Below are 110,402 nucleotides of genomic sequence, written 5' to 3'. Positions count from 1 at the left end.
GCCGACCATAGGAAGCCAACGCGAACAGCGAGCGTGCCGTCTCGGGGTTGTGTCGTGCTTCAATGATGGCCTCATCAATGGCCTGGATTGCACGCTGCCAGTGATCGACGGGTTCGGGCTTCGGCGCTTTCGCCGGCAGGCCACTGGTGAACCCGGTTTGGGGCTCGGACCAGAATAGCTTTGCGTGCTCGCCTGGCGGGCTTATATCCCTCACCTCAATCAAGCTGATTGCCGTTGCCGCCGCCTCCAGCATCTGCAACCGTACTGCCGGGTTCAGGGTTTCATACGGTCGCCACAGACTTTGCCCAGCACGCAGCGGATGCCCGCAGCATTCCCAGATTTGGCGGAGATACCCCGCGTAGGTGCCGCACGTCGAAAGCGGGGTGTTCAGCTCATCGAGCAGCGTGCGTAGCAGCCTAAACCACAATCCGGCGTGGATGCGTCGGCGCGGCAACTCCACGTGGCCGGTCGTCAGTGCCTGCCAGGTACGCTGGTCCATCGCCGCAATCGCGTCGCTGGCAGTGCGCGGTTCGGCGTCGGCGTTCTCCCAGCCGAGAAACCGCCCTGGCACGCCCCAATAGGATTCCAGCCAGCAGCCATGCAGTGGGCAGCTCAGCATCAGGGGCAGCTTCCACGCGAGCAGTACGGCTTGGTTCTCCGGATCGTTCAGACAGAGCGGGCAGGCGCGATGTATCGGCTGGCTGGGCAGCCAGGCACGCCAGCTCGTGATGGATCGCGTCCTACGGCGGAGTTTCGGCAGCAGCACCGAGAGCTGGAACGCATAGGTTTCCAATGCATCTGGAATCTGATCATCAAGGCTGTCCAGTAGCCAAGGCACCCAGCCGGCGAAACTCATGCAACGCAGCCGGTCCGGCTCGATGCCGCTCCGCTGGGAGAGCATCGCCAGCAGCGCCAGTGGTGGCGCGGTGTCCAGGTCATCAACCTGGCCGTGACCAAGATCGTGCTCCAGCAGCTCGGACACCTCCATGTGATAGCAAAGGGCCACGCGGTTGAGCCACGAAGACAAGGCTTCGCCTTCCCTGGGAGCCGGATGCAGTGGCCAGTGTGGCGCTGGCTTCACATCAGTTCCCGCTCGAATTGCCGCCGCCGCTCGCTGGGACCGGTGTAATCGGCCATGCTGAGCGTGCGATGGTTGATCGCTTCCTCACCGCTCTCCACGGCAGCGACGGCCGCCGCCATCAACAGGTGCGCCAGCTCGCCGATGGTGCCCTCGCTGCGCGTGAGCAGGTAGCGGGCCATATCCAGCGTGGCAATCGACGAGGGTCGCCGCAGCGGGAGCGAAGCCGCGAAGCTGGCCAGCAGTGAGCAGCAATCGTCGTTGGCCTCCCACACCGGCAGCATCATCGGCTCGAAGCGGTTTTCCAACTGGTCGTCCGAGCGGATCGCCAAGTAGGCATCGCGTGTGCCGACCCCGACCAGCGGGATGCGCAGCTCGTTGCCGAGGAAACGCAGCAGGTTGAGGAATTCCCGGCGGTTGACGCTGTTGCCGGCCAGGACGTTGTGCAATTCGTCGATCACCAGCATGCGCACGCCGACCTTGCGTAGCAGTGCCAGCGCCAATTGCTCCATTTCCGGCAGCCGTGGGCGCGGGCGCAATGGCGCGCCCATCGCGGCAAGTAGCGCGACGTAGAAGCGGATTACCGACGGTTCGGATGGCATCTGCACGACCAGTACCGGAATGTGCTCCTGGTCGGCGTCGGAGCTGGCCGGGTGGGTGCGGCGGAATTTCTCGACGATCATCGACTTGCCGTTGTTGGTTGGACCGACCAACAGCAGGTTGGGCATGCGTTGTTTGTTCGGCCACGCATACAGGGCTTCCAGCCGATTCAGCGCCTCGACTGCTCGCGGATAGCCGATCCAGCGGTCAGCGCGAAGGCGATGGATGCGTTCGTCCGCCGGAAGACGGGCCAAGCCCTGGGCCACCGGCATCAGGTGGGACAAGTCGATGATGGGATATTCTTCCACGGCTACCACTCCTCAATCTGGTCGAACGGTTTGGCAGGTGGCTGGTTGTCTGCCTGCGGGTCAGCCATGTCCGCGTCCGGTGGTGGCGTGGTTTTGAAAAGAACTGCCGTTGCCTTGAGATGCTGGCGTCGATCCGCGTCGCGCCGCGCCTTGCGCGTAGCTTTCTGCGCGGTGGACACGATTTCGCGCATCTGGCCGATCATGCGAAACAGCGCCGACTCATCCACCTGTTCGCGCCCTTGCTGCCGCAATTTCGCCAGCGCCTGTCGTTGTTCCCAGAGGGTGACAGCCGGGTGCGACAAGGTGCGGTATGGAATTTCCAGATAGTGCTGCCCCTCCGGCTCCAGCACCCAAATGCGGCTGATGTCGCGCGGGTCGCGCCGGATCAGGAACGCAGGCAAGCGGTCGCGCCGAGCTATCCACGGCTTGAGCGCATCGGCGTAGTAATGGATGTGGTCGATGACGAAGCCGGTGCGGGTCAGCGTGCGGCGGATGATGGGCAGAAAATCGACCAGAAAAGCCGTGGTGCGAGTGATGACGGTTGGCACGCCGGTCCGCGCGATAGCTTCGGCCCAGCGCGCTGCCGGCGGCTGGAGCAGGCCGTTGTGCACGGAGCCGTGGTAGGTGCCGACCGCCAATGTGAGCCAGCGCTCCAGCTCACGCAGCGTCAGGGCGGCCTTGTTTTCGGAATCGTAGTCGCCGCGCTGGTCAGGGTTGGAGAAGGTCGTCCCTGGCAATTCGTCGTGGATCATCTGCATCGCCGTGCCGATGATCCGTTCCACGATGCCGCCGTAGTGCGGCTGCCCGAGCGGGCGATAGTCAAGCCGGATGCCATGCTGCTCGCAGCCTCGGCGTAGCGCTTCGCTCTTGAACTCGGCCGCGTTGTCCAGGTAGAGCAGCCTGGGCTTGCCGCTCATCGGCCACTCCATTTCTATGTTCAGACCCTCCAGCCAGGGACGCTTGTCGCAGGCGACATGCACAAGGCACAGGCCGACCGAAACAGATGACGGCGCTTCCAGCGTGACGACCATGCCGAGCACGCAGCGGGTAAACACGTCGATGGCGATGGTCAGATACGGACGGCCAATCGGTTGCCGGTCGCGCTCGTCCACCACGATCAGGTCGATGACCGTGTGATCAATCTGCACTTGTTCCAGTGGCGCGGTCACGGCGGGAGGCTCACCACCGACACCTTGCAGGCTGCGGGACGCATCCTGACCTTCCCGGCGGCGAGTGGCCTTGAGCGGATCGAGGCCGGCGATCCGCAGAGCCACGGTGTTGCGCGCCGGCGCCCGCAGCTTTTGCGCTTTGCAAGCCTGCGCGACCTCGCGGTGGAACGCTGCCAGGCTACGCTTCTGCTTGGTCAGGAAGCGCTTTTGCAGCAACTCGCGGATGATGCGCTCAACTGATTCCGGCAAGCGTCCCTTGCCTTTTCCGCCGCCGGATCGGCTGCGAGCCAGGTCCGTCACAAGCCCAGCACCTTGCCGGGCACGGCGGATTAGGACATACACCTGCCGCCTGGACAGGCCAAGCGCGTGAGCAGCGGCATCGGCGGCTTCATGCCCGACCACATCAAGCGCTGCCAGCGGCCCGATGATTTCCGCCCGTTGCCGGGCCTGCGCCCAAGCCGCATCGGGCAGGGTGGCCACGCCTTGCTCGGCAATCAATGATGTGTCTGACGCCATGCTCACACCTCGCTTTGGTGCACACGAGTATTGAGCATAGTCGAGATTGGTGCAGATGACTTCTGATATTGCGTTGTCAGGAGTCGCCTGCACATCTGGCGTTACGCCCCGTCAATTGGTGCAGTCGTCTTCTGAAAATGACACATGGCATCTGACATCAAGTTAGGGTATGCCTCAATCTGACGGCTGCGAACCGCCAGGGACAGGCGCAATGTCAGATTCTGTCGCGGCCTTGGCGCGTGCCTGGAAGCGTTCATAGCAATCCAGCCCGCAGAAATGTTCGACGTATTCCGCGCCTTCCGGGGTGAAGGCGGCATCGAGCGGAATTTCTTTGCAGCATACGCAGCAGGTGGTGCAACTGGCAGTGTTCGGGGCGTTTGCGTTCATGGTGGTACTCCTCCAGATTGGTAGCGAAGCTCAAAGCTGCCCACTCTCGGCTGGCTGGGAAGCGGTCATGATCTTCCCTTGAAGGCCCGCAGCAGCCGCGTCACAGACAGGACAAACAAGCCGGTCAGCGTGAGGGCTGCAATACCCCAGTGCTCCCCGATGAACGCGCCGGCCGTCGTGCCGGCTAGCACAATGGCGAGAATCGGCAAATGGCAGGGACAGGTGAGCACGGCCAGCGCGCCCCACAAGTAGCCGGTGATCGGTTTGTGCGTCTCAGACGGCAAGTGCTCTGGGCTGTTCATGGCAGACTCTCCGCGTGCTGTGCCGGTTCGGTTGGCATGGCGGCCAGTTGCATTTCGAGGCTGGCCAGGGCCTCGCGCCGACGCTCGACGAGTTGCCGCAACACGGCAAGCTGCGCAGACGCACCGTCACCGTCCGCAGCATCCAGCGCCCGGCACAGCCGCGCCAGTGCGTCCAGGCCGATACCCGCTTCGAAGGCAGCCCGTACAAAGCGCAGCCGTTGCAACGCGGTGTCATCGAACAAGCCGTAGCCGCCCGTAGTGTACGCGACCGGCCGTAGCAATCCGCGCAGCAGGTAGTCGCGCACGATATGCACGCTCACCCCGGCATCAAGGGCCAGCCGGGACACTGTGTAGGCGCTCATTGAACACCTCCTTTTCCTCATCCGGCGCAGCACGAAAGCTGCTTCACGTCCTTGCTGAAGGTCTGCGCCGCGAGCTTCAGCCCTTCGACCATGGTCAGGTAGGGGAACAATTGGTCGGCCAGTTCCTGCACGGTCATACGGTTGCGAATGGCGAGCACCGCCGTCTGGATCAGTTCACCCGCTTCCGGGGCCACCGCTTGCACGCCGATGAGCCGTCCGCTACCTTCCTCGATGACCAGCTTGATGAAGCCGCGTGTGTCGAAGTTGGCAAGCGCACGCGGCACGTTATCCAGTGTTAGCAGGCGACTGTCGGTCTCGATCCCGTCGTGATGTGCTTCCGCCTCGCTGTAGCCCACGGTGGCGACCTGCGGGTCGGTGAACACCACGGCCGGCATTGCGGTCAGGTCCAGGGCCGCATCGCCGCCAGTCATGTTGATCGCCGCACGAGTGCCGGCCGCTGCCGCCACATAGACGAACTGCGGCTGGTCGGTGCAGTCGCCGGCCGCGTAGATGTTCGGGCTACTGGTGCGCATGCCCTTGTCGATGACGATGGCCCCCTGCGCATTGACGGCTACCCCCGCCGCTTCCAATGCCAGGCTGCGCGTGTTCGGTGTCCGGCCGGTGGCGACCAGCAGCTTGTCGGCGCGCAATTCACCGTGCGTGGTGGTCAGCACGAATTCACCGTCCATATGGGCGACCTGGCTGGCTTGCGTGTGCTCCAGCACCTCGATGCCCTCGGCACGGAAAGCGGCTGTCACCGCCTCGCCGATGGCCGGGTCTTCACGGAAGAACAAGGTATTGCGCGCCAGGGCCGTGACCTTGCTGCCCAGCCGGGCAAAGGCTTGCGCCAGCTCCAGCGCCACCACCGACGAGCCGATTACGGCAAGGCGTTCGGGAATGGTGTCGCTCGCCAGGGCCTCGGTGGAAGTCCAGTAGGGTGACTCTTTCAAGCCCGGAATCGGCGGGACCGCCGGGCTGGCACCCGTGGCGACCAGGCAGCGGTCGAACATCACGACGCGCTCGCCACCCTCGTTCAAACTAACGATAAGGCTCTGGTCGTCCTTGAAACGCGCTTCACCGTGCAGAACGGTGATGGCTGAATTGCCGTCCAGGATGCCTTCGTACTTGGCATGACGGAGTTCTTCGACACGGGCCTGCTGCTGGGCCAGCAGCCGCTCGCGCAAGATCGTCGGCGGTGTGGGTGGCATGCCGCCGTCGAATGGGCTTTCCCGGCGCAGATGGGCGATGTGGGCGGCGCGGATCATGATCTTGGACGGCACACAACCGACGTTGACGCAGGTGCCGCCGATGGTGCCGCGCTCAATCAGCGTGACCTGCGCGCCTTGCTCGACGGCCTTCAGTGCTGCCGCCATCGCGGCTCCACCGCTACCAATGACGACGACCTGCAACGGGCGTTCGTTGCCACTGGGCTTATCAGCGGCCCCTATCCAGCCGCGCATCTTGTCGAGCAGGCCGGCGCGGTTGTCCGTCGGTGGCGCATCGGCAAGCGTTGCCTCGTAGCCCAGTCCGGCCACGGCGGTAGTCAGCGCATCCGATGACGTGCCCGCCTCAATGGCGAGTTGCGCTGTGCCCTTCGGATAGGACACCAGCGCCGATTGCACGCCGGGCACTTTCTCCAAGGCTTCCTTGACGTGAGCCGCGCACGAGTCGCAGGTCATCCCGGTGATTTTCAGGGTGGTCATGTATTTTTCCTTTTCTGTGGTGGCTACGGCTGTTGCCGTCAGCCACGTTGTTCTGGCAATTCACAGCTGTCCGGCCCGCAGCGGCGATGTGCTGGCGAGATGAAATCCCAGACCGACACCCCAACCATCAAGGCCAGGCCGACATAGAGCAGTCCACCGCTCTGCCAGCCGTAAGCCCGCATTAAAAACACCGCTGCCAGCACCAAGATCGGGCCTATCGTGCCGAGCGCCGTGCGTCGCCACTGTCGATGATTGAGCCAAGCGATAGCATTGGCGAGTAACGCGATGCCGGCGAACATCGGCAGCAGGATGCCAATGAATAGCCCCTCGTACTGGCTCAAGAAGCCCAGTCCGATGGCCGCGCCAAAGCTGGCGATGGCAGGAAAACAGGCGGCGCAGCCCATCGCGGAAACGACGCTGCCGAGCGCGCCGGTTTTGCCAGCGATGCGCGTGATGAGTCCCATGTGTCGCTCCCGAGTTCGGTTAACGGATCAGCGTTTGAGGCTGGACGGATAGCCCGCGTCCTCGGTCGCCTTGGTCAACTTCTGGACGTTGGTCTTGGCATCGTCGAAGGTGACGACGGCCTGGCGCTTGTCGAAACTTACGTCGGTCTTGCTCACGCCCTCAACCTTGGAAAGCGCGTGCTTGACAGTGATCGGGCAAGAGGCGCAGGTCATGCCAGGCACGGACAGCGTGACGGTCTGGGTGGCGGCCCACACGGGGGCAACAACGGCAGCGAGGGCGAGGGCGGCAAACAGTTTTTTCATGATGAACTCCTGTGATTAATAGAAAAATGGCATGACGTAGGGAAATCCGAGCGAGACCAGGACCAGCGCGGCCACGATCCAGAAAATGAGCTTGTAAGTAGCTCGCACTTGGGGAATCGCGCAGACCTCACCCGGTTTGCAGGCTTGCGCCGGGCGGTAGATGCGCCGCCAGGCGAAAAACAGCGCGACCAGCGCTGCGCCGATGAAGATCGGGCGATAGGGTTCCAGCACCGTCAGGTTGCCGATCCATGCCCCGCTGAACCCCAAGGCGATCAAAACCAGCGGCCCCAGGCAGCAGGCCGACGCAAGAATGGCGGCCAGCCCACCGGCGAAGAGCGCGCCGCGCCCGTTTTGTGGTTCAGACTTTTGTGGTTCAGACATACGCTTGTCCTTTCAAATTTGGTTTGGATAGCTTAAGCTTACTTCCGTAGTTATGTACGGAGTCAAGCGATATGCAAATTAATTTTGAGAATCTGACCATTGGCGTTTTTGCCAAGGCGGCCGGGGTCAATGTGGAGACCATCCGGTTCTACCAGCGCAAGGGCCTGCTGCCGGAGCCAGACAAGCCCTATGGCAGCATTCGCCGCTATGGCGAGGCGGATGTAACACGAGTGCGGTTCGTGAAATCGGCCCAGCGGCTGGGCTTTAGCCTGGACGAAATCGCCGAGCTACTGCGGCTGGAGGATGGCACCCATTGCGAGGAAGCCAGCGGCCTGGCCGAGCACAAGCTCAAGGATGTGCGCGAGAAGATGGCCGACTTGGCACGCATGGAGGCCGTGCTGTCTGAACTGGTGTGCGCCTGCCATGCGCGGAAAGGGAACGTTTCCTGCCCGCTGATTGCGTCACTGCAAGACGGAACGAAGCTCGCTGCATCGGCGCGGGGGAGTCACGGGGTGACTACGCCTTAGCGTGCTTTATTTTCCGAATTCTGAGACGACCCCTATATGACATTTCAGTTAAGATTTGGTAAAACTTGTATCACCTGTTTTCGGCTGTTGCTGCATGAAAATCATTGCATGAATCGTTGTGTTTCTAATTTTTCTTTTTTCATCATCAGACAACTCTAGGAATAATCGACCTCTCCATTTTTCATGTATATTCTCAGTTCGTGACAGTTTAAAAATAGAGTTATCTTTAGTGAAAATATTTTTAACGTAATTCTTTTTTGACATAAGTCGTTGATAAATATCAGTTATTAATAATTTTTCATCCTTTGTCTAAGCTAAGAAGATGCTCGGGATAGTAGGCCCAATAAAATTGAGTCGATAAACCTTGATGCTTCTGGCTCATCCCAAATATAGTTCCTCTGTAGTCTGGTTTAACTAATTAATCATCATATTTTGAAGTTAGTTCCCTAAAACTTAGATCTGCGCCCCATGATGATTTTTTAGAAAAATCATCATCACTGTATTCACCTTCATTTTATTCTTTAGGTATATTAATCATATGTTCCGACACTATATATATCTCTTTTTTGTGTGAAAATCCGATCGCTAAAAGTTTTCTATGTTATAAAAATTTTACAATGAAGCATGGGTAGATAGAAGTGTAACCTCTCATCACCCATTGAGTAACGAGTTATGATATTTTTCAACTCTACTTATTAAAATGTATGTTTGAGAAAGTAGACTCTCTGCGATAGACTTCAGCAGGGCAATCGGGCCCGTTTTTTCACACAGCGCGTCGGGCACTTCCCGGCCCTGGAGAGTGCCGGATGACAGACAATGATGCGACTTCGATTCCGCAGCTGGTACCGCTGATACCAGACGGTGAATTCTGGCCATCGCCAGCCGGCGGTGAGCCCCCTCTCGATCCCGCGCGCGCCTATCTCCTTTCCCTGAATTCTCCGCGCAGTCGTCAGACCATGGCCTCTTTCCTCGGGATCGTGGCCCGGATGCTCGGTGCCTCCAGTGCTGATACCTGCAGCTGGGGCAGCCTGCGCCGGCACCATGTCATGGGGATCACCGAACTGCTTCGCGATACTGGTCGCGCCACGGCTACCGTTAACACCTACCTTGCCGCGCTGAAGGGTGTGGCAAAAGAGGCCTGGATGCTGAGGCTGATGGATGTGGAGAGCTTTCAACATATCCGGGCAGTCCGAAATCTGCGTGGCAGCCGGTTATCCCGGGGCCGTGCTCTCCCGGCTCATGACATCCAGCAATTGTTTGCTGCCTGTGAAGCTGACCGGAGCAGCCTCGGGGTACGGGATGCGGCGATACTGGGTGTACTGCTGGGCTGTGGTCTGCGCCGTTCTGAAGCCGTCTATCTCAGATTAAGTGACGTTGTCACGTATGAGAGAGCTCTCAGAGTGCTGGGAAAAGGAAACAAGGAACGACTGGCCTACATGCCTGACGGGACATGGCAGCGTCTTCAGCTCTGGATAGACCAGGTGCGCGGTGAAAACCCCGGACCGTTGTTCACCCGCATACGCCGGTTTGACACCCTGACGAATGACCGCCTTACCGACCAGGCTGTATACCATATTCTGCAGGTACGTCGGGGCCAGGCCGGAATTCCGCAATGTGCCCCGCATGATCTGAGGAGAACCTTTGCCACCGCCCTGCTGGATAACGGTGAAGACCTGATAACTGTGAAGGATGCGATGGGCCATGCCAGTGTCACCACCACCCAGAACTACGATCGCCGGGGAGATGAGCGGCTGCGAACGGCACGTGATCGCCTCAGCTTGCCATGATCATAAGTCAAGCTGTTAACTTATGAACTCATTATGATGAGGAGTTCTGAATTTATAGCCCTGCCAGAATAGAGCGATTTCGGATGCTGGAACTCCACTGCTTCTGTAATTCAGTTAGTTATCGACACCTAGCATTCTAATAAATAGCCTTTGCGTAGGGAGAATTCTGGATTCAAGCGGCGCCCATAGTCCACCAACGTTATCCGCTCTCAGATGCTCTCAAGCACATCGATCCAATGGCGGGCTTCCTGATACTGCTCGTTAGTCAGGCAATGATGGGCAGTATTAAATGCTACCTTCTTCCTCACGGAATCCAACTCCTGGCGATATTCATTAATTAACTTGGTAAGCGCTTGGCAATAAATCCACTGCGTCTTATCTTCCCCAAACTGACTCATCAGCATGCCGTATTGCCCGTTCGCCACATAATCACCAGCACTGCCTTCCGGGTACGGCTCAGCCTGTAAACTGCCCTGAAACTCGTGAGGGTGCAACTTCGCATGGATTAGAACTTCCGCGCCATGTTGGCCCATCCACATTCGCGCAGACTCAACACTGGCGGTAACGTATTTGTAGAGGTCCACATCATTTGTGATCCGTTGCACAATGCCTATATATAGATTTTCGACCGAAGCTTGAAGCTCAAGTTCTGAGAAGATGTAAGGCTCATCTGCCATTTGTGCAAAAAGTTCGTCGATCGAAGAAATTTTGTTGTTTGTTGGCATATTGCTCTCGCTAGGCTTGCTTGGTGGGCGCTAAGGATGAAAAATGATACATATAATAACCCAATGATATAAATTGATTTTACTCATATCCCGCTTGAAACGCTTAATTATCCGAAAATAGTATACGAATAGGATGTTGCACCGGAAGCCCCTATACATGCATCCTGTGTAAATGCCTTTCACATAAGTGACCATCCCGGCGGTCACCGAACTTTAATGCTAGCAGCTTTTACCGGCATCATCGCGCCACTATTGGTGGCGCTGATCCGTAAGCTGTTCAACTTCTAAATTTGATTGGGTGTTGTGTTAATGTCTGACATTGACCAGCGCCTGAATGAAGCCGCCCCCTAAAAAGGGCGGCTTTTTCGTGCCTGAAATCCTGCTTTTCCATTCATCCCTTCTCTTTTTAGGTTCCTTAATGACCGCGTTTTATAACGAGAGCTAACCCTACGCAGCGCAATGGCTACGCAATCTTATTGCCGCTGGCCATATCGCCCCAGGGGTTGTTGATACACGTTCTATTGAGGATATAACCCCCGATGAGCTCCGAGTATTTACCCAAGTGCATTTCTTTGCCGGAATCGGAATCTGGTTACTTGCCCTACGGTAAACCGAATGGCCAGATGATCGGCCAGTCTGGACCGGCTATTGCCCTAGCCACCCTTTCAGCGCGGCGGGCAAAGGAAATGGGGTTGATGATGAGCGGCACTTATGGTCAGCCTTCCACCATCTCATTCGCGAGTGTAAACCTGTCCGAATCTTTGGCGAGCATGTGGCAAGCGATCACTGCAGTGCATAGTTCGACCTTGTACAAACTGACCTCGAAGCGGAGGTCTACGCCGCTTCTGCGCTCCATCTCTGCGGTGCGAGCATCGGTGCGCCGCACATCTGGATGGCCGACTCCCGCCGCGTGCGATGGAAAAGGTGGCTACATGGGCGGGCTGGTTAACGCCGCTGGCGACGAACATCAAAGCGCGTTTGGCCGACGGCTTCGAGAAGAGGAAGGAAGCGCGACTGGCTACGGGGCGCACTTCACTATCGCCGGGGAATCTGGCCGAGCAAGCCCAGCTTTATTGCGGCGATCACCTGCAAACAATAGCGGGATGGCCAACGCCAATGGCGGATGGCGACAACCGGAAAGCGCGCCCACATCTATTGATGAACAACACGCGGCCGGATGGCTCGAAGATTCAGAAGAGGTTGCAGGATTACGCCGCAGCGTCATTGCCGGTGTTGCCGCCATGGCCAATATCCCACCAGTTACGAGCTATCAAAATTTTAGCATTGGCGCTGGGGTAGGCAATACAGATGGTGAAAGCGCGGTGGCCGTGGGCTTTTCAGCTCGAGCATCCCAAAGCGTAGTGGTTAAAGCTTCGGTTTCGAACGATACCCAACGTAATTTCGTTGTTGGCGGCGGTATCTCTTACGGTTGGTAATGCCGGTTTAAAAGCGATCTATTGTAAAGAAGCCACGTTACCAGGAACAAAGCCAGCCATCATGCTGGCTTTATTTTGTAAGAATAGAGTGTTTCATTGCAATTTCTCGGCAGCAATGCAAAGCCAGTAACCGTGACCGCCGCCCAGTTCGATGAGGCAAATACGCGCAAACGTGGGAAATACACTTTATTTCAGGACGTAGCCGAGATCATGGCGCTAAGCACTTGCGGCGGGATGGTGACATCTACGCATAATGTGAATAAACAACTGATGCTGGAGTATGGCTTGTGCGAAACATGCGGCCGTATTGGTATGGAGTAATTATTCAATCGCAAAAACCGCGAATTGTAAGCTGTTGGCCCGGAAGCAAAGCGGCTCTCTGCATAACGGAAACCGACCCATAAGAAAACCGCGCAGCTCGATTTCGGCTAAAAACGAAAAAGCCCTACTGCAAAACAGCGGGGCTTTCATCGGAGATTGATAACCGATGAGAAATCGATCACCGAACTACCATCAATTTACAAAAATACTTCCAAATTACTCACGCCGGAGCATAACGCCTGGGAAGCGACGTTGCAACTTATGGAAGCTTTAAAAGCTAAAATAAGCGAAGCTTGCAAGCTTCATGGCATTAGCCAGATTTATTTTAGGCCGCCACCGATCGATGTCCTCTTTCGTCAGATCGCCCTCATTGTTGCCGGTAGCATAAATTGCGTTGTGATACGTGACATACGCCTCCGCTCCCTTCTGTTTCCAGACCGAAAGGCCGCGTTCGGCGGCCGTCTGTGAGTTTTCCCTGCGATCGGCAAAAATTGGCCACTCCTTAGTCCGGGTGGGTCTTCATGACTTTTTCCAGCTCAGGTGCCACCGAGCTGCAATAAATGCACTGGTAATCAAAGAACTTGATGACGGCAACCCTGGCGTTTTCCGGCCCGAAGGCCGGCGTATGCGCGTCGTTCAGCAGTGCGGCCTGGTTATCCATGACCCTGACGGCAAACTGCAGCTGCTGCCGTGCTTCCTGTTGCACCTGCAGTTTCTGGCTGACGGCAACCAGCACTTCCGGGTGTGCCACCAAGTGCGCGTCAGAAACCCGAGCCGCTATTTACTCTGACGAATGACCTCCTTAAAGATCAGGCTGAGTATCATATCCTGCAAATACGGCAGGTACCGACAGGCATTGTTAAATGTTCCCTGCATGACCTGAGACACAAATTTCCCACGAGCGGTACTGTAAAACAGCGAGATCCTTATAACAGTAAAGGATGCAATGGGACATGCCAGTGTAGCTACCATCCAGCCATACGACCTTCGGGGGGAGTTACGCCTGAAAAAGCTCTATATCGGCTTAAAATAGCATAATGAACTACATAATAATAAACAGACATTCTGATAATTGCTCTTACGATATAATCTAAATACTCAATTCATCCTCAATGGCAGAGGTTAAAGACTTTCCATACTGTATTAGTAGGATGTGTAAAACGCCAACACCATAGGCATAAGCTAATGAATTCGCTATATCAATCGTTAATATTAATTGAAATGATATATATCACTCCCATTTATAATCGCAACTACCAAAAAATAATTTTTTTTAGTAGTTGTAAATAATTTATTAAAATTTATAATTTTAAGACCCTTGATAAGGTATAACATCCAAGCTATGCGATTGTTAAGGCCGTGTGTATTCTAGAGTTAGTCTAAAAACCTTCAGGAAAAGAGGCTGGATAAACTACTTTGTTTGGCCATTATTGAGGAATAGTTATGCGTAAGATTTTATGGATTGTCGGTTTGGTTGTTCTACTCACTGGATGTGGTGATGACGGTATCTATGGCACCTGGAAAAGCAAATCATCAGGTGTAGTAATTAAGATTGAAGAAAGCAATATCAAAATGCCTGGAATAGGAAATGTTGCTGTCCAAAAATGGGATGTAAGTAATGATAAAAAAGAGTACGTAGCCCATACTTCCTACATCACATTAGACATCGAAAAGACAAAAAATGGAATAGCGATTATGGGCGTGGAATACGAACGTGAGTAAAATTTATTGATCAACACGACCATTGACTGGCAAAACGTTTTATAGTTTTGCCATTTTTATAAATTTAAGGAACGAATAATGCAAAAGCCTATAATTGTAATTCTCGGTTGTTCTATTGCTCTATCCGGATGTGAAAAATCTGTTGAAGAAAAACCGATCTCTGAATTTACGATGCAAGAAGCGGAAAGTGTTTGTAAACGACCAGAGATTTCTTCCCAACTGGAGAATATTTTTAAAACTGATAGTATCAAGTTTTTGAAAAATAATCCTTTCTCTTATTCCCCATTCATTGATAGATATAACTCTGACGAGTCGAATTTTGATAGTGATGCACGAAGAAAATCAAGAATAGATTATACCTATAATTATACCGATGATGATTTCTCTAAAGGATTTGGTAAAACCGAGAAGTTACAGATAACTAATCTATCACTAAATGCTAAAGGTCAAGATGATTTCACGTGTAATGCAAATATCAAGTTTGATTCTGACCAAATTTATGGAGTATCATTCTTTAAAAATATCACATTTGACGTTAAGAAAGAAAATAATAAATTTATAACGGATGCTTTTCTTTCTATAGAGAATTTAGAGCATAGTAAAATTGAACCCACTTCGCAGCAAAAAGAGTGGCGTGATAAATATGAGAATAAACTTAATGCTGACGATGATGCACTGAGAAATATTCCTGACGATAATTATAAAATCGTTTCCCAGGACGATCTTTATTATATTTACTTCGCTCAGTCTCCGCGTAAATTCAATGATGATGAATTAATGGGCTTCTTTAGCTCTAAGTGGAATAACACTACTGATGTATTTGCCAAAGAAGACATAAAAAAAGATGAGCTTCCAAAGATAAAATCAAAAATAGCATTGTATAAAGATTTTAAAAATATAATAGCTTACTCAAAATTTGATTTGAATAGTGAAATAGATAAAAATCTAACCTTTAAAACAGAGAGTGGAGAAGCATCCATACCTGCGTCTTATAGTTATGTTTCTGCGAGAGATAGTTATAATGTAGCAAAGAAAGGATTCAAATATAACGCACCTGGTTGTGATATGAATGGTGGATTAACAATCGAAAGTAGAGGAATCAAATTCACAACGGATGGAGCTTTACGTGGCTGTACTGTCGTTGTTCCTGATGAGAAAGCCCGTGAGATTTCTGCTACGCTTGCGGCTCTTAACAGTAGAGGTGACTCTATCGGAACTTTTGTAAAATCATATCTTCATATTGTCAAAGTTGACGGTGATACTAATACTATCCATGCGCTAATAATAAAAGATGAAGTAAAATTATATGATCCTGAAACTAATGCAGTGATTCTCGATACTGTTGTGAAATGATTATGATGAGGGCGTATTTATTTTACGCCTTTTTAAACAAATACTAATATGGATAGTATTATGATCCAGTACTTCACCACGATTTTTATTGTAATGCTGGTAAATATACCGGCGATTATACCTTCATTACTACTAAAAGCAGATAAATCAATCAAATTACAAGTAGCTATACGTGTATATTTAACGACTGTTTTATTAATTTTGTCATTAATTACTTTAGCTTCTAATTCTGTTAGTAATCATACTGCTTATCCAGCATTGATTCCTTTAGTTCCCGTATTGCTATTTGCGATCGCTTTGTATAATTGTGGTGGATATTTGAGAAAGGTCATAACCAAGAAGAAAAGAAGAGCAATCATACTATCTTCTTTTGCCATTGTTTATATCATCAGATTCAATGTTGTCATCTTTGATAATGGTATGGGTTATCAAATGACTTCTTATGGTATGGCCTGGACAGCATATTTTGTTTTTGGTTGCCTGCTTGCTTATATTGCAACTTCCGACGACATGAGGAGTTCAAAATATACTGCCTCAAATACAACCAACAGTGAATTACGAGTAGATAAAACTCATGCTACACAATCTGAAATCGACGCTGACTTAAGTGTTAAAGGAAGATCTATATTATTTGACCCTAACATTAGCATTAGTGAACAACAGCGCTATAAAGATGCATTGGATAAAAGGGAGGATGAATCTGGATCCGGTTATTGAACATTATCTTAGAGAAATTCTTCAATAAATTTCTAGGGGAAAATTGGTATCCAGTTTGCCCCTGTTTTTTATTAATTCGTAGTATGAATCTTATAACAAAAATTAGTAGGCAAGGATAAACCTGTTGATAAGCATTTGGTTATGCGAGGGCATACTAAAGCTTCAGCAATTATCGATAAACTTCAAAAAACCACCCTCAACCGGTGAACGACTACAGGTAGACTGAAGAGAATCGTTCGGCGTGAACATGCCTGAATATTCGAAATGTAAAAAGAGCAATTTAATTTTCCTTTTTGATTTTCACTCATCAAAACTATCGCACTTGTTGATCAATATCATTTCAGTCATTCTGGATTTGATTCATCATCTATTAGTGTCGGATGTAACGCCGCTACAGTGCGATTATTTTGATCTGAAATCTTCTGCATTGTTTAGGTTGTTTAGGTTGTTCAGGTGTTGAAGGTGATGTTTTCTAATCATACTTTATGGCCCTTACTAGAACCCTCCTTGAATAAGATAAAAATTATGCTTATTTTATGCAAGGCGTTTGAAGGCATAAGGTGAAATGAACTGGCTATTAAAATTTAATAGCCAGTTAAACCTATAAAAATAACATCATCTCAATTAGTGTTTTTTCCGCTATTCTTACCGGTTGCGCTGTTACACCTCCAACCCAGCCTATCAACTCACAGATGCACAACTATGCACAGAAAGCGGCTATGCCATAGCCACCGGCAATTCAGAACGTTTAGCTGAGGTTGCTCAAGAAGGACAAAGCCGCGTTAATGCGGGTCGCATGACTATCTCTCAGGATATGTGCGCCATCTTGGCACAAACTGGCAATAACCGCGTTCAAAAAGAAATGATTGAGGATGCCCAGCGTCAACAAGCCAGCCAGGCAATGATGCAACAAGGTTTGGCGATAATGCAGCAAGATCAGCAAAACATGCAATCAATGCAGCAGACCCAGGCTTTAAACAATATAGCTAACTCTATCAGCGGCTATTGATAAAACTGGTAGTTTGAGATGGAAGTCTTCTTAGCTTTTTTATCTTGCCGCTTTTAGACATGTTATATTTCCTCGAAATCTTACCCAACGGTATTAGCCGTACATCATAGTCCCTAGATGTGAAATTCTATTACCGAGACTAGAATTTTATTTAGCATCATCCAAATTTTGAACTGGTTAGGCGAAGATATTAAAAGTTTCATGTTATTTTCTTTCGCTTTGCTAAAGAAAAGGTCTGCATGCGGCAGACCTTTCCCTAATGGACATATCTTATTAGTCCATAACTCAAGTTCAAAAAAACTATAATAATACCTTAATTTCCTGCGCGGTACTGTAACCTCTACTTTTCAGCTCTTGACCAGCGGCACCAGCTTTCAGAGGAGAACTGCTACGCTCATGGACACAGATCCGAGCAAGTTCTCTGTCACTCTTCATCGGCATCTCTTCTTTATAAGTGTGCATCCGTTCATTAGCAGCCCTGCCCTCCTCAAGCGCATATTTGCCTGCAGCCTTAGCAATATTACCCGCTTTTTCCCAAAATCCCATATTGCCTCCGTTGAGTTAAGCTTGGTAGTTCCAGTTAGTTTTTGAGCAATTCGGGCAGGCAATTCTAAAACCACTCAAAGCCCCGGCCAGAACATCACCTTTCGAAAATCCCTTTTGTTCAAACTTTTCTCGTCCAATTTGTCCGATTACTAGGCCGAACATCTTTGAGTTACTTACCTTTTCCTCACACGATTTGCATACAAACATTTTAGTTCCTTAATGTGTATAAGTTCCTTATGTAAAACGGCTAAAACGCCTCAAATCTTAAGTAGATTTAAGTATGAGAAATTATTTTCTAACTGTATGCTGACTCACATAAGTGCTTTTGTTATTGCAGCAATTATCGATTGTGCTGACACGGCCCCGGGGAACACCGTGATGTTTTTCGGCGTGGCGCCCGTTACAGTCATGACAACAATGCCTGGTGTGCCGGTCAGTCCCAGCGTTCTGGCCAGTGCGTCATTTTTCTCAAGCGTCGGGGTAAAATTCTCTTTGCCGGCATCGTGCCAGCCGGTTTTCGCAGCGGCCCGATCGATGTCCTCTTTTGTCAGCTCGCCTTCATTATTGCCGGTAGCATAAATCGCGTTGTGGTACGTGACATACGCCTCCGCTCCCTTCTGTTTCCAGACCGAAAGGCCGCGTTCGGCGGCCGTCTGCGAGTTTTCCCAGCGATCGGCAAAAATTGGCCACTCCTTAAAGACGTAGCGCACGTCCGGGTGGGTCTTCATGGGGTCCGCTTGGAAAACGGAATCTATGGTCACTCCCGTTTTTGCAACACCGATTTTGACGACAAGTTGGCTTGCTTGAATCTATCCGGCGTCTGAATGGGATTTTATTCCCGCGCCTCGATGAGTTCCGCGCCTGATGAACCTCCAGAAAATATACGGCTTCAATGAGCCTTTCCGTTTTACAGGTTCCTCAACAGGCCGGTGGGCCGTTAGTATCATCAATATCAGTATTCGCAAAACCAGATGAATGATTGTTTAAACTGGTGTATTTCTGCCTTTATGCTTCGTAAGTTTGCTGTCGCGCCGTCAGTGCCCAGGCTATTCTGGCCAGCTTGTTTGCCAGAGCACAGGTGACGACAAAGTTGCTTTTCCGACACAACAACTCCCTGACCCAGTCGGCCAACTTGCCAGACTGGTGTTCCAGTTTTTGTATGAATACCCTGGCACACTGAACCAACAAAGTTCGGATCTTTTTGTTGCCCCGCTTGCTAATCCCTAACAATGTCGTCCGACCTCCCGTGCTGTACTGTCGGGGTACCAGCCCTGTTGCCGCCGCAAAGTCACGGCTGCTGGCGTACTGCTTCCCGTCGCCAATCTCAGTTGAAATAGTACTGGCAGTCAGCGTTCCAACGCAGGGAATACTCAGCAAGCGCTGTCCAACCTCATCTTCGTCCAACTTTCGTTTCAACTGAGATTCCAGATCTTTAATCTGCTCAACAAGATAGTGATAATGCTGTTGTAATTTCAGCAGTAACTGGCTGAGATAAAGAGGCAAACTACTGTCCTCAAGAAGGGTACTCAGTCGACTAATAACGGCAGCACCTCGCGGAACGCTGATACCAAATTCCAGCAGAAAAGCATGCATCTGATTAGTTGTTTTCACCTTATCCTGAACCAGGGATTCACGGACACGATGCAGAGCTCGCATTGCCTGCTGAGATTCGGTTCTGGGCTGCACGAAACGCATAGATGGACGTGATGCTGCTTCACAGATAGCTTCAGCATCAACGAAGTCATTTTTGTTGCTTTTAACGAATGGGCGGACAAATTGCGGTGATATCAGCTTTGGAAAATGCCCTAACTCTGCCAGCTTGCGTGCCATAAAGTGAGAACCGCCACAGGCTTCCATCGCGATGGTTGTTGCCGGGCATGTCGCCAGAAATTCGATTAGCTTTGGTCGGGTGAATTTTTTACGGTAAACGGCCTTCCCACGATGATCCTGACAATGAATATGGAAAGAGTTCTTACCCAGATCGATACCAATAAGCGCAATGTTTTCCATGATGGTTCTCCGAATGAAAGCCTGTCCTCAGCATAGTACTGGGAAGGAGGGAGTGACCATCTCATTAATTATCCCACGCTAAGACTGTTTTTTGTACAAAGCGGTATCGACTGTACGTAATGAGCGGTATTTTCCGGATCCCAGCTTAAGATTATTACGCCAGACGTAATCTCCACTCAGATTGATATGTTCCCAGCCCAGGGGAGAAAGATGAGAGACCAGTTGCTCATTTATCGGGATACCCTTTCGTTTTAGTGACTCAATAGCTCTTTCTATATATACCGTGTTCCACAACGTGATCGCTGCTGTCAGTAATGTCAGCCCGCTGGCGCGATAACTCTGATTCTCCAGCCCACGATCCCTTATTTCACCCAGACGGTGCAAAAAGACCGCTCGCGCAAGGGCATTACGGGCCTCACCCTTATTCAGCCCCGCCTGCACGCGTCGGCGCAGACCGGGATCACGGAACCAGTCCAGCATAAATAGTGTCCGTTCGATGCGGCCAATCTCTCTCAGCGCTTTGGCAAGTCCATTCTGTTTTGGGTAACTGGCTAACTTTTTCATCATCAGTGATGCGGTGACTGTCCCCTGCTTAATCGAGGTTGCCAGGCGCAATACCTCATCCCAGTGCGACTCAATGTCTTTGATATTCAGGCAGGTTGTTGATATGACAGACTGAAGCCCCGGATAGCGCTCGGCCTTTCCATGAATAAACAGCCGCTTGTCATGAAGATCACGGATCCTTGGCGCAAAAGCGAATCCCAGCAGGTGCATCAGGGCGAAAACATGTTCAGTGAAGCCTGCGGTATCGGTGTAATGCTCGGTAATTTCCAGATCGCTTTCATGGTACAGCAGGCCATCAAGCACGTGGGTTGAGTCGCGCACCCGGCTGATCACTTTGGCGTAGAACGGGCTGTATTGGTCTGAGATATGCGTATAAATCTGCACGCCCGGCTCCTGACCATATTTAAGATTGACCTGACCGGCATAACGTCCGTGACTGCCTACCCGAAAGTTCTGCCCGTCTGACGACGATGTTGTCCCGTCGCCCCAGAATGCGGCCAGAGGCCGCTCTTTCTGTGCGTTGACCAGCTCGGCCAGTGCCGCTGAATAAGTTTCATCCCTGATGTACCATGCCTGAATACCTTCGAGTGACGATCTTGTGGCCCCAGGGCAGGATTCCGCCATTTTTGTCAGCCCAAGGTTGATGCCGTCAGCCAGAATGGTGGTCAGCAACAGTCTTCCGTCTTTTGGTCTGACGTTATTATTTTTGAGGTGCGCGAAGTGACGCGTAAATCCCGTCCAGCTATCAACTTCTTCCAGTATCTCCGTAATTTTCGGATGGGGAAGCATGCCATAGACCAAATCTGCAAAGGGCGAAACACCTGAAGGAACGCTGTTCTCCAGTGGAGTGATTTTTACGCCTTTATCTGAGATATCTACATCGGGCAAATCACCGGCAAGCGCCATCGCGTTAACTTCTTCCAGCCGAGATGCAAGAAGAGTCATACGGGCCTGAAGGTATGCCTGGCTATCGGTCTGAACGGCCAACTGTAACTGGTCATTATGTCGGGATTTCTCAAACTCAGCAGTCGGGATGAGATAATCATCAAAATTTTTGTAGCGGCGCGATCCTTTTACCCAGATATCACCGGAACGTAATGCACCCTTGAGTTCATTCAGTACGCAAAACTCGTAGTACTTGCGGTCGATGCCTGAAGGCGTGAGCACCAGTTTTCGCCAGCTTTCAGGGATAAACCCTGTTGGCGCTGATGGCGGCACTTTACGAAGTTGTTTACGGTACATTTCCGTTATGGTGTCCAGCGCATCGCTGAGCGCCTGCGCCGCAGGTGTCGCCATGAACTGCAATGCTGACAGCATACGCGGGGCATATTTACGCAACGTACTGTATTTTTCGGTGATCAGATGAAGCGCGTCGAAATTGCCCTTACGGGAAAGAAACCGCGTTTCTTCCACGCTGTTGATGAATTCCTGCCAGGGAAGGACATCTTCTATTGCAGTCCAGGGATCTTCCCCGGATTCTCTGGCGTTAAGTAACGCCTGCCCGACGGTAACGTACTGCTTCAGCTTGCTCTGAATAAGCTTTCCCGTTTGCTGGAGCCGTTCGGCCTGCGTGCGTTTTGCCCTGCTGAACAGACTACCCAGGATACGCTCGTGCAGATCAATCACTTCGTCAGTCAGGGTGGCCCTGGCCTCTGTTATTATACAAACCAGCGTAGCGTAACGTCTGACATCGGTGAATTTTGCCAGGTCCCTGCTGCTCATTTTCCGGCCCTCACGCGCCAGTTTAAGCAACCTGTTCTGGTGAACGGAAAGTGCAATACCATCAGGCAACCCCAGCGCAGCGATGGAATTAAGCCGGTCGATATGTTGCAGCACATTTTTACCGTTTATTTTACCCGGAGGCTGTAGCAGCCATGCCAGACGGGAAGGTTGTTCACCCTCTGATATGAGCAGGCTGTCGAGTGCTGATTTATGCTGCTTTTCCAGTTGCGCGGTAAGTGTCGAAAATACCGATCTGTTAGCGAGCGTGACGACTTCGGCAAGCGTCCGTTCGATCACTTCAACAGAAGGGAAAATAACATTATTGTTATGTAGCCAGCTGAGCATTTCTTCCGCCAGCATAAATCCTTTGTCAGTTCGCATGGCATAGGGGTGCAGATGGCGGATACAGTCTTTTTGCATTGACCGGCTGAACGGGGATAGTTCCAGGTAGCGATAAAGTTCGGTCAGATGTTCCCAGCGGGTTTGCTCTCTGGATGCATATTCCGGCCATAAATCAGGCTGAAGTTTCAGTCGGGAAGCAACCCTGGATACAACGCCATTGTGAGGAGCACTGCTTTTGTCCGGAATAAATCCAGGTCCACGCAGATAACAGAGTAATACAGCAAAGCCCAGGCGATTCGCTGGCCGTCGGTGCTTATTAATGAGCGCAATATCCGGTTCGTTCAGAAAACACATTCGGGTCAGAATAATTTCATCATCTGGTATAACCAGTAAGCGTTCCTGCTCTTCACTGCTCAGTATCTGTCGCCGTGGCATAAATGCTTCCCTCGCGTATAGTTTTCATCTGTTATTTGTTCGCTGTGACCGAAACCGGTCGGTTTCGTACACCAGTCTGAAAATATGTCCGAAAGTAAGCGAATTTTATTTCGTACAGGCGCTATAATTCGGACACCCTTTGAGTACGGAAAGTTTCCTATGTCACGAGTTTTTGCTTACTGCCGGGTATCCACTCTGGAACAGACCACAGAAAACCAGCGTCGTGAAATTGAGGCAGCTGGTTTCGCTGTTAAACCTCAGCGACTTATTGAGGAACATGTCAGCGGCTCAGTGGCTGCCAGTGAACGGCCAGGATTTGCCAAGCTGCTTGACCGTATGGAAAATGGCGATGTGCTTATTGTCACCAAACTTGACCGCCTCGGACGCAACGCGATGGACATCAGAAAAACGGTAGAGCAACTGGCTGTTTCAGATATTCGGGTTCACTGCCTGGCTCTTGGCGGTGTGGATCTGACCAGCCCCGCGGGGAAGATGACCATGCAGGTTATTTCTGCAGTAGCGGAATTTGAGCGGGATCTGTTGCTCGAGCGCACGCACTCAGGTATTGCCAGGGCAAAAGCAGCTGGAAAGCGGTTTGGTCGTCCTTCTGCTCTGAATGAAGAGCAGCAACTTACTGTGATTGCACGTATTAACGCAGGGAACAGTATCAGCGCTATTGCCCGGGAATTTAATACCACCCGGCAAACCATACTTCGGGTAAAGGCAGGACAGCATTCATCCTGAATGTAAATGTAGCTACGACTTTACAATTTGCTATGTGCCAGACATTTCAAAGAAAAATACCTGAATCGAGGGTTGAGGAGGATTTATGTACTGCCCCAAAATTTGACCTTGCCTGCCATTAGTTTATAGTATTGAGCGGCTTTGGTCTGATCTTGGTTCAGATCTGCCCCCTTTCATTTGCCTCGGGCAACAGTTCAGGCAATAGGTACACTCTCGCTTTGGAGAATCTGACAACCGTTATGCGTATTACGCCACCCTAAGCTTCCCCTTCCTCCGTCGTACTGAGCGAGCCTCAGAACGCACTCAATAACATCCCGTTTGCGGATGTGTTCTACCGTACATAAAAATATTGCCCTCAAGGGCTTACTGTATCTAAAACTGAGAAATTACTATGTTGCTGTCCTCGACGCGTAAGGACTGGCTGGGTAACGTCCGTGGTGACGTACTGGCCGGTATAGTTGTCGCGCTCGCGCTTATTCCCGAAGCGATCGCCTTTTCAATCATCGCCGGAGTTGACCCGCAGGTTGGGCTCTACTCTGCGTTCTGTATTCCCTTGGTTATGGCCTTCCTTGGTGGCCGCCCGGCAATGATATCGTCCGCTACAGGCGCGATGGCACTGCTAATGATCACACTGGTAAAAGACCACGGCCTGCAGTATCTGCTGGCGGCCTCGGCGCTGACCGGCGTGCTGCAACTGGCGGCCGGCTACCTGAAACTGGGTAGCCTGATGCGCTACGTCTCCCGCTCGGTGGTCACTGGTTTCGTCAACGCGCTGGCCATCCTCATATTTATGGCACAGTTGCCGGAGCTCACCAACGTTACCTGGCACGTCTATGCACTGACCGCTGCGGGCCTGGGCATCATTTATCTCTTCCCGTATCTGAACAAAACCATTCCCTCGCCGCTGATCTGCATCATCGTGCTGACCGCCATTTCCATGTGGCTTCACCTGGACGTGCGTACTGTGGGTGACATGGGCAAGCTGCCGGACAGCCTGCCGGTGTTTCTGATCCCTGATATTCCGCTTAACCTCGACACGCTGATGATTATTCTGCCGTACTCTGCGGGGCTGGCCGTTGTGGGTCTTCTGGAGTCGATGATGACTGCCACCATCGTGGATGACATGACCGACACGCCAAGCGACAAGAACCGCGAATGCAAGGCACAGGGTGTGGCCAACATCTGCACCTCGTTTATTGGTGGCATGGCAGGGTGCGCAATGATTGGCCAGTCAGTTATCAATGTTAAATCGGGTGGACGCGGACGACTTTCAACACTGACCGCCGGCGTAGTTCTGCTTTTGATGGTGGTATTCCTGCGTGAGTGGGTCTCCAAAATACCGATGGCAGCGCTGGTCGCGGTGATGATTATGGTTTCCATCGGTACCTTCTCCTGGCGGTCTATCAGCAACCTGCGCAGCCATCCGCTGTCAACCAGTGTGGTGATGCTGGCAACCGTAGTGGTAGTGGTGGCAACTGATAACCTAGCGTTTGGTGTACTCACCGGCGTGCTGATAGCCTCGCTGAACTTCGCCACTAAAGTAGCCCGCTTTATGGCGATCTCTTCTGAACTGGAGGACAACTCCCGTACCTACACTGTAGCTGGCCAGGTCTTTTTTGCTTCATCCGATCGCTTTATGAGCTACTTCGACTTCCGTGAAGCCGTTGAGCGTGTGGTGATTAACGTGACGCATGCTCATTTCTGGGATATTACCTCCGTGAGTGCGCTGGACAGAGTAGTCATCAAGTTTCGGCGCGAAGGCACGGAAGTGGAGATTAAGGGTATGAATGACGCGACCCGCACCATCGTTGACCGCTTCGGGGTTCATGACAAGCCTGAAGAAGTGGAAAAACTGATGGGCGGCCATTAATTTACTGGAGAAAGCATCATGAATAACACCGTTATTGCCTGCGTCGACGGCTCGCCGTCAACCCGTCCGGTCTGTGAGTATGCCGCCTGGGCGGCCGCTAAGCTTGGTACGCCGCTGGCACTGCTGCACGTACTGGAGAAGAGTGAGACTCCCGCCGTGTTTGACCTGACCGGGGCCATTGGTATTGACAGCCAGGAGCGTCTGACTGAAGAACTGGTCCGCGTCGAGGGTGAGCGCAGCCGGCTGCTGATGGCGCAGGGCAAAGCCGTGCTGCGCGACTGCGCGGAGCGGCTGAAGCAGGCCGGACAAACGGACGTACAGCTGCTGCAAAAGCACGGCGCACTGGACGATATTCTGGCTGAGCTGGGGGAAGTCCGCCTGATGGTGCTGGGTCGCCGGGGTACGCAAAATCAGGTGGGGAGCCATCTGGAGAGCGTCATTCGCCTGCAGAAAAAACCGGTGCTGATTGTGCCGGAGACGTTCATGCCGCCGGCACGGGTGATGTTTGCGTATGACGGCAGCAGTGAGAGCCGTAAAAACCTGTCGCGTCTGACGATCAGCCCATTACTAAGCGGCCTTACCTGTTATATTGTGATGGTCAACGGTGACACTTTAGCCCTGCAGGATGCGCAGGCTGTTCTTCAGGAAGCTGGTATCACAACGGAGGCCCGCCTGCTGGAAGACGAGTCCGTGACCGGCGCCCTGTGCCGCTACGCGGACGCTAATGATATCGACCTCATGGTAATTGGGGCCTATGGGCATTCCCGGTTACGGCGGTTCTTTATTGGCAGCCACACCACAGAAATGCTGTCAGAAAGCCATCAGCCCCTGCTGATGCTGCGATGAAACAGAAGGGCCTGATATCAGGCCCTTCTTCATAGGGAAAGAGGATGATGTGCATCACGGAAAAGTCGCATTATTGCGGTGCATCAGTCCTGATATCGGTGGCCAGCAGGCTGGCCCCAAGAATGTAGACCAGGCAGAACAACGCCTGTAGATGCAGGGTGACATGGTTATCTATCAGGACGCCCATGCTTACCGGAGATGCCCCGCGGGCAATCACGGTACCTGCCCCAACAGCTGAGCGCACCCTGGCTAGCTGCGCCGGACCAAACAACTGCACCCAGAGAGCGGTGGCAAGCGTTGAGGCAATAGCCGACGATACGCCGATCATAATCAGGTAAAAAGGCGTTACCCACAGACCGTTGCTGAGCCACAGCGCCAACATGGCTAGGGACTGTGGCATCAGTAACCACGGCAACAGCCTGCGTGGTGAAAGACGGTCAATCAGCGGGCCAAACTACAGCAACGATACCGCTTGGGTAATGGCGTAGGCAATAAACCATACCGCCACCCACGACAGCACACAGCCCTTCTCCTGCGCCAGCCTCGCTTGGTGGAAGAAGAAGCCGGTTGTGATAAAGGGGGAGGCCAGCACGACAGACAGCGCTAGCAGCAGGTTACGGTTTCTCCATACCGATGCCTCTTTTTCCTTCTCATCACCCCCGTTTTCTGAACGTGCGCAGCGGCTTATCTTTGCCGCTGGGCAAAAACATCAACGCTACCCCCACGCCAGCAACAAGCATACCGGCATTGATGCCCCAGGCAACCCTCCATCCCGTCAGCGCGCTTATCTGCAGCGCAATCACGGGAAAAACGGCCTGCGCCAGCGAGAGTCCCAGCGCAATGGCGCCGAGGGCCTTGCCTGCATCAAGGGGGAACTGACGCGCCGTTGCGGTCAGTGCGGTTGTACCATCAGTCCCTGACCGCCGAGGCGCAGAAAGTAAAACCCGATGCAGAGCATCCACGCAGACTGTGCGCCAGAAATCAGCAGGCAGGCCGTCAGTAACAGAAGGGTGACTGCCAGCGTGAAGCGGCTGGTCGTGGTGTAGTCGATCATCCGTCCGGCCCAGATCAGCGTGATGGCGCTCATCACCGTTCCGATCGCGTACAAGCCGCCCAGGCTGCCGTCGGTGAGCCCAAAGGCCTAGCGAAAATCTTGCCCGTAAAGTGACACAAAATAGGTCTGTCCAAAGCTGGACATAGCTATCAGCAGCGCACCGAACGTAAGGTGAGAAGCGTTATGAAGCATAAAACGAAAAAGATGACGCATGAGCTTTTTTAACCTGAAATAAGTTGCCCTGGATATACCGGTTTTCTCCATCACCATTTTAATAGGCGTTTCATGCCGGATAAGCTCCAGTGCGGCGGAAGATTTCTGATGAGGTTTCCGCCCAAATCTTACGCCTGCCGCCATTGCGATGACTCTGCCTTCGTTTAATTGTGATCTGCTCTAAAAGTCCGAATTATTCAACACAGCCACGCTAAAGGCCATCATTTACAAGTATCTCAGTATCCGGACTCTTTTTAAGTTCTTCTATAAACTGGGCGCAGTCATCTGTCAGTTCTCGTAGCAGATCATTTTGTGCAAGTTGTAGGGACATTATTCTGATACCGATAATTTTGGTTTGCAGCATGCGAGCCAGGCGCGACGGAGCATGCTCTGGCCTGTCAGGATCCGCGACATATCCCATCGAAATCGCATCGCTAAAAGCATCACTGAAAATACTCTCCATTGTCAGCAAATGCTGTCTTATTAAGTTTTTCATTTCACCCTCGTCGTTCTCCATTTCGAGTAGGCTTTTCACCAAAAAACAGGCGTAAGAGGGCTGGCCGTCTGGTTTTTCCTGTGCAAAGCAGCAGAGTAGCGTCAGAAGGCCGTCCAGCGGGTTCTGCTGCGCCTGAATAACAGACCTGGTTTTATCTGCCTGGTGTGTCGCATAGACTGACAGAGCTTGCGTAAACAAACCTGCTTTGCTGTCGAAAGAGGCATAAATACTTCCAGGACGCATATCCAGTGCCATCTCAAGGTCTTTTATTGATGTGTTGCTGAAACCTTTACGCCAGAACACATGAATTGCCCTGCCTAACGTTTCCGACTTGTCATGTAATGTTGGTCTTGCCATTTATCTCACTGAATTATATAAAATAATATAATTATTGAGTGAACGCTCAGGTTTTTATTGAGTGATCACTCAAATTCATCTATCTTAAACCTACTCTATTTGCAGAGTGCAGTAAATATCCGTTTTTATAAAAGTCATCATCCGGACCGGAGCTCATATGACAGACGATAGTGACACGCCAGAAACGAAAGGAATTCTCTTTTTTGATGTGAATGAAACCCTTCTGGATACTGCTTCGCTCAAAGAGTATGCAGGAAAGAGGCTTGCCAACAGGCAGGACCTTACCGACGTCTGGTTCACCTCTTTGTTACACTATTCACTTGTTGAAACCGTTACCGGTTCCTGGCACCGCTTTGGCGATATTGCAGAGGCTGTGCTTGAGATGACTGCCGAGCGGTACGGCATATCTTTAGCTGAATCTGACGAGCCACTTTCGGCAGTGCTTGCTTCATTACCTGCACATCCTGATGTAGCCAGGGGATTATCAGCACTGAGCCAACAGGGCTTTACACTGGTCGCCCTGACCAACTCATCTGCTGAACTCGCTGAGAGCCAACTCCGTTCAGCCTGCATCGATGGCTATTTCAGTAAGACCCTCAGTGTTGAAGAGTTGTGTAAATACAAACCCGACCTGAGCGTTTACAACTGGGCAGTCCATTTGATGGGAAGACCGGCCTCAGAATGTATGCTGATTGCAGCACATGGCTGGGATGTAGGAGGAGCAAAACTTGCGGGGATGAAAACCGCATTTATAGCCAGAAAAGGGCAAACTCTCTATCCCCTTGCACCCAAACCAGACTTTGTTGCCAGAGATATTTTCGCCCTTTCGCAAATCATTAATTCGTTAACTGGAGAGAATATATGAAAGATTTTACTTTACACACGCCGGAAAATGCACCGGGAAAGAGCAAGGTGTTACTTGAGAACATAAAGAAACGTGCAGGCTTCGTACCCTCGCTCTACGCGGTAATGGCCGAGTCGCCGGAGTTGGTGGAAGCTTATCTTAAGCTCCATGAATTGTTTCTCCATACCAGTTTCAATAATGACGAGAAAACCGTGGTGTGGCAGGCAATTAATGTAGAGCACAACTGCCATTATTGTGTGCCTGCTCATACGGCAATTGCACATTCAATGAAAGTCAGTGATGACATCATAAATGCATTGCGGGATGAAACACCGCTTCAGGATAGCCGCCTTGAAGTCCTGAGGTCGTTCACTCTTGCGGTAATACGCAAGCGCGGTGAGGTCACTGAGAATGATGTGGAAACCTTCCTTGCAGCAGGGTTCACCCGTAAAAATATTCTTGAGGTCATTCTGTGCGCCGCTCAGAAGACAATTAGCAATTACACAAACCATATTGCTGACACACCACTAGATGCACCTTTCAGTAAGTATGAATGGAAGAAGAAATAATTTTTCATTTTACGGCCTGCAGTATCAATGCAGGCTCTTTACTTTTTAAATGTTTGTTACGTTGCAGAACATTGATTATGCTGATTATGAAAATAACCAATAGAGTATACCTATATGACTGAAGGGACTGACTACGTGCTTTTAAATCTTTAAACCAGAGGGATTGCAATATATTGGTTAATACTACCGGGAGAGTGTATGGGCACCAAAGCCACGAAAAGTTTGATTGAATCAGCACAGAGAGGCGACATAAAAGCAATGTCTGCGTTGCTTGCCACCACTCAGGCTGATGCCCGTCGCTATGCCCGCCGACACTGCCATGCAAGCGATGTCGACGATGCTGTACAGGAGTCATTGCTGATAATTTCGCGTAAGGTCACTGCCCTTAAAGTCGCAGCTGCCTTTTCCTCGTGGTTGTTTACCGTCATCAGGAGGGAGTGCCAAAAACTTCAGCGAATGATGTTCCGGCATGTCGCTCTGGATCACGATATTGCTGAAACTCTCCTGCAGGAAAGAAGCCCGGACTCACTTCGCCTAGACCTGGCCAGAGCTCTTAGGTCTTTGCCTGCTCATTATCTCGACGTGATTCTCATGCGAGATTTTGAAGAGTTAACTATAGCCGAAATATCTTCCCAACTAAATGTAAGTGTTGGTGCTGTTAAAAGTCGTTTGCATCGGGCACGCGAGCTCATTCGTGAATCCCTGATAAGCACTGAGGGCTATTAGCATCACTTTTGAGTTGCTCAAAGATTTATTATCATGACTCGCTAGCCTGAATGGCTAGCTCTATGATTGTGATCATATCAGATGCCAGCGCCGGTCTGTTTGACCTTTCCGTAGTTGTTCTTAAACAATGAAACACCAGCGACAACCCGAGTCACTACAGTGATGCAACAAAGCGCTGAAAAACCATACGCTATCAGCGGAAACCAGCCAGGAAACAGACACATTAACAGTAGCACCAAGACCGTTTCGCTCCCTTCAGTCAGGCCGCCTAAATAGTAGAACCCTTTGCTTGGATACGCGGTACTCTCCATCCCCCGCTTGGCGGCGATAACGGCAAAGGCAAGAAAGCTGCACCCGGTCCCAATAAAGCTGTAAATCAAAATGGCCGCAGGCAAGGCGTTATTTGCCGGTATTGCCAAAGCAAACCCGAGTGGAATGGCGGAGTAAAACAGAAAGTCTAAAGTAATATCCAGAAATGCACCGCGATCCGTTGGGCCATCCAACCGGGCTACAGCACCATCCAGCAAGTCGGCCATACGGTTGAACACAATACACAGCAGCGCCCAGTAATAAGCATGAGCAATAAGCAATGGCACCGCCATCATCCCGATGCCAAAGCCAAACCAACTGATCCAATCAGCCTTTACACCACGGCGTTGCAATGTGACTGCGCACACTTCACGAATGTTACTGCTTTTTTTAAGCAAATAACGGTCAAACATCAGCTCTCTCCTCAAGCTTTTTCACGCGTCCATCCGGTGGAATATCTTGTTCGTCATGAGTAACCAGCAACGCGGGAATGCCACGCTGTTGAATATGACTGAAAACAAATTGGCGAAAACGCCCGCGTAAATGCTCATCCAAACGACTAAAAGGTTCATCTAACAGCAATGCCTCAGGTTCGGCGATCAGAGACCGCAGAACGCTCACCCTGGCGCGTTGCCCACCGGATAACGTCGCGGGATCTCGCTGATAAAACTCACCCAGTTCAGCATCTATAAGGCAGTTCTCAATATATTCTCTGCGCGACCTTTTACCTTTCAGCTGAGCCGGTAATGCCAATGCCAGATTTTGCCCTACACTCAAATGAGGAAATAACAGGTCATCCTGAAACAAAATACCAATACGCCGCTTTTCTGTTGGCAATCCATCTCTCCGAGTGCCGTTTAACCAGAGGCTTCCTGAACCGAAAAAATCCGGAGGTAACTCACCAATCATCCAGCCGAGCAAGGTGGACTTACCCGTACCCGACGCGCCCATCAAGGTTAATATCTCGCCGGGAGCCACATCGAAACATTGGTTTTGCAATAAGCAATTATCACCGCCGTGAATAGTACAATTTCTGACAGACAACATATTAGCGTAATCCTCGTCGATAATGGCCAACCAGCCGGCTAAGCGACACAGCCATAAAAAAGACGCAGCCTGGCAGAAGCAGCTGTAGCAAAGCATGAACGGCTAGTGCCCGCGGATCGCCACTGCCACTCAGCGCCACGGTTTCAGTCGTGACCGTGGCAAACCTCCCCGCTCCGGCATAGAGCGTTGGCAAATATTGGGCAACGCTGACAGAAAAACCGATCGCGACTGCGGCGAGCAGTGGCCGAGAAAGTAAGGGCCACTTTACCCTTAAGAGCACACGCCAATCGGATAACCCTAAAGAACGGGCGGCTACCAGCAAACGAGTGTCAAGATGCCGATACGCCGGCTCCAGTATCAGCAACATATAAGGAACTACCCACAATAAATGACTCCATACGACACCAGAAAATGTTCCGTCCAGCCCTAATCTCAATAGTACCTCGTACTGGCCCATCGCCAGGGGTAAAGCGGGCAGCAATAGCGGCAACCAGAGAAACTGCCCCCGTCGCACATCCCCCCATTCAAGCCAGGCAACCACAATAATCAAACCACACAAACTGGCCACGCCACCTAGTGTAAACGTAGTGAGTAACGACGCGTAATCCCCTCGTGACCAACCTACCACTGACCATACCTCAGGCAATAACCGAGGGTAAAACCAACTACCAGCCACTGACCAAAGCAACAATAACAGCAGGACCAGATAACCGATGGTTGTCATCATCATCGCCAACCCGCTCAAGAGTCGTTTAGCTGTCCCACCATACCGTCGGCCGGTTATGGGTAATGGACAATAGTGCAACAAACGCCAAAAGGCGTAGCCGCACAAGGATAATGCTGCCAATATCGCAGTCAACAACAGGACGGCGATCGTCCCTTTAGCCTGAATCTGAATATCAGGCTCGTTCAGCCATTGCCATGCCAACACAGCCAGGGTTGGCGGATTGCCAGGCCCAAGAATAATCGCAGTGTCCACTAAGGAAATGCTATATGCCGTCACGGCCAACAGCGCCCATGCCAGCTGCGGTAACAATTGCGGCAAAAGGATCACGAAGGCGCTGTGCCATCGTCCATACCCCAGAGTGTGGGCGATGGTGAGTTGGCGCTGTAAATCCGTGCGTTTAAGTAGAGCTCCCGCTATCCATAGCAGAAACCAGCTCTCTTTCAGCGCCAGTATGATACCCAGACCAATAGCATGAGGATCCCCATCGGCCAACGAGCCTAACCCCAATCGTGCCAACCATCCCGTCGGGGCAAACAGGAACAGGCTTCCCGTAGCAAAAGCGACATGCGGAACGGCAAGTAGCATCGGCAAACGACGTTGATAACGTTGCCACGCTTTTCCCGGGTAAATTCCGACAATCACCAATAAGCAAAGCAGCAAAGCACCGACGCTGCCGATCAGCGATGAAGTCAACGTGGCGATCAGTGCTTGTCGCCATTGCCCGTCGAGCCAGAATGCCAACCAGCTATCGCCGTGAAAAGCGGGGGATAACATCAACCAGAGGCCTGGCAGCAAGGGGGAAAAGATCAAACTGACCCCCCCCCATGCGATCCCTCTGCCGAATGTAGAACGTAGTAAGGGCATCAATGTACGCCGTAACGCCTCAGCCATTCCGCCTCAAGAGCGGCGGACCACCCCGCATTCGGCTCACTCAACACGGGGACAACCATCCCTGCCGAGGGAGAGATATCGTGCATTGTCCGCCGTAATTCTGGCGGTAGTTTATCGCTATCCAACACACTAGGATCGCCCCAGTAACGCGGATCGGCTTTGCGGATCTGCGCACGAGGCGACAGCAGGAAGTTGGCCAATACCTGAGCGCCCGCTTTGGCATTGGCATTAACTGGAATGGCGACAAAATGGACATTCCCCACCATCCCTTTACTGAAACCAAAGGTGTAGGCCGAATCAGGTAATTGCCCGTTGGCAATCAGGCTGGCGGCGTGGGCAGGATTAAACGTAAGAGAAATTTTTAACACGCCATCGGCCAGCATACGATCCATACGTGCTGCCGATGCGGGAAAATCTTTACCTTGCCGCCACAACGAGGGATGCAGTTGATCGAGATAATGCCATAGCGGGGCAGTGACTAAGGCAAATGTTTTAACATCGGGAGGTTGTTTTAATAACTGCGGTGTCGGGCTGAGTGACAACAACAGTTGTTCCAAAAAGGCCATACCGGTGAAGTCCGGTGGCCGTGGATAACTCAGTCGGCCTGGCTGCTCTCGGGCAAGAGTCAGTAATGCCTGTGGATCGCTGACGGGTTGTGATAACTGCCGCCGATCGGCAATGAATGTCAATTGTGCGCTTCCCCAGGGAGACTCAGCCCCTTCTGTCGGAACGGAAAAATCCTCACGAACCGGCAGAGTCAAATTGACATAGCGCCAGTTGGGGAGACGCTCTGCCCAACCGCCGTAAAGCAACCCGGCCTGCTTTAGTGTGCTAAAATTTTCTCCATTAACCCACAGTAGATCTATCGAGCCTTTTTGCTGCCGTCCAGCAGATGCCTCGGTTTGGATACGACGCACGGCATCTGCCGTATCAGCCAGCGGTACCCGTTCTACTGTGATGGCATAGTGTTGTTTCATTTCTGTCGCAACCCAGCGCAGATAGTTATTGGCTGCAGTATCACCCCCCCAGGCGTTAAAATAGACGGTCTGTCCTTGCGCCTGCTGTTTTATTTCATTCCAACGGCTATCCGCTATCGCCTGTAACGACATACCAAGCGCCAGTATAGGCACCCACATTTTCCATCCTGCCTTTTGCAACATTCCATCCACCCTGTTGAAATTACGTTGACAGTCATAGACTGTGCCGTTGGATGAATCGCCGGTCGAGAATATCTTTCCATACCCCGGCCCATTTCCCTTCTGCGCTTAAACCAGCCCAACTCATTATGGCGCCGCCTTGACCATCGGCCAGCAGTGCCACTGCTCTAGATTGTGGCCTGAAGGGCCTCAATGATTCCTGCCGTGCTGCGCGGCGCAAATTTTCCTCCAAGACTGCCCCTTGTCGCACCGCATATACGCCACTTTTAGGCGTATCGGGGAGCGTTGCGCAATCACCCGTTGCAAAAACATGTGGATGCGATGCACTTTGTAGCGTGGTAGTGATTTGAATGAATCCACGATCATCACAGGATAATCCGGAAGATTGCCACCAGGATGCGGGCGCAGGCCCGCTGGCCAAGAGTACCCGATTACCCTCCCAAACAATTTGTTGTCCACTCAACAGACCGTTTCCCTGGATTGCATCTATTGGGCAATGTTCCTGCACTTGCACTCCCGCCCGTTTCAGGTGGTAGTGCGCACGTTGGCGTACCCCGGGAGCATGCGAGCCTAACAGCATATCTGAACAGAACAGAGTCAGTGACGGCGTCTGATTCGACATAGCCAGTGCCAGCTCCACACCCGCGGCGCCCCCGCCAATTATTGCCAGGGATCCCGGATGCCGCTGCCAGTGTGCAAGGCGAATCAAAAAGTCGGCAAAGGGTTTCACCGGCAATACGTCCATTACGGATGAAAGATTGTGCGGAGAACGCAATGCCGCGCCGGTATTCAAGGACACACATTCCCCCTGTAGTAAACGTCCATCTTCCAAACTAACGCGGCCAGTCTGCGCATCCAGTGCTATCATCTTCCCCTGCATCAACGTCACTCCTGCTGCGAGACAAAGAGGGCTTAATGGAATACGACACTGTTCGGACTGATAGCGTCCAGCAAGTAATCCCGGGAGCATGCCTGAATACCAGGCATCGGGCGAAGGTGACAGTAAAGCAACATCGCCGAACGGCGCGCCCACGTCAACCCAGTGGCGTAATACCTCCAAATGAGCATGACCGGCACCAATCAGCAGCGTCCCAAAGGTTTTCATCGCCCTAAACTCCATTGGTGAAAACGCGCTAACCAGCTCAACACGCGTTGAGGTGCATGATTGCGCTTCCACTCTCCGGCTACATACTTATTTGCTTCACTCAGCGTTGGGTAAACATGAATAGTGCCCAATATTTTATTTAGCCCATAACCCTGTTTCATGGCTGAGACGTATTCGGTGATAAGTTCACCAGCTTGCTCCCCCACGATAGTCGCACCCAAAATGCGATCTTTTCCAGGTGCAGTCAGCACCTGAATATAGCCGTGGGCTGCATCTTCTGTAATGGCCCTGTCCAGCTCAGCCAGATTAAAACACGTGGTTTCATAGGCCACACCGGCCTGTTGAGCCTCTTGCTCATTAAGCCCTACATGCGCGACTTCCGGATCGGTGAACGTGGTCCGCGGCATAATTCGGTAATCCACGGGAAAGCGTTTGAATGAGCCAAACAAGGCATTCACCGCGGCATACCACGCCTGATGTGCAGCCGCGTGGGTGAACTGATACGGACCAGTGACGTCTCCGACTGCAAAGATATGCGGAAAACGGGTGGCCAGAAAGTCATCGGTTTCAAGCGTACCGTCGTCCCGAATTTTCAACGACAGTGTCTCCAGCCCGAAGCCACTCACGTTGGCCCGGCGGCCCAGAGCCAGTAACACCCGGTCGAATGGCAGCACAACGTCACTACCATCAACCTTATTACGACATTCCAGCCATTGCTTATGCCCTTCACAAACGAAACGCTGTGCCTGATGTGCCAATCGCAGATCCACACCGTCGGCCCGCAAACTATCCATGATTACTTCAGCGGCCAATCGGTCCTCACGCTTGAGCAGACGTTCACCTCTGACCACCATCGTTACGGCACACCCTAAACGCTGGAAAGCCTGAGCAAGTTCGCAGCCTATCGGCCCCCCCCCCAGAATGAGCAGTCGTTGCGGTTTCTCACGCAGCATCCAGATATTTTCCGTCGTCAGCGGCGCGATGTGTTCTATACCGGGAATAACAGGAATAACCGGTCGAGCGCCGGTGGCAATGATCAGAGAGCGGGCACTTAACTGCCGCCCGTTCACCGTGACATGCCAAGGTGATGTCACGGTGGCAGCCCCCGAGATGACTTCCACACCAAGCTGAGTATAGCGTTCCACTGAATCATGTGGCTCTATGCGCTGCACCACCTGCTGGACTCTTTCCATTACCGCAGAAAAGTCCACTTCGCCAGCAACATGCCGGAATCCCAATGCGGATGCCTTTGTCAGGTCGTGCGCCAGCCGGGCCGCACGGATTAATGCTTTGGAAGGTACACACCCGGTATTAAGACAATCTCCGCCCATAGGTCCTTTCTCGATCAATGTGACCTTTGCTTTCACTGCCGCCGCGATATAGGCGGACACTAATCCACCGGAACCTGCGCCGATCACAATGATGTTACGGTCGAAATGACGTGGTTTTGGCCATGGTTTGTCACGTTTACGGGCATTTAAATGATTTATTACCCTGCGAGAAATTAGCGGGAGTAGCCCCAGCAAGACAAAAGCGCCAATTATCCCGGGGGAGATAATATCTGTCAGCGATTCTAATTGCCCCAGAGCCCGTCCTGCATTGACGTACACCAACGTACCGGGCAACATGCCTAACTGACTCACCCACCAAAACGTTGAAACAGGCAATCGAGTGAGCCCCATTGCCAAATTGATTAGAAAGAATGGAAATATCGGTACCAGCCGCAGTGCAAACAGGTAGGAAGCCCCCCCTTGATGAATATTCGTGTCAATTGCCATCAGGCGTCGGGCAAAACGCTGCTGTATCCATCCACGTAGCAGGAATCGGCTCATCAGTAAAGCCAATGTGGCACCCAATGTAGAAGCAAAGGAAGCCAGTAGAGTTCCGACCGTTAAACCAAATAGTGCACCAGCCAACAAAGTCATCAGCACTGCGCCGGGTAAGGAAAGTGCTGTGATCAGCACATATAACAGAAAGAACAAGCACCCCGATAGCAGCGGTCTGTTAACCACCCAGTGGTTTAATGCAGCCTGGCTATTCTTTATTCCGGCCAGGCTCAGAATGTGGCCTGATGAGTAAAATAGAAAAAGCCCGGCCAAAATAAATATGGCAACCAATAATAATCCCTTGCCTAAATTCATATGCTGCACCCTTTGTCAAAGTAAACTTACAGAGCCTTATAAACTGCATTAAAATCAATTTCATAGTGAAATACACCGACCATTAAAAGAGCTCAATGTATAACAACTTTCGATTTGCAAACGGCCCTCTTAAAAGTCTGGTTGCCGAAAAACGGGTATGCATGCTTTTTGTGATGGCAGCGTAGGTCCAGTTGCTCTGCGGATCGGTGAAGGGTTTACTCAGTCATGTTTCGCCTTTGAGTATCAGTAAATCAGTCATGTCGTCCACACCCCCTGTGGCGGCGTAGCGGTTCACTTCTGGCGATTAATCCCACGGAATATCAACCAGTCGAGTGACAGGTGACCGGACCCGTTTGTTATAAGAAAAAGAGATGAAGTTGCCCAGAGGGCATGCGTCGGCCAGGCATCGGGGTACACAAACACCTCGATCACCAGTGTCATGCTCAGAATACCGGCGGCGGAAAGGCGAGTCGCCAGCCCGATGACAAGCAGGAATGACAGTATATGCTCGGCACTAGCCGCCATGACTGCCGCAATCTCGGGAGGCAGGACGGGCAGACGATATTCATTGCGGAACAAAGCCAAGGTACCCGCTGTAATATGCGGCCATCCCAGTTGCAGGGGCTCGCCTCCCAGAATATTGATATGCAGTCCGTCAACCTTTGTTTGTCCCGACAACCAGAAGGTGGCCGCCAGTCCAAGTCTGGCGAGTATCGCAACGACCTCACTGGCATAGCGCGCAGTTCCTTGCTGCAGGGAGGTGCGCCATCCGCGGCAATGTGCAGCCCACTTCATAAAGTCTCTCCGTTAACATCGTGTGAAAAATTCAAAACCAGTCCGCGATGTATCAGCCCCCGCAGAATGAGTGTGGGTTCAAAAGCTGCATCACAGTCCAGACCGTCCTCCAGTGCCTTCATTAGCGTTTTACCTGCCATCAGTGCATCAACGAATCGGGCACTGGCCAACTGTATTGGCTGGACCATAACATCCAGGTGCGGGCGAAACAGCATGACACTCTGCGGCTGAGCAGGATCAACAAATTCAGTTTCCATTCCCTGGTCCCCGTCGCGGTCACGCATCCACAAAGAAAAGATGGCCCAGGATGAGCACATCAGCTGCAGAGATGGATGCAGTACGACCTTAAGCATCATGAGTTCTTCCGGCAGAGAAGAATACACCGGTGCAGCCGCATCCCCGGCATGCGAGGCGCGAATAAATGCCATATCCATCCGCGCCAGGTCGCTAAGCCAAGGATAATCTCTCAGCGGCTCAAAGGCCGCAATAAACGCCGGCATGTTGCTACCATAGAACGCCAGTACCGGTGAGTCTGGCAGGTGTTGCCGGATATAGCAGGCGGACATGGCGGTAAAAAAGGCCTCCCCGACCTGAGTACGTATCGTCGGGAAATTATCCGCAAGGGCTTCGGTCAGTGAAACCATAACGTTATTACGATAAATTCCATAACGCTGTGCCGGATCGCTGCCATTCCAGGTCCGTAATCCTAGTGGTGCTTCAAGTTCTGGCCTCAGTAACGGATAGCCGAAGGCTGATTCATAATCAGGCTCAGAGGGATCGCAGGTGATAGTCTGCACGCTTAACCTCCTCCATCAGTACTGAAAATGCGGGAATATTGCTGTCCCATTCAATGATCGTGGCAACCGGGCCGGTATGACGCAGTGCTGTTTTATAAAGCGCCCAGACTGGGTCGGATACCTGACAGTCATGACTGTCTATCAGCAATGGTGCCCCCATACTGTCCAGAGATTGGGTGTGACCAGCCAGATGTATTTCCCCCACATGCTCAGTGGGAAGTTCCTGTAACATTGTAACGGCATCATAATGGTGATTAATGCTGGAAATATGAAGATTGTTAATATCAAGCAGCAGGCCGCATCCGGTCCGGCTGAGGATCTCGGTTAAAAAAGCAGTCTCGGACCAAGTCGATGCAGCAAACTCAACATAAGTAGCCGGATTTTCCAACAAAATCGGACGCTTCAGCTTCTCCTGGACCTGATCTATGTGGCTGCACACACGCAGGAGTGTTTCTTTGGTGTATGGCAAGGGCAGTAGGTCATTGAGAAAATGTGTCTGATGTGTTGACCATGCCAGATGCTCCGAAAAAGCGGCCGGCTGATATTGTTGGACCAACCTGGAAACTTCCTCCAGATGGGCTCTGTTCAGGGGGGCCTGCCCTCCAATAGACATGCCAACACCATGAATAGACAACGGGTAGTGTCTGCGAATACGTTGCAGATAGTGGTGAAGCGGTCCGCCCGCAACGAGATAGTTTTCGGCATGGACCTCAAAAAAACCTATATCCGGCTGGTCATCAATTATTGTTGAAAAATGCTGGGGTTTGAGGCCAGTTCCTGCGCGCAGGGGGAGATGATGGTTTATCGCCCTGGCAGGGTGACCATCATAAAGAGCTGGCATCGGGTTTATGGCAGTCATTCTGGTGGCCTCCCTGAGTGACGGGTTATTATCAGGACGCTTTTTCGGTAAAGGCCTGTAACTGACCTTTACCGGTTGGCGATGTGGATGAGTCAGTTTTCAGGCAGGTACCGGTAGGTACCATTTTGAATGCATTTCCCTGATAATCGTTTTTGGCTGTTCCTGCACAGGTCGTACCTGCCCCTGCCTTACAGTCATTTTTTCCTTTCAGGGCTACGCCAAAACATTTCTCCATAGCCGGTTTGTCGGCGGCAAAGGCTGTCGTCGATGCGGAAGCCAGTACGCTCCCCAGCGCCAGGGCAACTACAGCAGCGGTGTGTTTTTTCATGTCAGTGTTCCTATGAATGTCACTTTGTGACGGGATAAAATGGCCCCATTAAACGTATCGGGGAGCCTTTTGACTCGGCAGTGCCTCCATGAAAAGACACTCGCTGAGAACCTGATTACTCACTGTCGACTATCCGATAACGAATGGCTATTACCTGTTACTTCAGGGCGGCAAAAAGGTAAAAAAGTGCATATCCCACGACAATGATGAGCAATACCCTGGAGACAATGCAGGGTTGGCAATTTTGTCCATCCAGTCCGCAGTAGGCACCGATTTTTGGAGTGTTTTCGTCTTTCATAGTTTAATCCTTGTCAGGTATCCCTCCCTGTTTATTCGGCAGGGTGTCCCTGCGTTAACGGGGAAGTTGTCATACGTCCGTAAGTGTAACCAAGGACAGCCCCCCAAATCAGATGCAGTATTAGTGTCATCACCGGCGCCATAATACCCAGTGTTATGCCGAAGAATCCGGCACCGGCCATGGGCATCGGTATTAACATCATCAACAACCAGGCCAGTACGGAGAACATTAGTCCTTTCTTTGTGGCACTTTGCCCCGGCAACCGGTTATACAACAGCGCAAAAAGCAGCCCCCAGAGTACCGTGCCGATCATGAAATGAGCGAGCCAACCAATGTTCAGCCCCGCAGAAATACCCATCATGGAGTGAGCCATACCGCTGAGCATGCCGACGGGGTTGAGTTCGGGCATGATGCCCATAGAACTTTTCATCACCATCAGAGCAGACAGCACGATGGTTGCGATGAAGCCTGCTGCCATGGATTTCAGATAACGATTCATATTTTTCCTCTATCTTTAGGGAAGTGGTTACTCCGGATTTAAGGGCTGGACGATGTCGCGCCATACCATTACCCAATAAGAGGGGGGAACAAGGGAAAAGGATTCGGGGAGAAGTAAAAAAAATGAAAATTGAAGTGATGGTGATCAAGAATTATCTTCTTGTGTTCCGCTTGGCGGGCGGGAAAACGCACTGCCACAAGGTGCTGCGTCTGGCAAGTTCTATAAAGTAGGGAACGGTATCAGCATCACTGATGATGAAAAAGCTGGCAAGTCATCCGAAACAGAATGGTCTGGCAAAGGCGCTGAGAGAGATTAGGCGTATCGAAAGGTGACTGGTTCAGGGATCCTTCACTGCGTCGACGTGCACAGGCGGGGCTGAATAAAGGTGAGGCGCGCAATGCCCTTGCCCGAGCGTTTTTTTACACCGGCTGGGCGAAATCAGAGATCGGGGGGTGGAGATTCATTACTATCGAGCCAGCAGTATGACGCTGCTGATTGCGGCGATCTCACTGTGGAATACGGTATATATAGAAAGAGCGATAAATTCTTTGAGACGGAAAGCGATACCGATTAATGAGCAACTGATTACCCATTTGTCCCCGCTGGGATGGGAACATATCAACCTGAGAGGCGATTACGTCTGGCGAAAAAAAACTCAAACTGGGACAGAGTAAATATCGCGCCTTACGCTCAGTGGATAGTAGCCTATACAATAAACAGGCTTAGCGTAGGATATTTAATGAGATGGTCACTCCCTCCTTCCCAGTACTATGCTGAGGACAGGCTTTCATTCGGAGAACCATCATGGAAAACATTGCGCTTATTGGTATCGATCTGGGTAAGAACTCTTTCCATATTCATTGTCAGGATCATCGTGGGAAGGCCGTTTACCGTAAAAAATTCACCCGACCAAAGCTAATCGAATTTCTGGCGACATGCCCGGCAACAACCATCGCGATGGAAGCCTGTGGCGGTTCTCACTTTATGGCACGCAAGCTGGCAGAGTTAGGGCATTTTCCAAAGCTGATATCACCGCAATTTGTCCGCCCATTCGTTAAAAGCAACAAAAATGACTTCGTTGATGCTGAAGCTATCTGTGAAGCAGCATCACGTCCATCTATGCGTTTCGTGCAGCCCAGAACCGAATCTCAGCAGGCAATGCGAGCTCTGCATCGTGTCCGTGAATCCCTGGTTCAGGATAAGGTGAAAACAACTAATCAGATGCATGCTTTTCTGCTGGAATTTGGTATCAGCGTTCCGCGAGGTGCTGCCGTTATTAGTCGACTGAGTACCCTTCTTGAGGACAGTAGTTTGCCTCTTTATCTCAGCCAGTTACTGCTGAAATTACAACAGCATTATCACTATCTTGTTGAGCAGATTAAAGATCTGGAATCTCAGTTGAAACGAAAGTTGGACGAAGATGAGGTTGGACAGCGCTTGCTGAGTATTCCCTGCGTTGGAACGCTGACTGCCAGTACTATTTCAACTGAGATTGGCGACGGGAAGCAGTACGCCAGCAGCCGTGACTTTGCGGCGGCAACAGGGCTGGTACCCCGACAGTACAGCACGGGAGGTCGGACGACATTGTTAGGGATTAGCAAGCGGGGCAACAAAAAGATCCGAACTTTGTTGGTTCAGTGTGCCAGGGTATTCATACAAAAACTGGAACACCAGTCTGGCAAGTTGGCCGACTGGGTCAGGGAGTTGTTGTGTCGGAAAAGCAACTTTGTCGTCACCTGTGCTCTGGCAAACAAGCTGGCCAGAATAGCCTGGGCACTGACGGCGCGACAGCAAACTTACGAAGCATAAAGGCAGAAATACACCAGTTTAAACAATCATTCATCTGGTTTTGCGAATACTGATATTGATGATACTAACGGCCCACCGGCCTGTTGAGGAACCTGTAAAACGGAAAGGCTCATTGAAGCCGTATATTTTCTGGAGGTTCATCAGGCGCGGAACTCATCGAGGCGCGGGAATAAAATCCCATTCAGACGCCGGATAGATTCAAGCAAGCCAACTTGTCGTCAAAATCGGTGTTGCAAAAACGGGAGTGACCATAGATTCCGTTTTCCAAGCGGACCCCTTCATGACTTTTTCCAGCTCTGGTGCCACCGAGCTGCAATGAATGCACTGGTAATCAAAGAACTCGATGACGGCAACCTTTGCATTCTCCGGCCCGAAGGCCGGCGTATCCGCGTCGTTCAGTAGTGCTGCCTGGTTATCCATGACCCTGACAGCAAACTGCAGCTGCTGCCGTGCTTCCTGCTGCTCCTGCAGTTTCTGGCTGACGACAACCAGCACTTCCGGGTGCGCCACCAGGTATTCTGCGGCAATCTCGCCGATCTTCGCTTCCTGCTCTGGAGTGAAGACTGGCTGAGGAGCCGAGGCCTGCGCCATTGAATTAATACCAACGTATGTTGTAACTATTAAAGCGGTTAAGGTACTCAGTTTCATGTCGTTCTCTCTCGTTTATTCCGATTAACGTTCTTTCTGAATGGTGCGGGTGAGGGTCTGCTCTTCGATTTCAGGCATACGGCCACGGCCGTTGTCACCGGTCTGGCGCACCATATCCTGCTCAGCCCGCGCAAGATCGGCAACGACGCGGGACGCCCTGCTCTCTTCATTAAGGGATTTATCCGGTAGCGCGTTCTCCTTACGCACATTGTCTGCCAGCTGCATCTCACGCCCGTCCGGTCGCTCACTGTCTCGTACGCTGGCCAGAACCCCGAGGTCGGGTATCACCGGCTCTGGTTTCGCCGGATTCAGTTCTTCCGGACGCAGCTTCACGGCCTCCTCTGCCGGCAGCACGATGTCGCGTTTATCGTTCAGCTGCTGACGGGCGGCTTCCTGCTCGCGGGCCTGTTCTGCCAGCTTCAGTTCGCTCTGGCGCTGCTGTTCTTCCTGACCGGTCAGGTTGTTCAGGTTAATCCGCAGACCTTCATCCTCCCGTACTCCCCCGCTGACCTTAAGCAGGTTTGCTGACGGCGCCTCCGGCCCGGTCTGCCACACCACCCCGTCCTTCGGGTGCGTTCTGACCGCATCCAGCGCGGCCGCCAGATCGTCCACAACGACCGTATTGCCGGACTGGCTTCGCTGCAGCACTGCGCCGCGTGCCCGTTCCGTCATCACCATGCGGGTGTTGCCCTGCGTCAGTCTGCCCTTCGGGCTGGAAACCAGGGAGACCAGCGCCAGTCCCGCGCTTTTCCCGTTGTTGTCGTATACCGGTAGCGCCAGTGCCGGCTCCGGGAATCGGCGGGTCGCCGGGATGATTTTTGCCGTCAGCGTGGCCTCACCCATGCCCTGATGCCTCACCCAGGCACGACCAATGGCAGTTTTTGTCACCGGCTGTCCCATTGCCCAGATGGCTCTCGCCTGCTGACGTTGCGTCTCCGGGGCCAGCGCGTCGTGCGCGGTTTTGATATCCCGCTCCGGCGCGGCAACCGCTTTTGTCCAGTCTGCCTTGCCGTCGGTGTAAATCTGCACGTGCTCCTTTGCACGCGAAGCAGAGATGTAGAAGGCCCGCTTGTCGGCCAGCATCTTACGGCCGCCCTCGGTACCTTCAAGTGATATGACGTAGTCCGTGCTCGCGCCCTGTGCGCCGTAGCCGGTCACCGCCCAGGCGTAGTCGATGTGCTGCTGCGCCCGTGTGTTGCCCGGATTAATGATCACCCCGCCTTTATCCCCCTTAAGCCGGATATCCCCTGACGGGCTGACTGCCTCCACGGTAAAGCGCTGATTCCCGGTCTGGCCATGTTCGCGGTCCGTCAGCGTGAAGCGCAGCTGATCGCCTGATCGCACCTCTATCTGACTGCGCCGGAACAGCTGCACGTCACCAGTGATAAGCTCTTTTGGCGAGTACAGACCAATCTTACCCTCATCATCGCGCACCGTAACCGTGTTGCCGTTGCGGTCGACGGCCAGTACGTCCTGGTAGCGATCGCCGCGTTTAACCACGAGGTTAGCGTCCCATGCAGCAGTTTTGTTGAACTCATGCCGGGTGTGCGAGATTTTATCCAGCACCGGGACCATGACGGCCTCTTTGCCCAGCTCCCCGCGTCTGGCCAGCTGCTCATGAATGCCGGCATTGACCGCGTTACGGTCGGCGTTCAGCTGGGTAATAATGAGCGTGCGCGCCCGGGCATCCGGCGTGCGGCCCGTCCAGTCACTGACGATATCCTCTACCGGACTTCCCGTTTCCTCAAACGCGCTTTGTGGCGCACTGGCACCGGCTTCCCGGGCGATACGGTCGGCCGGCTGAGCCTCAATACGCTTGAGGGCAGCGCCGATGCGGTTGTCAATGATGTCATGGACCGCACCGCGCAGCTGCAAGACCTTCTGGCGGACGATTTCCTTCATGATGGCCACGTCCATCGGGCTGCGCTCCTGCATCAGCTTAAACGGTGCCCCGGAATCAACCGCCTCGAACTGGTCGGTATCCCCCATCGAGACCGCGCGGCCGCCTCCGGCCGCTATAGCCTGAAACAGCGCGGCGGTGTCCTGGTTCCCGGCCATCGAGGACTCGTCGATGAGGAACACCTGCCCCCGGTAGTCCGGTTTTTCGCCTGCGGCTTTCGCCTGATCGTGCTCCACGATAAAGGACTTGATAGTCTGGGCGCGCACGCCGACGTCGCTCATTTCCTTTACGGCCTGGTGCGTCGGGGCAAGTCCGGTCAGCTGCGGCCGCGTATCTGCCGGCAGTGTATCGAGCGCGGCAACCACGGCTTTCAACTGTGTTGTTTTCCCCACCCCGGCATAGCCCTGAATACCGATGAACTGGTCCGTACTGCCGAGAACCAGCGTCGTTGCCTGCTTCTGCCCGCCAGTCAGACCGCTCAGCACCGCCGTCGGCACGTTATCGAGAAGCGGCTGCTGCGTATTTTTACCCGCTTCCACCGTGCGCAGGATGGATTTCTCCATCTCCCAGGTGGAGCGGGCTATCAGCTGCGGCTCCCCGCGCACGGACACCCGCAGCAGTTCTCCGTCCTTTACCATCGCGCTGATTTCGTTCCCCACTTCCCCGAAGTCCGGGTGATATTTCTCCGCTGCTTCCGCCAGCTTCAGCTCGCTGAAGACCACGCTTCTCTGGTCGTTCACCGCACGCCAGACCGCCAGCCCTGCATCGGTACGTACGGCATCGTGCAGGCTTCCGACCGCCTCGCTGACATCCTCTCTGCCGCTGAGGCTCCGGACCAGCTGTACGGGTGAGGCGTTGGTTTTCATACGCTGCAGGCGCGTTTCGGCACGGTCCTGGACTTCGGCGGTGAAGATTTCCGCGCGATGGCCACTCTGTGCCAGGGAATTCATGGTCTGTGACGAGATATCGCGGCTGTTAAGCGCGGCCAGCACCACGCCGCTGTCGTTATCGCGACTTCCCGGGGCGCTGACATAGGCATGGGTCACATACAGCGGCCGGTCTTTCGGCAGTACCAGCGTATCGGTACCGCGCGTCACTTCGATACCCTTCTCACTGATACCGGTGACTTCCAGACGGTCTTTTGCTTTCAGCCCATGCTCACGGTCGCCGGCGACGGCCATCAGGCGTTCTCCGCTGGCTACATTCAGGGTTTCGCTGTTAAAGAGGCGCCAGTCGGCGGTGACCTCGCTGATTTTCATCCGGGTCAGGACGCCGTCACCGTCAACCAGGGACAACATGCGCGTGTCTTCATGGACCCTGTCGATAACAAAGGACTGACGGTCTTTCGCGTCGCTTCGGTTCTCCAGCACCATACCAGGACGATACGAGCCGGGCATACGACGGGTCTTGCTGTCGAGCCAGACCGGGGAACGGGCCTCGATGCTGATGCCGTTGCGCTCCAGCTGGCCGGCGTTCTGCAGTGCATCGCGGATGAGTCCGGTCAGGTGACCCTGTTCGCGTTTACCCACAACCACGGCGGTGACGTTTTCCGTGCCGCCACTCAGGTCCGCAAAGCGGGTGGCCAGTGCCTCGTAGCGGTCGCGCTTGTTGGCAATGCTTACCACTTCGGCTTCCAGTCCCGGTGCCGGCTCGGTGCGCCGTGAGCGGGCCACGCCAGCAGATTCGAGCACCGACATCGCATTGCCGTTCGCCTGACGGCCGGCACTGTCGAGAAAGACCAGCTGCGCATCCTGTGCCCGGGCCTCGCCCAGCAGGACCAGCGTTTCCTTTAGCCCCAGTCGCTCAGCCCCTTCAATAATCAGCGTGCTCTGGGGTTTAAGCTGCAGCTCCCCGCTCAGCACCTGCTGGCGACTGACCAGACGGTCGCGCAGCGTGTCGGATTTCGCCAGAGAAATGGCACGCTCGGCAGAGCTGGCCAGCACCTGCACTTCCCGGCCCTGCGCCACGGAGATACCCGTCAGCTGCGCGGTCAGGTCACGGATACCGGCTACGCCGGAGGGCGCATTCATCAGTACCAGGGCGTCCTTCTCCACCACCGCCAGCGCCGGCGGGGCATACTGTTCCGGACGCGCAAAGCTGACCACGGACGTGGATTTCAGGTGCTCCTGACTCAATGCCTGAATGGAAAGTTCATCCAGCAGGTGAATGCGCGAGGTGAAAACGCCCTTCTCGCTGTCCAGCGGCACAATTAAGCCGTCCTTCAGGGAAGCATCGATGGCCTGGCGAATGACGTTCATATCCGGCAGCTGTTCGCTCAGTTCTGCAGTCGTCAGCATCAGTTCACCGAAGGTAAAACGGGTCCGGCTGTCGCTCAGCTGGGAGATGGCCATCTGCACGGACTGCATCACTTCCGGTGCCAGCGCTGGCGTCTGTGAGGGCTGCAGGGATTTTGACGGCTGCGTTTGTGTCATACCCGCCGGCTGCAGCACCGGGCCCGGGCCACTCAGCACCGGCTGCGGTGCAGGCTGGCGGGATGATGACGGTGCAGTCACGTCACTTTGCTCAGGCGCAGTACCGCCTTTCTCTGCATGTTTTCCGGCTGGCTCCGCTGCCTGCATCTGTCGTTCCGGCACGTTGGCAGATATTTCCCTGCCAGGCATTTCCGGCTCTGATTTCACCGGTTGCGGACGCACCTCCCGGGAAGCATCTTCACGTGGCACGACGCTGGCCTGATAGGCTTTCAGATCGTAGCCTTTATCCTTCAGCTGGCCCAGCCAGCGCTCCATCAGGCGCAGGCGGGAAGGGTCCACCTTCGCCTGACGCGTGTCCTTCGCTGCCACGTCACGGCTGCGCAGCGTGGCATCCGCGCCGACGGCCCCCTCTATTTCCCGGCCACGGGAGGACAGATCTTCCCGCACCTCCTCCGGCACGCCCTTAATTTCCCACATGCCGTGTTTACCGACCTCTTCAACCTTATGTCCCAGCGCCTCAACCTCCTGGCGCAGGGCGCTGCGGTAGATTTTTCCGAGCGTCACCTGCATCTTCATGACCGTCTCGATAAAACCTGCGTCGTGGATGTAGTCAGTGGCCAGCGCTTTCCATTTGCCGTACAGCTCCGTCATATTGGCCACAAGCAGGTGGGTGTGCAGCTGCGGATCGAGGTTACGTGATGTATCGTGAGTGAAGGCGGCCGCCACCATCTTGCCGGTATGCACTATGGAGGTGACGCCGTCTTTGGTATCGCGAGCCGAGATCAGTTTTTCAACGTAGCCGGCCGCCACCCTGACGGCACGGTTATGCGCGTCCAGCATCGCCTTGTCTTCTCCGATGAGGGCCAGAATGGACACGCTTTTGGGAGCGGAAAAAGTCAGGTCATGGCCGGGACGGTGAACGTGGTTGCCGTTGATCTCCTTGCCGAGGCGGGAGCCATCCGGCAGACGACCTTCCAGCACGGCGGTCAGGGCATCGGCACGCACATTCCCCTCAAGGCCGAGGGCTTTCGCCCCCTCACCCAGCCAGAGACTCTGGAGGTTGCCGAGAAAATAGTAGTTATCGGAATTGCTGTAGTAGCCGGCGGCACCGCTTGCCGACGCTACGGGGGCGACTGACATCATAGTTCTGGCTCTCTGTCTTCATAGTGTTGGTCGTAATCGCTGTATCCCGGATCGTCCGGGTCACGGTGACGCAGGATGTTCTCTTCCTCGCGTGCCAGACGACGATTCTCGTGATGGGTTTCTTCCGGGGTTTCCGGTACCGGCTTCGCACCTGCCGTGGTGACGCTCAGGCCGCCGTCCGCGTTTTCGGTGACCTGCATCTCGAGCGACAGGGTTTCACCGCCACTCTCTTCCGTCCGGGGATCGTCGCTGGCCGCTGCCGGACGCTGACGAGCACGATGAAGCATGCTCAGGGCTGACGTGGCGGCAGGCTCTGGTGTACCGGTCCGGTTTCGCAGGCTCTGCAGGGCGGCCGGCATGACCGGGACCGTTTCTGATGCCTTAATCTGCGGCGGTGTGTGAACGGGTTTTATTTCTTCTGCAGTGACAGTTCCTGTCACTGGCGTGTGCTTCGTCCCGTCTGATGGCGTCTCCGGTCCGGCGGTGAAAGCTGTCGGGACTGGCTCTGCCACCTCGCTTGTGACAACCGGCCCGACATGGGCAGTACGCACTTTTTCGCGGCGGAAAGACTGAACGGCGGGTTTTACGGGTGACACTGCTGTTTGTGTTACCGGCACTGAAGCTGGAGCAGTCGCTGATACCGGTGCGGAAGAAACGGCCGGACGTGCTTTCTCCATGATCTCCTCGCCGGTCGGGAACGACAGACCAGCGGACACGGCGGTACGCTCGTTCTCCTGGATAACTTTTTCCAGTTCAGGACTCAGCGCATCGCGGATATTGCGTTCTATCAGGCCCGGATGGCGCTTCTTCTGCTCCCGGTACTTCAGCTTCAGACGTACCACGGGGTATTCGCCGGGCAGGCGCACGTAAAAGCTCAGGTTCGGCAGGCTCATGACCTTGTCGTAATCGACGATCGGATCATGTACTTCGTCCTTACCGAGTGATACCCCGTCACGCACCTGGTCCAGACCGTAGCTGTTCTGCTCGCGTATCTTGCGCCGGCGCTGGTTGCCCAGCTCTTCTTCCACCACTTTGGCCATTTCGGCGCTCGGTGAGCGTCCGTACATGCGGGTGTTCATCAGGTCAAAGATACTTCTGGCCAGTTCGCGGCCGTAGACGTGTACCAGCTGCGCCATGTTCTGCATCCCCAGCACGAAACAGCCGCCAAACTTACGGGCCTCGGCCAGGGTTTCTGCCAGCTCCGGAATGCGCTGCAGGCTCGGGGTTTCGTCGATGATGAACCAGACGCGCCGGTCGCTGTTCTCACCCATGCTCTGCAGCATCATGGTGGCCAGCGACACCCACAGGGATATCAGTGGCCGCACACTTTTGCGGTGACGGGCCTGGGTCGAAATGAACAGCCAGCTGCTGTCATAACGTTCCTGTGTCATCCATTCCCGGATGGTGAACGGCGGCTTGCTGCCATCATCCAGCCCCTGCAGGTAGCGCAGCGCTTTGGCGTAGTTGGTGACCACCGATCGGATGGAGATGGCCGTCTTCTCAATTTTCTCTTCCACCAGGTTGGCGGAGGGCGTGTTGGCCAGATAATCCCGCAGGCTCTTCATGCTGAGCGACAGAAGGGTTTTGAGGAACTTCTCAATACTTTTATCCGGGTCAACTGACATGCGAATAGCCAGGTCAGCGAAGATGGTGCGGGAGCTGGAGACCCAGAACGGGTCCGAATCACCCTCAACCGGGATCAGGCTGGCAGCCATGTTGTCGTAGTCCACGGCATCGATACATTCTCCCCACAGCTGCCAGTTGGCGCAGCGTTCGTCGTGGGCATTGAGAATGAAGTCAGTAGCGGGGTTGTAGTGGGTTTCGGTGAAGGTGCAGCCGGAGTCATAGATGATGGCCCGGTCACCGCGCTTGCGTATGTAGTCAAGCAGCCAGCGAATGAGCGTCGATTTACCGACACCGATGGTACCGTGCATCAGGAAGTTCATCACCTCGGCCATTCTGACCATATGCAGGTCGCCCACCCGCAGGTCAGACATTTCGCCACTCTTGCGCAGCAGCCGGTTCACCTCAGCAGGCTTATCCGTCAGCAACATGCCGGAGATATACTCGTCTTCACTCTCCCTGCGGCCTATACCAGTGATGTACCAGATTGCCCCTACAAAGACGACAGCGCTGAAAATGCCGCTGCAGATGGCCGCCCAGGTCAGTTCGTCCTGAAGCTGGTTGCCCATCGCCTGCATATAGGGATCGGCATAAACCTGCGGCAGGGTCATTTTGAGCACCATCTGCGTGGCGGTCGGGGCGTACCAGTAATGGACGTCGTACAGTTTTGCCGTACTGGATGGCACCAGGTCGATAAAACTGTTGTTCATCCACGCAAACCACCAGAGCGAGCCGTTATCCAGCGTCTCCCGGGGAATGCTCAGGAAAAAGATAATGGCGGCGAGACCTGCAAACAGCATGAATACCCAGAAGCTGATCCAGTTATTCACCTGCAGGAACATGCGCCACCGGTAGGCGGTCATCTGCCCGCCCTGGGTGAGGTTTTTACCCGCGAAGCTCATAGAAAATACCCGTGAGTTATCGCATCACCAGTGCGGTGATGTACGTTGGAAGGAGAAAAGGGAAAACAGCGTTGTTGAAAAAAGCGTACTGCGAAGGTGTGTTGTCCGGTGTATTAAAGCAGGCTCATCTCATATCTGGCCTGCAGACAGCCGTCTTCCCAGTCCTTATGGTTAATGCAGGCAGCCATATCACGAACCGACATGGCCACTTCTGCGTAAGCTGCTGAATGCCACGCCCCCGGCGCCAGGCCATAAAGGGTGTATTCATAGCCGGCCCAGCCCGCAACAAGATGCAGACTCTGCACCTCCGGGAGTGAACCGAAGACGTTAAGAGAAGCGACGGCTATCGTCAGCTCACTTTCCAGCTGAATAAGGCTCAGTAAACCGGCCAGATCGTATTCACGTTTTTCAGGGTTCATGATGCTCTCCTGCGGCATCCCGGTGCAGGGGATGAATGTTGTGTACATGGAGACGCCCTTCAGGCTGTATATGCAGCGCTCGCCGCAGACAGGGCTGCGCAGGCGCAGTCATGCGAGGAAGCGAAACGTCACGGATGCAAAAGAAGGCACTGACGCACCCGAACTGAACCGGGCACGAGATTAACGCATTTCAGGGGGAAGCCGGCTGCGGCGGCGGCCACAGCCGTGAGGCATTACAGAATACCGGAGATAGATTTGGCCAGCTGCGCTTCAAGCACAGGTTTAGCCTCTTCAAACTTCAGATTGACCTTGTTTGCGTTTGAAACAACGCGGGTCTGGTATTTAGCACGGTTGCCCTGCTCAGAGCTTGTCTGGACCTTCACGCCGGAGGAGCCCTGCCTCAGCGCGGCGATGTTATCGGTGGTCACTTTTGCTTTGCTGCGCTCGGAAATCTGCAGATCGGTCACCATCGTGTAGTTCACGTCTTCGACCATCGCGTCAGCGGCCATGCCAATAAGACCGGTAGCCAGACCAACGCCCAGCGTGGCGCCAGCGGAAGTGGAATTGTATGCAGTGATGCCGGCACCCAGCGCGGCGCCCATTGCGGCACCTTCATAGCCTGTCTGCAGGAAGCCCTGAGACTCGCGCAGATCCATCTTCTGAGCCTTGAGCACGTTCGCCTGCACCCAGTAATAAGCGTCATCCGGTGAGTTCGTCACGCGATAACCTTTTGCCGTAATGGCATTGGTTATTTCAGCCTGCAGACCGGACATATCCTGGTCAGAGGTATTACGGATTTGCAGATAAACGGTGCGTTCAGAAGACGGCTCCAGCCAGATGGTTTCACTCATCTGGGTTTTGACTTCGAGGTTACGTTTTTTAACGGCGGTAGACATTGCGCCACAGCCAGAAAGTGCGAGGGTGGAAGCCACTAAGCCAACGACTGCATATTGTTTTAATTTCATGAGTTCATCCTGTGCATAGAAAATCATCCCGGTTAACGGCAGAGCGTTAACCAGGTTGTTATCGGCAGATATAAGGAAATGTTTAGTTAAGCGAAATTTTTACTTGCTGATGAGTTTTTTTGCCGCGCCCATTAACGGGCCCAAGCCGAAACGAATGCTTTGAAGCGTAATAAAAATGGTAAAAGCAAACATCGAAATGAAAAACACTACTGGGATTGAAAATTTAATAAATCGCAAATCGCCCATTAAAACTCCGGCGAAGGACAAAGCAGAACCGATGATCAATGCTAAGCCACCCACCTTCACAATTCCATTCTTAATTAGCAGAAGGATTTTTGAATTATCTCTAATATCGATTGGGATGGATAGCCATAGAAGAATCGGAGTTAAATACATAAGTACAAAAATGATACTTAACAGCGATGTAACCCCTAATGATAACCAACCTCCATAATTCATAATCAACTGCAAAGCTTCATAGTAGAAAGATGATGGCTGCCCACTATTATCTCCTTCCATTATCGCCTTTAGATAGAAAGCCAACCAAGCGATAACGTTGGAGCCTAACATTAGCAAGGGGTAAAACGATACCAACTTGAAAGCATCAGCAAATGAGGCGAGAGTTCTGTCATCTCGATTTATACCCGATATCATTTCAGAAATTTCTTTCTTAACATCGCCATTTAATACCATTTTACCCCTCCATACTTAGTTAGTTGATTTCTTTCTCAACTCTTCAAGCCTCTTGCTTGTATTATCAGTAGGTTTTGAAGCATCTTCCATGCCTTGATTTTCTCTCTCTTTAGCATATCCCGTAGCGAAATTACTTTTAGCATTGTCTTGTGCTCCTTTTAATATATCACTGGATGTCTGAACAGTGGATCGGTTTTTATTAATTTCTCCAGCAGATTCGTTGATTTTCTGCTCATTTGCAGATCTTTGTTCGGCTGCCTGACGCTGAAGAGTATTTTTTGGTTCAAAACCATGATTTGCCTGCTGTTCCAGCTTCGTCTGGTTCTCTTTAAACGCCCTTTCCATTTGAGAACTATCCATTGGACCACCCGAAATTACCCCGTGCGGTTGACTGGCGAGACTGCCGGATGAGGAAGGTGGATTCACACTGACTGACGAACCGCCTCCATGTTGACCCGTTACCTGTGTCGCGCTGGTTTCTGGTGTGTTTATCACGGTTGGCCTCTGACTTCCGTACTGCTGGGCCGGAGGGTTCTGGTGGTTCCCTGTCTGGTAATTCTCACCACGCAGCTGAGTACTCTCGCCATCGCTTGTACGCTGGCTGTTCTGATTGCTGTTCAGTGCTGACGAGCTGCTTAATAGCGAACCTGTCAGGGATGGGGTGGACGTCGATGTGGCGGACGGGTGACTCTCACTACGCAGCTGAGTGCTGTCGCCATCACCTGCGCGCTGGCTGCTCTGATTGCTGTTCAGTGCTGACGCGCTGTGTAACATCGTACCGGCCAGGGATGGGTTAGCCTGTGATGTTCCGGCCTGCGTTGAGTGGGTCCCGGCACCCTGGTCTACCGGCGTATACTGTACGCCTTCGCCACTGCCAGCTGTCGAAGCTCCCTGCTGATATGTCGCAGATGAAGGCTGTACGATGTGAGCACCACTAAATGCCTCATGCTCAGCACCGGATTCCAGATCCGAACGTCCCTGCCTGTAGTCCCCCATAATCTCAGGCTTCAGACGTTCATTCACAAACTCCATTGCTGCTTCGCGTGCACTTGGCGCACTGGTCAGCATAGCCTGCGTTTTATCGCCGTAGCGCTGAGAAGCCCAGTCCACAAACTCCTGCGTGTAGTTGGTATCGAGGCTGGCGCTTTCGTTCTGCGCGAGTGTAGCCATACGGCTGTACTCGTCGCTGCGCGTCGAACTGGTTGTGAACTGATGGTACTGACTTTGGGCATCGTTCAGCGTCGCTGCGAATTGCTGGACGTTGCTGGTTGCCGCATTCTCCGTCTGGCTGCTGCCGTCCGTTACGCGGCTACTGGTAACCATATCCATCCCTTGCTTAAAGTCCTGCACGGTCTGACTGTTTTGATCATGCTTAGAATCAGACGAATTACTGTTTGTTTCCTGAGTTCCCTGAGAGCTACCGGTGGCATGGCGCAGCTCTCCGTTGGTATATGCTTCGCCCCCAAATTTAGCCACGCCAAGATTTATACCGCCTCCAACAGAACCTTTTACTCCTGCTGATATACTGCCTTGATTGCTAATGTCCATCAGCTTGTTATAGGCCTCCTGCGTGGAGATATTGTTAGCTTTCGCGTAGCTTTCAGCGGCCGACATCATCATGCTGGCACCGCGTGATGCGTTGGCGGTCTGGCTGTTTTCCGTGCCGCTGTTCAGGCTGGCGCTGCTGCCAGTCTGGTTAGACAGCTGTGAAAGCTGCAACCAGCCGCTGGTAACACTGTGGTTGTAGCCGTCCAGCGAGGACTGAGCCTCAACCTGAGCCTTCCGCGCGGATTCCTGGAACCCGCTGCTGGCCAGCTGGCTGAGACGCATGTTAACCGGCAGGTTAGACATGGCGCCCGCGCCATCGATGACGGTATGGCCACCGGCGGTCTGGGTCTGCGTCGAGCCGTTATCTGCCTGCCAGGTCTGCTGTCCCTGTCGCTGCACCAGGTTAGTGTCCATCTTGTTCTGGTTCACGTTGTCCATCGACATGTTGTTAAACGACCAGTTGCCGTCTGCCGTGGTCGCCGCCACGCCGGCAGAGCCGAACGCCGCCGAGCTGAGCACGCTGCCCGCCACCTGCGAACCGATAGCCGCTGCACCTTTGGTCAGGAAGAACGCCAGCACCGGAATGGATAGCGCCAGATACCCGGCCAGGTTCGCCACATCAGAGTGCTGCAGCGCCACCACGTCGGTATTGGCCAGCACCAGCGCGGTACCGCCAGTCCTGGACTGCAGCCAGAAATTTGAGGCGTAGTTCAGAATGGCGAACATCACCGGCCACATCTGGAAGTAGATGAAGCCCCCCACGTAAATCTTCAGGGTGTTCAGTCCGAACAGGCTGTGGTTACTCGCCGCAAGCGCAATCATCAGCGGGAACAGGCACACCAGAATCAGCATCAGCAGTGACTGCGCAAACGGCAGCGTGCGGGTCGCCAGGGCATTGCCGGCCGCCCAGCTGAGGCGCTGTTTCGTTGCTGAGTTTTCTGTGGCCAGGTTCAGGAGGTTCGCGGTATCTGACGACCGCGCAGCAAACCCTTTCACCCCCTGACGCACTGCGCTGTTGGTGATGTTGTTTTTCATGATTTGCGCCGCGCTCATGCCACCCGCGTAGAAGTAGCCGTAGCTTTCGCTCATCGCGTTGGCCAGCAGACTGGCACCATTCACACGGTTGCCGAAGATCCTTCGCGTCAGCATGGTGAAGGTGGCACTGGTGGTATTTGCCTCAGTGTTGGCCAGCGTACGGATTTGTATCGCGGCATCACGGCAGGTGAGGAATTCACGCGTCGATGAGGTTGTTCTGAAGATGCCCCGCAGCGGACTCGGCTGACTGGTAATCAGCCCCAGCGGATCAGTTGAGTTGAGCAACTGATTCACCGTGTACTTGTGATTCAGCAGGATGTCGCCAATCACGCAGTTCTCCACGTAGTCCGGCAGCATTTGTGCCAGCTCCGGGTTCTGGGTAGTGAAATCACTGGTATCGGCCACAATCTGGGAGCCGAACAGCATCCCCGTTTTGCTGTAGGTCACCGAGTCCGGGCGCGCCATCAGCGTGTCGTACAGGGTCGACATTTTAAACCCGATACTGGTGGTAAGCGAGGCGATGGCCGCGAGGCCCACCGGTACGTTATCTGTTTTCCAGACCGCCGCCGGGTCTGAGATATCGATGATCTGCACGGTGCGCTTCGGAACCAGCAGGATGGTGTTGATCAGCATAAAAATCGCCAGCCACTGCACGAACACCATCGGGTTGCGCTGCTTAACAAACGTCAGCATGACGGCCAGCACCGCAAAGATGCCGGCCATGCGCATCAGGGTGCTGAAGGTATTACTGCCAATGAGGGTGACAACGGCGTCAAACGCCGTCTTCCACATCCCCCCGCCGTAAATTGTGTATATCTCAAGCATCAGCGATCACCCCAGTGGTAGTTGCTCTGGTACGAGCCTGAAACGATGGTGGATACCTGCTGCTGCAGGTACTGCATGTTGCGGTCAATGCCGTCGAGCGCGTTCTGGTCTGCAGCGGACTGCAGTTTCATGTCGGCAAGTAACCCCTGGGCGTGCAGCACGTTATCGCGCAGTTTCGCGGCGGCCTCTTCCGGGAAGTTCTTGCCGGCAAGCGACAGGCTCGCCTGTTTGACCAGCTCCGACAGGTACTGGATCATCAGGTCCTGCGCGATAAAGTCAGAAACCTGCAGCAGGTAGGTGGCGCTCATGCCCATGCTCTGGGCGTTGGTCAGATATTTCAGTACCGGTACCGAGGTAGTGTTCACAAATCCCTTCTCCTCATCGGTCAGCGCCTTATCATCAACCAGCTTGCTCTGCATGGAGAGCATCAGGTTTTTCACCTTCGTCACCAGGGCAGTGGACTCGGTGATGGACATGTTGGTCACGACCGGGGCTAGGCACAGCGACGCTTCGTCGCAGCCGTATACCTTCGCCGTACCGCCCCGCATCAGGACCTTTATAAGGTCGCGGTTATCAACAAGCGGGGTCAGGATGGTGACATCCCCGTCCTTATTGAAGATGATGGACCCGACGGTACTCATGACCAGCTCTTTCAGGGCGCGGTCGCCCGAAAGCATGCCGTTCTTGCTGAGCGTGTCCCAGATTAGGTTCTTGTTCTTCAGCACCTGGTCTTTCTGGTCATCTCTGGCCTTCGCGGTCACCGAGTCACTTTTGCCGCCCACGGTGCAGCCCTGTCGGGACGCCGCCCAGTCGGCAAACATGTTGGTTTCGCCGGCAATGTCCTGGCAGATTTTCTGCTGGGATACCTGGGTTACTGGCCACAGTCCGCCGATGATCCCCTGTGCGGCCTGACAGGAACTCATGTTCATCGAGTTGACGTCGCTGGCCAGCTTCTGCAGGAAGTCCTTCGCCTGCTTCAGCTCCGGAACCATCGTCTGCAGCGCCAGGTCAAAGGCGTAGCCCATTGCGTTGCTCATGATCTGTTTCACGAAGCGCTGGATCTCCTCCCCGCTGATCATGCTGAACGAGCCCAGATACGCATCGATGCCGCCGCAGCCGGCGTTCAGCGACGGCAGCTGCATCGAAATCAGCTGCACGTTTTTGACCGGGTTGCGCAGATAAACCGAGCCGCCGGAGAAGTAGCCCGCCGCCTGCCCCTGCCAGGCCTGTGCCTGGGAAACGTTGCCGCTGTAGCCGAGACTCCCAAAGAAGCCGTTCAGGTCGCCATTGACGTCGGCCTGAACCGGCAGCGCGGCGAGGCCGGCTATAAAAATACCTGCCGCCGTGAGAAGTGACTTAACCATGCCTGACCTCCTCCCGGGCTCTCTCTTTCAGGGAAACGCGCAGTGCGTAATGGCCGACGGTACAGAAAATGAAGCCGGCACTCAGGGAAATAAGCAGCAGGACCGGAAAGTCCTGCAGGTACGTGGTCAGCTCAGGCCGGGACATGGCACGAACAACCCGGGCGGCGAGGAAACCATAGAATGTCGCGGCTGCGAGTAGCGTGACGCTGAACAGCAGCCACACGCGCTCGGTACGCGACAGCGCATACGAATTTGTAGTCATGTTATAGTCCGGTGGTATTACATTAATGAGGTATAAGCGGGGAATGCTGGCGCTGTCTCAGGCGCTCATTGGTGACGACTCGGTTATCAGCGCGACGCTTTATCTGTATTGCAAATGTATTACTGAGGAGTGACCTGGCTGCTTGCCGGCATTGGCGGGAGCATGTTCGGGTCAACATTATCAAGGTCGGCCTGAATAAGGCTCGCCATGCGGGATTCCAGCACCGGAACGTCCATCACGCCCTGGGTCAGGGGATATGCCTTCAGCGTGTTCACGTTGACCATAAAGGCGGTCGGGGTCGCAATCGGCAGGCCGTTGCCGAAGAAGGTCACAATCTCATCGGCAATAGGCGCGTTCGGATCGGTCTTGCGGGGGATCATCGGCACCGGAAACGCGCTGTCGCCGCCGCCGTCGAGCGTATACGGATATACCCGGATGTTGTGCTCGTCGGCCCAGCCCTTGAGCAATGGGTCGAACTTCGCGCTGTACTGGCAGTGTGCCTGCATAAAGACCACCACCGCATAGTCCTTCATGTTTGCCTGACGCCCGTCCGGCAGGGCCATCAGCGAGGCCGGCACCGGTGCGGGTGCGACAGCACTCAGGGCCACCGGCTCTGCTGATTTGGCCGCCTCAAGCGCCATCAGCTCTTCGCGGACCCCGGCCTGCGCCAGTAACGGCATGCACAGCAGAAGGGCCATCACAGGAGATTTAACGCTCATGCCCGGTCACCCCGCTGCGCAGGGTGCGACGTTCACGCAGCACCTGAAGCGCGGCGCGGCCCAGCATTATCGCTGCTCCGGCCCACAACCCGTAGCTGAGCCAGACCAGACCGGCCTGAGTCGCGGTGACAGAGAGGGTCATCAGCTCGCTCAGCACGAGCGCCATCATGCCCCAGAAGATGAGGCCGGCAAAAAAACTTACGTTCATGGTCTTAATCCTTTTTATGCAGAACAGATCTGTTGAATGTGGCAGGTGCCGGTTGCGGCAGGCGCTGCGTCATAAAGGCCCATGCCGCACCGAGCAGTGCGCCAGCGAGCCAGAGAATGGTGACAAGCTGGTCCGCCGGGCGGGTCCAGAACGTCCGATCGACAGGCTCCATATGACAGAACTGAATAATGGGGGGGCTGGGTCTGGGATGGTCAGCAAGATCGTCCGGGACAGGCGGCGTCCAGGTTGGTGAACCGGCATCCTTTGCGTGAAGCACAACGTTTCGCTCCGGCTCAGGGGTAACGCACTGCATGACCTTACCAGCCGGAGCCCCTTCCGTCAGGCGACGTGCCGCACTGAGGAACTGCTGTGAGGGTGAGCCGTCCTGCACCACGATAAGCGCCATAACATAAAGGAGCAGCGCCGGTCCGGCCACAAGGGTGTAAAACGCCAGCCGGACGGCATCCCGCAGAAGAGGAAATAACATCTGTCTCATAAATAGCCTTAAGAGTTGGGTTTAAAACCGGTGGCCACGTTCAGGAAGCGTTTCGACAGATCGTCCTGCGTCATGAAGCCATACGACAGTGCACGGAAGTTACGGGTTTTCGGGTCGACCAGCATCAGCGCAGGGAAGTGACTGATGTTCATGGCACGGGCCTGACCTGTGTCCGGGCGGCTCTGCGGCAGCGTGGCGGCCACCTGTCCGTCCACAGAAACCGGGATAAGCGATATCCCGTTGGTTTTCGCAAAGTCAGCCACCACGCCCGCCATCTGCACGTCAATCGGGTCGCTGCCCCGGTAGAAGTAGAACAGACCGTACTGCTGCGCCAGCTGAGTGACCGCGTCCTGCTGTTTCTGCTGTTCACGGGTCTGAACAAACGGCGCCATGCTGTTGTAGTGTGGGTATTCCAGGTTGTAGTCCAGTTCCGGGTGGGTCAGCTGCGCGGCGGCGAAGGACTGGCTGAACATGGAGGCCCGGTCCGTCCAGAACTTCTGCCAGCGCAGGAACGTCGCCGTGTTCTCCCGGGTCGGGTACAGAATGGCGCGGTTAAGCGCCTCCTGCATGTAGCCTTTCAGCACGTTTGCCTGCTCTACCGCCGTCATTTTGCTGAAATCCGGTACCGGCTTCTGCGCCGGTGGTGGTGGCTTCACTGGCTCCGGGGGCTTTTTCGGTTCGTTGTACCAGAACCAGCCGGTAAAGGGCTCTGAGGGAGTAACGATCTCCTCCGCCATCACCGGCAGGCTGAGCGCGGCCAGGATGAGGCCGCACAGGACACGTTTCATCATTTGCCTCCCTGCTGGTTCACCTGGGCGGCAATGCGGTCCTTGATGAGTTTCACCTGGGTGCCGGTATCCGGAATTTTCTGGTTGTTCATCAGGTCTTCGTAGAAATCAGCAAAGTTGATTTTATCGAAGTCGATGCCCTGCAGCTCCGGTACCGTGATGCCACGGCAGTCCGGGTTTTTACCGCTGCCGAATCCGACGCGCAGCTGGTCACGACGTCCCTGCTCCTGGATGATGCGCGCCAGCTTGCCGCCGAACACGCAGTACACCTTGCTCTTCTGGACACAGACGCCGAGCACTTCCTTGTCACAGCGCTCGCCCACGTCCACGGTCACCTTCTTGGCCTTCGCCTTGCCGAGCGCCATCTCGTTGCTGTTGCAGGAGGCCAGCCCGGCATCCGAACCCCATCCGGAGTCCTTGCAGCAGTTGGAGAACCCGGCAACCGCCTTGCGACAGCTCATCACGCTTCCGGTAAACGCACGCACGTCGATGCCGTCCTGCTGCTTTTTCACGTCGTCGGCCGCTGAGGCCAGGCCTGCCAGTTTGGCAACGGCGGTATCAAACCCGCTGTCACCGGCACCGTTGGTGTCGTTACAGTCGCCCGTCTTGCAGAAGTACTGCCCGCCGCACACCAGGCCGCCGGAGCTGTAGGTTTTCTGGCAGTCGTAACTGACCGTCTCGTGCTCGCAGTAGCTGCCGTTCTTCGTGGTACACGTCGTGCCCGTAGAGGTACAGGCCTTGTTGTTCATCAGCGATTCACACGTACCTTTGGAGTCCGACTTCACCAGATACATGTCGGTGTACTGCCAGCAGCTGCTGTATACGGTCCGTTGTTGCCCATCAAAGGTAATGGTGCGGTTGCCGCCGGCCACGGTGCAGACACTGTTCGTTTTCACTGCCCCGGACTTGCTGAAGCCACAGGATTCTGACCATTTAACCGTTCCTTCAAACGGCGTGTAGGTGTCGCGCGCCGTCAGGACCAGGGTAAATTTGGCGTAGCTTCGCATCTGACTGTCGATAAGAGAGGTCGTGATCCGGCTGCAGTCACTGTCGCAGAACTGGGAAGAAGAGATAACCTGACCTTTTTTCAGCACCGAACCGGACACTTTCAGCGTAAACGTCTGCGAATAAGATAGCGTCAGACTCGTACCCATAAAGGTGCCTCTCGCATCCAGCATCCAGGCGGGTGTATCCATCTTTAATGTCCCGCTGGTGACAACCATGTCTTCCGGTACCGTGAAACTCATAATGCGGTTCGAAATGCTCCAGTCGCCCGGATTAATGGTAATGGTTTTGGTGGTGACGACCGGGTCACCGTAACCGCCGGCTGCAGTCCCGTTACGTGCACAGCTCTGCTCCACCCATACATCCCGCTCGCAGGTATACTTCTCAAACACGGTTTTGTTCACCGTGGTTTGCTGGCACTGCTGGGCGTTGCCGATCCCGTTCACGATACCGCCGGCGTTCGTCTCGGCGTTCTTGCCGATGGTGATGAAGGGGGATTCAGGATCGATAACGGGAAGCGGATTTTTAACACCCGAGTCGATAATGGCCTGCCCGGCGTTGCTGTTCTGCAGCGCCTCCTGCCCTTTATCCGCCAGGCCACCGTCGCCCCCCTTTACGCCGCCGTAATAGCCGCTCTGGGGCGGGTTAGCGGTATAGCCGGGAATGGCGCCTGTGACGGCACCGGGATTTTTCAGAGTGCCGGTGCCCTGTCCGGCATTGCCCTTGCCATAGGCGGCACCGGCGTTATAGGCGTCGCTGACGGCATCGGCCATCACGACGGAGGGAAGCAGCAGTATGGCCGCTGCGAGAAGCTGTTTCATTCGGCCTCCTTCAGCAGACGTTTTGCGGTTTCTGCACAGTCACCGTCTTTTGCGATCCTCTCCAGCGCATCCTTCAGCGGGAGGCTGCCGCGAATGACGTCATAGCGCCCGGAGCAGGTCACGACCAGCGCGGGGATGGCGGTGATGTGATATTCGGTGTAGAGGGTCGGATCGATTTGAACCCCGATGTTCTTGTCCTCTTTGGCCAGCTCAAACATGGCCGAGGCAGTCTGGCGTAAATCGTTGTTCACCAGTCCCCGCAGCGTCGCCGGGATGCCGTAGCGGTTAGCATCCTTGAGCATCGGCAGCAGCCCCTCACGCGGCAGCCCCAGGCTGACAAAGTAAATGGCCGGGAAGGTCCGCTTTTCACCGGCCTGCTGTCCGGCCTGCTGACGACCAATGTCGCCCTGCAGTTTTTCGATAAGCGCCTGCTGCTCAGCCGGAAGCTGCATCGTTGCCCCCTGCAATCGCTGCTTAAAATCGTCCAGCGTTTGTTGCTGCTGCTTCATCCAGTTCATATCGCCGGCGGAGACGCTGGACTGTTCACTGGCCATCACGTTCAGGGTGCAGGCCATCAGGGCGCTGGCCAGCAGCGCACGGAAAAATGTGTTTTTCATGGGCGTGTCTCACGTATAGACGCAGTTGCGTTTGCGCCAGAGCAGGTAACCGAAGTTCTTCTTTGATTGCGGGGAGTTATGCGGTGTACCCCAGGTCTGAGTGCTGGCGCCAAAGGCGTGGCAGCTGTTGGTCTCGGGGTACATGTTCACCATCTGGTATCGCCAGCGCTCTTTCGGCACGATGGGTGACGGGTACTGGTAGCAGACCGCGACGTCGGCCCCGACCGTGTTCATCACCAGACCTTCACGGTGAAGCTTGAAGGCCATGCGCTCCGTGACCAGTAATGAGGACTCAAGCGGCGAGAATTCCCCACTGGTAAAACCGGTGAACGGATACATGCTGCCCTGACTGCCGGCACACCAGAACAGCGGCGACAGCGGAACGCCGGCAGTACTGGCCACCGCATCTGCCGCACACGCGGCCTGTGAAATCAGGTTGCCAAAGAGCGACGCCTCGGGATTGATCATCATCGACAGGGTGCTGTCGTTCCACAGCGGGTCGACTTCAGACATATAGGCAATGTCCATGTCACCGCCCTGGAAACAGCCGGTGCTGGTCATGATGCTGAGCCAGGAGATGAGCGGGTACTTGTACCAGTGAACGTGGTAGAACGCGCCGGCTGCGGGCCGGTCGCTCTGCCCTGCCGTGCCGGTACCGGTTCGACCGAGGTCGATTTTGAAGCCGCCCATATTCACCATCACGCCCGGCTCGCGGGTCACGTCAGTCATGGCGGTGGGCTCCCAGTAACCGATGGCCAGCCCCATGCGATAGAGCACCCCGTAGGAACAAATCTGGATGGGCGAAGCGGGGTTGGTGGTGTCCGGCTGCGGACCGGAAGCCAGCTTGACGCTGCCGACCGACATCGGAAACAGACACTTCCAGCACACGTCCGAGATGGGGTTCACCCATCGTCCGTCACCCGCACCGGCAGCTGAGGCCGTAAGGGGTACCTGAAGCAGGCAGGCCAGCATCACGGCAGAAAGCCAGGAGAACAGCTTCATCGCGCCTCCCGTAACCAGACGCAGATCGGACCGTCTTCCGTGTCGTGAATCGAGCCGATAAACCAGCCCTCGCCGTCCGGGACCGATGGCTGCCAGTCGCAGGCTTTACTGTCTCCCGCCTCCCATGCCGCTGTCACAGACGGGGGCGCGTCGCTTTCCATCCAGCAGGTTCTGCAGGTCAGGCGGTGGCGGTGCAGCCAGTCACCGAATTCGCCCTGGCGCGCTTCATCGCTTTCAGGCTCAAAATAACGGGGGTGGGTCCAGAAGCCGTCCGGATCACGGACGACCGTCGCCGGCCCGATGGGTTCAGGAAAAGTCATGGTGTTCTCTCCGGGAATGCCGCAGCCACCAGACCGGCGGGTGGGCGAAAAACAGAAGGGGGTTAGTGCGTTTCGGTTTTCACAGCAGCTTTCATGATGAAGTTCAGACGCTCTTCTTTGGTCAGTCCTTCAAGGGCCAGTAATCCGGCCCGCAATACGACAGAGGGGTAATAAAGGGGGTTCTCGGCAAGAATGGCATTCAGTCGCAGAGCCGATTTTTCGTCATGACGAACGGCTGAGATGGTCACATTCCGGCCCTTTTCACATTCAGGGTCTTTTTTCATGGCGTTACCTTGTCGGGGTTGATCGGAAACCGGCGCGGCTTTCAGGCTGAGGCGGAGCGCAACGCAGTGAGCACCGAACATCCTGAAAGAAGCGGCGGTAAGTCAGTCAGAGCCGGAGGGCGGGGAGACAATAAAGGCGTAGCCGTTGTCATCATCATACTCCGCGCCGCGCAGTTCACCGGCTTCGAGACGCTCACACACCATCATCAGCCAGTGCACAATGTCTCTGGTGTCTCTTCGCTTCGTGACCTGTATAAATACGCTGAAAGTCCGCTTCACATCGTGCGCCGGCTCTGCAGCAAAGCTTTCAAGCCCGTCAGGCACGTTACGGCCCGCTGGTTCCGGGAAAAAACCCGGCGGCGTGGCGCAGCTCTTCCGGACCAGCTCCGCCTGAATTCCCTGCGTCGTGACCGGTACCGGCTTCATGACTGAGCCATCCCATTCCTGAAACGCCATCTGCTCCAGCACGGCCGGGACTTCCTTCAGGACACGGACCACATCACGGGTAAGCGCGGGTGCGGAGGCCGACACTGTCACCACAACCTGCTTTACTGGCCAGGCAAAATCCTCCCATGATTGTACTCCCGTGCCCGGATGACATCTGACATACCAGCCCTGCGCTTCATTCGCCCTGATGAGTACGCTGAGCCAGGTACCGGCGTAGCCATCGTTCACAGCCGCATCCTCGCTGTCTTTCATCGCCTGCTCAGATACTCTCGGTGTGATATAGCACTGGCGCACCCGGAAAATCCGGCGGCTGATTTTCTGCCTGTCTGCCTCTGAGATCGTCACGCGCTTTGCTTCACTACGCGTCAGTGCATACCCTGTGTCTGTCAGCGCTTTTTCCATCTCGTTGAGCATCAGCTGGAACAACTCCCGGTTCACAAAGTTGTGTACCCCGGCGGCATGATTCTCGTCGCCAAAACGGATCAGGTTTTGCGTCACGGGGATCCCCGGCAGAGCCACACGTTGTCGCGCCTTACGGCGTCTCTGCGCCATAAGCTGCACGGTCAGCCAGGCCGCAAACAGAACAGCCATCATCGCCACGCCCGTCAGATTTTCACTTTCGCGCAGACAGGTCATGAAGCCCTGCAGCGAGCCGGGGTCGATAAAGCAGTCCGTCAGCGCCATGATCCCATCTCCTGCATCTTCGCCTTGATCAGACCGACCAGATATTCAGGGAAACGCTCGTCGCGCGCTTCCGGTTCGACCAGTGGCATACCGTTTGTGCTGAGCCACTGCCACCAGGCCTGCGTGGCAAGGACGTTGTTCCAGGATTCAATTTCGGGATACAGGTTTTTCAGACGCTCTGCCGTGCCGGTTCGGGTCGTTTTGTTGCTCAGTTTCTTTTGTTTTACCGCCGGTGCGGCCTGGCGCATTTCAGGAAACAGATCGCCTAACGTGGTTGCCGTCATTTTTTTACTCCTGTCATGGGGATTTCTTCCACTTTCAGCGTGCGGCCATCACGGGAAATACGCACGGGGATATGCTGAAAACCAAACTTACGGGTCAGGATGGCGGACTGGTCAAAGTAGATACGCTCATCGAGCGCGTCGCTGGTCTCCTTGATGTTGCCGTTCACCAGGATCACCTTGTATCCGGTCTTTCCGGCGATTTGCTGTCGGGTCCAGTCCACCTGCTCTTTGTTATCGCCGTCGATAAAGTAGAGCACCTGATTAAAGGCCACCTTGTCGAGCGGGTTCACCTGGTCGCCCTTGAGGGCAATGACGTTCCCGCGCATGTCAGTGATGGTTTCGTTCACGGTAAAGGTCGGGTCATAGGGAAATGACCGGTAGGTGACAGCGGCCGTCAGGCCCTCAACCGGCGCAGGACGCACCGCATTTTTCCTGACCCGATCGATGGCCTCTTCCTTAAGCCGGCCCAGTTCACCGGACTGCTCCATGCCCTTCAGTCTGTCCTGAATGAAGACCAGCATGTCCTGCTCGGCCGGCTCAAAGACGTTACCCCAGGTACCCAGGTCCTTTGCTCCGGCACTGGCACAAAGCACCCCTGCGGCGAGGGCGCACAGCTGCAGTTGTTTTCTCACTGGCCCCCCTGCATGCGCCGGGCAATGTCGGCCTGTATTTCTGCAGTGATATCGGTCTCATCGCTAATCACTGCCGGTTTGACCAGCAGGATGGCGTTGTGATCGCCCTGCCAGTCCCGCAGGCTGTCATTCAGCGCCGTGTTGAAGCGGGCCGTCAGCGCGCTGGCCTTCGTCTCATCCAGCTTCATCTGTGATGACTGCTGCATAAAAAGGTCAACCGTGCCCTTCATGTCGAAGACCACCACGTCCGGCGTGACCGCTTTCGCCGTCACATACGCCACACCGGTCATGGCAAGCAATGCGGCCAGTACAACCAGCCCCCCTTTTACCCGGCGGGATGCCAGCCGGCCTGCCATTGTTACCCCGTCCTGGACGGTATCGCCGTCATACGGCTTTTCGTTTTCATTGCTCATGCGGCTTTCACCCATTCTTCAAGTTCACGAAGTTCATCACCGTATTTCTTCTCGGCCAGCAGGTACGCCGCCTCTTCTGCCGTTGCGCCGGCTTTCTGCGCATTCTGCATAAAGGCAAAGTCCTCGCCGCGCGAACTGAACATGGCGCGCGTAACCGGATCGACAAACAGGCGATGGAAGGAGCTGTATTCACCGGCGCTGATAAGCAGGGAGCTGTAGCCGGTCTGCAGTGCGGGCTGGAAGCCCCGGATAACTTCTTTTTCAACGTCAGAGAACTGATCCGGGTTGTCAGCGAGATACTGTTTAAAAGCTTTCGTATCCTGCAGCAGGGTGATTTTGGTGGAGCTGTTGTTCCAGGCCGCTTCAGCTTCCTTACTGGCGCTGAAGTCCTTGATACCCTGAGTAATGGTGATAAATGCGCCACGGTGGCGACGTACGGTACGGTAGCCGGTTTCGATGAACCGCGCAGCGTGCGGGTTGGAGCCGCCGAGCAGACGCCAGGCCTCGTCGATGATGCAGACTTTTTTGAGGTCGCGCGGGCTGTGGTACATCTTTTCCTGAATGGCCAGGATCAGCGAGAACAGAATGGATGAAAGCAGCTTCGGCTTGTCTTCGAGACTCAGCAGCTCCAGCACCGCGAAGCGGGTTTCCCCGTCCAGCGTCGGCTTGTCGGCGTTGAAGTATTCACCATCCGGCCCCCATGTACAGTAGGTCTCAAGCAGCATCGCCAGTTCTGCCAGACGCGCAATGATGGTCGGCTTGTCGGCAAAGGCGGTATTCACCTCCTCACTGGTCAGGTAATTGTGCACATCATCAATACGGGCGCCGTGCTGCTTCCTTTCCCACGCGTCCATGACCGCCTTCTGCAGAATGGCCTCACAGACGCCGTCAAGCGGCTCGGTAGGACTGGCCAGGACTGTCAGCAGGCGCACAATACCTTCTGCGGAATGCTTAATGTCCCGGACGTTCGCAAACGGGTTGAAGCGCAACTTCGCGCCATCGAGGTACACCCCGCCGGCCTGGTGACAGTAGTTCTTATAGCTGTCGCCCATGTCGATAACCCAGGCAAACCCGCCTGCGTTCAGCACGTCGCGCAGGATGCCCTGCGTCAGGAAGGATTTCCCCGCCCCGGAGGTGCCGGTTACGGCGATGTTGAAGTTAGTGCTGCCGTTTTCCTCCCCGAACATGTCAAAAAAGGCCACCTGATTGCGGTAGGTCGGCAGCGGCATGCCCAGATTTGACAGCTGGCGCTCGGCCACCACCGGCATCAGACTCACCGCATTCCAGGACTTGGCACGCAGCGTGGCGCCGGTCATTTTCAGGTCTGCCCACATGCCCTCCTGCATCACAAACGGGAAGCCAGCCAGCCAGTTACGCATCTGCTGGTAATGAACTGTGACCATCTCCAGCTCGTTTTTACGGAACACGTTCACGGCAGCCAGCTCGCAGGCCTGTGACTCCGTGTGGTTGTCCGGGGTAAACAGCGTCAGGTTCAGGTAGGTATTACAGAGCGCAATCTCATTACTGTGAAGCTGCTCGCGGGTACGGCGCCATTCATCTGCGGCCTTTTTGGTACCGGGAAAAAGCGCGGCATAGGCTGAATTGGCCTTTTTGGAGAGGTCCTGATCCTTGCGAAACGCCTCCCCCTGGCTTTTGGTCTGCTCCTCAAGCTCCGTGGTCCAGGTCAGCATAAAGGGACACGGAATGCCGAGGTCCGGAAATCGCAGGTTCTGCAGGTTATCAGCGCCCTGCCACAGGGCAAATCGCTTAGGGTTCTTACTGAGCTGCATGTTCACGATACGACACGCTGAGGCCGGCAGACGTGTCCCGTTGGGCTCAATCGACTCAGGCAGTTCGACGCGAATGTGGGAGGGATGCACACTCAGATCAATTGCCCGGTCGACGACCTGACGGTTCAGCTTCTCATCCTCGTTATAGTCGTCAGAGGACATCATCACCTGCTCATGCCGGTAGTTCATGAGCTCCCGCATCTGCGACAGAAAAGCGTTCACGTTGGTATTGATGCAGTCGATACGCGCGGCACCGAGCGAGACGCGGATGGTGTTGCGGACCTGGATCAGGTCATCCATCACCTGCTGCGTAAAGCGTTTCGCTGGCTTGCCATACACAATAAAGATGCGGTAGTTGCGCAGGTACAGCGGGTATTCCCGTTCATTGGCCAGCCCGTGAAGAGCCGAACGCTGCCAGAACGCGCGGGTGATTTTATTAAGGTGATCGGCCATCTGGCCTTTCCACATATCGGTACTCACGCCACGCTCGATACGCTCGCCCACACATTTACTGGCCGTCAGGATGACGGTGACGGGTGTTTTGCGGGGCAGCTTCTTGCGCAGCATATCGTCAAGCGCCGCCATCACCTGCTCATTTGCGCCCGGCAGCGGCGCGGCTTCAAGGATGAAGCCCGCCGTACCTTCGTTCACGAAGAGATCGCTCACATCGTCGTAATAACGATACGGCAGGGCAGCAACCAGCGAGGGATAGTCCCATGTCTGGGAGAGGTTGTTACGGGCAGTTGCCGCGCCGTCCTCTTCCTTGCCGTTTTTCAGCATGCCCATCAGGCTGTCGACAAAACTCATTCTCCCCCCTCCCCGATAACGCGATAGCTCTCATCCCAGTGGGATTTGTTTTTCACGAACTCCACCACGGCGGGCTGATGGAAATTATCATCGGTGTCGACCCAGGGCGCGATCCACAGTCGCTGAGTGGCATCCGGGATACGCTGAACCGGCACGCGACCTGCCGTGTTGACCGGCGTTACCGGCGTCACATGGCCAGTGGTAACCAGCGGGGTAACCACTGAACCGGAGCTTACCGGTGCGCTGGCCAGCGGACGCGGTGCGATGGTTTTTGCAGTCAGCGGTCCGGTTGCTGCGACGGAAACAGGACGCTGCGGGTTAACGACAGGCGCTGTGTTACGCAGTGCCGGCAGGGTTTCACCCGCAGGCTTTTTTGTGGTCTTCTCTGCCGTCAGGTCAGCCAGGCTTTTGCCCTGCGCAGCCAGTTTGTTGGCCTCGCCGGTGGTCAGGCACTGGTCTGTTGCGGTCTTGTTGCAGTCGAAATCGCTATTCATACCGGCGCAGCCGGTTAAAACGCTGCACAGCAGTGCAGCGCCCATCAGGTTTTTCATGGGGTAACTCCGGTTAAGGGGGTTAAACAGGTGTGTGGGTTATTCGTTTAATCAGTGAGGGTGGTGTCAGGGTCAGACCGGTTATTTTCCTTCGTCTGAGTCTTTTCAAGTGCTGCCAGCTCTGCGCTCAGCCAGTTCTTAAGGTCTGGCTGCTTCAGTTTCCCGGCATACGCGATCGTTTCTAAAAGGCTCTGGTAAGCCTCCTCGTTTACAGGCCGGTAAGCCAGGACGCTGAGGAGAATATCGTCTGCCCTGCCATCCGCTCCCTTTTCTTTGTAAAACAGCAGCGCCAGTCCGGCCAGTGCAGCGATAATTCCGCAGGCAAGTGCCAGTTTCTGCCCACTGAATGCCATGCCAAAGACCATCAGGACAGCCCCTGCGCATATCGCTAACATGCCGTAATACGGCTCTGACGTTCCCTTTACGCCTTCGCGTTCCCACGCAAGAAAATCATTTCTGATGGTCTGTAATGTCTTGGTTTGTTCAGTATTCAAGTTTTTAATCCTCATACGAGTGGAGAGAACTGTGTCAACGGGGGAGAGCAGTCCATGTGGCTTCAGTTGGTTGTTCTTACACCCTTAGTCGCCATCAATCGCAGGGACTATGGCGGTTATCGCAACTATCCCTGATACTGAAAATACGCATATCACTCAACCCGCCAGCTTCACAGCGCATGACCGCAGTGACCTCCTTCAGGGGCGTCCATTCAAGCCTGGCGGCAATGCCGTCCTGACTGCTGTGAATGTCTTTCAGCACGCAACTTACCGTCACGGGTTTCTGTTGCTCTCCTTCAGTGGCTTTCACAGTTATGAGTGATGTTTCACCCTGATTAAACACAGGTGGATATACCCAGCTGAAAACCACATCTGAAAGCGGCGGGGGCGGGAGTTGCGTTTGCACGTTTTCATTCTTCGACTCATCAATCTGTTTCTCAATCCAGTGACGATCGGAGGAGGAGAGGTCGTGCTGGCTCAGCAACCAGACAAGCAACCCGGTACCAATCCAGCCGGGTCCGCTGCGTTCCTTTTCACGAATGACGGTCTGCAGCTTTTCGGATGGCAGGGTACGGGAACGCTCCAGAACGGAGCGGGAGCTGGCCTCACTCATTGACTGTCGGTATGTTTTATCCGGCTTTGCGCTGCGGTAATGAACCGGCCCTGAAGTTGAAGGGCGCGGCGAACTGCGAACGGCAGAGCCTTTTGATATCGACGAGCGCATGGATTTAGAACTGCTGCTTTTGGCCGCCATCGCCGGAGAAACATTGAGGAAGATACCGGCCAACAGAAGTGCGGTTACCATCCGGCGGGTCACTGGATTCACTGCAGCTCCTTACGGACCGCAAGGCCGTTAACAGTAATGACAGATTTATCGTGCGCCAGCTTCTGAATCCACTGTATCTGGCGGGGTGACAGACTTTCGAGCGCCAGCTCCTCCTCGCTTATCGCCGTGCATTTCCCGATACATCTCAGTGACCAGAGGTAGGCGGAGGCCGGGTCTCTTAGATACTGATAGAGCCGGTACAGGCTGCCAGGCGCATCGTTATCACCGGCAAGCCAGGCACGGGCATAAAAACCGGCTGCGCGCTGGCTGTCCTGGATAATCCACTGCCCTTTCTGGAGAATATCGCCAGCTAAAGACAGAAGTTTCATATCCTCCCTGCCTCCGTCGGCCTGTTCAGCCAGCTTAAGCAAAGGTTCATAAAGCTCTGCCCGTGCTGAAATAAACTGCCGAACCTCTCCCCTGCTGAAAACGGTAATCAGTGCATCCCGGTTACCCTGGCGTGCCGCCTTCAGAATCAATGAGGATGCCAGTTTGGCATACTGGCTACGCACCTTTTCAGACATCTCTGCGGGTGGGTTTGCCGACAAGACCTGCCATGCGTGCCAGGGGTCCTCGTCGGCCAGTGCGGCCTTCTGGTCTTTTTCAAAGGCTCCCTGCCCTTTATTCCCGTCGTTGAGGCCAAATATAGAATCAAACACGGAGGCCTCAGAGTCATCGATGGCCAGCGCCGCCTGCGCCGTGAGGAGCGACAGCGGGATCATTGCGGCGAGAACGAGTCGGATCATCTCACTCCTCCTTCGTATCCGGCTTCACCGGTTGCTCTGGTGTCGTGGTGCACTGCGCGCCGAGTTTGTTCTGCAGCATTTTCCATTTCTGTTCAGCAGGCGGGGTAAGTGCCCTGACTTCCTGGTAAAACCAGCTCTGAATGTTATGAAGCGTCACACCATCCGTTTCCACACTTTTTCTGAGCTCTTCCCAGGCCATCTGGTCTACAGGGTGATACTGAGCCAGCTTGTGGTCTACTTCCTGAGCCCAGGACAATCCGGGGCGCCTGAATAACCACCAGGCAAACCCGAGAATCATCAGAACCCATATCAGAAGTGCCAGGAAAAATATTCCCCCTTCAAGAAGGAGTCTGAGGGCAAAGCTGCCTGCGATGATCAGCACTAAGATAGCCAGGGTGCGGCCAGTCTCAGTGGGAGTATTGCCCTGCTTCTCCCACTCCTTCAGGTCAAAGCTGATGCTCTTCAGCAACTGGTCATTCATCTCTTTATCACGCATCGTTACACCCTCAGTTGATGGTGTCACCGAGACGCAGCTGGCTGGCCTGGCGCAGGATATCGTCGGGGTTGATGTTGCCGACCGACGTCGTGCTGGTTGAGGTAGTCTGCTGTGAGGCGGGCTGAGGCGTTACAGCATTTTCAGCGGCATTGCCTGCAGCCTGAACCGCTTCCTTCGCCTTCTGCTCTTCAGCGTCTTCCAGCGTTTCAAGGCGGAAGCCCTCCTGGAACACGACGGTGACCTGATTGCCGGCGCCGATATCAATCACCGGATGGTACTGCTCGGCACGTTTAATCCAGTACTGGCTCAGCGTGTCGGCAGCCTTGCTGGCACCACCGCCAATGCCCTGTTTAAACACGTCGCCGGCTCCGACTTCGGCCGTGGCGCCCAGACCAACCGACGGCGTGGCGGCAGACTTGATGCCCTCACCGAACCCGGACAGAAGACCGGCGGCTCCGGCATAGCCGATGATTTTGCCGTTACGCATGACCGGCTTGCCGCGAATGCCGCCCTTGCCCTGGTAACTGACGTGACCCTTGAATTCCATGTCGATGTTTTTTCCGTTCTTCAGCACGCAGCTGATCGACTTCGTCCGGACTTCGCCGCGCTCGCTGGAGATATCACCCCAGATTTCGCCCACCACAAAGCAGCCATCAGCGCTGTACTCCTTGTTGTTGGGCATCTGGATATTGCCCAGCAAACGAAACGTTACTGCCCTGGAGTTCTGCTGCCCAGTCACGCTGGCATTCGCGTCAGCCCCTTCAATCATGATGGCCTCGGAGAAGGAGCCGGACGGGATCCAGGGCAGCTTCGTCGGCTTCTTTTTCAGACGGTCGTAGCTGAATGAGGTGGTGGCCAGACCGCCGGTTATGCGCTGGCCTGAGCCTCCCGGATAGAATCCGACGCCCTGCCCCATATTCACTGCACCATTGGCGGACGGTGCGGATGTAGGGGTGACGCTGTATTCAGGCGGGCGGGCCTGGCCGGCAGCAACCGGACCGGGGAGTGGTGTTCCGTTCGGGCCTGCAGGTGGTGTCTGCTGGCCCGTGGTCGCGTTGCTGCCGGGGGCTTTCGCGAGCTGCTCGGTCAGCTGCGCAATCTGCGCATCCTTGTCGGCCAGCTTCTGTTCTGTGGTGAGTTTGTTCTGTGCGACCTGTTGCGACAGCATGGACATCTGCTGCTCGAGCGCAGAGGTTTTGGCCTGCTGCTGTGACAGGGCCGATTCGTTAACCTGTTCGTTAAAAGCTGCTGTCACGACGCCGGTTACGTTGGGTGCGGCTACTGGTGCGGGTTGTTTCTTTGCTTCCTGATAGTGCCCGTACCACATTACGCCGCCGGCAAGTGCGGCACCTGCGACTGCGACACCGGCAAGTACAGCGAGTTGCTTGCGGCGGGTTCTGAGATTTTCATTCAGATTCATGAGCGCGGTACTCCCTCATCTGAAAACACTATCCAGGCATAACCCTGGCCGCCGGCATAAAGCGTGTGCTGTGAGAGCATTACGGCCCGCACGCCCTTGTGCCAGAAGTCGCGCTCGCGCAGATTCTGTGTGATGTTGCCGGGGTTGGTCATGCGAAAGCGCACAATGCGCAGGTGGTTGCCAACAAACTGGCGTTCCGCTGCAAGCTGCACGCCTGTTGCCGGGGTGTATGCGGTCATACGGCTGACCGGATATTCCTGGTAGTCATCCGGTACCTGACCGTTAACCACGCTTCGCGACAGTGCGACCAGGGTTTTCTCATAGGTCTGTCCTTCCTCCCATGCCTTAGCGTCGTCGTTCTTACGCAGTGGCGGTGACATGGGGGTGAAGCGCAGCGTTCTACCGTTACCCGGCTGCGGTCTCACGTTGAGGCTGAGTGAGGAGCCGTGGTCAGTCTGTATGAACATGCTGAAGTTCTGGCCGACAAGCGGTGAAAGAATCAAGGCGCCGTCTTCGGTGTTGTACTTGTCATACGCACCGGATGGTCCGTTGATGCTGGTAATCAGCTCCCCGTCGATAACAATTTTGTTCGGGCTGTTATTGCTGAGCGTGACGTTAAAGGCGGCATCATTCTCAAACGGGATGGCGGCAGGTGCGGAGGCGGCCCGGAGGCCGCCTGTAAATAACCCTGCCGCCAATAACACAGCAGCAGCCACCGGTGAAAAACGCTTTTTCATGGGTAGTCCTGTCAGTTAGTGGTGGTGACCGGCTGGAGTTCTTCGAAGGAAAGCAGATGAATCATCCCGCTCTCATAAGTCAGTCTCAGCCGGTAGGTCTTGTCCTGGTCCTTCAGGGGGGTGGTAATGGCGCCGTTGGTAGTGGAGGACTTCAGTGTGCCACTGAACTCCACCACGCCGGGCTCATTCATGGCCCTGACTTCTGCAGTTTCAAAGCGGGTGGTGATGCCGCCTTTTTTGATTCGCTCAGCTTCAACATCCAGCGCTTTCTTCAGCCTGTCCCGACTGGCGGAGGGGACAAAACCGAGAATCATTTGCTGGTTGTTATCGATGTTTTCGGGGCTCACGTTCAGTCGCCAGTAAATAAAGGAAGTGGCGAACATGGTCATGCCGGTTGCATCGGCGCTGTGTGCGTCAGAAGAGAAGGGATGGTTGTACGTCATTGGAGTCGTAATGGTTTTCTGGGTGGTGGCGAAATACCACGCCAGTGAACCCGTTATTGCTGTTCCGGCGCTTGATAACAGCGCCACAATTGAGAGCCCAATAAACGCATGGCTGAGTTGTTTATCACGCTCTCCTTTTATTTTCATCTTCATGAAAATTACGCCCTCCAGTGCCGGAAACTTGAATCAGGAATCTGTCGGAACGTTACCCTGAATAAAAAGGAAGGCAGGTGCCAGTAGCAGAAATTCAGCAACCAGTACGAGCCTTGCCCTTTTTTAAGGTATCTGACAGTAATCCACAGAAGGGCCGCTACAACGGTCAGTTCAATCGCCATGTTATTAAGCACGCCGAGAATAACGAGTGGCGCAGTAATAAGAAGTTCATCGAGAGGCAAACCGAAATAGCGTTCCTGCTGGTTCAGTGTTTCCGGGAAGTAGTATTTATCTTCTTCCCCGTTCATGGTCAGCTCGCGATAGCAAAGCCAACGCGGGTGGCGATGATAAGAATGGGAATACCGATAAAGGTCAGAGGAGAACGGGTCTTAATGTAAATGAAAACACCGAAAAGAATTTCGGCGAGATAAAACCATTTAACAATAGAAGAGCCGGAACCAAATGTTGCGTTCACAGTTGTGTTCTGGCTGGACAATAAGTCCGTACCTGCCGCCAGGGCTGAATGAGCGAACATAAGTGAAATTAACGCCAGTCCGCCACATTTAGCCACATTACGTAACGCCGCATTTTCGCGGGCCTTGCGAAATAAAGACGCTACCGCCCATCCCTTCTTAGCCTTAAGGGCATTGCTTTTGGTGCTCATGCTTGTTTTCTCCGAAGTAAACAAAAGTGAGGTGCGTAAGTGCTTGTTTACGCGGGCGTAATTGTCCCATGACCCTAAAAAAAAAAAACTGTGACACATGTCACACTTTTAGAAACGATTCGGAATTATCTGAATATGGAAGGGGGTAGGCTTGGTCTGGCAGTTAACCTGGTGATGGTATCCGAGATCTATACATATGAAAGTAAAAGAGAAAATGTGGGAAGGGCGCGGTCGTCCGCGAAAGTTCCGGCCTGGCGAAGCCGTGGAGTGGCGTCTGCGTGCGCCGGATAATTTGCTTATGGAATTGCGAATATGCGCCAGGGTGGGGAAAAGGAGTGTTAATGATGAAATTATTGCGAGGTTATTGTTATCCCTGAATTATCAGCCGGGGCATCCGGTAATTAAAACCGCTGAAGCAGAACGGCTTATATCACTGGCAGTAAAATTTGAGGAATGGCTGGGCCAGCTGCTTGATGGAAGTGGTGCCGGGATTGATGAAAATGCAGTTCAGGACGTTCACGCTGAGCAGTTGTGGATGTGGCGTGAGGGAGAGAGGGTTTTATTACCGGGTAAAACAACCGGATATAGCATGCGTATTCCGGAGAATCTTGCGGAAGAAATCAGGACAATGGCGCGGGTGCATAAACGCAGTCTGAATGACGAAATGCTGACCCGCCTGATGAATACTCTGGGCTATTTTACGGAGCGCATACTTGACCAGAACGAGGATGCGCAGGCGCTGAAAGTGCTTTGTATGGAGTTCGAGGTCTTTTTAAAAGAGAGAATATCTGACGCTGAGAAAAGCGAGCTGCCGTGGGATAAAAACAGCTCTCAGTGATCGACCGTGGCCGGATGAGGCCGGCCACGAAGTAATTAATTATCAGAAATAAAGTGCTGACGTTCTGCTGCATCCTCAGCAACGTTTATCGCGCTGATATTGTTATTCACCAGGTCTTCCAGTGCGATGCCGCTGTCCGGACCTTTCAGGGTGACAAATATTTCAGAGACGAGCGCCGTTAAAATCATCATTCCTTCGCGAGACCCGGAAACTTTTTTTATCAGGTCGCGCCTGTAGCCATCAAGGTCGAACGTCGACCCCTCTTCCTTTGATTTGTAGACCATCAACCCCAGGCGGACAAGTTCATTGACGATAGATGAATAGTTCATATCTGACGTTGTTGCGCCCTTCTGAATCTCTATTTCGAGTATATCGTGAATTTCTCTGTCTATTTTATCTTTGAAGTAGATATTCTTACGCGGCATGATATTTTCCTGATTTTTAAAGCAGTGCCGGATGCAGCACTGCATGAGCTAAGTTTTAACCTTAAGCGCTCTGTTTGTGTATTTCGAAGTTTGAAACAAGTGTGTGTTAATCCGGCACTATCATGTGTGTCAATCCGGCACTGTTATGTGTGTGGATGCGGCACCATCATGTGTGTGGATTAGGCACTACTTAATTTTAAGTTACTCTAATTATTGACTACACACAATCCCCACACCTTGCAGTGCCTATGGCGGCACTGCAAGGTGTGCTAATCCGGCACTGTTATGTGTGGGGTATGACACACCTTTTAGTCCCACACCTCAAAACTCCGCAATATAGCTAATGTTATCCACCTGAATTTAAAGATAAAATCTGCAAGACGAAGTCTTGCGTAGGGTGTGGTGTTTTAAAGAGTTAGTATAGAGCGGCGGTTAAATAAAGTGACTCTGTCACTCTCTTTTATTTCAGCCTGCCCTTCAGGGCATGGCAGAAAGCGCTTCCGCGCGTTTGTAGGGAATTATCTTGATTTGGAGGATCGGCCGGGGTATTTTTTACAGTGCCTTCCACAACGGCTTATATTTCGCTAAAAGGCTCAATCATGAAATTAACGCTAATACCTGCCTTTCTGCTGGCCCTCTCACTTTCTGCAGGTGCAGCTCCACAGATGTGCTTTGACCAGGCCGGACAGGATTACAAAATTGATCCGCTGCTACTTATGTCTATTTCCATTAAAGAGAGCCGACTGAAACCGAAAGCGATCAACGGCTCCAACCGGAATGGAACGGAAGATGTCTGCGGGATGCAGGTGAACAGTTCCCATTACGGAAAGCTTAAAAACTTTAATATTAGCCGGGAACGTCTGTTAAACGATCCGTGTATTTGTGTTTACACGGGTGCCTGGGTGCTGGCGCACAACTTCCGGTCATACGGGAAAAACTGGGACAGCGTTGGAATGTATAATACAGGACCGAGTAAAAAACTCATCGAGCGCCGCCGGGCGTATGCCCAGGATATCAAGAATATATATCGCGTCCTGCTGGCGAGAAGAGATATTCTGGCGCAGCGTTCCGGCCAGGTGAAAGAGGACAGGACGGGTGAAAAGTTAGCCGTGGATAAGACGTCGGCATTAGTGCAGTAAAAAGCCGCTCATAAGAGCGGCTTATTTTCAGGATTTCAGTTTCGCGAATTCCTCGGCCATTTTCCACAGCGCCTGATTCAGTTTTATATCACCATCTATCCCGGTGACTTCGCGCGTCCGGGTACGTTTACCTTTTGCCGTTTTTCCGGATATCCCGCCTTTGATAACGTTCTCCTGAATACGGTTAAACGTGGTCCATAAATCCGGGCTTTTATCTTCCCATCGGCGGGACTGTAATAACTGTTCAGGCGTCACCGGTGCATGTGCTCCATCATATTTGTATTCAAGCGCGGCCGCGCTTAAAAGACGCTGTTCCGGCTCTGTCAGTTGAATACCTTTCATGAGGTCAATATTGCCCGTCACGGTATCGAAAGTTTTCAGTACCGTATACGCCCCCTCGATCACCTGCCCCACAATATCACCCTTATGCGGAACTTTAATTTCACCGAAGTTTTTCCAGGCTACCAGCCCGTTGGTACAAATCTGGCGGAACATGCCCGGGATCATTTTGTAACTGCTGGAGCCGTCGTGGCTGTTTAGCAGAATAATTTCAGGGACTTCTTTACCCGCAATTTGATCGTGACGGCGCAGGCGTAATAAATGCTTTGTGAATTCGCGCTTCTCGATATCACGCGTGCGGGACTGCGTTGCATAATAAGGCTCAAAGCCTTCTTCACGCAGGCGGTCAAGAATGTCAATGGTCGGGATATAAGTATAACGTTCGGAACGTGAGTCGTGTTTCTCGGAAGAAAATGCACTCGGAACAATACGCTGTAATTCGTCATTGGTCAGCGGGCGGTTCTGGCGAATTGAGACTGGTGCGCGGTAACGGTTTGCAAAGCTGATCATAATATTCCCCTTTAATTAGATTTGACTGAAGTTAAAACCCGGAAGAAACCTATTTGCGGCAGCTCAATAGCAACCGGCCAGCTGTCAACAATCCAGATCGAAACATATTCATCGGTGTATTTATTCAGCATGATCATTTCAAGCGCGCATGCTGGCGGTGTGAAAACGGCTGGCTGCGGTTCGCCTTCAGTTGCTGCCAGTACCCAGCAAAACAGCTCGGTAAACTGGGCAACGGAAAGTGTTGAATCACATCTTCCGGAAGATTCTTGAGCGGCGGTTTTGACGTTGACGTTTCGTGTGTGCATCCTGGTTTTCTCCTGTGGTGATGGTTGTCCATCTCCCTGGTGAGTTCTCTCGCGGCAGAGGGTAAAGGAGCAACGGCGAAGGGAGGAAGGAAAGGGGCGGCGGCAGAAAGTTTTTGCCCGCAAAAAGTTTCTGGCGGCGTGTATTTCACCCCTTGGATGACGACCCGACGGTGCTACGACCAGCCCTCCGCGGGAGGACACACAGGGTGATGGCGTCACCGGGGGAACAGAATGCACACACCCGACACGTCGGAACGGCGTGGCGGCATTAAAGCGACGGCACCGCCGGCGCGGTGGAGGCGGCCCGGACGGCACGGCCGGAGCAAGCCATGTCGTTGACTTCAGCCATCAGACCCTAGCCGTATGGCCCGAAACCCGCAGGGGTTCGGCGGAGACTGGCGGGTGCTGCGCAGCCGCCTGGCGGAGTGGGGCTCGACGACTGAACCGCGCAGCGGGTCAGGAGCCGAAGGGGGCCAGTTTCCTGCCCTTCGCCGTGGTTCTGGTTCTGGTAGCGATCATGACCAAGCGACAGCATCCGGCCGAAAACCATGCCGGCACACTCTGGCTTTGCCTGGCAAACCACATGCACTGAATACCGGGACCTGATGCCAGGGAGTACAGGAAGAGCAGGTGCAACGAATGCGCCGGAGGCGCTTCCGGCACTCCTGCCCCGAAGGGGCTGGGCCCTTTGCCCCTGTTATCCACCGTCATGCTGGACAGCTCAGCGGCAAAGCTGTGGATAAACAAAGGGGAAGCACGTCCCGTGCCTCCCCTGTCCTTTTGCCTGGTTTTTAACCAGCCTTATCACCACGCCCCGCCGTCATCCTCCTGACGTTCCTGTTCAAAGTGCATTCTGGCCATTGTCAGCGCAGCGTTAAACCGTGCCTCTCCTTTCTCGTCAGGATCAACGTACTCACACAGGTGCAGCAGGTTGGCCATAAAATCTGTCAGCACCGTCTCCAGTGACTCGCCATCACCGTCCAGGCCAGTCTGACGTGCAAACTGCCAGAGCCCGGCGGCGGCCAGTGCCGCGCGGTCGTCATTGCTGCGGATCATTACCATACCTGCAGCCTCTTCAACCTGCTCCGCCATCGTCTCCAGCACTGTGGCCGGTATCGTGTTCAGCGCGTTATTGTTCATGCGGTATTCCTCCGGGCAGGTTTCGCCTGCCCTTTCCCTTACGTTCACGCGGCCTCGGGGGCCAGAAAGTTTCGCATGGCATCGAGGCGGCGACGGAACGCCAGCCGCTCAGGCCAGTTATTCAGGTAATACACGGGCGTGTAGCGCACCCGGTTTGCTTTTAGCGTCAGCGTATTGCCGGTGATCACTTCTGCCGGGATTCCTAACAGACTTAGCTGGATGAAGGCGATATCTGACACCATCGGGTCAATATCGGTACACCGTGTATACAGGTGTTCCGATGGGTTCAGCCCTGCTTCAAGCATGCACTCTGCCCAGGCGACGATCATGCCTGCCGATCCGCAAGCGGGTTCGTCCACTGTTATAAAGCCCTGGCGGGCCACCACGGCAGGCGCACCCTGTGACAACATCCGGGCCATCAGTTGCTGAAGGTGGTAGGGCGTAAAAAACTGCGCCATTTCAGACGCGCCCAGCTCGAGCTCCATCAGCAGGGAGCCCAGAAAGTCATGAAACCTGGCCTCAAGCGCCGTGACCATCAGGCAGAAAAGCTTTTTGAAGTCGCTGATGTCATCAGGCTTATATCGTTCGCAGATCCGGCGGCTCTCCTCGATATTCTCCGGTGAGCGAATGCGTGCCATATCCAGCTCACGGGCGGCAAGCGACACGAAGTCACGGAACACTTCCAGACGGCGCATATCCGGCGCGGTATGGCGAAACACGCGGATAAATTCCCGGCGGGCCTCATCTGCGGAGATCATGCGCGGCGGAGTAGCGGTCGGCTGACTCACTGCCTGCGCCGCTGCCGGTTCGGCCATAAACAGGGATTCAAAACTCAGTTGTGACATGGTTTTCCTTACCGGCCGCCCGTGGGCGGCCGTCTCCTGTTAAGCCAGACCGAGACCGGCGTAAACGGTGGTCATGAATTGCTGCCACTGGCCGAAGCGCAGCGCGGGTATGTGGCCGCGTTTTCCTGCCCGGATGGCATTTACAAACGCCTCAGCCTGTGCGACAGTTTGCGGGTCAAATTTCATGATTAACTCCTTACGTTGATTGTGATTGCCGGGTTTCGTTTGGTAGCGGTCGCCCGGCATAGACAGAGCAGGGGAAACCCTGCTTTTTTAATGCCCGGAATTCAGCACATCTCCCAGGCAGAACTGGTTAATCACTTCACCAATCAGATCGCGGTGTGTCAGGGTGTGCAGGTCATGGCACCAGAAAAAACGATCCCCGTAGCGCACAAAAATTGCCGTCACATCGGCGCCCGTAAAATCCATCGACTTGAACGACTCCCCACCAAAACCCCGGCACCAGTCCATTAGCGACAGCATCTCCAGCTGGCTGACGTAATACTCTTCTGTGGTTTCTTCCCACGGGCGGCGGTATCCGGCGTTCTGCATTTCCAGCGCGGCCGCTTCGGTCACCAGAACCATATCGGGGTAAATGCGGCGCACAGCGTCCAGCGTGGCCGATCCGTTTTCGGTCACCCATTCGCCGTCATGCTGCTTTGCCCAGGCATAGAGGGTGTTATGGGACGGGACATAAAAGGCCATCTGCACTGCATTCAGGGTATTAACGTTCATCTGGTGTACTCCTCGGGTTGTCTGGTTTTGCCGTGCAGCAGCTGCGGCACGGCAAAACGGCTGATCTATGCGTCGATGCCTGCGCGCGCTATCTGGCGCACAAACTGCTTAAAGTGGTCGGCTTCAACCACGTTGATATGGCGAAACTGCTTGTCCACGCCGCTGCTAAGCGCGTACTGGTAACTGCAGCTCATGGTTTCCGGGCAGACTCTGCGTAATTTTTTAAGCGCTGCAAGAGTGTTGAATTCCATGACATCCCACTCTTCTTCTGGCGCTGCATTTTTTTTCTTCTCAGCGACGAGGATCGTGTACGACACGGGTTTAACCCCCATCTTCCTGGAAGATTCTTGAGCGGCGGTTCTGACGTTGACGTTTTGTGTGTGCATCCTGGTTTTCTCCTGTGGTGATGGTTGTCCATCTCCCTGGTGAGTTCTCTCGCGGCAAAGGGCAAAGGAGCAACGGCAGGCGGATGAACGCACGGGCGTCACCGCAGGCCGCAGCGCAAGCGAGCCGTTTCAGGCGAGTGCGAACGGGCGAGGAACGGCGAAGCGTACCCTTGCGGGCAGACGAATGACGGTGCTACGAACAGCCCTCCGCGTGAGGACGCACGGGGGATGGCGTCACCGGGGGAACAGGATGCACACACCCGACACGTCGGAACGGCGTGGCGGCATTAAAGCGACGGCACCGCCGGCGCGGTGGAGGCGGCCCGGACGGCACGGCCGGAGCAAGCCGTGTCGTTGACTTCAGCCATCAGACCCTAGCCGTATGGCCCGAAACCCGGAGGGATTCGGCGGAGACTGGCGGGTGCGAAGCAGCTGCCTGGCGGAGTGGGGCTTGACGACTGAACCGCGCAGCGGGTCAGGAGCCGAAGGGGGCCAGCTGGTGTGGATCTGTGGTCTTTGATATATCCTGAATCAGAGCGGAAAACGTACAGATACGGCGGTAATCATGTCACAACAGAAAAACACAACTGATGATGAAGAGAGTCTTCTCTATGATGAAGTCTGCAGAATTGTCGGACAGTGCTGCCTGATGCTGGCCAGTAACGGCGCTGAAACCCACCGTGACCAGCTGGTTTATCAGCTGAAAAGACTTCACTGGAAATTTATGATCGAAACAGACACGTCGCACACCGGCATTCTGTTTGCCATCGAGCAGCTCGCCACCGGTCGGGACGATAAATTCGGCAAATCCGGCTGATCATCACCGGCACCGGACATCTCCTGCAGAAAGTATTCTGTATTTCATTTGTAATACGGCGGGGGAAGAGAGCGGGCGCGCCGGAGGCGCTGCCGCCCTGCCCCGTTCCCCGGAGGGGAACAGCCCTTCCGTTGTTCATGCGTGCGGTCGCGCAGAAGGGGAAAAAGGGGCTACCGGCGAACCGGCAACCCCTTCATAAAGGCGCTTGTGGGAAGCTAAACTCATCCGAAGCCCTGAAAAGGCGGGGTTGCCCCCGCCTCACAGGTTGCTACTTACCGGATTCGTAGGCTAGCACGGCAGCGACCTCCCGATTTCCGTCCTTCAGCCGGATTTCGCAGAGCGATTTCCGGGTCAGGTAAGTGAATGCGAGCAGTGTGAGACACACTATCAGCACGCACCAGACAACGGTACTTCGCGGCAGTTTCATAGCCTTCTTCTCCTTGCGCAGAGCGCGGTAAGAGGCTATTCTGGATGTGTCTAGTATCAAGATTGAGCCTCGTTGGTTAATTGAAAAATTACCTTCGGGGCTTTCTTCTTTCTGCCTCACAACAACCATAACAAACCCACAGAACGTCATGAGGCAAAAAGCCTCAAGCGCCATCGCCATTATACCCGGCTGAACACTTCCTGCCCAGGATTAACAGTCTGAAAACTGTATAAATCACCACCTATTTTGTCAGTCAGTAATGACCCTGTGGCGCAGTTTGTTCGGTACCAGCCAGCGCTCACCGGCGCGGACAGTCTCCGGCGTATTTCGGACAAGGTACGCCACTTCATACATCACGGCATACAGCGGTTCACCGCTCAGGCGTAGCCAGTGCAGTTCCTTCAGCGATGCGAATCGCGTCTGCCAGCTCCAGAAGGCCGGTGCCAGCTCCCCCGCGTCAAGCTCGTCGCTCCAGCGGGTATACCAGGTACAGACTGTTTCGGGTGACTGAAAATTCAGTTCCGTTTCGGCCTGCGCAAGCAGATTCCGGCGCAGCCGCCATTGCTGATCGATTTCACGGGATTCGCGGCGCAGTTGGCGGGTGGTGCTGATGTTGCTCTTGTGCAGCCTTCTGTCCGTCCGGGTGTGCATTACCTCGGGGAAAAGCTCGGCCTGTACATCACCAGTCAGCGGCAACGGACAGGCCTCACCGCCGGTGGCAATCATCGTATCAAGTGCCTCTTCCACCTGCTTCAGGTTTGAATGCCGGTTTTTAGGCACCCAGTGAAGCCCCGGGATCTGACGTGCCACGGTGGCATTAAGGCGACCGCTGCCCGTGAGAAGACGCAGAAAGGTGCGCACATACGGCATGGCAGGCAGCCGGGAGCCGCGTTCACGGGACATTTCGACATGACTGATGGCCTGAATGGCGGCCTGACGGGTAGGATTCAGGGAGACAAGCGCGCGGGAGTTCGGGATCATGCCGGCACCTCCATACCCATCAAATTTGCGACCGTGCTGGCTGTGCAGTTGAAACGGCGCAGACCTGCCATCTGTGCAACCAGCTGGCTGATCACATCAGGTTCAAGGCTTTCACTCTGGTACATCGTGCGCACCACGCTGCCACCTGCTGACAGCAGCACCAGAAGCCAGTAGGGTGACACCTCACCCGGACTGCACACGCACAGGTGCCAGTCATCGCTCTCTGCTGCACTGAAGCGGCACTGTACCGGGAAGAAACCGCCGAACTCGGCGCGGTATTCGGCGCAGACTCGCCAGCCCACCGGAACGGTCAGCAGCCCGGTCACGGCATCGCTGAGCGCACGGCGTGGCAGTTCCCCCTGCTGGCGGATAAACTCCATATCAGAGGCGGACAGGGCATTAATCTGTTTCAGGTCATAAGCTGTATTCATGTTTTATCCCGCCGCCCGGAGGCGGCGGCCTCCGGTATTATGCTGCGTGATCAGTCAGGTCAGAAGCGGTATTGTCAGACGCATCCTGCGTGACAGCATCTGCGCGAACCATCCAGTCAGGCAGCCAGCCCTGCGCGTTTAGATCCTGCGCGGCGGCCTGTGCCGCATCCCGGCGTTTCAGCTTCACAATCTCCCCGGCGCGTCCGGTCAGTCCTGCCTGTTCATACGCCTGTACGATCTGAGTGATTTTTATCTTGCCGAAATAGTTCTCCGCATCCGGTTGCCACCACTTACGCAGATCAAAGTCGAGCGCCGCCTCAAGGTTATCAAGCTCGCTGGCATCGGTGCGGTTGTAGAGGCGCTCCTGAAGGCCATCGATCCCGTGGGCCGCGCAGAAGCCAAGCAGGGCGTTAACCTGCTCAGGAGACCATGACAGCAGCCAGGTAAAATCCCGATCCCATTATTCCGGCAGGGTCGCCTGAAACGCCTCGCGCTGTGCGTTCAGGGTCATGAGTGCCCTGCCCTCTTCCCCGGACGGGGCCAGTGAGGACAGGTGATGCTGATTGGTGCTGACATACGCCCTGAGAGGTTCCTGACGGCGACCGTGGCACTTGCGTGAGAACATCTTCATGCAAAGCGTCCACGTCAGCAGCGCCACCGATACGTCCGGCCGCCCGGCCAGCTCAGCCTGCACCGCCAGTGTGCGCTCGGCTGACATGGCCTTTACCAGCGTGGCAGGGTAGGAATCGGCCGGGATATCCGGCGCGGTATACGTAAGCAGGTTACTTTCATTTTCGCGAGCCTGACGGGCTTCTTCCTCCTGCTGACGATCTTCGTCGGTCAGTCTGCGGATACCCGGCTGAACCTGAAAATCACTGCCATCCCACGAAACCCAAACCCCGTGCGCAGCACGGAACTCCGGAGTGGCCTCGCGGTACTTTGCAGCAATATATATATCCTCAATCTCCTGTTGCAGGACGTATTCATCATCGTAGGTCTCGGTGGCCTCGATCTGTTCTTCCAGCTCGCTGATGCGCTGCGTTTCCTCGTCCGTCAGGACAGCCTGTGGCATGGCGAAGCGATACTGCGCATCATCCTCACCGTGTTCGCGCAGCTCCGTCAGGCGTGATTCAGCCCAGCCCCAGCCCTGCTCTTGTTTGATCTGCATCGCCAGAATGCTCAGCTTCGCATCGAGTAGTGATTTGACCAGCGAGGCATCGGCAAAGGTGCTGTCGGCATCGCTGAACAGATCGCGGGTCAGTTCGCCTCCCGCGTCGGTGTAGGCTTTTTCCCCGACAAAGACGAACATCGGATGACTGATGGCCAGTTTGTCGTCCACGACCATTCTGCGCAGGGTCTGCACGGCAGGGTTGCCCCACGTTCTGACCGCCTCCTTCCAGACCTGCTCCTGACGTTCGTGTGTGTCGGCAAGGGTCAGTACGCCGCACTGTTCAAGCGTCAGTTCATCACGTCCCAGCGCGTCCAGCAGGGAGGGGGCGAGGTTTGCCAGTTTCAGACAGCGCTGAACATGGCGATGCCCGTAGCCCAGCAGGGCAGCAATCTGCGACGCGGTTTTCCCTTCCTGCGCCAGTGTCCGGAACCCGACGATCTGCTCAGCCGGGTGCATGTTTTTGCGCTGACCGTTTTCAGTCATGGACGCCACTACCGCCATCTCCACCGGGATCACCTTCACCGGAACGTAAGGTGTCTGCGGGTCAATCACCCCTCTCTGTACCAGAATGCCCGTTGCACGGCGACGGCCTTCCCCGCCTACAATCCCTATGGTGCCGTCGTTCTGCGCTACACCGATGAGGTTCTGGAGGATACCGACGGCTTCAATACTGTCGGTCAGTTCTTCGACTTCCTTTTCAGTGTGCAGGACGCGGCGCACATTAAGCGGCGTTGCGGACAGCGAGGCATACGGGAGCAGCTGAACGGGCGTGGTGGCCAGCACCTGCGTCAGGGTATCGTTAGCTGCGGACGCAGTTTCTGGCGAAGCCTTGCGGCTGCGGGTGGATTTTTGCGGTTTCTTTGCCGTAGTATTGGTGGCGACCATGATTGTTACCCCTTTATTTCAGTTGTGGTTCGCCGTGGCCGGAGTGCGATCCGGTCACGGCACTTTGTTAATCGGTAATACGTTTCGGGTGCGCTGCGAGTGCAGCAAAGGATGGGTAGCCGTCGAGGCACTTCATCAGCGCTTTCGCGCTTTCCAGCATCGCGCTGTCAGAGGCTGTTGCGGCGTTTTCGCATACCGAGATGGTTGCCAGCACACCGGATTTCACTTCAGAGAAGCGCTCGTGCATACGGGTGCTGAACAGGATGCGCTCCCCGCCCTTCACTACCTGCCAGTTCGTGCAGTCGTTAAAACGTATGTCCACGTTATCGAACTCCACCAAGTGGGTTTCGGTGGCCTGAATGCGTAACAGTTTCAAGATGTCGCGGCTTTCACCGACCTTTTTGCCCGACAGGGCGGCTTTCAGGGTCTGCATTTTTGTCTCCTTCTTCAGCGTTTGTTGCGGTTGTTTTTCAGCCCCTGCACAAATCCCTCGATCAGGTTCCGGCAGAGGTCAAGTGGGGTGAACGGCTCGCCGTAGTGCGCATGAGCTTCCTCTGCCATTGCTGCATGAAACCGTGCTTTATCCGTCGCCCTTGCTATCCGACGCGTGACAGGCATTGCCAGAGCCGCCAGAAAAATGCTTTTTCCCCCTATCTTCCTAGAAGATTCTTGAGCGGCGGTTCTGACGTTGACGTTTCGTGTGTGCATCCTGGTTTTCTCCTGTGGTGATGGTTGTCCATCTCCCTGGTGAGTTCTCTCGCGGCAAAGGGCAAAGGAGCAACGGCGAAGGGAGGAAGGAAAGGGGCGACGGCTGAAAGTTTTTGCCCGCAAAAAGTTTCTTGCGGCGTTTATTCCACCCCTTGTATGACGACCCGACGGTGCTACGAACAGCCCTCCGCGGGAGGACACACGGGGGATGGCGTCACCGGGGGAACAGGATGCACGCACCCGACACGTCGGAACGGCGTGGCGACATTAAAGCGACGGCACCGCCGGCGCGGTGGAGGCGGCCCGGACGGCACGGCCGGAGCAAGCCGTGTCGTTGACTTAAGCCATCAGACCCTAGCCGAATGGCCCGAAACTCGAAGGGATTCGGCGGAGACTGGCGGGTGCAACGCAGCCGCCTGGCGGAGTGGGGCTTGACGACTGGACCGCGCAGCGGGTCAGGAGCCGAAGGGGGCCAGTTTCCTGCACTTCGTTCTGGTTCTGGTTATAGTTGTCTTTGTGGTGTTATCGGGGAAATTGCTGATCGGGTTGCAGTTTCGCCACGCCACGCCACGCCACGCCACGCCACGCCACGCCACGCCACGCCACGCCACGCCACGCCACGCAGGGTATTTTCTGTGACAATTTGCCCTCAGGCCCCATCCTCTACTGTGTTTTTTTGTACCTGACGCCAGGGCGGTGGTGCAGGCGCCGCAGGCGCAGGAGCAACCGCCGTCAGCCCGCAGGGATGACAGGGTTTTCGCGCGCGTACAGGCGGCGCTTATGCCCCGCCCGGATAATTCACCTCCCGTCGCCTTCCCCGCCCTGGAGAATGAAGTGCCCGCAGAGATAGACCGCACATTGCCGGGTAGCGGATTCGCAGATTTCCTCAACCACTTTCGCAGTGGTTACGGGGCTGAGTCCTGCTTCGCGCCGTCTCTGGTTAATGAGTTTTTTATACTGGCGCAGGATACTGCGCGTTTCTGGTGATAGTTGCATTCGGTTATTCCTTCTCTTTAAAAGCCGGAGGTCACGCCTCCGGCGGCCATTCAGTCAAGCGCGCGCCAGATGGTGGCGCTTTCCGGATGGCTGTCAGCAAACGCCATCAGCTGCTCATAACGGCGGCAGAAGTGGCGGCACAGCTCCTCGCGGTCATGGTGGCTGTAGTGCCAGCTACGGTGATTCAGTACCAGTGCCGTGATGATGATCCCCGCCACTTCCCCGCTGACGGTCTGCTCAAACCAGTTTTCTTTGTTGCACAGGGTCAGGCTTTCTACGTCCGGCGCCATAAATCCACCGCCGTCCGGCAGACGGTAAAAGTGCCAGAATCCTCCCGCATAGTCGGGGCAGTAGCGGCTCGCGTAGGCATAAACGGACACTTCTGACAGCATAAAGTCGCCGCCAAACACATCAGGCAGAAAAGTCAGACGCTGCGCGCCATCAAGACGAACGGAATCACAACGGGTCAGGGTCTGGTTCATATATCCTCCACGGTTAAAATATTCTCGGTTCCGGCATCGCCGTGACGACACGACAGACCGGCGAAAAGCGGAGGACGAAGGGGCGACGCCGCAAGCCGCAGCGCAAGCCCTTCACGGGCTGAATGCACCGTAAAGGGTGCGAACGGGTGAGGACGGAGGCGTGAGCGAACCCTTTTGGCCGCAGCGGCCGGGCTACAGTGAAGTCACGGCTATGCCGTCACCGCACGGCGCGTCAGGGGAGTTTCACTGTCCCGACGCGGCCCGGAGGGTGGCGGCGGATAAAGGCGGAAGGCACTGACTTCCTTTTTCGCAGTGGATGGCCACCGGTGTACCGGGGGAACACCCCCGGCCCGTCTTCATGCTGCAAGGGCTTCTTTAAGCCGGTATACGTCGTTTCTGGCCTCCTGTACTGACAACGGCTCTGTCCGGCCGGCTTCCCATGCCTGGCCCGCGCGCTGTTCCAGCTCACATTCATAATCCCTGAGCACCCGGGACAGCAGGGCCGCAGGAACGCTCACCTGCACTGCCGCTTCGCGCTGGCGGGTCAGCAGCTCGCTCACCCCGGCACCCGTCACGCCGGTCTGGTGAATGTCAGCCATTTTTCGCTCCCCGATCGCCTTCATCAGCGCCATGACTTCCGCTTCATCCGGGCCGGGTGATGATCCCGGCACGCCTCGCGTATTCCCTCCTCCGTCCAGACCAGCAGGATCAGGTGTTCATCACGGCTAAACATTTTCTTGAGCTGCACACAAAGTGCTTCGCGGGTTCCGTACATTTTCTTCTCTCTTTTGGGGTAAACAGGCCGGGCAACGTCCGGCCGGGTCGGTCAGTCCTGAAAGGTTTCGTCGAGCACAAGGGCTTCGCGGTACGCCTCCAGTAACAGGGCATTAATGCGGCGCAGGGACTGGGCGGCCATACGTTCTGCCAGCGTGGCCGCGTCGTGCCGGTGCTGTGATTCAAGGCGGTTCAGCAGCATCCGTACATCGCACATGGCGTTGCTCAGTGCGGCCACGTCCGTGCGCAGTTTTTCCATCCCCGCGTAGTTCATGCGGCCTCCGGGAAGCCAGGGTAATAACTGTTGTCATTGGCGGCCGGCATTTTCCTGGCCCGTTCAACCTGCGCCAGACGGCGAACGCCGGCCGCGTGGTATTCCTCAAGCATCTCGATCCCGATATAGCGGCGGCTGAGTTCCGCAGCGGCCACGCAGGTGGAGCCGCTGCCGGCGAAGGGGTCCAGGACAATGGCGCCGGGTTTCGTCAGGGAATCAATCAGCGGGCGCAGGCTCTGCACCGGCTTTTCAGTCGGGTGATGGCGGTTTCCCGTGTATTTCCAGGGGATCACATCAGGAATGGGGCGGTCCGGCGTTCGTGGGCGCCCTTTTGCCAGCAGATAGGCGTTTTCATGTGTGTATCCGACAAAGGTGGATTTCGATGCGTAAGTTTTGGCAAAGACAACATGACCCACGATGCGAAAGCCGGCCGCTTTCCAGGCGCTGATAAACAGATCGGCGCGGTTCCAGGCGTAGAAGCTCACCAGCAGGCTGTCGTTCTTCAGCACGCGGTACATTTCATGGCAGGCGGGTTGCAACCATTCCGGCGTATTGTCACCGGCAATCGTGCGCCCGGTACGATCCCTGTAGCCGACGAGATACGGCGGATCGGTAAGAATAAAATCGACGGCACGCGACGGAAAACGGGACATGACCTGCACGCAGTCACCCAGGATAAAACGGGACATAGCACTCTCCTTTCTGATATGCGGCACCCTGTTGCGCCGTGCCGCCACAAAAACCCGGCGGAAAGCGGAGGACACAGGGGCGATGCCGCAGGCCGCAGCGCAAGCCCTTTACGGGCTGAATGCACCGTGAAGGGTGCGAACGGGTGAGGACAGAGACGCAGTGGACCCTTGTGGCCACAGTGGCCGGGTTAGCGTGAAGGCACGGCGGGGAGCGTCGCCGCCGGACAGGCGGCATAATTGAGGAGGGAACCGACATCCATTTTGCTGGCTGTCAGCTATGTGCCAAAAGCGGACATCGCAAAGTTGCTTCGCGAATATGGCAAATTCTTATGGATCAGACGCGCCAGCCCTACGGATTGACATTTGTCATTACTCTCCGAAGGAATTCACTTACCTTCAGTTTTACGATAAATGTCTGGTCGATTGATCTGCCAGACAAAGTCTGGCCTGTTCAACGGGTTATACCCTAGTTTTTGGTATAGCCAGGGCGCGCTGTCGGTGAGCAGCATTATTCGTCGCAGGCGTGACATCAACGGATGAGCGTGACAGCATTCAATCAGCCAACGACCAAGACCGCTTTTCTGATACTCATCCAGCACATAGACGTCGCACAGATAACCAAAAGTGGCATAGTCAGTGACAAGACGGGCGAAGCCGATTTGCCTTGTTCCATCCAGAAGCGCAAAACAAAGGCTGTTCTGGACTGAAATCCTGATCGTTTCAACATCAATGTCAGGAGCCCAGGAAGATTGCGAGAGGTAATCGTGAATGGCTTCCAGTTGAAAAGAAGCAGGGTCGGTTGTGACAGTAAACTGGCCTTTGGTAAAACTCAGATGCTTATTACTCACTGAATATCTCCTCTGCATTTACTTGTGAACAGACAAACCTTGCTAGCGAGGGCTGGTTTCTATATTGGGCCATGCTCAGGATGCTTTTTCATGTACTGTCATGATGAATACCAGTGGGCCCTCCCCCTGATTCTCATAAAAGTGAGGAATGTCCGTTCTGGCAGTGGCCGAACATCCGGTTTTCACCAGATACAGATGGTCCTGTACTCCCAGTGTCAGCGTGCCCGTCTGAACATAAAACAGTTCAAGCGTCCCTTCCGTGTGACCGGGTGAAGCAAATTTTTCCCCCGACTGCATTTCCCACATCCAGAGCTCTGTCATATCGGGGCCACCGGATCCTGCGAGTAGCCTTGATCTCCCGCCTTTTTCTCCCTCCCATAACTGAGGGATCTCATCTTCAGCAATGAGATGCACTGTCGGTTTGGCGCTGACATCCACAAAATCAGCCACCGAAACACCCATCGCAGCAGCGAGGCGGCATAGCAGGGCAATGCTGGGATTCGCCCGGCACCCTTCAATCTCAACCAGCGCCCCCTTGCTGACGCCCGCCCGGCGGGACAGTTCATCAAGGGAAATTTTCTTTTGCTTGCGATACAGCTTAATCCGCTGAGAGACGGCTTTATTCACTGTGTTGACGATTGAATTTGCATCGGTCATTAAATTGACTTTTTTGGTCATTGGTCATTATCATGTAATAAATCGGTCATTACAGGATTATCACGTGTTAACAGTCTCTCCGTCAATTGCCCCTGAAATTTATCGCATTGCGCCCGGCTTTCGGGCACTCAGTATCTCTGTAAAAGCCGCACCAGTGCTTAACCCTAATATTGGACAAACGGCGCTGCAAGAAGCATGTGAAGCGGTTTTGACCGGTGCACCTGAATGGGCGGAATCTCATCTGGCCGCCTGGGCTGAGGTTTACCAGACGTTTGGTGCTAAACCGAAACGTACGCCATGTTCTGCGGATGCGCTACGTAAGCGCGTATCACGTGACGGTACGATGCCCGCGCTCGATCCCATTGTTGATCTTTATAACGCTGTTAGCCTCCGCTACGCCGTTCCGGTGGGTGGAGAGAATATCGCTGCCTATCAGAGTTCACCGCGTCTGGTTGTGGCAAAAGGAACAGAGCCTTTTGATACCGTCAAAGACGGTGAGAGCGCCATTGAATATCCTTCGCAAGGTGAGGTTGTCTGGTGCGATGATGCTGGCGTGACCTGCCGTCGCTGGAACTGGCGGCAGGGGATCAGAACCCGCCTGGACGTGGAAGCTCAGCAAATGTGGTTCATTCTCGAGAGTCTCCCACAGATGCCGCTCGAGATGCTTCACGAAGCCGGGAAGATGCTGACCGACGGCCTTGAAAGAATGATGCCCGGTCTGTGGTTTGAAGTTGCTCTCATCGAAGAGCAATGCCAGTAATATCATTCAGGAGAAACACGATGTTCACCGGCTTGTCCGCTTTCCCGTTAACCCCGATCACCGCCACCGGCGTCGACGAACAGGGGTTTATTAAAATTCTAGCCCGCCTCACGACGGCACGTGTTGATTCTTTGGGCATTCTGGGTTCAACCGGAAGCTACGCTTATCTGACCCGGGAGCAGCGTAAGCGCATTGCGACTCTGGCTAAACAGCTTGCCGAAGATATCCCGGTGATGGTGTGTGTGGGGGCAGTCAGCACTGATGCCATCCTGCATCTGGCCGATGATGCACAGGCCGCAGGCGCGGATGCCCTGCTGCTTCCGGCGGTCAGCTACCAGTCACTCCGAGATGAAGAGGTCTTCGCGCTTTTTGAAACGGTAACACGGCACGCGTCTGTTCCGGTCTGTGTCTATGATAATCCGGGTACCACCCATTTTACTTTTACTGATGAACTGCACGGTCGCCTGTCATCGCTGGCGGGGGTTTGTTCGGTTAAGATCCCGGGTGTTCCTGACAGCCCGGCAGCGGCCGCTGAGCGGGTGAGTGCGCTACGCCAACATCTTCGCCCGGGAGTGACAATCGGTATCAGTGGCGATGCGTATGCCGGGCTGGGATTAAATGCCGGCTGTGAAATCTGGTACTCCGTGTGCGGTGGTCTTTTCCCGCAAACCGCAAAACAGATCACTGAGGCAGCAGCAGCAGGGGATCATGCCCGCGTCACGGCACTAACAACCCGAATGGAACCACTGTGGGCGCTGTTCCGTAAACATGGCGGGAGTATTCGTGTGATCGCCGCTGCTGCTGGCGTGCTTGGACTGACCGATACGGATTGCCTGCCTCGTCCACTGCAGCCGCTGTCAGCAGACGGTATCGCAGAAATTGCCCGCGTGATAAGCGTGTTGGGACTGAAATAATCTCCCCACAGGACCAGCTGTCTGCCGGTCCTGACGAAACCTGCAGGTGATCATCTTTTATCGCATGTTGAAGCAACATCTTTATGTCCGCTTCTCGCTCAAAGCAGACATTCATTATCCGTAGCATGTAGCAGAAGAATATTTCAGCTTAAATGCGGGTCGCAAATCAAGACGGTTAACGGCCAGAATTGGCAGGTGCGGAGGCACCGTAACTGTGTGATTCTTGACACTGAAAACGTCTGTTCAGTTATCAACCTATTGAGTAGTGTGATTTGAGGACGCCCCTCCCCCGGATGGCGTCCTCTTTTTTTAGCGAGCCTTAACGCGATCAATGGCGTACTGCAGCGTATCCCAGTTAAACCCAATCGCCGCGTCATGGCCGTCACTGGCGATGTGCATGGCCTGCGTAACTTCCTTTTCCGTCAGGCAGTCATCGAGCGCCAGAAAATCTTCTGCCAGCCAGAAAGTACCCATACAGGGTGTATCCGGTACATACTCCTGCAGGCGCGCAATCATCCCGGCCACGGTCATGTCATAACGGGACACGGGTACGGGAGTAAGCAGACTGTCCACGACGTCGCTCCAGTTCCAGTCATCCTCTTCCGGTACCGTATGCAGCAGCATATCCGTTTGTACCCCCGGCAGTCGGGAAAGCGTCTCGTGCAGCTCCCCCACAAATAATTTGTCGTGGCTGTTATCTGCACTGGCAATAACGTGGCCATTAATACAGAGCGCGAACTCGCCTGAATCAAGATCAATACAGGTCAGTCTGAACATGGTTTTGTCCTCAGCATCCGGCGCCATCTCACGCCGTGCCGACACAAAACCCCGGCTATTAGCGGAGCAGGCAGGGGCGACGTCACAGGCCGCAGCGCAAGGCCTTTACGGGCTGAATGCACCGTAAAGGGTGCGAACGGGTGAAGACGGAGGCGTTTAGCTTCCCTTGCAGGCGCAGCGGCCGGGGTAGCGTGAAGGCACGGCGGGGGAAAACCTGAAGGCAGCGGTCGAATGACCTACCATTATTTGTGATTTACATCACACTTTTAGAGCCTATACTTGCCGAAAAATTATGCAGCACACTTTAACGGCAGGAATGAGATGTCTTCCTGCCGTTTTTTTATGCCGCATTTATCGCGCGGGAGCGGCACCAATACGACGCAGCGCGTCCCGCGCCTCATGCAGCCCGAAGATATCATCCGGAGGTGGGGTCTTTCCGGCCAGCTGGCAGAACGTAAAGGTTGCGTTGGAAGCCGTTAACCGCTCACGATGCAGCGCCTGCAATGCCACCACTACCAGCTCCCGGTCTTCATCTTTCAGATCTTCAAGTTTCATGAGTCTTCCTTCAGAAGTGTTTCTCAGTCTTTTTGCTGTCAAGCGCAAGGATAACCCCGAGGCACATCAGACAGGCGTAAGCTACCTGCAGCACAATTGTCACCGTCAGGGATACCTCATCAACGAGTAACAGCGGGACGACTGATGCCACGCCCAGCAGGATCATGCCTCGCCCGGTCTTTTTGACGAGCTCTGGCCACTTCTCTTCCGGAATATTTCTGGCTCGCAGAATTCGATGAATAAGGTGTTCTGCGGTTCTCTTGATCACTGACACGTTTAATCTCCAAATGCACGCCGCATGTTTTTCTTTATTCCGCTGGTTTCCGCACCGGCTGTAGCTCTTTCAGGTGAAACAGGCTTCTCCTGCGCGCTGGCTGCAGCAGTGTTTAGCCCCACCGGCACAAGCTGAGCGACCTGACCGACCAGATTCAGCAGTTCGCCAGCAGTGGCCGGAGGTACCGGCATACTGGTCAGCAGACGCGGCAGCTCAGGTGCTGTCGTATGGAGCGCCAGCCCTGAAATGATGAGGTTTCTCAACAGCTCGCCACGCAGCCGGGATGATACGCCTGCAAGTATTTCTTCAACCCGCTCACTGCTCCGGTCATCCTGAAGGGCCAGTGTATAACGCCGGCGCCGTGAGTCCGCGTCAGGCGTGATGGCTTGCGCCGGCACGCCGGTATCAGGCTCATCAGGTAAACCAGACAGTGCCGACCAGGTGCCGGAGACCAGCGCCATCAGGGCACAAAGCCGCGCGGCGCTCAGCTGGCCGTCAAAGAACACCGGGATCAGCGCCGGTAGCCGGGCATCAGCCCGGTAGGCCACAGCGCCGGCGGCAGCGGCTGTCCGGATGAATTCCCCCCGCAGTGGCTGCGAGATGGTGCTGATGGTCGCCATCGCCGCGATATCTGTGCGATCGTCATTGTGCAGATAGAAAGAATACTGGCCGTCAGGCACGTTTAGTCCTCTTTACTGTAAAGGGCAATCTCTCTGGCCAGCGCCAGCTGTGGATCGCCGATAACCTCAATACGTTCAGCCGCCAGAGGCCAGCTCTGACGTATCGCCCCTTCAATCAGGGAAGCTCCCCCCCCGACAAGAAATACCCGGTTCACGTTCCTGAAGGCGATGAGTTCACTGGTCACCCGGGCCGCCAGGGAAGCAACGGCCTCATCAATTCGGGTACGGACATAGTCAATTTTACCGGCATCGTTGATGACCCGCTGCAGATACTCTCCGTCAGCACGGTTACGGATGACGCTGTCAGCAATCAGGGCACTGGTTTCGCTGTCTGCAGCACGCAGTGCGCCTGCTGCTGCGCGCGTAACCTGTGATACACCGACTGAAGGATTTCCGTGAACCGCACTGATATCCTCAAACTGACCGACAATCACGCCGGCATCAAGCGTGGTTCCGCCCAGATCGATAATCAGGGTGGTTTCATCCGGCCCGGGCTTGATCTCAGCGAGCCGGGTGAATGCTGCCGGTAACGACTCCGGCATAACCTTAACACTCTGGACAGTAAACGCCCTGCCCTTATTCAGCGTCAGCTCACGCATGAGGTTTTCACGCTTACGGCGGATGTTCTCCTCATTGCGCTGGCAGTCCTGATCGTAATACTCGCTGAGAGGAAGCGTTACCGTCAGGTTAACCGGCTGCGGCTCAAGACCACTGTTCAGCAGCGCATGATGAACGGCCAGCAGATTCAGATCACCGTACTGATAATCCACGTTCGTCGTCGGGATGGCGTCGCGGCTGACACTGTCCCAGGTGTATTTCAGCGCACCTACCTGATAGTTAAACGTCGCTGCGCTGAATTCCGCCACCTTCCAGCCATGCCGGAATGAGTTCGCAGAAATGCAGGTTTGCAGCGCATCGCCTTCAAACCATGCCAGCTTAACATTAGTTGAACCATCGTCGCAGTAAATATTCACCATTATGCTCCATTAAATATGCTCAAAGTGATACACACTATAGCATCAAATTGGATTAATAATAGTTTTTATTCTCAGTTTGAGCATATTAAATAACCCATTAAGATATAGATGAAGGAATCGAGTATTCCGGAATGCTCATAATGAGCAATCTGGACTGGCACTGGATTAAACAAAGACTCATGAATATACTGTATAAAAAAACAGTATAATTAAACTCGTGAGGGATACATGAAGCTACAGTTGCTCAGCCCGGGGAAAGAGATTCCTCCACAAACGCACCCTTTTTTTTCTGATCTGGCCAGCTGCGGATTTCCCAGTCCTGCTCAGGACTACGTTGAGTCAGATCTGGATTTGCATGACTACTGCATCCGCCACCCGAGCGCAACCTACTATCTGCGCGCCAGCGGTGACAGCATGTCAGATGGCAGCCTGTTTAACGGAGACCTTCTGGTCGTCGACAGCGCGGAAAAGCCTCAGCACGGCGATATTGTGGTGGCCAGCCTGCAGGGAGAATTTACCGTCAAGCGCCTGCTTCTGAGGCCGCGACTGGTTCTGCAGCCGATGAATTCTGCATGGGCACCTATCTACCCCGACCCCGATGAGCTGGATATTTTCGGCGTGGTGACCCACATCATTCACCGGACCCGGGAAATGTACTGATGTTTGCCCTGGCCGATGTGAACTCATTTTATGCCAGCTGCGAACGGGTGTTCCGCCCGGACCTGAAAGGTAAGCCTGTTGTGGTGCTCAGCAACAACGATGGCTGCGTAATCGCCCGCAGCGCAGAGAGTAAAAAATACGTGCGGATGGGCACCCCCTGGTTCCAGATGAAAAACGAAAGCTACCCGGAGAAGATTTTCGCGTTCTCCAGCAACTACGAGCTCTACGCGTCAATGTCTGCCCGCGTCATGAGCTGCCTCGAGGAGCTGGCCCCTCGCGTGGAGCAGTATTCGATTGACGAGATGTTCCTGGATATCAGAGGGATAGACGGGTACATCGACTTCGAAGATTTTGGCCGGCAACTTCGTGAGCACGTTTACGACTGTACGCGGCTGACAATCGGTGTCGGTATGGGTCCGACTAAAACGCTGGCCAAATCTGCCCAGTGGGCCTCGAAGGAATGGGCACAGTTCAGGGGTGTGCTGGCCCTGACGCCAGATAATCCGGCCAGAACACGGAAACTGCTCTCACTGCAGCCCGTGGAAGAGATCTGGGGCGTCGGCAGCCGTATCGCGAAAAAGCTGCATGTTCTGGGGATCAGGACAGCTCTGGACCTGGCCCTGACGAACCCCACCTTTGTGCGTAAAAATTTCTCCGTTGTGCTGGAAAGAACGGTACGCGAGCTGAACGGTGAAAGTTGTATCGCGCTCGAAGAGGCTCCACCCACCAAACAGCAGATCGTCTGTAGCCGGAGTTTTGGTGAGAAAATCACGGACTTGTGTTCGCTTCGCCAGGCCATCTGTCAGTATGCCGAACGGGCAGCGGAGAAACTTCGGGGTGAACGCCAGTTCTGCCGGCATATCTCAGTCTTTATAAAATCCTCCCCGTTTGCCGTCAAAGAGCCTTATTACGGCAACGTGGCTACGGAAAAGCTCCTTACCCCGACTCAGGATACCCGTGACATTATTGCGGCCGCCACAACCGCTCTGGAGCGTATCTGGAAGGATGGACACCGGTATGCAAAGGCCGGCGTGATGCTCAACGATTTCACCTCATCCGGCGTGTCGCAGCTGCAGCTCTTTGACGAACGCCCGCCCCGCCCCCACAGTGCTGAACTGATGAAAGTTCTCGATGGTATCAATCACTCCGGAAAGGGACATGTCTGGTTTGCCGGTCGAGGTATCGCGCCAGCCTGGCAAATGAAGCGTGACCTGCTTTCTCCGGCGTATACAACCCGCTGGAAATATATCCCCGTCGCGAGGATAAGTTAAATTATGCTTCTAAGAGAGCCGGCAGTGCTCGCCGCAGCCGAACGACCGGGCAAAGCCCGCGAGTGAGCGAGGAAGCACCAGGGAGCCTAACTAACATATTCTACTTACACACCGTACTGAACCAATAACAATTTGGGGCTTTAGAATTGGTATTGAGGAGTCATCAAACTATGGGAAGGATAAATAAAGCAATATCCCCATTTGTCGGATTAAAGCCACTGCATCACCTGCGTATTGATACTATGGTCTTGATTGTGGGGTTGGGACCACGGTCCCAGTTGCGGTGTCGGGACCACGGTCCCAGTTGTGGTGTTGTGTTAATCCTATGCAGTAATGTCCCTTTTGACCCATTCTGAAATGTCCCCATAACTTCTCAGGCAGGATGTTTCATGGCAAAAGAGATCATTAGCATGAGCCTTAAAGAATTGACCGTCTCCAGATAATTCGGGATTCAGTCAGCCGGCAGATCACCCAGGAGCAGGCTGCGGACCGTATAGGCATCTCAATCCGGCAGGTAAAACGTCTTGTTCAGCGCTACCGGGTCGAAGGTCCTCAGGGGCTGGTTTCCCGCCGCCGGGGACAACGACCCAACAATGCCTTTACCCCGGATTTTCGTACTCTCGTCATCTCACTTGTCAGAGATAAATATCCTGATTTCGGCCCGACTTTTGCTTGTGAAAAGTTACGGGAGATCCATGGGCTGGCTTTGTCGGCCGAAACATTGCGCAAATGGATGATTCAAGAAGGTTTATGGCGTGAGCGGCGCCGAAAAATTGCCCGTATTTATCAGCGTCGGCAACGGCGACCATGCTACGGCGAACTTATCCAGATTGATGGTTCTCCGCATGACTGGTTTGAAGCTCGAGGGCCTCGTTGTACATTAATTGTCTTTATTGATGACGCCACCAGTGCGCTGATGGCGCTCCGCTTCGCTCCTGCAGAAACGACCCGCGCTTACATGGAAACGTTACGTGATTATCTCGACAAGTATGGGCGTCCACTTGCACTGTATTCAGACAGACACAGTATTTTCCGTGTGAATAACCCGGAACGTGAAGGCGAACTAACACAATTTACACGTGCAATTAAAACACTTGGAATCGAGCCAATTCATGCTAACACCCCTCAGGCTAAGGGGCGGGTTGAGCGTGCCAATCAGACGTTACAGGACAGACTGGTCAAGGAATTGCGCCTTCGCAATATCAGTGATATCGAATCAGCTAACCTGTGGTTGTCTGAGTTTGTGAAGGATTACAACTCTCGCTTCGCTTCGATCCCCCGTGAAAATGGTAATGCCCACAGGGAAATTCTTCATTCTCCGTAAGAACTTAACTACATACTCTGTTATCAGTCCCGCAGGGTGCTTTCAAAGAATCTGACCTTTCAGTATAAAACGAGTGCATATCAGATCCGTTCAGAAGGGCAGGGATACCGTCTCAGGCATGCGATTGTCACGATTTGCGAGAACTTTAACGGTGAAATAACGGTGCTTCATGAAAGTCGGCCGTTGGGCTACGAAAAATATGTCGATGGGCCTGAACCAATACCGCTTGATGATGAAAAGAGCGTACATGAGCGCGTGGATAATGCTAGGTATGATTTGCGCTCAAAATATTACGTCAAACCTGCTGCTGACCATCCTTGGATGACACGGCGAACGCAGAGCAATGATGATGTGAAGCCACCAACTTTACCCAGAAAGAAAATGGGCCCGGACACGACTCCAAAATAGTGTTTACAGCCCTGGTCAATTGCGATTCAGGGTTACATTATAGATGTCATCGTTTTCGCGTTTGCCTACGCCGATTACAGTGACTGTGACAATGTCGTCCTCTACACGATAGACAAGACGGTAGCCGGCACCACGTAGCTTAATTTTATACTGGTCCTTACGTCCATGTAGCTGTGATGCCGGAACTCTGGGGTTCTCCAGTCGCTCTTTGAGCTTCTTTTTAAACTGCACCTGTAGTGTATGACCCAGCTTCTTCCATTCCTTCAAAGCGGATTCGTTGAAAGCCAACTTATAGGTCATCAATATTTACCTCAATAACCCTTTCCCCGCTTCGCTCATCAGCCATCCGTCCCAGCTCTTCATCTTCCAGGAGTTCCATCAACTGGGCATATAGTGCCGGTGGCACGCAGTAGAATGCAGGCTCATTACGATTAAGAATGGCTACCGGAGCGCCATCCCCGGCGTGGAAAGTACCCATAGGGTCGCGTTTAAGCTCAGTAATGCTGGCTGCAGTAGTGGTAAGAACCTGAAATGCCATAATGTTACCTCCTCAATTTGAGTGTTAATTGTAGATCATTTAAATGCACCTTTAAAGGTGCTTTAAATTAAAGTTTATCCAGTAACAAGGTTGGATAGCGTGATATGGCTTATTGAGAAAAGTTGGATAAATAGGGCTGAGGGGAGACAAATGTTTTGAAAACAGAGGTTAAGCACTTTTGTGCGTTTGTATGCATTGAGTTAAAATTCATCTCCTGCGTTTCTGGCGGGTTTGTTGGGGGTTTGTTACCTGTTTTACCCGGTTACCGCCAGAAACGCGTTCAGCCCGTCTGAGCGGTGCGCGTAATGCGACGTTATGGTAAATAGTTTGTGCTAATGTCCGCAATGAGCGAGAAGCAGACACTCGCCATTATTCTCACTTCTTAAGGATTAAGCCTCTATCCATTTGGGTTCATCGTAGTTATTTAGTGATCTTCAAGTTTCAGCCTGCCAATATAATTCAATTCAGCGAAGCAAAATATTGTGTTGGTGATTTCCCGAATGCTTTCTTAAACATAGTGATGAAGGCACTCACCGAGTCATATCCCAAAGTGCCGGATACCCTCTGAACCGACTGACCTTCGGCGAGATGATTCAGGGCAATCATCAGATGAAGCTGCTGGCGCCAGCGTCCGAAACTCATTCCCGTCGTACCTTGCATCAATCTTGCCATCGAGCGTTCGCTGGTTGCCAGGCGTGCAGCCCACTGCTTAAGCGTCGTCCTGTCACTTGGATCCGCAAAAAGCGCCTCAGCCATATGCCTGATTTTGGAGTGATCGGATATGGGCAAATGAAGTGCTTCCACCGGTGAATCCGGAATTTGCTCCAGGAGAACAGCTGCGAGTCTTGACGTATTACTTTCAGGGGAATAACAGGGAGCCTCTGCAGCAAGATAAAGAATGAGTTCGCGGACAAGAGGCGTTATGGCAACCGTACAGCATATTTCAGGCATCACAGCCGCGCTAGGCTCGACAAACAGAAAACAGGAGCGGGCATTCTGCGTCACCTGGCAACGGTGAAGCATATTGCCCGGGATCCAGACAGCATGCCGGGGAGGGACAAGCCACAGGGCATTCTGAACTTCGCAGCTCACTGCTCCGTACAGGGACAGGATAAGCTGACCTTTCCGGTGAGAGTGCGGGGTGATGCCGGAATATTCCTGAGCCTGGACCGCCTGCAGAGCGATGGCTGGCTGGGGAAAAGAATCTGCATCAAACTCGTCAGGTGAGGAAACCACTTTTTTATGATTTGGCATGATTTAGCAATATGTTGTCTTAATATCTATATTTTGTAATGCACATGTTCCTTAAAGTCATTCTTTTTCAGAGAACGTGTGAGATATGTCAGATACAAAAAGCAAGTGGCACTCTGTCGCCCTTGTGTCAGGAATTCTTTTCATCGCCATCAACCTGCGGTTTCCTTTTACTTCAATATCACCGGTTATAACGCTCATTCAGGATCATTTTCAACTGAGTATAACGTCAGTTGGATGGCTTAACTCATTGCCGTTATTTGCCTTTGCTGTGTTCTCGCCTTTGAGCGCGACCATTGCCCGTCGATTTGGTCTGGAGCGCACCCTTTTCTGCGCACTGATGGTTATTTCGGTGGGTATTCTGCTGCGTTCTGCAGGCAGCATGTGGGCGCTATATGTCGGAACGATACTTATCGGTACCGGTATCGCTCTGGGGAATGTCCTGCTGCCAGGCCTTATCAAGCGTGACTTCGCCGGAAATGTCGCCTCAATGACGGGTGCCTATTCCATCACAATGGGGGCTGCTGGAGCAGTGGGTTCGGCCATTATCATTCCTCTTGCACAACACCTTGGCTGGAATACTGCGCTCGCCCTCCTGGTGGTAGCACCAGCGCTTGCCCTGATTATCTGGTTTCCGCAATTGATCAATCATCAGAAGCTCAGGCTCTCAGGTCAGAATCAGACCACGAGTGTTTCAGTCTGGACCTCTCCCCTGGCATGGCAGGTAACTTTATTTATGGGGCTGAATGCCATGCCGTTTTACGTGGCAGTGGGATGGCTGCCGGCCATTCTTACGGATAATGGCATCTCTCCCGAAAGGGCAGGCGCTGTACACGGGATGCTGCAGTTCACCACCGCGATACCCGGGCTGATACTGGCGGCCACGCTGCGTCGTCTTAAGGATCAGAAACTGGCGGCCGTTGTTGTCAGTCTGCTGTCGGGAATTTCCCTTATCGGAATGTTATATACACCAGGCCTGTCGATGCTGTGGGCTGCCATTCTGGGATTTGGCTGCGGTGCCAGCATGATGCTGGGTCTGACCTTCATCGGATTGCGGACAACAAATGCGGGCGACGCTGCGGCACTGTCAGGCATGGCGCAATGTGTGGGCTATCTGATGGCCGCGATGGGTCCCCTGTTGCTGGGTAAAGTCCACGATTGGTCCGGTGGCTGGACAGTACCGTTGCTGATGACCGCTGCAATAACGGTGGCCGGTGCCTGTACCGGACTGGCCGCAGGACGCAACGTCTGCCTCGAACCTGCCGCCTCGGCAGGGTAACCGTTGCCGTCGCTAAAGCAGAAGATTGTTTTAAATATTCAGCTTCTAATACTATGAAAAGGCATAATTTTTATGGGTAATATTTTGATTATCAGTGGCGCTAAAAGTTTTAACTTCGCCAGAGGCGAGCTAAACGAGCTCTATGTCAATACTGCGCGTAAGGTGCTGAGCAAGCTTGGGCACAACGTCTCCGTAACGAAGGCTGACTGCGAATTTGAACCGCAGGACGAGATCACCAAAATCCTAAGCAGCGATGTATTGATTTATCAGATGCCCGGATGGTGGATGGGTGAACCTTGGACGGTAAAAAAATGGGTCGATGAGGTATTTACGGCGGGCCAGGGGGCCCTCTATGAAAGTGATGGCCGTACACGTTCTGATGACTCAAAAAAGTACGGATCGGGCGGGCTTCTTCAGAACAAAAAATACATGCTGTCCCTGACCTGGAATGCCCCGCTGGAAGCCTTTACCGATCCGGAACAGTTCTTTGAGGGTCAGGGTGTGGACGGGTTGTATCTTCAATTTCATAAGTTAAACCAGTTCCTTGGCATGGTTCCTTTGCCCACTTTCATCACTAATGATGTGGTCAAATCGCCGGATGTGGAAAATGAAATCCACCGTTTCAGCGAACACCTGATTGCGACATATTCCTGAACCAGGGCAACGCCCGATGTTTTCAGAACAGGGCTTGTCATTTCCGGGGGAAGGGTAAAGGATCAACCCTGCCCGACATCTGCATGATAATTCATACTTCGGGATAAGTTTTTCATGCGGTGATTTCACCCCCGGACGTCACCCTTTTGGAATAGTCCGGCAACCCAGTCAGCAAAAGCGCGAATCGCTGGAGAAAGAAACCGCTGATGCGGATAAAGCAATGTGACCGGAACTGATGGCGGTTGCCAGTCATCCAGAACTTCAACAAGCCTGCCTTTCTGAAGATCCTCAGAAACAATACTTTCTGCCAGCTGTGCCAGCCCAAAACCTTCAAGACACATTTTAATGTAGAGTCCCGTTTCGTTAACGGCTGCGTTTCCAGTTACAGGCACGTACAAATTTTCGGTGCCACGCAGGAAATGCAGCTCGTCTGTGCGCCTGCCCGAGCCGGAAAAATAGTGGATGGCCCGATGCTCTGACAAATCATCCGGGGTTTGAGGAATACCATATTCCTTGAGATAGTCAGGAGAGGCACAGGTGATCCACCGAAACCGGCCAAGTGGGCGGGCCACAAGCGTAGAGTCATTAAGCTCTCCCGTTCTGATCACGCAGTCAACGCCCTCCTGAACCAGATTCACCTGTCTGTCGCTGACGCCAATCATCAGGTAAATATCCGGATAAAGCCGGTAAAAATCTTTCAGGTTTGGCATAACGATGAAATGGGCTATCCCGCCCGGCATATCAACGCGTAAACGTCCCTGTGGCCGCCTTCCGGCATCCTTCAGCCCGGATTCTGCATGTTCGATTAAGGAAAGTATTTCCCTGCACTCACCGAGATACTGCATACCTTCAGGGGTAAGGCTGACCCGCCTCGTTGTCCGGTTAAGCAGGCGAACCTGCAAATACTTCTCAAGACTTTTTATCGTGCTGGTAACCGTCGATGAGGGCAGTGAAAGCGTTTCTGCTGCCCGTACGAAGCTCCCGGCTTCAGCCACGCGTAAAAAGATCTGCATAGCCTGAATGCGATCCATTTCTTCCTCTCAGCCGATAATCAGTGAAAATTATTATTCGTGAATTATGAATTATGAAAACAGTTTAAGAATCTTTTTCACTTTAATCGAGCCACGTATCGTTTCTCACATTGCTAAGAAAGAGGCTGTTCAGATGAACGATTACATCAGAAATATTGTGAATAACCAGACTGCAAACCCACCGTTAACATTGATTCGGGGCGCAACGATCCTGAGCATGGATGACAACGTGGGCAACATTGAGCACGGCGACATCCTTATTCGTGGTTCAACCATCACTGCCGTGGGTCAGAACCTGGACGCGCAGGATGCCCACGTGATAGATGCCACGAACATGATTGCCATGCCGGGTATGGTGGATTCACATCGTCACTCATGGGAAGGCCAGTTGCGTCGTATCAACCCTAATGCAACCTGTCTGGATGACTACAGCAACGCCACGCATTTCTCTTTCGCCAAATATTATCGCCCTGCCGATATTTATGTGGGTAACCTGCTTACTGCCCTGGGCGCAATTGATGCGGGTATCACCACCGTCATTGATAATTCCCACAACAGTCGCACCGCTGCACACTCTGATGCCGCCGTAGAGGCGCTGCTGGATTCGGGCATTCGTGCTATCCACGCCTCCGGGGCACCCGTTGCAGGCGAATGGGACAGAGCGCACTGGCCCGGTAACTGGCAGCGCCTGCAGGAGAAGTATTTCAAAAACAACCCTGAAGGACTTGTCTCTCTGGGTGTCATGGCCCAGCTGGAGCCGGAACTGTGGGCGGAGGCGCGTAGGCTGGGACTACCAATCGTCACAGAATTCTTCGGTGCTGAGATGGCCTCTGAACTTGAATCACTGCATCAGCAGGGGCTGTTGGGGCCGGACAATATTTTCAATCACTGCACGGCGCTGCCCGATGAGGGATGGGACATCCTGCGCAAAGCCGGTGTACGGGTAAACGTCTGCCCCCGTTCCGATTCGCACTATGGCATTAAAAGCGGGATGTTCGCCATTGAAGCCGCGCAGCGTCATGGTATCAACCCGGGCCTGAGTGTTGATAACGAAACGTCTTACAGTACCGATATGTTTATGGAAATGCGTGTGGCCTTTTACCTGCAAAGGGTAATGGGCATGCACCAGCAGCACTGCTGCGATTCACCCCACTCGCTGAAAACGCTGCCGGCAGCGCAGCTCCTTAAAGCCGCGACTGTCGATGGCGCAGCCTGTGCAGGGTTGCAGGACAAAATTGGCAGCCTGACGCCAGGCAAACAGGCAGACCTTATCCTGATTAACGCTGGCGATATCAATCTCTACCCGAACGGGAATGCTTTCGGCACCGTGGTGCATGCAACGGAGCGAAGCAACATCGATACCGTCATGATCGGCGGACGCATCTTCAAGCAGCATGGCAAAGTCGTGGGCGTGGACAGCGCGCGTCTTCACGCAGCGATTGATGAATCCCGGGCGCATTTGTTTGCCGCTGCCGGGTATGAGCCAGACATTTTTGCAGAGACCTTCCTGCCGCCGGCGCAGACTCACTGACAGGTATGAAACGTATGAGCATGATTTATTACGTCATCGCTTTTGCCGCAGGTCTTGGTATCACCCTGCAGACGACCCTGAACAGCCAGCTGGCCCGGGGGCTGGGAGGTGACCCTGTTACCGCTGCGTTATTTTCGTTTACGGCCGGCGCATTCAGCCTTGGCGTTTACGCATTTTTGCGCGGGGGACTGTTCACCTCGATTGTGGCCATTCCTTCTCAACCGCTGTGGAGCCTGGCGGGGGGGCTGATTGGGGCCTGCGCTCTTTTCAGCTATGTCGTGCTCGCGCCCAAAATTGGGTTTTCAGCCCTTCTCGGCCTGGCGATTGTCGGTCAGCTACTTTCGTCTCATATGATTGACCATTTTGGCCTTCTGGGTGCCATAAGGCGACCTGTTTCGTTGCTCAAACTGGCTGGGATGCTGGTCATGCTGGCCGGTCTTGCAATCATGCTCTTTGGTGATCGCCTGTCACACCGTTTCATGAACTGACAGAGAAAAATCATACACCGGTAGCGTCAGGAATTAATCCATTAAGGCAGGGAACCCTGCCTCACTGAGGTAACACAATGCTTACGATCGCAGCTCATGTCAGTAATGAACTGGGAGAATGTCCTCTCTGGTGTGAAAGAACACGCCGCCTGTACTGGACAGATATTGAGGGCCGTGAATTACTCGCCATGCAGGAAGACAGTGAAGAAATCAGCCGCTGGTCCTTACCTGAACGCCTCGGCTCATTTGCGCTGACTGAGAAAGAAAACGTACTGCTGATGGGTTTTGAATCCCGCCTCGGCTATTACGATCTGCAGAGCGGTATTTTTACCTTGATTGCTGCTTCACCTGGTGCCCAGGGGACACGTATTAATGATGGGCGCTGCGATCGCGCAGGGAATTTTGTATTCAGCTCAATGCACGACGGCAATCCCCTACAGGCTATTGGCAAATTTCACAGACTGAACGCAGCCACTCTGGAAACAGAGACGCTGAGTCTGCCTGCGGTGGCCATACCTAACAGCATCTGCTTCAGCCCGGATGGCTGCACCATGTATTACAGCGATTCCATGCAGGGACGCATTTTTTGTTGTGATTACCCTTCACTCAGCAATCAGCGAATTTTTACTGAAGTAGAAGACGGCGGCGCGCCTGATGGATCCTGCATTGATGCGCAGGGGTATCTGTGGAACGCCGAATGGGGCGGTAGTAGGGTTGTTCGTTACAGTCCTGCAGGAGAAATTCACAGCGTTCTGTCTGCTCCTGCCATTCAGACCACCTGTCCGGTACTTGGCGGCTCGTCTCTGAACGCGCTTTTTTGTACCAGTGCACGCTCGGGTCTCGCTGAACCTACCAGCTATGACGGTGCACTTTTCAGTATCCGTTCACCTTTTTTTGCCGGATTACCTGAAAGCCGGTTTGCAGCGCGCATAATATAACGTCTGGTATTTGTTCTGATTCATGCTGAGAAAAGAGTCCGCTTTTGGCACTTAGCTGCCGGAAGCCGCTCAGGCAAATTACAGGACATTTCTGTTTCGCAATGAAGGTGCCCTTTCTACTTTGCGTTGACACCCAGTTGTGGTGTTGGGACCACGGTCCCAGTTGTGGTGTCGGGACCACGGTCCCAGTTTTAGGGCTGGGACCGTTCGTCATGAGACATAATGAGAGTAAATAGAAATTTTAAAAATTATACTGAACCAGATTGTTGAAGTTTTTCAAGAATGCCTTCAATTTGTTCAATGCAATGCTGAGGAATCTTTGAACGGTCGAGGTTAAATACAATTCTATTTGCTTTGTATTGCGCAGTTGCTCCAGGAGCAAACTCACGGTTGAGTGGTGATGGTGTCACATTA

The 110,402-nt window shown here is 54.2% G+C and carries 122 protein-coding genes and 6 pseudogenes (2 of these 128 cut by a window edge); 30 read left to right on the top strand and 98 right to left on the bottom strand.

The features are described 5' to 3' along the window. The 3 genes in view from KI228_RS23160 to KI228_RS23150 are tightly spaced (at most 2 nt apart) and all read right to left on the bottom strand, a layout consistent with a single transcriptional unit that may run on beyond the window. Positions 1–1,081 carry the 5' portion of a TniQ family protein gene (locus tag KI228_RS23160; protein WP_011405615.1) on the bottom strand. 137 nt of this gene lie to the left of the window's left edge, so the window shows 1,081 of its 1,218 coding nt (coding positions 1–1,081); the start codon lies at positions 1,079–1,081; its stop codon lies off the left edge, out of view. Then, positions 1,078–1,986, bottom strand: a complete 909-nt coding sequence (locus tag KI228_RS23155) for a TniB family NTP-binding protein (protein WP_000393453.1) — start codon at positions 1,984–1,986, stop codon at positions 1,078–1,080. The genes KI228_RS23160 and KI228_RS23155 overlap by 4 nt, the downstream gene beginning before the upstream one ends. Positions 1,987–1,988: 2 nt before the next feature. Continuing rightward, positions 1,989–3,671, bottom strand: coding sequence for a Mu transposase C-terminal domain-containing protein (locus tag KI228_RS23150; RefSeq protein WP_010791757.1), 1,683 nt, complete (start codon positions 3,669–3,671; stop codon positions 1,989–1,991). A gap of 46 nt (positions 3,672–3,717) precedes the next feature. On the opposite strand from KI228_RS23150, the gene KI228_RS24550 reads away from it, so the two are divergent. Continuing rightward, positions 3,718–3,837, top strand: coding sequence for an NTP-binding protein (locus KI228_RS24550; protein WP_317987705.1), 120 nt, complete (start codon positions 3,718–3,720; stop codon positions 3,835–3,837). An 8-nt stretch (positions 3,838–3,845) separates the two neighbouring features. Here the strand turns inward: KI228_RS24550 and KI228_RS23145 are convergent. The 7 genes and pseudogenes from KI228_RS23145 to merT all read right to left on the bottom strand — a co-directional run. Continuing rightward, positions 3,846–4,073: pseudogene (locus KI228_RS23145) on the bottom strand (DUF3330 domain-containing protein); the annotation flags it as partial. A gap of 50 nt (positions 4,074–4,123) precedes the next feature. Next, positions 4,124–4,360, bottom strand: coding sequence for a broad-spectrum mercury transporter MerE (gene merE / locus KI228_RS23140; RefSeq protein WP_001087807.1), 237 nt, complete (start codon positions 4,358–4,360; stop codon positions 4,124–4,126). Then, complete coding sequence (merD, locus tag KI228_RS23135) at positions 4,357–4,722, bottom strand: mercury resistance co-regulator MerD (protein WP_001277466.1); 366 nt, start codon at positions 4,720–4,722, stop codon at positions 4,357–4,359. The genes merE and merD overlap by 4 nt, the downstream gene beginning before the upstream one ends. A gap of 17 nt (positions 4,723–4,739) precedes the next feature. After that, on the bottom strand, positions 4,740–6,425 hold the full coding sequence (gene merA, locus KI228_RS23130) for a mercury(II) reductase (RefSeq protein ID WP_000209296.1): 1,686 nt from the start codon (positions 6,423–6,425) through the stop codon (positions 4,740–4,742). Positions 6,426–6,463: 38 nt separating this feature from the next. Continuing rightward, the gene (gene merC, locus KI228_RS23125) at positions 6,464–6,889 is read right to left on the bottom strand and encodes an organomercurial transporter MerC (RefSeq protein ID WP_000522996.1); all 426 of its coding nucleotides are present in this window, start codon (positions 6,887–6,889) and stop codon (positions 6,464–6,466) included. 27 nt (positions 6,890–6,916) lie between these two features. Further along, positions 6,917–7,192 (bottom strand): mercury resistance system periplasmic binding protein MerP, encoded by a 276-nt coding sequence (gene merP / locus KI228_RS23120; RefSeq protein WP_000732275.1) that lies wholly within the window; start codon positions 7,190–7,192, stop codon positions 6,917–6,919. Between the two features lie 15 nt (positions 7,193–7,207). Beyond that, on the bottom strand, positions 7,208–7,573 hold the full coding sequence (gene merT, locus KI228_RS23115) for a mercuric ion transporter MerT (RefSeq protein ID WP_001294656.1): 366 nt from the start codon (positions 7,571–7,573) through the stop codon (positions 7,208–7,210). Positions 7,574–7,644: 71 nt separating this feature from the next. Here merT and merR point away from each other — a divergent pair, with 71 nt between their 5' ends. Both merR and KI228_RS23105 read left to right on the top strand, forming a co-directional pair. After that, a complete protein-coding gene (gene merR, locus KI228_RS23110; RefSeq protein WP_001166628.1) occupies positions 7,645–8,100 on the top strand; it encodes a mercury resistance transcriptional regulator MerR in 456 nt (151 codons plus the stop codon). Positions 8,101–8,906: 806 nt separating this feature from the next. Continuing rightward, entirely contained in the window at positions 8,907–9,887 is a 981-nt protein-coding gene (locus tag KI228_RS23105; RefSeq protein WP_141227259.1) for a tyrosine-type recombinase/integrase, read from the top strand. 209 nt (positions 9,888–10,096) lie between these two features. Here KI228_RS23105 and KI228_RS23100 read toward each other — a convergent pair whose 3' ends face one another. After that, positions 10,097–10,612, bottom strand: coding sequence for a hypothetical protein (locus KI228_RS23100; protein WP_141227258.1), 516 nt, complete (start codon positions 10,610–10,612; stop codon positions 10,097–10,099). A 475-nt stretch (positions 10,613–11,087) separates the two neighbouring features. On the opposite strand from KI228_RS23100, the pseudogene KI228_RS24405 reads away from it, so the two are divergent. Next, positions 11,088–11,531 (top strand): annotated as a pseudogene (locus tag KI228_RS24405) (DNA cytosine methyltransferase); the annotation flags it as partial. 13 nt (positions 11,532–11,544) lie between these two features. Next, on the top strand, positions 11,545–12,048 hold the full coding sequence (locus KI228_RS24545) for a YadA-like family protein (protein WP_141227257.1): 504 nt from the start codon (positions 11,545–11,547) through the stop codon (positions 12,046–12,048). A 663-nt stretch (positions 12,049–12,711) separates the two neighbouring features. On the opposite strand, the pseudogene KI228_RS23090 reads toward KI228_RS24545, so the two are convergent. Next, positions 12,712–13,126: pseudogene (locus tag KI228_RS23090) on the bottom strand (thioredoxin domain-containing protein); the annotation flags it as partial. Positions 13,127–13,812: 686 nt separating this feature from the next. On the opposite strand from KI228_RS23090, the gene KI228_RS23085 reads away from it, so the two are divergent. The 4 genes from KI228_RS23085 to KI228_RS23070 all read left to right on the top strand — a co-directional run bounded on the left by KI228_RS23085 (position 13,813) and on the right by KI228_RS23070 (position 17,170). Then, entirely contained in the window at positions 13,813–14,091 is a 279-nt protein-coding gene (locus KI228_RS23085) for a hypothetical protein (RefSeq protein ID WP_141227254.1), read from the top strand. 78 nt (positions 14,092–14,169) lie between these two features. Further along, positions 14,170–15,444: a hypothetical protein gene (locus KI228_RS23080; RefSeq protein WP_141227253.1), complete on the top strand. Its 1,275-nt coding sequence runs from the start codon at positions 14,170–14,172 to the stop codon at positions 15,442–15,444. Positions 15,445–15,504: 60 nt separating this feature from the next. Further along, positions 15,505–16,161, top strand: coding sequence for a hypothetical protein (locus KI228_RS23075; RefSeq protein WP_141227252.1), 657 nt, complete (start codon positions 15,505–15,507; stop codon positions 16,159–16,161). Between the two features lie 796 nt (positions 16,162–16,957). After that, positions 16,958–17,170 (top strand): hypothetical protein, encoded by a 213-nt coding sequence (locus KI228_RS23070; RefSeq protein WP_141227251.1) that lies wholly within the window; start codon positions 16,958–16,960, stop codon positions 17,168–17,170. Between the two features lie 300 nt (positions 17,171–17,470). Here the strand turns inward: KI228_RS23070 and KI228_RS23065 are convergent, their stop codons facing one another. The 4 genes from KI228_RS23065 to KI228_RS23050 all read right to left on the bottom strand — a co-directional run bounded on the left by KI228_RS23065 (position 17,471) and on the right by KI228_RS23050 (position 22,789). Next, the gene (locus tag KI228_RS23065) at positions 17,471–17,716 is read right to left on the bottom strand and encodes a hypothetical protein (protein ID WP_141227250.1); all 246 of its coding nucleotides are present in this window, start codon (positions 17,714–17,716) and stop codon (positions 17,471–17,473) included. Positions 17,717–18,027: 311 nt separating this feature from the next. Further along, positions 18,028–18,444 (bottom strand): thioredoxin domain-containing protein, encoded by a 417-nt coding sequence (locus KI228_RS23060; protein ID WP_141227249.1) that lies wholly within the window; start codon positions 18,442–18,444, stop codon positions 18,028–18,030. A gap of 277 nt (positions 18,445–18,721) precedes the next feature. Further along, complete coding sequence (locus KI228_RS23055; RefSeq protein WP_000427614.1) at positions 18,722–19,726, bottom strand: IS110-like element IS5075 family transposase; 1,005 nt, start codon at positions 19,724–19,726, stop codon at positions 18,722–18,724. A gap of 78 nt (positions 19,727–19,804) precedes the next feature. After that, positions 19,805–22,789 carry a Tn3 family transposase gene (locus KI228_RS23050; protein WP_021242989.1) on the bottom strand — a complete coding sequence of 995 codons (2,985 nt, stop codon included), beginning with the start codon at positions 22,787–22,789 and terminating at the stop codon, positions 19,805–19,807. Between the two features lie 159 nt (positions 22,790–22,948). On the opposite strand from KI228_RS23050, the gene KI228_RS23045 reads away from it, so the two are divergent. The 3 genes from KI228_RS23045 to KI228_RS23035 all read left to right on the top strand — a co-directional run bounded on the left by KI228_RS23045 (position 22,949) and on the right by KI228_RS23035 (position 26,249). Beyond that, a complete protein-coding gene (locus KI228_RS23045) occupies positions 22,949–23,533 on the top strand; it encodes a recombinase family protein (RefSeq protein WP_141227248.1) in 585 nt (194 codons plus the stop codon). 391 nt (positions 23,534–23,924) lie between these two features. Continuing rightward, positions 23,925–25,403, top strand: coding sequence for a SulP family inorganic anion transporter (locus KI228_RS23040; RefSeq protein ID WP_077779981.1), 1,479 nt, complete (start codon positions 23,925–23,927; stop codon positions 25,401–25,403). Between the two features lie 18 nt (positions 25,404–25,421). Then, entirely contained in the window at positions 25,422–26,249 is an 828-nt protein-coding gene (locus KI228_RS23035) for a universal stress protein (RefSeq protein WP_044067598.1), read from the top strand. A gap of 70 nt (positions 26,250–26,319) precedes the next feature. Here KI228_RS23035 and KI228_RS24390 read toward each other — a convergent pair whose 3' ends face one another. The 4 genes from KI228_RS24390 to KI228_RS23025 form a co-directional block, all read right to left on the bottom strand. Next, positions 26,320–26,649, bottom strand: a complete 330-nt coding sequence (locus KI228_RS24390) for a hypothetical protein (RefSeq protein ID WP_224267605.1) — start codon at positions 26,647–26,649, stop codon at positions 26,320–26,322. A 253-nt stretch (positions 26,650–26,902) separates the two neighbouring features. Beyond that, entirely contained in the window at positions 26,903–27,211 is a 309-nt protein-coding gene (locus KI228_RS24385; RefSeq protein WP_224267606.1) for an MFS transporter, read from the bottom strand. Further along, positions 27,142–27,336, bottom strand: a complete 195-nt coding sequence (locus KI228_RS24380) for a hypothetical protein (RefSeq protein WP_040063706.1) — start codon at positions 27,334–27,336, stop codon at positions 27,142–27,144. Before KI228_RS24380 ends, KI228_RS24385 begins: the two co-directional genes overlap by 70 nt. Before the next feature lie 391 nt (positions 27,337–27,727). Beyond that, a complete protein-coding gene (locus KI228_RS23025) occupies positions 27,728–28,369 on the bottom strand; it encodes a TetR/AcrR family transcriptional regulator (protein ID WP_040063704.1) in 642 nt (213 codons plus the stop codon). Positions 28,370–28,526: 157 nt separating this feature from the next. Between KI228_RS23025 and KI228_RS23020 the strand changes: the two genes are divergently transcribed. The 3 genes from KI228_RS23020 (at position 28,527) to KI228_RS23010 (ending at position 30,508) form a co-directional block, all read left to right on the top strand. Then, on the top strand, positions 28,527–29,234 hold the full coding sequence (locus KI228_RS23020) for a haloacid dehalogenase type II (RefSeq protein ID WP_040063703.1): 708 nt from the start codon (positions 28,527–28,529) through the stop codon (positions 29,232–29,234). After that, complete coding sequence (locus tag KI228_RS23015) at positions 29,231–29,782, top strand: carboxymuconolactone decarboxylase family protein (RefSeq protein ID WP_040063701.1); 552 nt, start codon at positions 29,231–29,233, stop codon at positions 29,780–29,782. Before KI228_RS23020 ends, KI228_RS23015 begins: the two co-directional genes overlap by 4 nt. A 198-nt stretch (positions 29,783–29,980) precedes the next feature. Continuing rightward, complete coding sequence (locus tag KI228_RS23010) at positions 29,981–30,508, top strand: RNA polymerase sigma factor (RefSeq protein ID WP_040063699.1); 528 nt, start codon at positions 29,981–29,983, stop codon at positions 30,506–30,508. Positions 30,509–30,585: 77 nt separating this feature from the next. Here KI228_RS23010 and KI228_RS23005 read toward each other — a convergent pair whose 3' ends face one another. The 12 genes from KI228_RS23005 to KI228_RS22950 all read right to left on the bottom strand — a co-directional run bounded on the left by KI228_RS23005 (position 30,586) and on the right by KI228_RS22950 (position 41,461). After that, entirely contained in the window at positions 30,586–31,230 is a 645-nt protein-coding gene (locus KI228_RS23005; protein WP_044067597.1) for a CDP-alcohol phosphatidyltransferase family protein, read from the bottom strand. Next, entirely contained in the window at positions 31,223–31,864 is a 642-nt protein-coding gene (locus tag KI228_RS23000; protein ID WP_040063697.1) for an ATP-binding cassette domain-containing protein, read from the bottom strand. The genes KI228_RS23005 and KI228_RS23000 overlap by 8 nt, the downstream gene beginning before the upstream one ends. 1 nt (position 31,865) lies before the next feature. Beyond that, positions 31,866–33,365 carry an ABC transporter permease gene (locus tag KI228_RS22995; protein ID WP_125026362.1) on the bottom strand — a complete coding sequence of 500 codons (1,500 nt, stop codon included), beginning with the start codon at positions 33,363–33,365 and terminating at the stop codon, positions 31,866–31,868. A gap of 89 nt (positions 33,366–33,454) precedes the next feature. Continuing rightward, on the bottom strand, positions 33,455–34,639 hold the full coding sequence (locus tag KI228_RS22990; protein WP_371830788.1) for an ABC transporter substrate-binding protein: 1,185 nt from the start codon (positions 34,637–34,639) through the stop codon (positions 33,455–33,457). A 34-nt stretch (positions 34,640–34,673) separates the two neighbouring features. Then, the gene (locus KI228_RS22985) at positions 34,674–35,744 is read right to left on the bottom strand and encodes an FAD-dependent oxidoreductase (protein WP_040063692.1); all 1,071 of its coding nucleotides are present in this window, start codon (positions 35,742–35,744) and stop codon (positions 34,674–34,676) included. Further along, a complete protein-coding gene (locus KI228_RS22980) occupies positions 35,741–37,885 on the bottom strand; it encodes a dihydrolipoyl dehydrogenase family protein (RefSeq protein ID WP_040063690.1) in 2,145 nt (714 codons plus the stop codon). Before KI228_RS22980 ends, KI228_RS22985 begins: the two co-directional genes overlap by 4 nt. 291 nt (positions 37,886–38,176) lie before the next feature. Then, a complete protein-coding gene (locus KI228_RS22975) occupies positions 38,177–38,680 on the bottom strand; it encodes a DoxX family protein (RefSeq protein WP_052318400.1) in 504 nt (167 codons plus the stop codon). After that, positions 38,677–39,477, bottom strand: a complete 801-nt coding sequence (locus tag KI228_RS22970; protein WP_052318399.1) for an HvfC/BufC N-terminal domain-containing protein — start codon at positions 39,475–39,477, stop codon at positions 38,677–38,679. The genes KI228_RS22975 and KI228_RS22970 overlap by 4 nt, the downstream gene beginning before the upstream one ends. Continuing rightward, a complete protein-coding gene (bufB, locus tag KI228_RS22965; RefSeq protein WP_040063688.1) occupies positions 39,449–40,336 on the bottom strand; it encodes an MNIO family bufferin maturase in 888 nt (295 codons plus the stop codon). Before bufB ends, KI228_RS22970 begins: the two co-directional genes overlap by 29 nt. A gap of 31 nt (positions 40,337–40,367) precedes the next feature. After that, positions 40,368–40,664, bottom strand: coding sequence for a BufA1 family periplasmic bufferin-type metallophore (locus KI228_RS22960; RefSeq protein ID WP_040063687.1), 297 nt, complete (start codon positions 40,662–40,664; stop codon positions 40,368–40,370). A 157-nt stretch (positions 40,665–40,821) separates the two neighbouring features. Next, positions 40,822–40,962, bottom strand: a complete 141-nt coding sequence (locus tag KI228_RS22955) for a hypothetical protein (protein WP_154708701.1) — start codon at positions 40,960–40,962, stop codon at positions 40,822–40,824. 31 nt (positions 40,963–40,993) lie between these two features. Then, on the bottom strand, positions 40,994–41,461 hold the full coding sequence (locus tag KI228_RS22950) for a DUF6789 family protein (protein ID WP_040063686.1): 468 nt from the start codon (positions 41,459–41,461) through the stop codon (positions 40,994–40,996). Positions 41,462–41,643: 182 nt separating this feature from the next. Between KI228_RS22950 and KI228_RS22945 the strand changes: the two are divergent. Continuing rightward, a pseudogene (locus KI228_RS22945) lies at positions 41,644–42,187 on the top strand (Tn3 family transposase); the annotation flags it as partial. Positions 42,188–42,265: 78 nt separating this feature from the next. Further along, positions 42,266–43,270 carry an IS110-like element IS5075 family transposase gene (locus tag KI228_RS22940; RefSeq protein ID WP_000427614.1) on the top strand — a complete coding sequence of 335 codons (1,005 nt, stop codon included), beginning with the start codon at positions 42,266–42,268 and terminating at the stop codon, positions 43,268–43,270. A gap of 198 nt (positions 43,271–43,468) precedes the next feature. On the opposite strand, the gene KI228_RS22935 is transcribed toward KI228_RS22940, so the two are convergent. The 33 genes from KI228_RS22935 to KI228_RS22775 all read right to left on the bottom strand — a co-directional run bounded on the left by KI228_RS22935 (position 43,469) and on the right by KI228_RS22775 (position 76,876). Further along, positions 43,469–43,918: a DsbA family protein gene (locus tag KI228_RS22935; RefSeq protein WP_141227247.1), complete on the bottom strand. Its 450-nt coding sequence runs from the start codon at positions 43,916–43,918 to the stop codon at positions 43,469–43,471. A gap of 24 nt (positions 43,919–43,942) precedes the next feature. Then, a complete protein-coding gene (gene traI, locus KI228_RS22930; protein WP_212807603.1) occupies positions 43,943–49,393 on the bottom strand; it encodes a conjugative transfer relaxase/helicase TraI in 5,451 nt (1,816 codons plus the stop codon). Beyond that, positions 49,390–51,918: a type IV conjugative transfer system coupling protein TraD gene (traD, locus tag KI228_RS22925; RefSeq protein WP_141227358.1), complete on the bottom strand. Its 2,529-nt coding sequence runs from the start codon at positions 51,916–51,918 to the stop codon at positions 49,390–49,392. The genes traI and traD overlap by 4 nt, the downstream gene beginning before the upstream one ends. Before the next feature lie 113 nt (positions 51,919–52,031). Then, positions 52,032–52,385 carry a hypothetical protein gene (locus KI228_RS22920; RefSeq protein WP_249413430.1) on the bottom strand — a complete coding sequence of 118 codons (354 nt, stop codon included), beginning with the start codon at positions 52,383–52,385 and terminating at the stop codon, positions 52,032–52,034. A 185-nt stretch (positions 52,386–52,570) separates the two neighbouring features. Next, on the bottom strand, positions 52,571–53,302 hold the full coding sequence (traT, locus tag KI228_RS22915) for a conjugal transfer complement resistance protein TraT (protein WP_046887002.1): 732 nt from the start codon (positions 53,300–53,302) through the stop codon (positions 52,571–52,573). Positions 53,303–53,401: 99 nt separating this feature from the next. After that, positions 53,402–53,995 (bottom strand): hypothetical protein, encoded by a 594-nt coding sequence (locus tag KI228_RS22910; RefSeq protein WP_141227357.1) that lies wholly within the window; start codon positions 53,993–53,995, stop codon positions 53,402–53,404. A 15-nt stretch (positions 53,996–54,010) separates the two neighbouring features. Continuing rightward, complete coding sequence (gene traG, locus KI228_RS22905; RefSeq protein WP_141227356.1) at positions 54,011–57,403, bottom strand: conjugal transfer mating-pair stabilization protein TraG; 3,393 nt, start codon at positions 57,401–57,403, stop codon at positions 54,011–54,013. Then, positions 57,403–58,767, bottom strand: a complete 1,365-nt coding sequence (gene traH / locus KI228_RS22900) for a conjugal transfer pilus assembly protein TraH (RefSeq protein ID WP_141227355.1) — start codon at positions 58,765–58,767, stop codon at positions 57,403–57,405. Before traH ends, traG begins: the two co-directional genes overlap by 1 nt. Beyond that, positions 58,760–59,029 (bottom strand): hypothetical protein, encoded by a 270-nt coding sequence (locus KI228_RS22895; protein ID WP_141227354.1) that lies wholly within the window; start codon positions 59,027–59,029, stop codon positions 58,760–58,762. Before KI228_RS22895 ends, traH begins: the two co-directional genes overlap by 8 nt. A 119-nt stretch (positions 59,030–59,148) precedes the next feature. After that, on the bottom strand, positions 59,149–59,748 hold the full coding sequence (locus KI228_RS22890) for a type-F conjugative transfer system pilin assembly thiol-disulfide isomerase TrbB (protein WP_141227353.1): 600 nt from the start codon (positions 59,746–59,748) through the stop codon (positions 59,149–59,151). Continuing rightward, on the bottom strand, positions 59,738–59,956 hold the full coding sequence (locus tag KI228_RS22885) for a hypothetical protein (protein WP_141227352.1): 219 nt from the start codon (positions 59,954–59,956) through the stop codon (positions 59,738–59,740). The genes KI228_RS22890 and KI228_RS22885 overlap by 11 nt, the downstream gene beginning before the upstream one ends. Positions 59,957–59,960: 4 nt before the next feature. Beyond that, a complete protein-coding gene (locus KI228_RS22880; RefSeq protein WP_141227351.1) occupies positions 59,961–60,452 on the bottom strand; it encodes a hypothetical protein in 492 nt (163 codons plus the stop codon). A gap of 8 nt (positions 60,453–60,460) precedes the next feature. Continuing rightward, a complete protein-coding gene (gene traF, locus KI228_RS22875; RefSeq protein WP_141227362.1) occupies positions 60,461–61,240 on the bottom strand; it encodes a type-F conjugative transfer system pilin assembly protein TraF in 780 nt (259 codons plus the stop codon). After that, positions 61,240–63,066, bottom strand: a complete 1,827-nt coding sequence (traN, locus tag KI228_RS22870) for a type-F conjugative transfer system mating-pair stabilization protein TraN (RefSeq protein WP_141227350.1) — start codon at positions 63,064–63,066, stop codon at positions 61,240–61,242. The genes traF and traN overlap by 1 nt, the downstream gene beginning before the upstream one ends. Next, positions 63,063–63,683 carry a type-F conjugative transfer system pilin assembly protein TrbC gene (gene trbC, locus KI228_RS22865; protein WP_141227349.1) on the bottom strand — a complete coding sequence of 207 codons (621 nt, stop codon included), beginning with the start codon at positions 63,681–63,683 and terminating at the stop codon, positions 63,063–63,065. Before trbC ends, traN begins: the two co-directional genes overlap by 4 nt. 9 nt (positions 63,684–63,692) lie before the next feature. Continuing rightward, a complete protein-coding gene (gene traU / locus KI228_RS22860; protein WP_046887010.1) occupies positions 63,693–64,685 on the bottom strand; it encodes a conjugal transfer pilus assembly protein TraU in 993 nt (330 codons plus the stop codon). Continuing rightward, positions 64,682–65,005: a hypothetical protein gene (locus KI228_RS22855; protein ID WP_141227348.1), complete on the bottom strand. Its 324-nt coding sequence runs from the start codon at positions 65,003–65,005 to the stop codon at positions 64,682–64,684. Before KI228_RS22855 ends, traU begins: the two co-directional genes overlap by 4 nt. A gap of 62 nt (positions 65,006–65,067) precedes the next feature. After that, the gene (locus KI228_RS22850) at positions 65,068–65,289 is read right to left on the bottom strand and encodes a hypothetical protein (RefSeq protein ID WP_046887012.1); all 222 of its coding nucleotides are present in this window, start codon (positions 65,287–65,289) and stop codon (positions 65,068–65,070) included. A gap of 102 nt (positions 65,290–65,391) precedes the next feature. Continuing rightward, the gene (locus KI228_RS22845) at positions 65,392–66,420 is read right to left on the bottom strand and encodes a hypothetical protein (protein WP_141227347.1); all 1,029 of its coding nucleotides are present in this window, start codon (positions 66,418–66,420) and stop codon (positions 65,392–65,394) included. Beyond that, positions 66,411–66,704, bottom strand: coding sequence for a hypothetical protein (locus KI228_RS22840; protein ID WP_046887014.1), 294 nt, complete (start codon positions 66,702–66,704; stop codon positions 66,411–66,413). Before KI228_RS22840 ends, KI228_RS22845 begins: the two co-directional genes overlap by 10 nt. Further along, complete coding sequence (gene traW, locus KI228_RS22835; protein WP_141227346.1) at positions 66,701–67,336, bottom strand: type-F conjugative transfer system protein TraW; 636 nt, start codon at positions 67,334–67,336, stop codon at positions 66,701–66,703. The genes KI228_RS22840 and traW overlap by 4 nt, the downstream gene beginning before the upstream one ends. Beyond that, the gene (trbI, locus tag KI228_RS22830) at positions 67,333–67,749 is read right to left on the bottom strand and encodes a type-F conjugative transfer system protein TrbI (protein WP_141227345.1); all 417 of its coding nucleotides are present in this window, start codon (positions 67,747–67,749) and stop codon (positions 67,333–67,335) included. Before trbI ends, traW begins: the two co-directional genes overlap by 4 nt. Beyond that, entirely contained in the window at positions 67,746–70,346 is a 2,601-nt protein-coding gene (gene traC / locus KI228_RS22825) for a type IV secretion system protein TraC (RefSeq protein WP_141227344.1), read from the bottom strand. The genes trbI and traC overlap by 4 nt, the downstream gene beginning before the upstream one ends. Beyond that, on the bottom strand, positions 70,343–70,897 hold the full coding sequence (gene traV / locus KI228_RS22820) for a type IV conjugative transfer system lipoprotein TraV (protein ID WP_141227343.1): 555 nt from the start codon (positions 70,895–70,897) through the stop codon (positions 70,343–70,345). Before traV ends, traC begins: the two co-directional genes overlap by 4 nt. Before the next feature lie 47 nt (positions 70,898–70,944). Further along, positions 70,945–71,391: a hypothetical protein gene (locus tag KI228_RS22815; RefSeq protein WP_141227342.1), complete on the bottom strand. Its 447-nt coding sequence runs from the start codon at positions 71,389–71,391 to the stop codon at positions 70,945–70,947. A 94-nt stretch (positions 71,392–71,485) separates the two neighbouring features. Continuing rightward, positions 71,486–72,217 carry a hypothetical protein gene (locus tag KI228_RS22810; RefSeq protein WP_141227341.1) on the bottom strand — a complete coding sequence of 244 codons (732 nt, stop codon included), beginning with the start codon at positions 72,215–72,217 and terminating at the stop codon, positions 71,486–71,488. Next, positions 72,214–72,963, bottom strand: a complete 750-nt coding sequence (locus KI228_RS22805; protein ID WP_212807601.1) for a hypothetical protein — start codon at positions 72,961–72,963, stop codon at positions 72,214–72,216. The genes KI228_RS22810 and KI228_RS22805 overlap by 4 nt, the downstream gene beginning before the upstream one ends. A gap of 1 nt (position 72,964) precedes the next feature. Then, positions 72,965–73,459 carry a hypothetical protein gene (locus tag KI228_RS22800; RefSeq protein WP_141227340.1) on the bottom strand — a complete coding sequence of 165 codons (495 nt, stop codon included), beginning with the start codon at positions 73,457–73,459 and terminating at the stop codon, positions 72,965–72,967. A gap of 10 nt (positions 73,460–73,469) precedes the next feature. Further along, positions 73,470–74,879, bottom strand: coding sequence for an F-type conjugal transfer pilus assembly protein TraB (traB, locus tag KI228_RS22795; protein ID WP_141227339.1), 1,410 nt, complete (start codon positions 74,877–74,879; stop codon positions 73,470–73,472). Beyond that, on the bottom strand, positions 74,876–75,616 hold the full coding sequence (gene traK / locus KI228_RS22790; protein WP_141227338.1) for a type-F conjugative transfer system secretin TraK: 741 nt from the start codon (positions 75,614–75,616) through the stop codon (positions 74,876–74,878). Before traK ends, traB begins: the two co-directional genes overlap by 4 nt. Positions 75,617–75,627: 11 nt before the next feature. Further along, positions 75,628–76,212 (bottom strand): TraE/TraK family type IV conjugative transfer system protein, encoded by a 585-nt coding sequence (locus KI228_RS22785; RefSeq protein ID WP_141227337.1) that lies wholly within the window; start codon positions 76,210–76,212, stop codon positions 75,628–75,630. Between the two features lie 5 nt (positions 76,213–76,217). Next, entirely contained in the window at positions 76,218–76,520 is a 303-nt protein-coding gene (gene traL / locus KI228_RS22780) for a type IV conjugative transfer system protein TraL (protein ID WP_040078747.1), read from the bottom strand. 2 nt (positions 76,521–76,522) lie between these two features. Further along, complete coding sequence (locus KI228_RS22775) at positions 76,523–76,876, bottom strand: type IV conjugative transfer system pilin TraA (protein WP_141227336.1); 354 nt, start codon at positions 76,874–76,876, stop codon at positions 76,523–76,525. 196 nt (positions 76,877–77,072) lie between these two features. On the opposite strand from KI228_RS22775, the gene KI228_RS22770 reads away from it, so the two are divergent. Next, on the top strand, positions 77,073–77,714 hold the full coding sequence (locus KI228_RS22770; protein WP_141227335.1) for an Arc family DNA-binding protein: 642 nt from the start codon (positions 77,073–77,075) through the stop codon (positions 77,712–77,714). 35 nt (positions 77,715–77,749) lie between these two features. Here the strand turns inward: KI228_RS22770 and KI228_RS22765 are convergent, their stop codons facing one another. Continuing rightward, entirely contained in the window at positions 77,750–78,139 is a 390-nt protein-coding gene (locus KI228_RS22765) for a relaxosome protein TraM (RefSeq protein ID WP_141227334.1), read from the bottom strand. Between the two features lie 599 nt (positions 78,140–78,738). Here KI228_RS22765 and KI228_RS22760 point away from each other — a divergent pair. Then, the gene (locus KI228_RS22760; RefSeq protein WP_141227333.1) at positions 78,739–79,278 is read left to right on the top strand and encodes a lytic transglycosylase domain-containing protein; all 540 of its coding nucleotides are present in this window, start codon (positions 78,739–78,741) and stop codon (positions 79,276–79,278) included. A gap of 27 nt (positions 79,279–79,305) precedes the next feature. Here KI228_RS22760 and KI228_RS22755 read toward each other — a convergent pair whose 3' ends face one another. From KI228_RS22755 to KI228_RS22725, 7 genes are all read right to left on the bottom strand, one after another. Next, a complete protein-coding gene (locus KI228_RS22755; RefSeq protein WP_141227332.1) occupies positions 79,306–80,127 on the bottom strand; it encodes a DUF932 domain-containing protein in 822 nt (273 codons plus the stop codon). Positions 80,128–80,138: 11 nt separating this feature from the next. Continuing rightward, positions 80,139–80,432: a hypothetical protein gene (locus tag KI228_RS22750; RefSeq protein WP_141227331.1), complete on the bottom strand. Its 294-nt coding sequence runs from the start codon at positions 80,430–80,432 to the stop codon at positions 80,139–80,141. Positions 80,433–81,236: 804 nt separating this feature from the next. Then, positions 81,237–81,572: a hypothetical protein gene (locus KI228_RS22745; protein WP_046887031.1), complete on the bottom strand. Its 336-nt coding sequence runs from the start codon at positions 81,570–81,572 to the stop codon at positions 81,237–81,239. 44 nt (positions 81,573–81,616) lie between these two features. Beyond that, positions 81,617–82,417 carry an N-6 DNA methylase gene (locus KI228_RS22740; protein ID WP_141227330.1) on the bottom strand — a complete coding sequence of 267 codons (801 nt, stop codon included), beginning with the start codon at positions 82,415–82,417 and terminating at the stop codon, positions 81,617–81,619. A 39-nt stretch (positions 82,418–82,456) separates the two neighbouring features. Then, on the bottom strand, positions 82,457–82,603 hold the full coding sequence (locus KI228_RS22735) for a hypothetical protein (protein WP_046887033.1): 147 nt from the start codon (positions 82,601–82,603) through the stop codon (positions 82,457–82,459). 87 nt (positions 82,604–82,690) lie between these two features. Continuing rightward, positions 82,691–83,152: a hypothetical protein gene (locus KI228_RS22730; protein WP_141227329.1), complete on the bottom strand. Its 462-nt coding sequence runs from the start codon at positions 83,150–83,152 to the stop codon at positions 82,691–82,693. A gap of 65 nt (positions 83,153–83,217) precedes the next feature. Further along, positions 83,218–83,538, bottom strand: a complete 321-nt coding sequence (locus tag KI228_RS22725) for a hypothetical protein (RefSeq protein WP_080346656.1) — start codon at positions 83,536–83,538, stop codon at positions 83,218–83,220. A gap of 565 nt (positions 83,539–84,103) precedes the next feature. Here KI228_RS22725 and KI228_RS22720 point away from each other — a divergent pair. Further along, positions 84,104–84,355 (top strand): DUF2767 family protein, encoded by a 252-nt coding sequence (locus tag KI228_RS22720; protein ID WP_141227328.1) that lies wholly within the window; start codon positions 84,104–84,106, stop codon positions 84,353–84,355. Between the two features lie 268 nt (positions 84,356–84,623). Here KI228_RS22720 and KI228_RS22715 read toward each other — a convergent pair whose 3' ends face one another. From KI228_RS22715 to KI228_RS22655, 15 genes and pseudogenes are all read right to left on the bottom strand, one after another. Beyond that, entirely contained in the window at positions 84,624–84,749 is a 126-nt protein-coding gene (locus KI228_RS22715) for a type I toxin-antitoxin system Hok family toxin (protein WP_224267612.1), read from the bottom strand. Beyond that, positions 84,691–84,828, bottom strand: a pseudogene (locus KI228_RS24375) (DUF5431 family protein); the annotation flags it as partial. The gene KI228_RS22715 and the pseudogene KI228_RS24375, both read right to left, overlap by 59 nt. 203 nt (positions 84,829–85,031) lie before the next feature. Next, the gene (locus KI228_RS22710) at positions 85,032–85,763 is read right to left on the bottom strand and encodes a plasmid SOS inhibition protein A (protein ID WP_141227327.1); all 732 of its coding nucleotides are present in this window, start codon (positions 85,761–85,763) and stop codon (positions 85,032–85,034) included. Further along, entirely contained in the window at positions 85,760–86,194 is a 435-nt protein-coding gene (psiB, locus tag KI228_RS22705) for a conjugation system SOS inhibitor PsiB (RefSeq protein WP_141227326.1), read from the bottom strand. Before psiB ends, KI228_RS22710 begins: the two co-directional genes overlap by 4 nt. A 37-nt stretch (positions 86,195–86,231) precedes the next feature. Continuing rightward, on the bottom strand, positions 86,232–86,381 hold the full coding sequence (locus KI228_RS24370) for a hypothetical protein (RefSeq protein ID WP_224267607.1): 150 nt from the start codon (positions 86,379–86,381) through the stop codon (positions 86,232–86,234). A gap of 273 nt (positions 86,382–86,654) precedes the next feature. Beyond that, positions 86,655–88,250, bottom strand: a complete 1,596-nt coding sequence (locus KI228_RS22700) for a ParB/RepB/Spo0J family partition protein (RefSeq protein WP_224267608.1) — start codon at positions 88,248–88,250, stop codon at positions 86,655–86,657. Between the two features lie 67 nt (positions 88,251–88,317). Beyond that, positions 88,318–88,683 (bottom strand): hypothetical protein, encoded by a 366-nt coding sequence (locus KI228_RS22695; RefSeq protein ID WP_141227325.1) that lies wholly within the window; start codon positions 88,681–88,683, stop codon positions 88,318–88,320. 14 nt (positions 88,684–88,697) lie between these two features. Then, positions 88,698–88,958: a hypothetical protein gene (locus tag KI228_RS22690; RefSeq protein ID WP_046887038.1), complete on the bottom strand. Its 261-nt coding sequence runs from the start codon at positions 88,956–88,958 to the stop codon at positions 88,698–88,700. 798 nt (positions 88,959–89,756) lie between these two features. Further along, a complete protein-coding gene (locus KI228_RS22685; protein ID WP_141227323.1) occupies positions 89,757–89,954 on the bottom strand; it encodes a hypothetical protein in 198 nt (65 codons plus the stop codon). A 50-nt stretch (positions 89,955–90,004) separates the two neighbouring features. Further along, on the bottom strand, positions 90,005–90,436 hold the full coding sequence (locus tag KI228_RS22680) for an antirestriction protein (protein ID WP_141227322.1): 432 nt from the start codon (positions 90,434–90,436) through the stop codon (positions 90,005–90,007). A 356-nt stretch (positions 90,437–90,792) separates the two neighbouring features. After that, entirely contained in the window at positions 90,793–91,107 is a 315-nt protein-coding gene (locus KI228_RS22675; RefSeq protein WP_224267609.1) for a DUF1380 domain-containing protein, read from the bottom strand. Positions 91,108–91,262: 155 nt separating this feature from the next. After that, on the bottom strand, positions 91,263–91,484 hold the full coding sequence (locus KI228_RS22670; RefSeq protein WP_141227321.1) for a hypothetical protein: 222 nt from the start codon (positions 91,482–91,484) through the stop codon (positions 91,263–91,265). Continuing rightward, positions 91,481–92,173 carry a DNA methylase gene (locus tag KI228_RS22665; RefSeq protein ID WP_141227320.1) on the bottom strand — a complete coding sequence of 231 codons (693 nt, stop codon included), beginning with the start codon at positions 92,171–92,173 and terminating at the stop codon, positions 91,481–91,483. The genes KI228_RS22670 and KI228_RS22665 overlap by 4 nt, the downstream gene beginning before the upstream one ends. A gap of 386 nt (positions 92,174–92,559) precedes the next feature. Continuing rightward, on the bottom strand, positions 92,560–93,021 hold the full coding sequence (locus KI228_RS22660; protein WP_141227319.1) for a GNAT family N-acetyltransferase: 462 nt from the start codon (positions 93,019–93,021) through the stop codon (positions 92,560–92,562). 75 nt (positions 93,022–93,096) lie between these two features. Then, a complete protein-coding gene (locus tag KI228_RS22655) occupies positions 93,097–93,699 on the bottom strand; it encodes a helix-turn-helix domain-containing protein (protein WP_212807610.1) in 603 nt (200 codons plus the stop codon). A 43-nt stretch (positions 93,700–93,742) separates the two neighbouring features. Between KI228_RS22655 and KI228_RS22650 the strand changes: the two genes are divergently transcribed. Both KI228_RS22650 and KI228_RS22645 read left to right on the top strand, forming a co-directional pair. Continuing rightward, positions 93,743–94,438 carry a B3/B4 domain-containing protein gene (locus tag KI228_RS22650; protein WP_141227318.1) on the top strand — a complete coding sequence of 232 codons (696 nt, stop codon included), beginning with the start codon at positions 93,743–93,745 and terminating at the stop codon, positions 94,436–94,438. 20 nt (positions 94,439–94,458) lie between these two features. After that, positions 94,459–95,352: a dihydrodipicolinate synthase family protein gene (locus KI228_RS22645; RefSeq protein WP_141227317.1), complete on the top strand. Its 894-nt coding sequence runs from the start codon at positions 94,459–94,461 to the stop codon at positions 95,350–95,352. Positions 95,353–95,661: 309 nt separating this feature from the next. Here KI228_RS22645 and KI228_RS22640 read toward each other — a convergent pair whose 3' ends face one another. From KI228_RS22640 to parM, 5 genes are all read right to left on the bottom strand, one after another. Continuing rightward, positions 95,662–96,129 (bottom strand): hypothetical protein, encoded by a 468-nt coding sequence (locus KI228_RS22640; RefSeq protein ID WP_212807609.1) that lies wholly within the window; start codon positions 96,127–96,129, stop codon positions 95,662–95,664. A 351-nt stretch (positions 96,130–96,480) separates the two neighbouring features. Then, positions 96,481–96,684, bottom strand: a complete 204-nt coding sequence (locus tag KI228_RS22635) for a hypothetical protein (protein WP_141227316.1) — start codon at positions 96,682–96,684, stop codon at positions 96,481–96,483. A gap of 10 nt (positions 96,685–96,694) precedes the next feature. Next, positions 96,695–96,958, bottom strand: a complete 264-nt coding sequence (locus tag KI228_RS22630; RefSeq protein ID WP_040078806.1) for a hypothetical protein — start codon at positions 96,956–96,958, stop codon at positions 96,695–96,697. 2 nt (positions 96,959–96,960) lie between these two features. Beyond that, the gene (locus tag KI228_RS22625; protein WP_212807608.1) at positions 96,961–97,638 is read right to left on the bottom strand and encodes a plasmid partitioning/stability family protein; all 678 of its coding nucleotides are present in this window, start codon (positions 97,636–97,638) and stop codon (positions 96,961–96,963) included. A 2-nt stretch (positions 97,639–97,640) separates the two neighbouring features. Further along, the gene (gene parM, locus KI228_RS22620; RefSeq protein WP_212807616.1) at positions 97,641–98,612 is read right to left on the bottom strand and encodes a plasmid segregation protein ParM domain-containing protein; all 972 of its coding nucleotides are present in this window, start codon (positions 98,610–98,612) and stop codon (positions 97,641–97,643) included. A gap of 231 nt (positions 98,613–98,843) precedes the next feature. Between parM and umuD the strand changes: the two genes are divergently transcribed. The 3 genes and pseudogenes from umuD to KI228_RS22605 all read left to right on the top strand — a co-directional run bounded on the left by umuD (position 98,844) and on the right by KI228_RS22605 (position 102,278). After that, the gene (gene umuD, locus KI228_RS22615) at positions 98,844–99,275 is read left to right on the top strand and encodes a translesion error-prone DNA polymerase V autoproteolytic subunit (protein WP_040078803.1); all 432 of its coding nucleotides are present in this window, start codon (positions 98,844–98,846) and stop codon (positions 99,273–99,275) included. After that, positions 99,275–100,546, top strand: a complete 1,272-nt coding sequence (locus tag KI228_RS22610) for a Y-family DNA polymerase (RefSeq protein WP_141227314.1) — start codon at positions 99,275–99,277, stop codon at positions 100,544–100,546. The genes umuD and KI228_RS22610 overlap by 1 nt, the downstream gene beginning before the upstream one ends. A gap of 389 nt (positions 100,547–100,935) precedes the next feature. Next, positions 100,936–102,278, top strand: a pseudogene (locus KI228_RS22605) (ISNCY family transposase). A 15-nt stretch (positions 102,279–102,293) separates the two neighbouring features. Here the strand turns inward: KI228_RS22605 and KI228_RS22600 are convergent. The 3 genes from KI228_RS22600 to KI228_RS22590 form a co-directional block, all read right to left on the bottom strand. Further along, positions 102,294–102,578: a type II toxin-antitoxin system RelE family toxin gene (locus KI228_RS22600; protein ID WP_141227313.1), complete on the bottom strand. Its 285-nt coding sequence runs from the start codon at positions 102,576–102,578 to the stop codon at positions 102,294–102,296. Further along, on the bottom strand, positions 102,568–102,816 hold the full coding sequence (locus KI228_RS22595; RefSeq protein WP_048030981.1) for a type II toxin-antitoxin system Phd/YefM family antitoxin: 249 nt from the start codon (positions 102,814–102,816) through the stop codon (positions 102,568–102,570). The genes KI228_RS22600 and KI228_RS22595 overlap by 11 nt, the downstream gene beginning before the upstream one ends. Before the next feature lie 459 nt (positions 102,817–103,275). Next, positions 103,276–104,070, bottom strand: coding sequence for an AraC family transcriptional regulator (locus KI228_RS22590; RefSeq protein ID WP_141227312.1), 795 nt, complete (start codon positions 104,068–104,070; stop codon positions 103,276–103,278). Between the two features lie 85 nt (positions 104,071–104,155). Here KI228_RS22590 and KI228_RS22585 point away from each other — a divergent pair, with 85 nt between their 5' ends. Further along, the gene (locus KI228_RS22585; protein ID WP_141227311.1) at positions 104,156–105,346 is read left to right on the top strand and encodes an MFS transporter; all 1,191 of its coding nucleotides are present in this window, start codon (positions 104,156–104,158) and stop codon (positions 105,344–105,346) included. 72 nt (positions 105,347–105,418) lie between these two features. Further along, positions 105,419–106,000, top strand: coding sequence for an NAD(P)H-dependent oxidoreductase (locus tag KI228_RS22580; RefSeq protein ID WP_141227310.1), 582 nt, complete (start codon positions 105,419–105,421; stop codon positions 105,998–106,000). Between the two features lie 125 nt (positions 106,001–106,125). Here the strand turns inward: KI228_RS22580 and KI228_RS22575 are convergent, their stop codons facing one another. Further along, the gene (locus KI228_RS22575) at positions 106,126–107,031 is read right to left on the bottom strand and encodes a LysR family transcriptional regulator (protein WP_141227309.1); all 906 of its coding nucleotides are present in this window, start codon (positions 107,029–107,031) and stop codon (positions 106,126–106,128) included. A 133-nt stretch (positions 107,032–107,164) separates the two neighbouring features. Between KI228_RS22575 and KI228_RS22570 the strand changes: the two genes are divergently transcribed. The 3 genes from KI228_RS22570 (at position 107,165) to KI228_RS22560 (ending at position 109,988) form a co-directional block, all read left to right on the top strand. Next, entirely contained in the window at positions 107,165–108,562 is a 1,398-nt protein-coding gene (locus KI228_RS22570) for an amidohydrolase family protein (protein WP_141227308.1), read from the top strand. A gap of 14 nt (positions 108,563–108,576) precedes the next feature. Next, positions 108,577–109,050 carry a DMT family transporter gene (locus KI228_RS22565; protein ID WP_141227307.1) on the top strand — a complete coding sequence of 158 codons (474 nt, stop codon included), beginning with the start codon at positions 108,577–108,579 and terminating at the stop codon, positions 109,048–109,050. A gap of 77 nt (positions 109,051–109,127) precedes the next feature. Continuing rightward, a complete protein-coding gene (locus KI228_RS22560; RefSeq protein ID WP_141227306.1) occupies positions 109,128–109,988 on the top strand; it encodes an SMP-30/gluconolactonase/LRE family protein in 861 nt (286 codons plus the stop codon). Positions 109,989–110,236: 248 nt separating this feature from the next. On the opposite strand, the gene KI228_RS22555 is transcribed toward KI228_RS22560, so the two are convergent. After that, positions 110,237–110,402: the final stretch of a ParB/RepB/Spo0J family plasmid partition protein gene (locus KI228_RS22555; protein ID WP_141227305.1), read on the bottom strand. 803 nt of this gene lie beyond the right edge of the window; the window shows 166 of its 969 coding nt (coding positions 804–969); its start codon lies beyond the right edge, outside the window; the stop codon is at positions 110,237–110,239.

Origin of the sequence: Citrobacter amalonaticus (genome assembly GCF_018323885.1) — a bacterium.
GTDB lineage: Bacteria > Pseudomonadota > Gammaproteobacteria > Enterobacterales > Enterobacteriaceae > Citrobacter_A > Citrobacter_A amalonaticus.
The sequence above is the reverse complement of the archived record's forward strand: the minus strand, read 5'-3'. Positions and strand labels throughout refer to the sequence as shown.

What these genes read in the sequence shown, in the direction of transcription:
- KI228_RS22575 (WP_141227309.1), bottom strand. Translation starts at nt 107,031, where the DNA reads ATGGATCGCATTCAGGCTATGCAGATCTTTTTACGCGTGGCTGAAGCC.
- traD (WP_141227358.1), bottom strand. Translation starts at nt 51,918, where the DNA reads ATGAGCTTCGCGGGTAAAAACCTCACCCAGGGCGGGCAGATGACCGCC.
- KI228_RS22840 (WP_046887014.1), bottom strand. Translation starts at nt 66,704, where the DNA reads ATGACGGCAACCACGTTAGGCGATCTGTTTCCTGAAATGCGCCAGGCC.
- KI228_RS22985 (WP_040063692.1), bottom strand. Translation starts at nt 35,744, where the DNA reads ATGAAAACCTTTGGGACGCTGCTGATTGGTGCCGGTCATGCTCATTTG.
- KI228_RS22635 (WP_141227316.1), bottom strand. Translation starts at nt 96,684, where the DNA reads ATGAAACTTGAAGATCTGAAAGATGAAGACCGGGAGCTGGTAGTGGTG.
- KI228_RS23015 (WP_040063701.1), top strand. Translation starts at nt 29,231, where the DNA reads ATGAAAGATTTTACTTTACACACGCCGGAAAATGCACCGGGAAAGAGC.
- KI228_RS22765 (WP_141227334.1), bottom strand. Translation starts at nt 78,139, where the DNA reads ATGCCGCGTAAGAATATCTACTTCAAAGATAAAATAGACAGAGAAATT.
- KI228_RS22595 (WP_048030981.1), bottom strand. Translation starts at nt 102,816, where the DNA reads ATGGCATTTCAGGTTCTTACCACTACTGCAGCCAGCATTACTGAGCTT.
- traV (WP_141227343.1), bottom strand. Translation starts at nt 70,897, where the DNA reads ATGAAAAACCTGATGGGCGCTGCACTGCTGTGCAGCGTTTTAACCGGC.
- traB (WP_141227339.1), bottom strand. Translation starts at nt 74,879, where the DNA reads ATGAATCTGAATGAAAATCTCAGAACCCGCCGCAAGCAACTCGCTGTA.
- merA (WP_000209296.1), bottom strand. Translation starts at nt 6,425, where the DNA reads ATGACCACCCTGAAAATCACCGGGATGACCTGCGACTCGTGCGCGGCT.
- KI228_RS24390 (WP_224267605.1), bottom strand. Translation starts at nt 26,649, where the DNA reads ATGCCACAGTCCCTAGCCATGTTGGCGCTGTGGCTCAGCAACGGTCTG.
- KI228_RS22685 (WP_141227323.1), bottom strand. Translation starts at nt 89,954, where the DNA reads ATGCAACTATCACCAGAAACGCGCAGTATCCTGCGCCAGTATAAAAAA.
- KI228_RS22720 (WP_141227328.1), top strand. Translation starts at nt 84,104, where the DNA reads ATGTCACAACAGAAAAACACAACTGATGATGAAGAGAGTCTTCTCTAT.
- KI228_RS22730 (WP_141227329.1), bottom strand. Translation starts at nt 83,152, where the DNA reads ATGAACGTTAATACCCTGAATGCAGTGCAGATGGCCTTTTATGTCCCG.
- KI228_RS23075 (WP_141227252.1), top strand. Translation starts at nt 15,505, where the DNA reads ATGATCCAGTACTTCACCACGATTTTTATTGTAATGCTGGTAAATATA.
- KI228_RS23055 (WP_000427614.1), bottom strand. Translation starts at nt 19,726, where the DNA reads ATGGAAAACATTGCGCTTATTGGTATCGATCTGGGTAAGAACTCTTTC.
- KI228_RS22960 (WP_040063687.1), bottom strand. Translation starts at nt 40,664, where the DNA reads ATGAAAAAACACACCGCTGCTGTAGTTGCCCTGGCGCTGGGGAGCGTA.
- KI228_RS22850 (WP_046887012.1), bottom strand. Translation starts at nt 65,289, where the DNA reads ATGAAAAAAGACCCTGAATGTGAAAAGGGCCGGAATGTGACCATCTCA.
- KI228_RS22710 (WP_141227327.1), bottom strand. Translation starts at nt 85,763, where the DNA reads ATGATCCCGAACTCCCGCGCGCTTGTCTCCCTGAATCCTACCCGTCAG.
- KI228_RS22975 (WP_052318400.1), bottom strand. Translation starts at nt 38,680, where the DNA reads ATGAAGTGGGCTGCACATTGCCGCGGATGGCGCACCTCCCTGCAGCAA.
- KI228_RS22855 (WP_141227348.1), bottom strand. Translation starts at nt 65,005, where the DNA reads ATGACTTTTCCTGAACCCATCGGGCCGGCGACGGTCGTCCGTGATCCG.
- KI228_RS23000 (WP_040063697.1), bottom strand. Translation starts at nt 31,864, where the DNA reads ATGTTGTCTGTCAGAAATTGTACTATTCACGGCGGTGATAATTGCTTA.
- KI228_RS23080 (WP_141227253.1), top strand. Translation starts at nt 14,170, where the DNA reads ATGCAAAAGCCTATAATTGTAATTCTCGGTTGTTCTATTGCTCTATCC.
- traH (WP_141227355.1), bottom strand. Translation starts at nt 58,767, where the DNA reads ATGGTTAAGTCACTTCTCACGGCGGCAGGTATTTTTATAGCCGGCCTC.
- KI228_RS22590 (WP_141227312.1), bottom strand. Translation starts at nt 104,070, where the DNA reads ATGCCAAATCATAAAAAAGTGGTTTCCTCACCTGACGAGTTTGATGCA.
- KI228_RS22995 (WP_125026362.1), bottom strand. Translation starts at nt 33,365, where the DNA reads ATGTTATCCCCCGCTTTTCACGGCGATAGCTGGTTGGCATTCTGGCTC.
- KI228_RS23070 (WP_141227251.1), top strand. Translation starts at nt 16,958, where the DNA reads ATGACTATCTCTCAGGATATGTGCGCCATCTTGGCACAAACTGGCAAT.
- KI228_RS22695 (WP_141227325.1), bottom strand. Translation starts at nt 88,683, where the DNA reads ATGCAGACCCTGAAAGCCGCCCTGTCGGGCAAAAAGGTCGGTGAAAGC.
- KI228_RS22755 (WP_141227332.1), bottom strand. Translation starts at nt 80,127, where the DNA reads ATGATCAGCTTTGCAAACCGTTACCGCGCACCAGTCTCAATTCGCCAG.
- KI228_RS22770 (WP_141227335.1), top strand. Translation starts at nt 77,073, where the DNA reads ATGAAAGTAAAAGAGAAAATGTGGGAAGGGCGCGGTCGTCCGCGAAAG.
- KI228_RS24380 (WP_040063706.1), bottom strand. Translation starts at nt 27,336, where the DNA reads ATGAGCGCCATCACGCTGATCTGGGCCGGACGGATGATCGACTACACC.
- KI228_RS22950 (WP_040063686.1), bottom strand. Translation starts at nt 41,461, where the DNA reads ATGAATCGTTATCTGAAATCCATGGCAGCAGGCTTCATCGCAACCATC.
- KI228_RS23005 (WP_044067597.1), bottom strand. Translation starts at nt 31,230, where the DNA reads ATGTTTGACCGTTATTTGCTTAAAAAAAGCAGTAACATTCGTGAAGTG.
- KI228_RS22570 (WP_141227308.1), top strand. Translation starts at nt 107,165, where the DNA reads ATGAACGATTACATCAGAAATATTGTGAATAACCAGACTGCAAACCCA.
- KI228_RS23100 (WP_141227258.1), bottom strand. Translation starts at nt 10,612, where the DNA reads ATGCCAACAAACAACAAAATTTCTTCGATCGACGAACTTTTTGCACAA.
- merE (WP_001087807.1), bottom strand. Translation starts at nt 4,360, where the DNA reads ATGAACAGCCCAGAGCACTTGCCGTCTGAGACGCACAAACCGATCACC.
- KI228_RS22805 (WP_212807601.1), bottom strand. Translation starts at nt 72,963, where the DNA reads ATGATCCGACTCGTTCTCGCCGCAATGATCCCGCTGTCGCTCCTCACG.
- traC (WP_141227344.1), bottom strand. Translation starts at nt 70,346, where the DNA reads ATGAGTTTTGTCGACAGCCTGATGGGCATGCTGAAAAACGGCAAGGAA.
- KI228_RS23020 (WP_040063703.1), top strand. Translation starts at nt 28,527, where the DNA reads ATGACAGACGATAGTGACACGCCAGAAACGAAAGGAATTCTCTTTTTT.
- psiB (WP_141227326.1), bottom strand. Translation starts at nt 86,194, where the DNA reads ATGAATACAGCTTATGACCTGAAACAGATTAATGCCCTGTCCGCCTCT.
- traT (WP_046887002.1), bottom strand. Translation starts at nt 53,302, where the DNA reads ATGAAATTAAAACAATATGCAGTCGTTGGCTTAGTGGCTTCCACCCTC.
- KI228_RS22665 (WP_141227320.1), bottom strand. Translation starts at nt 92,173, where the DNA reads ATGTCCCGTTTTATCCTGGGTGACTGCGTGCAGGTCATGTCCCGTTTT.
- KI228_RS22880 (WP_141227351.1), bottom strand. Translation starts at nt 60,452, where the DNA reads ATGAGACAGATGTTATTTCCTCTTCTGCGGGATGCCGTCCGGCTGGCG.
- KI228_RS22745 (WP_046887031.1), bottom strand. Translation starts at nt 81,572, where the DNA reads ATGAACAATAACGCGCTGAACACGATACCGGCCACAGTGCTGGAGACG.
- traN (WP_141227350.1), bottom strand. Translation starts at nt 63,066, where the DNA reads ATGAAACAGCTTCTCGCAGCGGCCATACTGCTGCTTCCCTCCGTCGTG.
- KI228_RS24545 (WP_141227257.1), top strand. Translation starts at nt 11,545, where the DNA reads ATGGGCGGGCTGGTTAACGCCGCTGGCGACGAACATCAAAGCGCGTTT.
- KI228_RS22920 (WP_249413430.1), bottom strand. Translation starts at nt 52,385, where the DNA reads ATGTACACAACATTCATCCCCTGCACCGGGATGCCGCAGGAGAGCATC.
- umuD (WP_040078803.1), top strand. Translation starts at nt 98,844, where the DNA reads ATGAAGCTACAGTTGCTCAGCCCGGGGAAAGAGATTCCTCCACAAACG.
- merD (WP_001277466.1), bottom strand. Translation starts at nt 4,722, where the DNA reads ATGAGCGCCTACACAGTGTCCCGGCTGGCCCTTGATGCCGGGGTGAGC.
- KI228_RS23025 (WP_040063704.1), bottom strand. Translation starts at nt 28,369, where the DNA reads ATGGCAAGACCAACATTACATGACAAGTCGGAAACGTTAGGCAGGGCA.
- KI228_RS22655 (WP_212807610.1), bottom strand. Translation starts at nt 93,699, where the DNA reads ATGACCAAAAAAGTCAATTTAATGACCGATGCAAATTCAATCGTCAAC.
- merP (WP_000732275.1), bottom strand. Translation starts at nt 7,192, where the DNA reads ATGAAAAAACTGTTTGCCGCCCTCGCCCTCGCTGCCGTTGTTGCCCCC.
- KI228_RS22750 (WP_141227331.1), bottom strand. Translation starts at nt 80,432, where the DNA reads ATGCACACACGAAACGTCAACGTCAAAACCGCCGCTCAAGAATCTTCC.
- KI228_RS22560 (WP_141227306.1), top strand. Translation starts at nt 109,128, where the DNA reads ATGCTTACGATCGCAGCTCATGTCAGTAATGAACTGGGAGAATGTCCT.
- KI228_RS22760 (WP_141227333.1), top strand. Translation starts at nt 78,739, where the DNA reads ATGAAATTAACGCTAATACCTGCCTTTCTGCTGGCCCTCTCACTTTCT.
- KI228_RS22610 (WP_141227314.1), top strand. Translation starts at nt 99,275, where the DNA reads ATGTTTGCCCTGGCCGATGTGAACTCATTTTATGCCAGCTGCGAACGG.
- KI228_RS22645 (WP_141227317.1), top strand. Translation starts at nt 94,459, where the DNA reads ATGTTCACCGGCTTGTCCGCTTTCCCGTTAACCCCGATCACCGCCACC.
- KI228_RS23010 (WP_040063699.1), top strand. Translation starts at nt 29,981, where the DNA reads ATGGGCACCAAAGCCACGAAAAGTTTGATTGAATCAGCACAGAGAGGC.
- KI228_RS23150 (WP_010791757.1), bottom strand. Translation starts at nt 3,671, where the DNA reads ATGGCGTCAGACACATCATTGATTGCCGAGCAAGGCGTGGCCACCCTG.
- KI228_RS23065 (WP_141227250.1), bottom strand. Translation starts at nt 17,716, where the DNA reads ATGGGATTTTGGGAAAAAGCGGGTAATATTGCTAAGGCTGCAGGCAAA.
- trbI (WP_141227345.1), bottom strand. Translation starts at nt 67,749, where the DNA reads ATGAGCAATGAAAACGAAAAGCCGTATGACGGCGATACCGTCCAGGAC.
- merR (WP_001166628.1), top strand. Translation starts at nt 7,645, where the DNA reads ATGCAAATTAATTTTGAGAATCTGACCATTGGCGTTTTTGCCAAGGCG.
- KI228_RS23040 (WP_077779981.1), top strand. Translation starts at nt 23,925, where the DNA reads ATGTTGCTGTCCTCGACGCGTAAGGACTGGCTGGGTAACGTCCGTGGT.
- KI228_RS22910 (WP_141227357.1), bottom strand. Translation starts at nt 53,995, where the DNA reads ATGGTATTAAATGGCGATGTTAAGAAAGAAATTTCTGAAATGATATCG.
- KI228_RS23060 (WP_141227249.1), bottom strand. Translation starts at nt 18,444, where the DNA reads ATGAAGACCCACCCGGACGTGCGCTACGTCTTTAAGGAGTGGCCAATT.
- traL (WP_040078747.1), bottom strand. Translation starts at nt 76,520, where the DNA reads ATGAACGGGGAAGAAGATAAATACTACTTCCCGGAAACACTGAACCAG.
- traF (WP_141227362.1), bottom strand. Translation starts at nt 61,240, where the DNA reads ATGAAACGTGTCCTGTGCGGCCTCATCCTGGCCGCGCTCAGCCTGCCG.
- traK (WP_141227338.1), bottom strand. Translation starts at nt 75,616, where the DNA reads ATGAAAAAGCGTTTTTCACCGGTGGCTGCTGCTGTGTTATTGGCGGCA.
- merT (WP_001294656.1), bottom strand. Translation starts at nt 7,573, where the DNA reads ATGTCTGAACCACAAAAGTCTGAACCACAAAACGGGCGCGGCGCGCTC.
- KI228_RS22785 (WP_141227337.1), bottom strand. Translation starts at nt 76,212, where the DNA reads ATGAAGATGAAAATAAAAGGAGAGCGTGATAAACAACTCAGCCATGCG.
- KI228_RS22890 (WP_141227353.1), bottom strand. Translation starts at nt 59,748, where the DNA reads ATGAGCGTTAAATCTCCTGTGATGGCCCTTCTGCTGTGCATGCCGTTA.
- traI (WP_212807603.1), bottom strand. Translation starts at nt 49,393, where the DNA reads ATGATGTCAGTCGCCCCCGTAGCGTCGGCAAGCGGTGCCGCCGGCTAC.
- KI228_RS22935 (WP_141227247.1), bottom strand. Translation starts at nt 43,918, where the DNA reads ATGAAACTGAGTACCTTAACCGCTTTAATAGTTACAACATACGTTGGT.
- KI228_RS22895 (WP_141227354.1), bottom strand. Translation starts at nt 59,029, where the DNA reads ATGACTACAAATTCGTATGCGCTGTCGCGTACCGAGCGCGTGTGGCTG.
- KI228_RS22690 (WP_046887038.1), bottom strand. Translation starts at nt 88,958, where the DNA reads ATGCACACACGAAACGTCAACGTCAGAACCGCCGCTCAAGAATCTTCT.
- KI228_RS22885 (WP_141227352.1), bottom strand. Translation starts at nt 59,956, where the DNA reads ATGAACGTAAGTTTTTTTGCCGGCCTCATCTTCTGGGGCATGATGGCG.
- KI228_RS22725 (WP_080346656.1), bottom strand. Translation starts at nt 83,538, where the DNA reads ATGCACACACAAAACGTCAACGTCAGAACCGCCGCTCAAGAATCTTCC.
- KI228_RS22800 (WP_141227340.1), bottom strand. Translation starts at nt 73,459, where the DNA reads ATGCGTGATAAAGAGATGAATGACCAGTTGCTGAAGAGCATCAGCTTT.
- KI228_RS22775 (WP_141227336.1), bottom strand. Translation starts at nt 76,876, where the DNA reads ATGAGCACCAAAAGCAATGCCCTTAAGGCTAAGAAGGGATGGGCGGTA.
- KI228_RS22585 (WP_141227311.1), top strand. Translation starts at nt 104,156, where the DNA reads ATGTCAGATACAAAAAGCAAGTGGCACTCTGTCGCCCTTGTGTCAGGA.
- traG (WP_141227356.1), bottom strand. Translation starts at nt 57,403, where the DNA reads ATGCTTGAGATATACACAATTTACGGCGGGGGGATGTGGAAGACGGCG.
- KI228_RS22600 (WP_141227313.1), bottom strand. Translation starts at nt 102,578, where the DNA reads ATGACCTATAAGTTGGCTTTCAACGAATCCGCTTTGAAGGAATGGAAG.
- KI228_RS22700 (WP_224267608.1), bottom strand. Translation starts at nt 88,250, where the DNA reads ATGGTCGCCACCAATACTACGGCAAAGAAACCGCAAAAATCCACCCGC.
- KI228_RS22845 (WP_141227347.1), bottom strand. Translation starts at nt 66,420, where the DNA reads ATGGCGCTGACGGACTGCTTTATCGACCCCGGCTCGCTGCAGGGCTTC.
- KI228_RS22740 (WP_141227330.1), bottom strand. Translation starts at nt 82,417, where the DNA reads ATGTCACAACTGAGTTTTGAATCCCTGTTTATGGCCGAACCGGCAGCG.
- KI228_RS22940 (WP_000427614.1), top strand. Translation starts at nt 42,266, where the DNA reads ATGGAAAACATTGCGCTTATTGGTATCGATCTGGGTAAGAACTCTTTC.
- KI228_RS23045 (WP_141227248.1), top strand. Translation starts at nt 22,949, where the DNA reads ATGTCACGAGTTTTTGCTTACTGCCGGGTATCCACTCTGGAACAGACC.
- KI228_RS22670 (WP_141227321.1), bottom strand. Translation starts at nt 91,484, where the DNA reads ATGAACTACGCGGGGATGGAAAAACTGCGCACGGACGTGGCCGCACTG.
- KI228_RS22980 (WP_040063690.1), bottom strand. Translation starts at nt 37,885, where the DNA reads ATGAATTTAGGCAAGGGATTATTATTGGTTGCCATATTTATTTTGGCC.
- merC (WP_000522996.1), bottom strand. Translation starts at nt 6,889, where the DNA reads ATGGGACTCATCACGCGCATCGCTGGCAAAACCGGCGCGCTCGGCAGC.
- bufB (WP_040063688.1), bottom strand. Translation starts at nt 40,336, where the DNA reads ATGACTGCCATAAACCCGATGCCAGCTCTTTATGATGGTCACCCTGCC.
- KI228_RS23035 (WP_044067598.1), top strand. Translation starts at nt 25,422, where the DNA reads ATGAATAACACCGTTATTGCCTGCGTCGACGGCTCGCCGTCAACCCGT.
- KI228_RS23050 (WP_021242989.1), bottom strand. Translation starts at nt 22,789, where the DNA reads ATGCCACGGCGACAGATACTGAGCAGTGAAGAGCAGGAACGCTTACTG.
- KI228_RS23105 (WP_141227259.1), top strand. Translation starts at nt 8,907, where the DNA reads ATGACAGACAATGATGCGACTTCGATTCCGCAGCTGGTACCGCTGATA.
- KI228_RS22955 (WP_154708701.1), bottom strand. Translation starts at nt 40,962, where the DNA reads ATGAAAGACGAAAACACTCCAAAAATCGGTGCCTACTGCGGACTGGAT.
- KI228_RS22735 (WP_046887033.1), bottom strand. Translation starts at nt 82,603, where the DNA reads ATGAAATTTGACCCGCAAACTGTCGCACAGGCTGAGGCGTTTGTAAAT.
- KI228_RS23085 (WP_141227254.1), top strand. Translation starts at nt 13,813, where the DNA reads ATGCGTAAGATTTTATGGATTGTCGGTTTGGTTGTTCTACTCACTGGA.
- KI228_RS22565 (WP_141227307.1), top strand. Translation starts at nt 108,577, where the DNA reads ATGAGCATGATTTATTACGTCATCGCTTTTGCCGCAGGTCTTGGTATC.
- KI228_RS22580 (WP_141227310.1), top strand. Translation starts at nt 105,419, where the DNA reads ATGGGTAATATTTTGATTATCAGTGGCGCTAAAAGTTTTAACTTCGCC.
- KI228_RS22640 (WP_212807609.1), bottom strand. Translation starts at nt 96,129, where the DNA reads ATGTTCAGACTGACCTGTATTGATCTTGATTCAGGCGAGTTCGCGCTC.
- KI228_RS22680 (WP_141227322.1), bottom strand. Translation starts at nt 90,436, where the DNA reads ATGAACCAGACCCTGACCCGTTGTGATTCCGTTCGTCTTGATGGCGCG.
- traU (WP_046887010.1), bottom strand. Translation starts at nt 64,685, where the DNA reads ATGAAGCTGTTCTCCTGGCTTTCTGCCGTGATGCTGGCCTGCCTGCTT.
- trbC (WP_141227349.1), bottom strand. Translation starts at nt 63,683, where the DNA reads ATGAAAAACACATTTTTCCGTGCGCTGCTGGCCAGCGCCCTGATGGCC.